Genomic DNA, 113,497 nt, shown 5'->3' with positions numbered 1-113,497 from the left:
GCAGTGGATGACGGCTGCCAGCCGCTGTCCCCGCCGTCGCGGTACCCCGCGACGGGGTTTTTCCCCTCACGCGGGCTGTGCGGACGCACCTGCGCTCTTGACCAGCCACACCAGCCTGCGCGCGTTGTAGGCCGCGCACTGCAGCGTGATCGCCAGCGCATTGCGCGCCAGCGTCATCGCCCGCACGCACTTGCCGCCCTGCTGGCTCAGCGCCGCAAAGACGTGCTCGACCCGTGCCCGCGTGCGGTTGATCGTCTTGTTGCGCTGCTTGAGCCGAACCTTGGCCGTCTGCCCAGGCTTGGCGCGACGTGCGATGCCGTCGGCCAGTCGTATCCGTCCGGCCAAGTCACATTGAATGGTGAGGGCCGTGCGAGGATGCTTGTGTCCACGAACAAATGCGTGGACACATGGACACTTCTCAAATCGGAACCCAAGACGTTGCTGCAGCGGCCAAGCGACGCTGGCGGCGGCATTCTCCGGAATTCAAGGCGCGAGTGATCGAGCTGGCGCGGCAGCCTGGCGCATCGGTGGCGGCCGTAGCGCTGGCCAACGGCCTGAACGCCAACATGCTGCGCCGCTGGGTCCATGAAGCGGCGGCCGGCGGTGGCGCCTCGAAGGCCACAGCCACCAGCGTTGCGCCGGCGTTGGCGGGCTTCGTGCAGTTGCCGATGCGCGAAGCCGAGCATCACGCCGTGCTCGATGCCCAGCCGGTGCCGCCGACGGTACCCCGGCCCCCCGACATCACGGTGGAGATCCACCGCGGGGGCACCACGGTGAACGCCAGGCTGCCCATGGATGAGCGCAGCGCCGCGTGGCTGCGCGAGGTGCTGGGATGATCCGCGTCGATGCGGTGTGGCTGGCCGTGCAACCCCTGGACATGCGCCTGGGCACTGAAGCCGCGCTGGCCCGTGTGGTCGGCGTCTTCGGCGCCGCACACCCGAACCATGCCTACCTCTTCGCCAACCGGCGCGCCAACCGCATGAAGGTGCTGGTACACGATGGCATCGGGGTGTGGCTGGCGGCCCGGCGGCTGAACGCCGGCAAGTTCGTCTGGCCTGCCGACGCCGCGAGTACGCTGCAACTGACGCGTCCGCAGCTCGATGCCCTGGTGCTGGGTCTGCCTTGGCAGCGCCTGGGCGATGCGGGAATCATCCGCGTGATCTGAGCGGTTGCTGGCGTCATCGGCAATTGCCGAATGTGCCGATGCGCGAGGCACTCGGGCGCGGCAAGATGGCCGCCCATGATCAGCGCACAGCAACTGGACGCACTGGACCCGCCCACGCGGCAGGCGATGCTGTCGCTGTTGTCCGAACTGAAGGCCGAACTCAGCGCCAAGGACGCCCTGATCGCGCAACGCGACCGCGAAGCCGCCTTCAAGCAGGCGCTGATCGACAAGCTCACGCACGAGATGGCGGTGCTCAAGCGGCTGAAGTTCGCCGCCACCAGCGAGCGCTTCGCCAGCACCCTGGCGCCCGAGCAGAAGAGCCTGCTGGAGGAGACGCTGGACACCGACCTGGCCGAACTCGAACGGGAGATCGAGCGCGAGCAAGGCCTGGGTGACGACAAGGCCAAGGACAAGACCGGGAAGAAGACCCCCAAGCGCACCCCTCTGCCACCGCACCTGCCGCGCCACGACGTGCCGCACGAGCCGGCCGACACCCACTGTGGCTGCGGCCAGCCGATGCAGCGCTTCGGCGAGGACGTGGCCGAACGGCTGGACTACCAGCCCGGCGTGTTCAGCGTGGAGCGCCATGTGCGCGGCAAGTGGGCGTGCCGCTGCTGCGAGAAGATCGTGCAGGCGCCAGTGCCGGCCCACGTCATCGACAAGGGCATCCCCACGGCCGGTCTGCTGGCACACCTGCTGGTGGCCAAGTTCATGGACCATCTCCCGCTGTACCGGCAAGAGCACATCTTCGAGCGCGCCGGCCACCTGATCTCGCGCTCGACCCTGGCGCAGTGGATCGGCGAGTGCGGCGCGCAACTGCAGCCGCTGGTGCAGGCACTGGCCGACGAACTGCGCCGCCATGTCGTGCTGCACGCTGACGAGACGCCGGTGGCGATGCTCAAGCCGGCGCACCTGCGCGACGGCAAGACCCATCGTGCCTACATCTGGTCGTACTGCACCACGAGCGCGAACCCGACCAAGGCGGTGGTGTTCGAGTTCAGCGAGGGCCGCGGCGGCGAGAACGTGCGCGCATTCCTCCAGCTCGATACCCCGCAGGCCTGGCAGGGCACGCTGGTCACCGACGGCTTCAGCGGCTACACCGCCTGCTTCGACAAAGGAGTGACCTCGGCGCAATGCATGGCGCACGCCCGCAGGAAGTTCAACGACCTGTGGGCCAACCACCGCAGCCAGGTGGGCCGCAAGGCGTTGCGCTACTACCAGTGCCTGTTCAGGATCGAGCGCGAGATCGAAGCCCTGCCCAGCGGCGAGCGGCGACGCATCCGGCAACGCAAGTCACGCCGGGTGTTGGCCCTTTTCCACCGCTGGCTGCTGGCGCAGCGGCAACTGGTGCCGCCCGGTTCGGCCACGATGAAGGCCATCGACTACAGCCTCAAGCGCTGGAAGGAACTCACCCGCTTCGTCGAGGACGGCGACGTGCCGATCTCGAACAACTGGGTGGAGAACCACATCCGGCCGATTGCCATCGGCAGGTCGAACTGGTTGTTCGCCGGCAGCCTGCGGGCGGGCAAGCGGGCCGCGGCCATCATGAGCCTGCTGCACTCGGCGCGCATCAACGGGCATGAGCCCTATGCGTACTTCAAGGATGTGCTCGAACGGCTGCCAACGCATCCGGCCAGCCGGATCCGGGAGTTGCTGCCGCATCGCTGGTCGCCTGCTTCCTGAACGGGAGCATCCGCTTCGTGTTGGCTGTCAGGGATGACTTGGCCGGACGGATACGCTGCCCGACGGCACGCGCGACGTGCTGGGGCTATGGATCGAGCAGACCGAAGGGGCCAAGTTCTGGCTGAAGGTCTTCAACGACCTGAAGACGCGCGGGGTGGGCGACATCCTGATCGCCGTCACCGACGGTCTGAAGGGCATCGGAGAAGCACTGGAGGCGGTGTTCCCGCAGGCGGCGCTGCAGACCTGCATCGTGCATCTGTTGCGCAACAGCCTGAGCTTTGCCGGCTGGAAGGAGCGCAAGCTGCTGGCCGCAGCCCTGCGCCCGATCTACACGGCCGTCAGCGCCGAGGCGGCACTGGCCGAGCTGGAGGCCTTCGAGCGCGGGCCCTGGGGGCAGAAGTTCCCCATGATCGGCCCGGCCTGGCGCTGCGCCTGGGAGCGCGTCACCCCCTTCTTCGCCTACCCGCCCGCGGTCAAGCGGCTGATCTACACGACCAATGCCATCGAGAGCCTCAAGGGCACTTCTAGAAACCGGCCCTGCAGCCCTGAACCTGGTCTGAGCCTGCACAAATCCAGCTCAGACGAGCAGTGGATGACGGCTGCCAGCCGCTGTCCCCGCCGTCGCGGTACCCCGCGACGGGGTTTTTCCCCTCACGCGGGCTGTGCGGACGCACCTGCGCTCTTGACCAGCCACACCAGCCTGCGCGCGTTGTAGGCCGCGCACTGCAGCGTGATCGCCAGCGCATTGCGCGCCAGCGTCATCGCCCGCACGCACTTGCCGCCCTGCTGGCTCAGCGCCGCAAAGACGTGCTCGACCCGTGCCCGCGTGCGGTTGATCGTCTTGTTGCGCTGCTTGAGCCGAACCTTGGCCGTCTGCCCTGGCTTGGCGCGACGTGCGATGCCGTCGGCCAGTCCGTGCTGCTGCAGCGTCTGACGGTTGGCCGCGCTGTCGTAGCCCCGGTCGGCCAGCAGCCGCTTGCGCGTGTTCGCCACCTGCAGCACGTCGGGCAGTTGCTGTCCGTCGTCCGCGTTGGCCGCCGTGATCTTCATCTGGCGGATCAGCTTGTAGCGTGCGTCCACGTTGCCGTGCAGCTTGTAGCCGTAGTACGACTTGCCGTGCTTTTGCGTCCAGCGCGCGTCCCGGTCGGTGTGCGCCAGGCGCTTCTTGCTCCAGCCCTCGGGCGCCTCCCCCTTGTTCAGCGCCTCGCGCTCCCGGGCGTTGGCCTGCGTGATCGGCGCCTGCACGATGCTGGCGTCCACGATCTGCCCGCCCCTCGGGATGAAGCCGTGCCGCTGCAACTGCTGGCTCAACGCCTCGAAAATCGCCCGGCCTCCCAGCCCGCCTTCGGCCAGCCGCTGCCGGAAGTTCCACAGCGTGCGTGCGTCCGGAATGTTCAGCGCGCCGTCCAGCCGGCAGAACCGCTGGAAGCTCATCCTGTCGAGCACCTGGTGCTCGCACTGCTCGTCCGACAGGTTGTACAGCCCTTGCAGGAACACCATGCGCACCAGCGCCTCGGTCGGGTACGGCGGGCGTCCGCCCTTGCTGCGGTCTGCACGCGGGCAAGCCTTGTCCACCGCCGCGGCCATCGCTGCGAAGTCGATCAGTTCGTCCATCGCCGCCAGCGTCTGTACGTAGCCCTCCAGCTTGGCCTTGCGCTGCTGCACCACGAACAGGTCGTCCGCGGCCTCCTCAGGAAAGAAGCTCGATGGCTTGGTGCGGGGTGTGATCATGGGGCGGCATCTTGCCGCAGCGCGCGGCTCAGGTGGCGGTCAGGGTCGGTTTCTAGAAGTGCCCTGCTCGGCCTCCTGGCCTGGTCCGGCTGGCACCCGTACGACCGCGCCACGTGGCTCATGGAGGTCTTCCCGATCTTCGTCATCGCCCCGCTGCTCGTCGCCACCTACGCGCGCTTCCCGCTGACGAACCTGCTCTACGCCTGCGCCTTCCTGCACGCCGTCATCCTGATGGTCGGCGGCGCCTACACGTATGCCCGGGTGCCGCTGGGTTTCCAGATGGCCGAGGCGCTCGGGCTGCACCGCAACCCCTACGACAAGATCGGCCACTTCGCCCAGGGCTTCGTCCCCGCACTGGCCGCCCGGGAGATCCTGCTCCGCGGCGGGCACCTGCGCCCCGGCAAGATGCTCGCGTTCCTGGCCGGCTGCGTGGTCCTCGCCATCAGCGCCTCGTATGAACTCATCGAGTGGGGCGCCGCCGTCGCGCTCGGGCAGGGCGCCGACGAATTCCTCGGCACCCAGGGCGATCCCTGGGACACGCAGTCCGACATGCTGTTTGCGCTCATCGGCGCGGTGGTCGCCCTGGTGACGCTGACCCGCGCCCAGGACCGCCAGATCGAAGACCTCGACCGCGACTAGAGCGCGGCACCCGGGGATCGCCCAGCCTCAGCTCAGCGCATCCAACAGCTCCGTCTCGAACTCGATCTGGCTGCGGTTGTGCTGCAACGCCGCCCCATCGACCAGAAACGTGTCCTCGACCCGCTCGCCCAGCGTGCTGATCTTGGCGAGCTGCAGGTTGATGTCGTGTTTGGCCAGCACGCGGGCGACGCTGTAGAGCAGCCCCGAGCGGTCACTCGCCGACACCGACAGCACCCAGCGCTGCGCCCGCTCGTCCGGCCGCAACTGCACCCGCGGCGTCACCGGGAACGACTTGACCCGCCGTGACAGCCGGCCCCGGCTCGGTTGCGGCAACGCGCCATCGGCTTGCAGCGCCAGCCCCAACTGGTTCTCCACCAGCGCGATCAGGTCGCGGTAGGCCTGGTCGAAGAACGGCGTGATCACCTGGAACGTGTCCAGCGCATAGCCGGCGCGCGTGGTGTGCACCCGCGCGTCCAGGATGCTGAACTGCGCCGAATCGAAGTAGCCGCAGATGCGCGCGAACAGGTCCGGCCGGTCCGGTGAATAGACCAGCACCTGCAGCCCCTCGCCGAGCGGCGACAGCCGGGCGCTGACCAGCGGCCGGGTGACATCGACCTTGCGGTTGAGCGCGCGGGCGTGCCAGGCGATCTCGCCGCTGTCGTGGCGGGCGAAGTAGTTCAGGTCCAGCGTCTTCCAGAGCGTTTCTTCCGCGCCAGGCAGCATCGAGTGCAGGGCCAGCATCTGCCGCGCCTCCTGCTTGCGCATCTCGATCTCGGCGTCCAGCTGCGGCTTGGCCCCGCCCAGCGCCCGCAGCGTCGCGCGGTACAGGTCTTCCAGCAGCTTGCCCTTCCAGGCGTTCCACACCTTCGGGCTGGTGCCGCGGATGTCGGCCACCGTCAGCAGGTAGAGCGCGGTCAGGCGGCGCGGGTCCTTCACGGTGGCGGCGAAGGCGTCGATCACGTCGGGGTCCGACAGGTCCTCCTTCTGCGCCACACGGGACATCGTCAGGTGTTCCTTGACGATGAACTCGATCAGCCGCGTGTCTTCCTTGTCGATGCCGTGGTCGCGGCAGAAGCGCCGCACCTCGACCGCGCCCAGGTCCGAGTGGTCCCCGCCGCGGCCCTTGGCGACATCGTGGAACAGCGCGGCGACGTACAGCAGCCACGGCTTGTCCCAGTGCGCGGCGAGCTGCGAGCAGAAGGGGTACTCGTGCGTGTGCTCGACGATGAAGAAGCGCCGCACGTTGCGCAGCACCATCATGATGTGCTGGTCGACGGTGTAGACGTGGAACAGGTCGTGCTGCATCTGCCCGACGATGCGCCGGAACACCCACAGGTAGCGCCCGAGCACGGAGGTGTCGTTCATCAGCCGGAAGGCGTGCGTGTGGCCCTGCGACTCGCGCATGATCTCCATGAAGGTGCGGCGGTTCTCCGGGTCCTTGCGGAAATCGCCGTCCATCAGCTCGCGGGCGTTGTAGAGCGCGCGCAGCGTGCGGGCCGACAGGCCCTTGATGCCGACCGTCTGCTGGTAGACGAGGAAGGTCTGCAGGATGGCGTGCGGGTCGCGCTGGTAGAGGTCGTCGCTGGCCACTTCGAGCATGCCGCCGCGGTCGAAGAAGCGCGCATCGATCGGCCGCATCGGTGCATCCCCGAGACCGGACACCCGCTCCTCGATGCCCAGCATCAGGATCTGGTTGAGCTGCACCACGGCCTTGGCCGCCCAGTAGTAGCGGCGCATCAGCGCTTCGCTGGCGCGGCGCTCGGGCGTCGAGACGTAGCCGAAGCTCTCGGCCACGGCGGTCTGCAGGTCGAACACGAGGCGGTCCTCGCGCCGGCCGGCGATGGTGTGCAGCCGGGCGCGGATCAGCTTGAGCAGGCCCTCGTTGCGCTGCAGCTGGGTGGCCTCGAAGCGGGTGATCAGCCCCTTGGTCGCCAGCTCGCGCCACGAGCGGCCCAGGTCAGCACCCAACGCGATCCAGCGCACCACCTGCAGGTCGCGCAGGCCGCCAGGGCTTTCCTTGCAGTTCGGCTCCAGCGAGAAGGGCGTGTTCTCGTACTTGACGTGGCGCTGCTGCATCTCCAGCGACTTGGCGCGCAGGAAGGCCGCCGGGTCGAGCACGTCGTGGGTCCAGCGCCGGAACTGGTCGAACAGGCGCCGTGCGCCACAGAGAAAGCGGGCTTCCAGCAGCGCTGTCTGGACGGTCACGTCGGCCTGCGCCTCGGACACGCACTCCTCGACCGTGCGCACGCTGGAGCCGATTTCCAGGCCGATGTCCCAGCAGGCGGTGATGAAGGCCTCGATGCCGGCGCGGCGCGGGTCGTCCGTGCCCTGCGCGCAGGGCTCTGCCAGCTCCTCGGGCAGCAGCAGCAGGACATCGACGTCCGAATACGGAAACAGCTCGCCCCGGCCGTAGCCGCCGACCGCCAGCAGCGCAGCACCCCGTGGCAGGTCCGACTGGTGCCACAGATGGCCCAGCACACCATCGACATGCTGGGTGAGCTGCCGCACCAGCCGGTCCGCGTTCGGGACGGTGGCCTTGCCTGCACGGAACTGCGTGATCAGGGCCTGCTTGCCTTCGCGCAGCAGTCGGCGCAGTTCAGGCAGTGGCAGGTCGGGCTGGGCGTGGCGGCGGTCGGCGTCGGCGCCGGTGGTGTCAGACATCGGCATCGTTCTCGGCAGAGCGGGGCGGGCAGGGGTTCAGCAGGACGTGGTCGTGACGAACGCGGGCAGCGGCGGGCTGCCCGCCGACAGGGTCATGACCTCGAAGCCGGTCTCGGTGACGACGAGCGTGTGTTCCCACTGCGCCGACAGCGAGCGGTCCTTGGTGACGATGGTCCAGCCGTCGCCGGCTTCCTTCAGCTCGCGGCGGCCGGCATTCACCATCGGCTCGATGGTGAACACCATGCCGGGCACCAGCACGTCCAGCGTGCCGGGGCGGCCGTAGTGCAGGATCTGCGGCTCCTCGTGGAACTTCTGGCCGATGCCGTGGCCGCAGAACTCGCGCACCACCGACAGGCCCTGCTTCTCGATGAAGGTCTGGATGGCGTGGCCGATGTCGCCCAGGCGCGCGCCCGGCTTGACCTTCAGGATGCCGTGCCACATCGCCTCGTAGGTCAGGTGGCACAGCCGCTTCGCCGCGATCGAGCCTTCGCCGACGATGAACATGCGGCTGGTGTCGCCGTGCCAGCCGTCCTTGATGACGGTGATGTCGAGGTTGACGATGTCGCCGTTCTTCAGCGCCTTGTCGCTCGGGATGCCGTGGCAGATCACGTGGTTGACCGAGGTGCAGATCGACTTCGGGTAGGGCGTGTAGCCGGGCGGCTGGTAGTTCAGCGGCGCAGGGATCGCTTGCTGCACGTTCACGATGTGGTCGTGGGCGATGCGGTCCAGTTCGTTGGTGGTCACACCCGCCTTGACGTGCGGCGTGAGGATGTCCAGGACTTCGGAGGCGAGTCGGCAGGCGACGCGCATGGCGGCGATGTCCGCGGCGGTTTTGATCGTGATCGACATGGGGCAGGATTATCGCACCGGGGGTGGGCTAAGCTTGCGCATGGACAAGATCGACACCCTCGTCATCGGCGCCGGCGTGGTCGGGCTGGCCGCCGCCCGGGCCCTGGCGCAGACCGGCCGCGACGTGGTCATCCTCGAAGCGGCCGACGCCTTCGGCACCGTCACCAGCGCACGCAACAGCGAGGTGGTCCACGCCGGCCTCTACTACCCGACCGGCTCGCGCAAGGCGCAGCTCTGCGTGCAGGGCCGGGAACAGCTGTATGCCTACTGCGCCGAGCGCGGCATCGCCCACCGGCGCTGCGGCAAGCTCATCGTCGCCACCAGCGCGGCGCAGCTGGACAAGCTCGACGCGCTCCACGCCCAGGCCCGCGCCAACGGCGTCCACGACCTGCAGCGCCTCACCGCCGACGAGGCCCGCGCGATGGAGCCGGCGCTGGCCTGCGTGGCGGCGCTGTGGTCGCCCTCGACCGGCATCGTCGACAGCCACGGCCTGATGCTGGCGCTGCTGGGTGATGCGGAGGCGGCGGGTGCGTCGCTGGCGCTGTGTTCGCCGGTGACAGGCGGCGCGGTCACGGCGGAGGGCCTCGTGCTCGATGTCGGTGGCGCGCAGCCGATGCAGATCCTCGCCCGCGAGGTGGTCAATGCCGCGGGCCTGAGCGCCCCGGCGATCGCGCGCAGCCTGCGCGGCTGGCCGGCGACCCCCGAAGCGGTGGCGCAGCAGCCCACACCCTATTTCTGCAAGGGCAATTACTTCGCCTGCAGCGGCCGGCCGGCGTTCTCGCGGCTGGTCTATCCGATTCCGGAAGCCGCGGGGCTGGGCGTGCACGTGACGCTCGACCTGGGCGGCCAGATGCGCTTCGGCCCGGACGTGGAGTGGCTCGACATCACCGACGCGGCGCAGATCGACTACGCCGTGGCGCCCGAGCGCGTGCAGGGCATGGCCGAGGCGATCCGCCGCTACTGGCCAGGCCTGCCGGACGGCGCGCTGCAGCCCAGCTATTCGGGCGTGCGGCCCAAGCTGGGCGGGCCGGACGCGGCCGCGGCGGACTTCCGCATCGACGGGCCGGCGGTGCACGGCGTGCCGGGGCTGGTGCAGCTGCTGGGCATCGAATCGCCGGGCCTGACCTCGTGTCTGGCCATCGCGGACGAGGTGGTGCGGGCGCTGTCCTGAGGCCTCGCCTAAAATCGCACGCTTTCCAGCCCTTCGGGACTCACCGCGTGTCTTCATCCTCCAAGCACCTCCAGCATTTCGAGGGCGGCAACGCCCTTTCCGCCTTCCGCGCCCAGGCGCTGCTGCCCCGGCTGCAGGCCGTCAGCGCCCGCATCGTCGATGTCACGGCGCGCCATGTGCACTGGGTCTGGAGCGACGCGGCGCTGGAGCGCGCGGACCTCGACCAGCTCTCGGCGCTGCTGACCTACGGCGACGCCTACACCGCCCGGCCGGAAGGTGAGCTGATCGTCGTGATGCCGCGGCTGGGCACGCTGTCGCCGTGGGCCTCGAAGGCCACCGACATCGCCCACAACTGCGGCGCCACGCTGCACCGCGTCGAGCGGGTCACCGAGTACCGGCTGGTGCTGAAGTCCGGCCTGCTGGACACCTTCAAGGGTGGTGCCAAGCCGCTGACGGCGGACGAGCTGCAGGCCTGCGCGCTGGTGTTGCACGACCGCATGACCGAGTCGGCCGCCTTCGAACGTGATGCCGCCCGCCACCTGTTCGACGAGCAGCCGGCCGAGCCGCTGGCGCATGTCGACGTGCTGGGGCAGGGCCGCGCGGCGCTGGTCGTGGCGAACAAGGAGTTCGGGCTGGCGCTGTCCGAGGACGAGGTCGACTACCTGGTGAACGCCTTCACCGGCCTGGGCCGCAACCCGAGCGACGTCGAGCTGATGATGTTCGCGCAGGCGAATTCCGAGCACTGCCGCCACAAGATCTTCAACGCCGACTTCACCATCGACGGCGAGCGCCAGCCGATGAGCATGTTCGGCATGATCCGCAACACCGAAAAGGTGTCGCCGCAGTCCACCGTGGTCGCCTACAGCGACAACGCGTCGGTGATGCAGGGCGGCGTGATCGAGCGCTGGACGCCGCAGGGCTACACCAATGCGCCGCAGTACGCCGCCCGCGAAGAGCTGGTGCATGTGCTGATGAAGGTCGAGACGCACAACCACCCGACGGCGATTTCCCCGTTCCCGGGTGCTGCGACCGGCGCGGGCGGCGAGATCCGCGACGAAGGCGCGACCGGCCGTGGCTCGAAGCCCAAGGCGGGCCTGACCGGCTTCAGCGTGTCGAACCTGAACCTGCCCGGCACCAATGAGCCGTGGGAAAACGACCCCATCGGCAAGCCGGCGCACATCGCCAGCCCGCTGCAGATCATGACCGAGGGCCCCCTCGGCGGCGCCGCGTTCAACAACGAGTTCGGCCGGCCGAATCTGGCGGGCTACTTCCGCGTGTTCGAGCAGGACGTGGCGGGTGTCAAGCGCGGCTACCACAAGCCGATCATGATCGCCGGTGGCCTGGGCACCATCGCCGACAGCCAGACGCACAAGCTGCCGTTCGGCGCCGGCACGCTGCTGATCCAGCTCGGCGGCCCGGGCATGCGCATCGGCATGGGCGGCGGCGCCGCGTCGTCGATGGCGGCGGGCACCAACACCGCCTCGCTCGACTTCGACTCGGTCCAGCGCGGCAACCCCGAGATCCAGCGCCGCGCGCAGGAGGTCATCAGCCACTGCTACGCGCTGGGTGCGAGCAACCCGATCGTGGCGATCCACGACGTGGGCGCGGGTGGCATCAGCAATGCCTTCCCCGAACTGGTGGACGGCGCGGGCAAGGGCGCGACCTTCGACATCCGCAAGGTGCCGCTGGAAGAGACCGGCCTGGCGCCGAAGGAAATCTGGTGCAACGAGAGCCAGGAGCGCTACGTCATGGCGGTGACGCCGGAGGCGCTGCCGCTGTTCGACGAGATGTGCCGCCGCGAGCGCGCGCCGTATGCGGTGGTCGGCATCGCCACCGATGACCGCGAGCTGGTCCTCGAAGACGGTCCGAATGGCGAGCGCCCGATCGACATGCCGATGGACGTGCTGCTCGGCAAGCCGCCGAAGGTCCACCGCGATGTCACGCGCGTCGAGCGGACCGAGGCGCCGCTGAACCTGACCGGCGTGCAGCTCGACGAGGTGGCGTTCAGCGTGCTGCGCCACCCGACGGTGGCCTCCAAGCGCTTCCTGATCACCATCGGCGACCGCACCGTGGGCGGCATGAGCCACCGCGACCAGATGGTCGGGCCGTGGCAGGTGCCGGTGGCCGACTGCGCCGTGACGCTGGCCGACTACAGCGGCTTCCGCGGCGAGGCGATGGCGATGGGCGAGCGCACGCCGCTGGCCGCGCTGGACGCGCCCGCGTCGGGTCGCATGGCGGTGGCCGAGGCCATCACCAACCTGCTGGCCGCGCCGTTCGAGCTGTCGCGCGTCAAGCTGTCGGCCAACTGGATGGCGGCGTGCGGCGAGCCGGGCGAGGACGCCGCGCTGTACGAGACGGTCAAGGCGGTCGGGATGGAACTCTGCCCGGCGCTGGGCGTGGGCATCCCGGTTGGCAAGGATTCGCTGTCGATGCGCACCAAGTGGAGTGACGACGGGCAGTCGAAGCAGGTCGTGGCACCCGTGTCGCTGATCGTCACCGCGTTCGTGACGCTGGACGACGTGCGCGGCACGCTGACGCCGCAACTGAAGACCGACACGCCCGCCGGCCTCGACACCTCGCTGATCCTGATCGACCTCGGCAACGGCCAGAACCGCATGGGCGGCTCGATGCTGGCGCAGGTGATCGGCCAGTTCGGCCATGAAGTGCCGGACGTGGACGATCCGGCGCAGCTCAAGGCGCTGGTCACGGCCATCAACCAGTTGCGCGCCGAGGGCAAGCTGCTGGCCTACCATGACCGCAGCGACGGTGGTCTGTGGGCGGCAGCGTGCGAGATGGCGTTTGCCGGCCATGTCGGCGTGAGCCTGAACGTGGACATGCTGGTCACCGAAGGCGACGGCATCACGGACAGCCGCGCCGACACCGGCGACTCGAAGAACTGGGCCACCCAGGTGGGCGAGCGCCGCAACGAGCTGACGCTGAAGGCGCTGTTCAACGAGGAACTCGGCGCTGTGATCCAGGTGCCGACCAGCGTGCGCAACGAGGTGATGCAGACGCTGCGTGCGCACGGCCTGAGCAAGCACAGCCACGTCATCGGCAAGACCAATGACCGGGCGGCCGTCGAGGTCTGGCGCGACGCGAAGACGGTGTTCACCGCGCCGCTGCAGAAGCTGCAACAAGCGTGGGACGACGTGAGCTGGCGCATCGCCGCGCAGCGCGACAACCCGGCCTGCGCCGACAGCGAGCACGCCGCGGTGGGCGCGCCGGACGACACCGGGCTGCATGTCGCGCTGAGCTTCGATCCGCTGCAGGACGTGGCCGCGCCGTTCATCAACATCACGCGGCCGAAGGTGGCGATCCTGCGCGAGCAGGGCGTGAACTCGCACGTCGAGATGTCCTACGCGATGGCCAAGGCCGGCTTCGACACCTTCGACGTCCACATGACCGACCTGCAGCGCGGTCGTGCCCGGCTGGACCAGTTCCAGGGCTTCATCGCCTGCGGCGGTTTCAGCTATGGCGACACGCTGGGCGCAGGCGAGGGCTGGGCGCGCTCGGTGCTGTTCAACCCGGCGCTGGCTGAGCAGTTCGCGGCCTTCTTCGGCCGTCCGGACACCTTCGCGCTGGGCGTGTGCAATGGCTGCCAGATGATGGCGGCGCTGTCACCGATCATCCCTGGCGCGCAGGACTGGCCGAAGTTCACCCGCAACAAGAGCGAGCAGTTCGAGGCCCGGCTGAGCCTGGTCGAGGTGCTGGAGAGCCCGTCGATCTTCTTCCAGGGCATGGCCGGCAGCCGCCTGCCGATCGCGGTGGCGCATGGCGAGGGCTTCGCCGACTTCTCGCAGCGCGGTGATGCCGCCAAGGTGCACCGGGCGATGCGCTTCGTGGACCACGAAGGGCGTGCGACCGAGGCTTATCCGCTCAACCCGAACGGCAGCCCGGATGGCCTGACCTCGGTGACGACGGCAGACGGCCGCTTCACGGTGCTGATGCCGCATCCGGAGCGCGTGTTCCGCAATGTGCAGATGAGCTGGACGGCGGGCGCCGTGTCGGAGCAGAGCCCGTGGCTGCGCATGTTCGGCAACGCCCGGAAGTGGGTCGGCTGAACGGAAGAGACGTTGAGGGAGGTGTCCGGGAGGGCATTTCCTGGCAAGCGCATGTGTGGGGAAAGCGCTTGCCGGCTCTGGAAAATGCAACGGCACCGGGATCGGTGCCGTTTTGACATCAACGATCCAGTCAGTGTGGATCGGTGCCGGGTTCCGGAGGAATGACCGGATGGGCAAGCTGTGACTGCATGGCGGCGCGAATGACCTGCGCAGCCTCGTCGGCACATTCGGGCAACTGTTCGACCCGGTCCTGTTCGATGGCCTGCAGCACGATTTCGGTCAGTGAACCGATGATCGCGTTGGCCTGCCATACGTTGAGTTCGCTGTCCGGCTGCTCGGCAGTGCTGGCGATCAGCTCTGCGAGTTGCTGGTGCACCTTGCGCCGTGCCTGCAGGCCCTCGGGACCCACGGCGAGCACGTCGATGAACAGCGTGCGCATCAGCAGCGGGTTGGCTGCCAGATGGCTGAAATAGGCCTTCACGGCATGATCGACACGGGCCGGCCACTGCTGATCAGGTTCGATCGCTCGCGCAAGGCTGTTCAGGCCCCGCTGGCTGGCGTTTTCATACAGTGCAATCAGGCATTCTTGCTTTGTTTTGAAATGTTCATAGAACGTACGCTTGGATACACGTGCCGCCGTGGCGATGTCGGCGATCGTGGTATCGGCATACCCTTTGGTGGCCACGCAGCGAGCCATGCCTTCAAGAAGCCGGGTGCGGTGGTCTAGCGAAGAAGAAATTATGGCTGTTTGTTCGATCATGAGGCTTCCCCACGTCCCAATCGTACTTTAGCTTTTATTCCCAAAAGCAGCAAAAGTGATAAAAAAGGGTACTTTTTATTACCGTTGTACTAACAATGACGTCAGTTCGACAGATGTTGCCGACCGTTGGATCGGCTTGACATCTCTACGGACAGTGTCTGCGATGGGGCGTTGGGTGATCGCTGAAAATTGGTACGGTTCTTACCCGTTTATGTGCTGGTTGTATCTGGAATTCAGTGAATGATTCACGCGAAAAATTCATCACGTCGCAGATATCGCCACTGGCCCGGGGGGAGATGACCCAGAGAAACGCTGCCAATGCGCACGCGCTTCAGCCCGACCACCTTGAGACCGACCGCTTCGCACATGCGTCGGATCTGGCGTTTTCGACCTTCGCGCAACACGAAGCGCAGCTGGTCCTCGTTCTGCCAGCTGACCTTGCAGGGGCGCAGCACGTGGTCGTCGAGGGTCAGCCCATGGTTGAGCAGGGCGAGGTCCGAGTCGGGCAGCCGCGGGCCATGGTGGTACTCGACCCGGACGAGGTACTCCTTCTCGACGTTGGAGTCTTCGCCGATCAGCTGGCGCGCCACCCGACCGTCTTGGGTCAGCACCAGCAGGCCCACCGAATCGATGTCCAGCCGTCCGGCCGGCGCCAGGCTGCGCATGTGGCCCGGGTGCCAGCGCAGACCAGACTGGTCTTCCTTCCACTGGTTTTCAGGGCGCAGCAGCACCGAGGCCGGCTCGTAGCCGTCCTCGGCCTGGCCGCTGACATAGCCCACTGGCTTGTTGAGCAGGATGGTGACGCGCTGCGCCTGCTCGCGGTGCGCGGCCGGATCAACGACGATCTTGTCTTCCGGTCGCACGCGCTGACCCAGCACGGCCAGACGGCCGTTGACGCGCACCCATCCCGCCTCGATCCATTCGTCGGCTTCCCGGCGCGAGGCCAGGCCCAGCGCGGTCATGCGCTTGGAGAGCCGGTCGCCTTCCGCTGAAGGCAGGCCGGCAGGGCGGTTGACGGGGGTGGTGGGGGATGGGCCCGGGCGGTCGGAACCCATCTGGCGGGCGACCTGGGGATTGACGACGCTCTTCAGCGGCCGGTTCGGCGCCGCGGGCGGGTACTGGCGGGGCGCTTCGGGCTGGGGCTGCTGCTGCCAATGGGGGGCTGGTGCATCCCGGCGCGGCGCACCGCGGTCGGCCAGGTTCTGGGCGAATCGCTGGTTGTTGACGCTCAACGGGCCGCCGCCATCCCGGCGCTGCGGCTGCTGCGGTCGGCGGTCGTCATGGCCGCGTTGCGGGGGGGCCTCGCGTTCCCAGCCTTGCTGTTGTCTGGGTGGCGGAGCGTCCCGGCGCGGCGCACCGCGGTCGGCCAGATTCTGGGCGAATCGCTGGTTGTTGACGCTCAGCGGGCCGCCGCCGTCCCGGCGCTGCGGCTGCTGCGGCCGGCGCTCGGTGCGATCACGCTGCTCTGCCTGCTCCCGTTCCCACGCCTGTTGCTGCGCAACGCGCTGCGCCTGGGCTTCCGCCAGTGTCGGGCGCGGGCGCGCACCGGGCCCGCGCAGGGGGCCGCGTCCGGCAGGCTTCCCCTGATCGTGGGAAGGGAGGGATTTTTTTTTCAAAGTGAGTGTGACCATGTCGTCAGGCGAGCGCAGACACAAGGCTTCCGGAACGGAACGCCACTGCGCCTGTGCTATCTTCTTTTGCAGTATTGAACACCAGTATCACGCCCCGTCAATCGGGGCGTTTTCTTGTCCGGCCCGCAGAGGGCCAATCGAAGGGATTTGCGCGTGGATATCGTGATGTTGTTGAAGGCCGCGGTGATGGGCGTGGTCGAGGGTCTGACGGAGTTCCTGCCGATTTCCAGCACCGGACACCTGATCCTTGCAGGTTCGCTGCTCGGCGGGTTCGACACGGAAAGTGGCAAGGTGTTCGAGATCGCCATCCAGACCGGCGCCATCTTCGCGGTCATCCTGGTCTACTGGCAGCGTCTGTCGAACACGGTGACCCATCTGGGCACCAGCCGGGACGCTCAGCGATTCGTGCTGAATGTGCTGATCGGTTTCCTGCCTGCGGTGATTCTGGGGCTGGCTTTCGGAAAGACCGTCAAGGCCCACCTGTTCACGCCCGTGATTGTCGCTGCAGCCTTCATTGTCGGTGGTTTGATCATCCTGTGGGCCGAGCGACGCCCCGCCAGCTCCGTGCGGGTGTCCTCGGTCGACGACATGACCCCGCTCGACGCGCTGAAGGTGGGCCTGGTGCAGTGCTTCGCCATGATCCCGGGCACCAGCCGCTCCGGCTCGACCATCATCGGCGGCATGCTGATGGGCCTGTCGCGGCAGGCAGCGACCGATTTCAGCTTCTTCCTTGGCATCCCGACCCTGATCGGTGCGGGCGCCTACAGCCTCTACAAGGAGCGTGCGCACCTGTCGATGGCCGATGCGCCGGTGTTCGCCGTCGGACTGGTGTTCTCGTTCCTGTCGGCCTGGCTGTGCGTGCGCTGGCTGCTGAAGTATGTGGCGACGCACAACTTCGTACCCTTCGCCTGGTACCGCATCGCCTTCGGCCTGCTGATCCTGGTGACGTCCTACACCGGCATGGTCAGCTGGCACGACTGAGGCGACGGCGCTCAGTCCGCGCGGCGCCGGAACACCAGATCCCAGACGCCGTGCCCCAGCTTCAGCCCGCGGTTCTCGAACTTGGTCAGCGGGCGGTAGTCGGGGCGGGGTGCATAGCCGTCGGCCGTGTTCTCCAGCGCCGGTTCGGCTGACAGCACCTCCAGCATCTGCTCGGCATAGGGCTGCCAGTCGGTGGCGCAGTGCAGGTAGCCGCCGGGGGCCAGACGGGTGACGAGGCGGGCAATGAACTCGGTCTGGATGAGGCGGCGCTTGTTGTGCTTCTTCTTGTGCCAGGGATCCGGGAAGAAGATGTGCACGCCCGCGAGCGAGGCGGGCGTGATCATGCGGTCCAGCACTTCCACCGCGTCGTGCTGCACGATGCGCAGGTTCTCGAGGCCCTGTTCGTCGATCAGCTTGAGCAGGGCACCGACCCCGGGCGTGTGGACCTCGACACCGAGGAAATCCACCTCCGGTCGATGGCGGGCGATTTCCGCCGTGGCGCCACCCATGCCGAAGCCGATCTCCAGCACCACCGGTGCGGTGCGGCCCCAGACAGCCTGCGGATCCATCGGCTGGTCGGACCAGGGCAGCACATAACGCGGGCCCAGTTCCTCCAGCGCACGCATCTGCCCCGTGCCCATGCGGCCGGCCCGGACCACGAAGCTGCGGATCGCGCGGTGGTGGACGGCGGGTGGTTCGGTCGGGCCGGTGTCGGCCTCGGTGTTCGCGGGCAGGTCGGTCGGGGCGGGCTGGACGAGGGACGGATCAGTGACAGTCATGAACAAGGGGTACCGCGGCGTGTGCGATCGGTATGAATATTTCAGAAAGAAATCCCTGAAACCGGTGGTGACGGGATTGAAGGGGCTAGTCCGGGCTATTTTGCCTATGCACCTCGGCGATGCCCGCCTAGGCTCGGTGCATGAGTGATTCTGCATCAACCGTGAGGGCCTCCGATTCGCCCGAGCATCCTTCCAGGCGCCATTGGCTGGCACTGGCCGTGGCCGCATCGACAGGCCTGACCGCGGGTCCGCTCCAGGCGCGCGGCCGACGGGCGGCCCCCGCTGCACTGCCAGCACCGCTGGCCGAGCCGGTGGATGTGCTGCCGGCTGGGCTCAAGGAGCGGCTGGTTGAGACCGGCCTGTCGCTGGACGGCTTCGGCCTGCATGTGCAAGCGCTGGACGGGGCGGCCGCCGTCCTGTCGTGGCAGGCCGGACGGCCCTTCGTGCTGGCGTCCACCTCCAAGCTGATCACCTCGATGGCGGCGCTCGACCTGCTCGGCCCGGCCTACCGCTGGCGCACCCGTGCCTACCTGAGTGGCCCGCTCACCAACGGGCGCTTGCTGGGTGACCTGGTCATCCGTGGTGGCGGTGACGCCAGCCTGACGTCGCAGGACCTGCTGGCCTGGTTCCAGGAGTTGCGGGCGCAGGGCCTGCAGGAAGTCTGGGGCGACATCATCCTCAACCGCGACGCGTTCAGCCTGCGCCCGCAGGACCTGAGCTCCACGCCGGAGCCGTCCCCCGACCGTCCGCACCATGTGCGCCCCGATGCGCTGGCGCTGGACGCTGGCGTGGTGCGCGTGGCCGTGCAGTCGGACAGCGGCGGCCGCGCCAACATCCAGGTCACGCCGGCCCTGCACGACGTCAAGCTGATCAACGCACTGGGACGTGGCGGTGCCTGTGTGGCGAATGCCGTCTACCGCGATGTCGAGGGCACACCGCAGCCGCAGTTGCAGATCAACGGGCAGTGGTCGCCCCGCTGTGGCGCGCAGCAGATCAAGTTTTCGCCAGTCAGCATGCGCGATCTGGGGCTGCGTGCCATCGAAGGGCTGTGGCTGCAGGTCGGCGGCGTGCTGCGCGGGCGGGTGGTCGAACATTCCGCGTCCTCGCCGGTGCCGTGGCAACTGGCCGATGCGCAGGCTGCCGCACCGTATTCCGAGCACCTGTCGGAGCCGCTGTCGCGGCAGCTGATCGAGATGAACAAGCGCAGCGACAACCTGGTCGCACGCCACCTCATGCTGAGCCTGGCGTCCGATTTCCCGAACCGGCCAGCCACGGCCGACGCCGCGCAAGCCCGCGTGCGGGAATGGCTGACCCGCAAGGGTGTGCGCCGCGAACTGGTCGGACTGGACACCGGATCGGGCCTGTCCCGCCTGGAAAGGGCCACGCCGCAGGCGATGGTCCATCTGCTGAGCCGCGCCGCGCGCGGGCCGCAGGGCAAGCTGCTGCTGAAGTCCCTGCCGATCGCTGGTGTCGATGGCACGCTGGAGGGCCGTCTGCGCGGGGGCGCTGCGGAAGGGCAGGCCTGGCTGAAGACAGGTACCTTGCTCGACACCCGCGGTCTGGCCGGCTATGCGCGCACCCGCAGCGGGCGCATGCTGGGTGTGTGCCTGCTGGCCAACCATGCGGAAAATGTGGCGGCAGCCACGCCTGCACTGGACGCCTGTGTCGAATGGGCGGCGCGTCTGGCATAATCTCGGTCTGCAGTTTCTGGCAGCGCGCGGGTGTAGTTCAATGGTAGAACGGCAGCTTCCCAAGCTTCATACGTGGGTTCGATTCCCATCACCCGCTCCAGATCCAGCGCTCAATCCCCCTGCTGCCACGCCACCAACGCCTCGCGCGTGACCAGCAGCACCTGGTCCTCCCCCGCACTCGTCTCCAGCCAGACCACTTCCAGCGTCGGAAACGCCGCGTCGAAGTAGGCCCGTTCGTTGCCGATTTCCAGCACCAGCACCGCCTGCGGCTGCATGCGGGTCGGGGCGTCCTGCAACAGCTGGCGGACGAAGTCCATGCCGTCCGTTCCCCCCGCCAGCGCGAGTTCCGGTTCTGCCCGGTATTCGGCGGGCAATTGCTCCATCGACGCCGCGTTCACGTACGGCGGGTTGCAGAGGATCAGGTCGTAGGGGCCGGTCAGCGCGGCCAGCCCGTCGCTTTCGATCAGGGTGATGCGCTCGGCCAGCCCGTGTCGGCGCACATTGATGCGGGCCACTTCCAGCGCATCCGTGGACAGATCGGCGCCATCCACCTGCACCTGCGGATAGGCCATCGCCGCCAGCACCGCCAGACTGCCATTGCCTGTGCAGAGGTCGAGCACGCGGTCGGTGTCGACCGACAGCCAGGCGTCCAGCGCCTCGCCCAGCTCCGGGTCCGCGAGCAGCTCGGCGATGAACGAACGCGGCACGATCACCCGCTCGTCGACGTAGAACGGCACGCCCTGCAGCCACGCCTCGCGGGTCAGGTAGGCGGCGGGCTTGCGGGTGGCGATGCGCTGCGCGACCACCGCCTCCACGTCGGCCTGGCGCGCGGGCGTGACCGGCGAGGCAGCCACGGCGTCCAGCTCGTCCAGCGGCAAGCCCAGCTTCCACAGCGTCAGCCAGACGGCCTCGTCGAAGGCGTTGGTGGTGCCGTGGCCGAAACTGACGCCGGCCTGCGTCAGGCGCTCGCCCATGGCCTCGATCAGCGCGAGGACGGTGGTCGGCTGGGGCGTGTTCGTGGGGATCGGGGTCATGCGAGCATTGCCTCCAGCGTGCGGCGGTAGATGTCCTTGAGCGGGCCGAGGGCGGCCAGCGCGCAGTGTTCGTCGATCTGGTGGATCGTGGCGTTGACGGGTCCGAACTCGACCACCTGCGGGCAGATCTGGGCGATGAAGCGGCCGTCGGAGGTGCCGCCCGTCGTGGACAGCTCGGTCTCCAGTCCGGTCACCGCGCGGATGGCACCTGCCAGCGCATCGACCAGCGGGCCGGGGCGCGTCAGGAAGGGGCGCCCGCTCAGGCTCCAGTCGATCTGGTAGTCGAGGCCGTGGCGGTCCAGCACCTCCCTGACCCGCTGCTGCAGCCCTTCCGGCGTCGATTCGGTCGAGAAGCGGAAGTTGAAGTCCACCACCATCGTGCCGGGAATGACATTGGTCGCGCCCGTGCCCGCGTGGACGTTGGACATCTGCCAGCTCGTCGGCGGGAAGTGGTCGTTGCCGCGGTCCCACTCGATCGCGCACAACTCGGCGAGCGCGGGTGCCGCGAGGTGGATCGGGTTTTTCGCCAGCTGCGGATAGGCGATGTGGCCCTGCACGCCGCGCACCGTCAGCCGGCCCGACATCGAGCCGCGCCGGCCGTTCTTCACCATGTCGCCGACGCTGCGCACGGAGGTCGGCTCGCCGACGATGCAGGCGTCCAGCCGCTCGCCACGCTCGACCAGCCATTCGCAGACCTTGACGGTGCCGCTGTGCGCCGGGCCTTCCTCGTCGCTGGTGAGCAGGAAGGCGATGGCGCCGCGGTGGTCCGGGTGGGCGGCGACGAATTCTTCCACCGCGACGACCATGGCCGCCAGCGAGGTTTTCATGTCGGCGCTGCCGCGGCCGTAGAGGCGGCCGTCGCGGTGCGTGGGCACGAAGGGGTCGGAGGTCCACTGGTCGAGCGGGCCGGTCGGCACCACGTCGGTGTGGCCGGCCAGGACCAGCGTCGGTCCTTCAGCCGCACCGCGGCGGATCGCCCACAGGTTGCTCACCCGGAAATCGTCCGGGCCGAAGGGCAGGTCGGTGCATTCGAAGCCCAGCGGGCGCAGGCGGTCGGCGATCAGGGTCTGGCAACCCGCATCGTCCGGGGTGAGAGAAGGGCGGGCCAAGAGTTGCTCGACCAGGGCGAGGGTAGGCAGGTGCATGTCGGGGACGGCCGCGCGGGGCGGCTGTTCAGCGTCCGGGCGCGGGTCAGCGCTTCTTGGACAGGAAGGGCAGCGGCTTGATGGCGGCCGAATTCGGTGGCATCGGAGGCATCGGTGGTGCCGTCCCGGTGGACATCGGGACTGGCGAGGGCGAGAAGCTGCCCCGTGCATTCGGATTGTGGCCAGACACCACATCCAGCGTGATTTCCGTGAAGGACGGCCCCGGCTCGGCCTCCTTCTCCTCCTCCTGCTGGCGCTTGCTGCTGACCATGTCGTTCTGCAGGCGCCAGAGCAGGTTGGTCGGCGAGTCGGCGTGGCTGATGCCTTCGTCGCGGGTGACGAGATGTTCGGTGACCAGGCGCGCGATGTCCTGCTCGAAGGTCTGCGAGCCCTCGGCCATCAGGCGGTCCATCGCCTCCTTGATGCCGGAGAAGTTGCCCTGCTCGATCAGCTCGGAGACGAACTGCGTGTTCAGCAGCACCTCGACCGCCGGCACCCGTCCGCCCTGCGTCGAGCGCAGCAGGCGCTGCGAGACGATGGCCTTCAGTCCGGCGGCCAGGTCCGAGAGCAGCGCCGGCCGCGACTCGGGCGTGTAGAACGACAGGATGCGGCTCAGCGCGTGGTGGCTGTTGTTGGCGTGCATGGTCGAGAGCACGAGGTGGCCGGACAGCGCATAGGACAGCGCCGCGCTCATCGTCTCGCGGTCGCGGATCTCGCCGATGAAGATGCAGTCCGGCGCCTGCCGCATCGCGTTCTTCAGGCCGATCTGCAGCGACTGCACGTCGCGGCCGACCTCGCGCTGGTTCACCACCGACTTGTAGTTGGTGAACAGGAACTCGATCGGATCCTCGATGGTCAGGATGTGGCCCGCGACCTGCTTGTTGCGGTTCTGGAGCATGGACGCGAGCGTCGTGCTCTTGCCCGTGCCGGTCGCGCCGACCATCAGCACCAGCCCGCGCTTGGCCAGGCACAGCGTGTTCAGCATCTCCGGCAGGTTGAGCGAGTCCAGCGCCGGGATCTCGGTCGGCATGAAGCGGAAGACCGCGGCGATGGAGTCGCGCTGCTTGAAGCCCGAGAGCCGGAAGGTGCCCACACCGCTGATGTGGACCCCCATGTTCAGCTCGCCGGTTTCCAGCAGCTCTTCCATCTGCGCGGCCGTGATCACCTCGCCCAGCAGCATGCGCGGCTGGTTGGGCGCCAGAGGTTCCTGCGTCAGCTGCAGGATCTGGCCGTGGATCTTGATGAGCACCGGCATGTTGGCCGACAGGAAGACGTCGGACGCCCGCTTCTCGGCCATCAGCCGCAGGATGCGTTCCATGTTCTTGGTGCTCATCGTTCCCCCGAATGTTCTTGTGATGGTGTTCAGCCGCGCAGCAGGTCGTTGATGCTGGTCTTGGCGCGGGTCTGCGCATCGACGCGCTTGACGATGACGGCGCAGTACAGGCTGTACTTGCCATCGGCGCTCGGCAGGTTGCCGCTGACGACGACCGAGCCGGACGGGATGCGGCCGTAGGTGACTTCGCCGGTGGCGCGGTCATAGATCTTGGTGCTCTGGCCGATGTACACGCCCATCGACAGCACCGAGTTTTCTTCCACGATCACGCCTTCGACCACTTCGGAGCGGGCGCCGATGAAGCAGTTGTCCTCGATGATGGTCGGGTTGGCCTGCATCGGCTCCAGCACGCCGCCGATGCCGACGCCGCCCGAGAGGTGCACGTTCTTGCCGATCTGCGCGCAGGAGCCGACGGCGGCCCAGGTGTCGACCATCGTGCCTTCATCGACGTAAGCGCCGATGTTGACGTAGGACGGCATCAGGATCGCGCCCTTGGCGATGAAGCTGCCGCGGCGCGCCACAGCCGGCGGCACCACGCGCACGCCGGTGGCGCGCAGCTGTGCTTCGCTCATGCCGGCGAACTTGGTCGGCACCTTGTCGAAGAAGTTCAGGTCGCCGGAGGCCATCGGCACGTTGTCGTTCAGGCGGAAGCTCAGCAGCACGGCCTTCTTGGCCCACTGGTTGACGTGCCACTGGCCCACGCCCTGGCGCTCGGCCACGCGCAGCTTGCCGGTGTCCAGGGCGTCGATGACGTGGTTGACGGCGTCACGCACTTCGGCCGGTGCCGAAGCGATGGACAGGTTGGCGCGGTCTTCCCAGGCGGCTTCGATGACGTTCTGGAGTTGGCTGAGGTCGGACATGGCGTGTTCTCGGATTCGGTTGGAATTCGGTTGAAATTCGGTGGGGCGCAGGGGGTTCAGGCGGCGCGGTGGCTGTTGACGCGCACGAAGTCGGCGATGCGGCGTGCGGCTTCGAGGCATTCCTCGACGCCGGCCACCAGCGCCATGCGCACGCGGCCGGTGCCGGGGTTCACGCCGTGGGCCTCGCGCGCCAGGTAGCTGCCGGGCAGCACCGCGACATTGTATTGAGCCAGCAGTTCGCGCGTGAACACGGTGTCGCTGCCGCCGAAGACGGTCTCGGGCACCTTGGCCCACAGGTAGAAGCTGGCGTCGGGCAGCGCCACGTCCATCACGGCAGCCAGCACGGGCGTGACCTGGGCGAACTTCTGGCGGTAGAGCGCGCGGTTCTCGGCCACGTGCGCCTCGTCGTCCCAGGCGGTGATGCTGGCCTGCTGCACGGTCGTGCTCATGGCGCTGCCGTGGTAGGTGCGGTAGAGCAGGAAGGACTTCATGATCCGCGCGTCCCCGGCGACGAAGCCCGAGCGCAGGCCCGGCACGTTCGAGCGCTTGGACAGGCTGGTCAGCACGACCAGGCGCCGGAAGTCGTCGCGGCCGAGCTGTTTCGCGGCTTCGAGTGCGCCGAGCGGGGCCTCGTCGCGGAAGTAGATCTCGGAGTAGCACTCGTCCGAGGCGATCACGAAGCCGTGCTTGTCGGACAGGGCGAACAGCTCGGCCCATTCCTCCAGCGGCACCACGGCGCCTGTCGGGTTGCCGGGCGAGCAGACGTAGAGCAGCTGCGTGCGTGCCCAGGTGGCCTCGTCGATCTGCGACCAGTCGGCGGCGAAGTTGCGTGCCGGGTCGCTGTTGGCGAAGACGGGCGTGGCGCCGGACAGGTAGGCCGCGCCTTCATAGATTTGGTAGAACGGGTTCGGGCAGACGACGACCGGGCCGCCGGTTGCCGCGTCGCGCGTCGGGTCGATGACGGTCTGCGCCAGCGAGAACAGCGCCTCGCGCGAGCCGTTGACGGGCAGGATCTGCGTGTCGGCGTCCAGTGCCACGCCGTAGCGCCGCTGCACCCAGCCGGCGCACGACTTGCGCAGCGCGGGCAGACCGGCCGTGGCGGGGTAGGTCGCCAGCCCGTCGAGCGACGAGGTCAGCGCGAGCTTCAGGAACTCGGGCGCCGGGTGCCTGGGCTCACCGATGCCGAGGCTGATCGGGGTGAAGTCCGGGTTCGGGCGGACGTCCTTGACGAGGGCACGCAGCCGCTCGAAGGGGTAGGGCTGGAGGCGCGAGAGCAGCGGGTTCATGGAGGCCGATTATCCCGCACTGGCCTGTGCGGGGACGGCCTTGCTGCACCGGCCTTACCGCGACGCCGATGCGGCCTGCTGCTTCATGCCCGTGTTCATGCCGTCGATCCAGCGCTGCCACATGTCGGACCAGGCATCCTGCGTGCGTTTCAGGGCTTCGGCGGCTGGCAGTGCCGCGCCGTTGCCGCTGTGCCGGCTGGTCGCGCCGTTGCCATCCGGGCGGCCCGCCATCCAGGTCTGGCCGAGCGCCAGCGTCCGTTCGCGTGTCTGGTCCGCCCATTCCAGCTCGGTTTCGATCAGGCGCTTGGACTGGTCGTTGAAGCGGCGCAGCGCCAGATCCAGCTGCTGGTTGACCAGATTGGCCGGCACCGCCATCAGCGCGGCCAGATCCTCGGCCTGCCGGACCTCGCGATCGGCCTTCGCCAGCGACTCGGCCCAGGCCCGGGCGGCGTCCGTGTTCATGCGCTGGGTCTGCTCCAGCCAGTCGGCCATGCCCTGGGCCACGGTCAGCGACTGGTGCCACCATTCCCGGGCACCCGTCAGCCCGTCCTGGGTCAGTTCGCTGCTGGCATCGCTGCCGGCACCCGCGGTGGAGGGTTCGTTCGAATCGGGGGTCTTCGTTTGTCGTGCCATCGGTGACTCCTGCATTCAGGTGTGGAGAAAGTCACAATATTGGTGGAAATTGGCCCCGTCCGATTGAGTGCACTCAAGGCGCCAGCACGTGGCGTCCCGGCGCCGCCTGCAGGGGGGGCAGCCCTTGTTCCGGCGCGCCCATGGTGGGCGGATGGCGCCACGGGCCACTGCGGGCGTGCAGCCAGTCGAACCACGGTGTCCACCAGGAGCCCTCGGTCAGCGGCGTCTTCTCCAGCCACTGGTCGGGCGTGAGCAGCGGGTCACCGGAGCGCCAGAGGCGCAGCCGGTGGCTGGTGCGGGCCTGCTGCGGCGGGTTGATGATGCCGGCGTTGTGACCGCCGGCCGTGAGGCAGAAGGTCTGCTCGGCATCCGTCAGCATGTGCAGCTTGTACACCGACCGCCAGGGGGCGACGTGGTCCTGCAGGGTGCCGACGTTGAAGACCGGCATGCGGATGTGCGCCAGGTTGACCGGTTCGCCATCCAGGCAGGCCTCGCCCCGCGCCAGCGCGTTGTCAAGGAACAGCGTGTGCAGGTACTCCTTGTGCATGCGGTAGGGCAGTCGGGTGCCGTCGGCATTCCAGGCCATCAGGTCACTCGGCGCCTGGCGCTCGCCCAGCAGGTAGTTGACCAGCCGGTAGGACCAGACCAGATCCTGCGAGCGCAGCATCTGGAACGTGCCCTTCATCTGCCGCGCATGGAGCACGCCGTGGCGCCACATCATGTCCACCAGCAGTTCGACCTGGCCTTCGTCGATGAACAGGCCCAGCTCGCCGGGGTCGGTGAAATCGGTCTGGGCGGCCAGCAGCGTGAGGCTGGCAAAGGCTTGTGGCCTGCGCGGGGCGAGTGCCGCGGCGGCCATGGCCAGCAGGGTGCCACCCAGGCAGTAGCCGGCGGCGTGCACCGGCGCGAAGGGCTGCACGCGTTCGATCGCGTCCAGCGCCGCTTCCACGCCGAGGTGGAAATAATCCGCCATGCCGATGTCGCGGTCGCGTGGCTCGGGGTTTTTCCACGACAGCACGAACACCGTGAATCCCTGATCGACCAGCGCCCGGACCAGCGAGTTGTGCGCCGAGAGGTCGAGGATGTAGTACTTCATGATCCAGGCCGGCACCAGCAGCACCGGTTCGGGCCGCACCTGCGGCGTGGTGGGTGTGTACTGGATCAGCTCGGCCAGGCGGTTGCGCAGGATCACCTGCCCTGGCGTGGCCGCCACGTTGACGCCGACCTTGAACGCTTCGGCGCCTGCGGGGGGCAGTTCGAGGGCCTCGCGCCAGACATCCTCCGCGGCGTGCCGGGCGCCGCGCAGCAGGTTCGCGCCGCGCTCGTCCAGCGTGCGCTCCAGCACCACCGGGTTGGTGGCAATGCTGTTCGAGGGTGCGAGCATGTCCAGCAACTGCCGGGCGCCGAAGGCCACCATCTCCTCGTGGTGGCGGTTGACGCCGGGCACGCCCTCGGTGGCCATGTGCCAGGCCTGCTGCACGGCGAGGAAACTCTGTGCCCAGGCGCTGAAGGGCCAGTCCTGCCAGGCGCGTGCCGAGAAGCGCTTGTCCTGCGGCAGGGGCCTGGGCTCGATCCGGGCATGGGCCGGCGTGGTGGCACGGCCTTGCGGCCGGAGCCAGACTTCGAGCAGGTGCGGCGCGATGTCCACGGACCACTGCAGCAGTTCCAGCTGCTTGGCCGGTGAAGCCGCCAGGTGCACCCACCAGTCGAACAGGGCGTTGGCCCGGGTCGTCACGGACAGGCCACCGGTCCAGTGGCCGATCGAGGACAGCAGCAACCGGTCCAGGTCCCGGTAGCGCTCGAATGCGGGCGAGGGCGGGTCGGAGCGGCCTAGCCAGGCGCTGTCGCGGCGCTCGTGCGTGCCCCGGATCGACGCGGCAGGCAGGACGACCGCTCCGGGCGGATGCGCAGGCAGGAGGCTGGGTGGCGTGTGGTTCATCCGCACATTGGGTGGTGCCGATCGGCGGGCGGCGTTGAGTGCGGTCAATCACGGACGGCCGTCCCGGCTCAGGATCTGGTTTTCTCACCTCCGACACGATGGAATCACCACCATGGAGTCCAAGGACTGCTGTACCCGTGACCAGCTCTGGCAGCACCCGCTGGTCGGGACGGGGTTCGATGGCCGTGGGGCAGACCTCCACGCGACGATCCTGGTGCCGCTGGACGATGCCTTTCATGGCGCCAGGCGGACGCTGAAGTTGCGGAGCTTCGTGCCGGATGCCCTGGGGCGGCCGGTCCTCGTCGAGCATCCGCTGGAACTCGCGATTCCCAGGGGGCTGCGGGCGGGCCAGCTGATCCGCCTGCGGGGGCGGGGGGCGTCCGGATGTGTCGGTGCGGGGCCGGGCGATCTGTACCTGGAGGTGCAGTTCGAGCCGCACCCGCTTTTCCGTGTCGAGGGGCGTGACCTGCATGCCACGCTGCCGGTGACGCCCTGGGACGCCGCACGCGGGGCCACCGTGTCCATGCCCACTCCCGGAGGCGAGGTGGAGGTCTGCATTCCCGCCCATGCGCAGACCGGCCACCAGCTGCGCTTGCGGGGGCGGGGCATCCCTGCGCCCGGGCAGACCGGTCTGCCCGGTGATCTGCAGGTCGTGCTGGCCGTGGTGGTGCCTTCTGCCCGGACTGGTCCGGCCGGGACAGAGGTTCCTGGGCCCTGAGGAACCCCTGCGGTCCGTTCAGGTGCCCGATCCGACCGTCAGGTCGTTGACGACCAGGCTGATGCCGGGAGCGGCCCAGGCCGCGCCTTGCGCCGCCGACCGCTCGGCCAGGGAATCGACCCGGCCACGCAGCGTGACGGTCGATCCGTTCACGATCACCTCGATGTTCTTGGCTTCGCGCTCGGCATGGCGCGCCAGCGCGTCGCGGATGCGGTTCGAGATGTTGGCCGGCGCCACCGAGGGCTTCAGCCGGAGGTTGTTGATGACGCTGACCACCCCGGTCAGTGGCCGCACCGCCTTCTCGGCCGCCGTGCGCTGGTACTCCCAGTCCAGTTCGCCCGCGAGCGTGACCCTGCCTTTCTCGACCCTCACCTGGATGCGGTCGCCAGGGATCAGGGCGTGCCACTTGAACGCGGCCTCTGCGGCTTCCGCGATCTCGGAGTCACTGCGCTTGTGGCCCGGGGCCAGCTTCACGTCGAGTTCGATCGCCACCGCCTTGACGCCCTCCACGCGGCCCACGGCGCGCTCGATGGCGTACTTCTCCGCGAAGGTCTCGAGATGGCCGGTCAGCGTCACCACGCCACCCTTCACCGCCACGCCGACATGCGTGGCATTGATGGCCGGATCCCACTCCATTTCGCTCGTGACGTCCGTCTTCAGCTGTTCATCGGTCTTCATGATGGTCCTTTCCGTGTATGGATGGCAGGAGGCCTGCCGCGGTCTGGCCGCCGCTGCATGGTCGATCGCTGCCACCACCGCGGCGTTGAGTGCACTCAACGCACCGACCGGTAGCCCCGGCAACGGCCCGGTGGCGACAGCACGAGTTGCCACAACTGGCCCTGACCGGAGCGGAAATACCCGGCGCTGGACAGCAGGTAGAACCTCCACATCCGCAAGAAGCGTTCGTCGTGGCGGCTGCGCAGGGCCGGCCAGTGCTGCTCGAAGCGCTGCCACCAGTGCAGCAGGGTGCGCTCGTAGTCGGCGGGGAAGTTGTGCCAGTCCTCGATGGTGAACAGGCCCTCGATCGCCCGGGTCAACTCCAGCGCCGAGGGCAGCTTGCCGTTCGGGAAGATGTAGTGGTCGGTCCAGGCATTGGTGGCGCCGCTGGTGCGGTCGATGCCGATCGTGTGCAGCAGGAACAGGCCACCGGGTTTCAGCAGGTCGTGCATGTGCTGGAAGTACGCACGGTGGTTCTTCGGACCCACGTGCTCGAACATGCCCACCGACGCCAGCTTGTCGTGGCGGCCGTGCAGTGCGCGCCAGTCGGTCACGTTGATCTGCACCGGCAGGCCCTCGCAGCGTGCGCGGGCCAGCGTGGCCTGCTCCCGGGACACGGTGGCGCCCTGCACCTGGCTGCCGTAATGCCGTGCCGCATGGGCGGCCAGGCCACCCCAGCCGCAGCCCACGTCCAGCAGTTGCTCGCCAGCCTGCAGATCGAGCTTGCGGCAGATCAGATCGAGCTTGTCGCGCTGCGCCTGGTCCAGATCGGTGGCATGGGCCCAGTAGGCACAGGAATAGACCATCTGCTCGTCGAGCATCGCCGCGAACAGCTCGTTGTCGAGGTCGTAGTGCTGCTCCGCGACATGGAATGCGCGTGCCACGGACTGCAGGTTCATCAGCCCGTGGCGCAGTTGCCGGGCGAGCCAGCCGGGCAGCGACTGCGGCGTGACCACGTGGTCGCCGTCCGCCAGCAGCAGTCGGCAGATCAACTCCTCCAGGCACTCGCAATCCCATTGCTGGTCCATGTACGACTCGCCGAACCCCAGCACGCCGTGGCGCAGCATGCGGCCCCAGGCGGCAGGGTCGTGTAGTTGCAGATCCCAGGGGTCCGGACCATTGACCCGAATCCCGGCACGCTCGAACAGCCGTGCCAGGGTCCGGGGCAGCGCTTGCGCTGCGACACGACCGGGATCGGCGGGCGGTACCTTGGTGGAGAGGGAGGTCAGGAGCATCGCGGTCAGCTTCCTGTCGTCGCGTACAGCGCGCGGCATTCGGTTTCGCGCCCGCGCACCACGCGTCGGCCCGCGAGGCTGCCTCGGCCGGCGGTCACCACGGTGCAGTGGTGTTCATGGTGGGCATCGTCCTCGGCGTACAGCACGACCCAGTCCTCCACGTGTCCGAGCTCATGCGCCCGTGCCGTGTTGGAGTACAGCGCCGTGACATGCCAGCCAGGGCGCTCGACATGCATCACCGGCAGCCAGGCCGAGCCGGAGGGATTGAAGCGTCTGGGGGCGATCCGGGGCAGCGTGCCGGCCTGTGCGCGGGCGCGGTACATCCGGTCGATGTCCAGCAGCAGCGCCACTGGCGGGCCGGGATGCTGCGCTGCCGCGGCCCCGCTGCGGCGCTGCACGTCCGGATCGGCTTCGCCGCGCAGCCGATCCAGTCGCTGCCAGCGTCCCGTGCCGAGCAGTTCGGCAATGGCCGCCGCGATGTGGGTGCCGATGGTCGGTAGTGCCACCAGACCCGCTTCGCCTTCCTGTGCATGGAGATCACGCACCGGGCGCGGCAACTGCTCCACGGTGTCGGCGGCATGGCGGTAGGCCGCGATGCGGTACGGATTGTCGCCCTGTGCTTCCAGCAGGACCGCCATCTCCCGCAGCGCCTGTGCGATGGACGGGTTGTCGGGCTGCGCGGGTGCGCGACCCGGTGGCGGCGCCGCGGTGAGACCTTGAACTTCTGCCGTGGACATCGTGGCTTCCGTGCTCCGGTGAAACGCCACTGCAGATTGCGCACCCATGGCACGGACCGCATTGAGTGCGCGCAATCCGGTGCTGCAGTGCCGGACTAGATTGGGCTGCATGGTGTCATGGGCACCGCAAGGAGCGTTCGATGTTCAAGTTGCTGATTGCCGTCGATGGGTCGGACCACGCCAGCCGTGCCATCGAGGTGGCCGCACGGCTGGCGGGTCTGGTGCCGCAGACCGAGGCCGTGCTGCTCCACGTGCGGGAGTTGCCGGTCTACTACGGCGAGGTGCCGATCTTCGATTTCGATGCGGTCGAACAGGCGTCGCGCAGACACCAGGACCAGTTGCTGGCCACGGCGCTGACCCATGCGCGGGCCAGCGGCCTGCAGCAGGTGGTGACGCTGGGGGTCGAAGGGCTGCCTGCGACCGAGATCGTCCGTGTGGCGGGCGACCGTGCGGTCGACCAGATCGTGATGGGCACGCACGGGCGCAATGTCCTGGGCGGTCTGCTGCTCGGCTCGGTCGCGCAGCGGGTGGTGCATCTGGCGAAGGTGCCGGTGCTGCTGGTGAAGTGACCGGACGCCAGGGCCGGAGGCCATCGCCCTCAGCGGCCCAGCAGGACTGCGGCTCCTGTGAGTCGTCCTGCGCGCAGATCGTCCAGCGCCTGATTCGCCCTGTCCAGCGGGTAGGCATGCGCGCGGATCTGCAGCGCGACCGAGGCCGCCACCCGCAGGAACTCGTCGCCATCGCGGCGGGTGAGGTTGGCGACCGAGACGATGCGTCGCTCGCCCCACAGCCAGGCATAGGGGAAGGACGGGATGTCGCTCATGTGGATGCCGGCGCAGACGACGGTGCCGCCGGGACGCACGGCCCGCAGTGCCATCGGGACCAGTGCACCCACCGGCGCGAACAGCAGGGCCGCGTCCAGCGGCACGGAGGGGGTCTGGTTCGAGTCGCCCACCCAGGCCGCACCCAGCTCCCGGGCCAGTGCCTGGGCGGCCGTGTCGCCAGGGCGGGTGAAGGCGTGGACCTCGCGGCCCTGGTGGCGTGCGATCTGGGCGATGAGGTGTGCCGCGGCGCCGAAGCCGTACAGACCGATGCGGTGGGCCTCCGCGCCCGCCATGGTGTAGGCGCGCCAGCCGATCAGCCCGGCACACAGCAGCGGAGCAGCCTGGGCATCGCTGTAGCCCTCCGGAATCGCGAAGACATGGCGTGCATCGGCCAGCACCTGATCGGCATAACCGCCATCGCGCTGCCAGCCGGTGAATTCGGCCTGCGGACAGAGATTTTCCCGCCCGGCCAGACAGTACGCACAGCGGCCGCAGGTCCAGCCCACCCACGGCACGCCGACACGCTGCCCCAGCGCCAGCCCGGTGACACCCGGCCCCAGTGCGCCGATGCGTCCCACGATCTCGTGGCCGGGCACCACCGCGTGGCCGGGCCAGGGCAATTCACCGTCCACGATGTGCAGATCGGTGCGGCACACGCCGCAGGCGCTCATCCGGATGCGCACCTGACCGGCCGCCGGCCGGGGCAACTGCTGCCGCCAGACCTCCTGAAGCGGCCGCCCCGGTGCCGTCAGCACCATGGCCCGCCACGGGGCCCGGTCGCCGCTGCCGGCAGGCATCACCCGCAGCCGAACAGGTGTTCGACGTCAGCCTCGGCGTTCAGCCAGTCCTCCAGGGCATGGCCATCGACGCTGCCGCGGGCCTCGTAGCGGTGGTACGCCGCTTCGCGCACCATCTGCTCGCGGTCGATCCCGTCCGGCTGCACCCGGTCCGGGTCGTCGGACACCGCCGCCGTGCTTGCGCCAGCGGGTTCGACTTCCACGGTGTCCGGTTCGACGAAATCCTGCGCGCCAACCAGCATCACCGGTGGCGCGGACCTGCCGGGGCGGGAGGTGGTGGACAGTTTTCTCATGGACATCTCCTGCGAGGGTGGGTGGTGCCTGGTCGGGGGGCGCACTGGCCATTCACCGGGCGTCGGGACACTCGATCAACCGGCCTGCCGCGCTGTCGGCGGCCTTGACCAGTGCCCGGGCCGCCGCCTGCCGGGCCGTGTCGGCGCGCCGCTCGCGCGACTGCCGGCCACGGGTCACCCGCTGCAGTTCGTACAGTGCGGACAGATCGACGAGTTCGATGTCGCGGTTCGACACGCTGATGTAGCCATCGTGGTCCAGGGCGGTCAGGACCCGGCTGACCGTCTCGTGGGCGACCCCGAGGTGGCTGGCGATGTCGCGCCGCGTCATGCACATGCGAAGCCGGCGCCCGGAGTGCCCCAGCGCCGACTGGCGACGGGCGAACTGCAGCAGGAAGCGCGCGACGCGCACCTCGGAACTGGGGGCCGCCATCAGGTACTGGGTATCGCCGCAGCGGGAGACTTCGGCCCCGGCGGCATGGTGCAGGAGGTATTCCAGCGCAGGAATCTCCCGGCCCAGCGCCAGCAGGTCACGGATGGGCAGCGTGACGACGCAGGCGTCCTCGAGTGCCACCGCGCCCGACCGGTGCTGCGCCTGGCCCAGACCGTCCAGTCCGATGATGTCGCCATGGATCGCGAATGCGAGCACCTGTTCGTAGCCGTCCACGTCGGTCTGGACGCACTTGAAACTGCCGCTGCTGACGAGGTGCAGTTTCTCGAACGGCTGCCCTTCGACCACCAGTGAACGCCCTGCATGGACCTGCCGCATCTGGAACTCGATCAGGTCCGTGGCGCTGCTGACCTGGTCGGGGCGTCCGAACCAGCGCAGCACATCGGAGGCTGTGCACCGGGTCCCTGTGCGTGACGGGAAACCAGTGGCGGACGTGGGCGATGCGGTGGGGCAAGTCATGTAGGTCCTCCGGAAAAATTGAGGGAACTGCTAGTTCAGGTCTGTGGACCCATCATGGCGTTGCGGGTGGGGTGCGGACAATCGGCGGAACAGCCCGCCTGCTGTCGGAAATCGGTTCATGCTACCGGGCGAATACGGCAGGTGGTATTCGGAATTTTCCGATCGGGTGCCGGTGCGGAGACGGGGTCAGGTGGCCGCTGTGGCGGACGGTGTCGACCGCTCGCGGGGACAGGCCGGCATGACGTAGGTGCGCGGGCCCGCGCACCGCCGGTACAGCCGCTGCTCCGCGTCCAGCGGCTCGAACCGGTGGTGCTGGTCGTGCACGGTCTCCGAACTGCCCAGCAGCAGCACGCCGCCGGGCCGCAGGCTGTAGTGGAACAGCGGCAGGATCCGCTGCTGCAGCGGTTCCGAGAAGTGCATCAGCAGGTTGCGGCAGCTCATCAGATCCATCCGGGACAAGGGGGGATCCGCGGTCAGGTCGTGCCGCGCGAACACGATGGTGTCGCGGATGGAGGCCGCGATGCGGTAACCCCCGTCCTGCTGCACGAAATGGCGTGCCAGCCGCACAGCCGACAGCTCGTCGGCGAGCGAGGGCGGAAATGTGCCCGCGCGCGCCCGGTCGATGGCGTCCTGGCTCAGGTCGGTGGCAAAGATCTGCAGCGTGCAGCGTGCGCGTTCGGGCGTCGCGTCGACCACTTCGCGAAAGGCCATCGCCAGGCTGTAGGCCTCCTCGCCGGTGGAGCAGCCGGCGACCCAGGCCCGCAGCACGTCTCCGTCGGCATGGTCGGCCAGCAACCGGGGCAGCACGGTGTCGCACAGGGCCTGCCAGACGGGGGTGTCGCGGAAGAAGAGGGTCACCCCGATCAGCAACTCCTTCGACAGCAAGGCCACCTCCTGGCTGCTGTGGCGCAGCAGGCGGGCATAGTCCTGCAGCGTGGGCACGCGGTGGATGTGCATGCGCCGTTCGAGGCGGCGCAGCAGCGTGCGCTGCTTGTAGAGTCGGAAGTCCGGCTGGCCGTGCGCGCGCAGCAATTCCAGGACCGTGTTCAGGCCGAGCGGTGTCGCCGCCACCGGTGCCGGTGGCCCGGCGGTCATGTCAGCTCGCCGGGCTGGGTCCCATGGTTCCAGTCGCCGTGCTCTTCGGCATCGGCTGGCGGCAGCAGCAGCCCATGCTGGATGGCGTAGCGCACCAGCGCCGCGGTGCTGGGGGCCTGCAGCTTGTCCATGATGCGGGTCTTGTGCGTGCTGACGGTCTTGATCGACAGGTGCAGCGCTTCGGCGATGTCTCCGGCCCGCTCGCCGGCCACGATGCGGCGCAGGACCTCCATCTCGCGCTCCGACAGTCGGGCATGGCGTGGCACGTCCACGCTGCCGTTGAGCTGCTGCACCACCCGCTCGGCCAGGCTGGTGGTCACATAGGTGCCACCATTGGCCACCTTGCGCGCGGCCACCACCAGTTCTTCGGCCGCGCTGTCCTTGGTGACATAGCCATTGGCGCCGGCCTTGAAGGCGCGCAGGGCATATTCCTCCTCGGCGTGCATGCTCAGCACCAGGATCGGCAGCCGTGTCGATTCGGCCCGGATGCGGCGGATCAGCTCCAGTCCGCTCATGCCCGGCATCGACAGATCGACGATGACCAGGCCGCAATCCTGGTGCCGCAGGTTGTCCATGGCCCGGAATCCGGAGCTTTCCTCGGTGATGTTCCAGCCTTCGCGGGTGGATTCGAGGATGCGCTTCAGGCCTTCCCGCACGATGGTGTGGTCGTCCACGAGCAGGACACGCAGCCCCGGTTCATGCAGCGTCGCATTCATGGGGTTTCCTTCTTCCTGGTCTGTTTCAGCGGCAGGTGCACGGTGATGCGGGCACCACCGCCCGGCGGGTTGTCCAGATCGAGCTGGCCGCCCAGCATGATCGCCCGCTCGCGCATGCCCAGCAGGCCGTAGCGACCGTCCTGGCGCATCGACCGGTCGGGGAATCCATGGCCGTTGTCCCGCACCGTCAGGATCAGTTCGTCCGCGCTCTGGCGCAACTCGATCCGGACATCGGTGGCATTGGCGTGGCGGGCCACGTTGGTCAGCGCCTCCTGCACCATGCGGTACAGCGCGATGTCGGCACCCGGTCCCAGCGGCGGGTCCTCGGTGCCGAGCTGCACCGTCACCTCCATGTCCATGCGCCGGGCGGCGTCGCGGGCCAGCCATTCGATCGCGGCGTTCAGCCCCAGGTCGTCGAGCATCAGCGGACGCAGGTCGGCCGCAATCCGGCGCAGTGCCGCCACGGTGCTGTCCACCATCTCCAGCATGCTGGTGATGCGTCCGTTCCCGCCGGGACCGGGCGTTTCGGCACGCAGGCCGAACAGCTCCATCTTCATGGCGGTCAGGCGCTGGCCCAGTTCGTCGTGCAGTTCGCGGGCGATGCGGCGGCGTTCTTCCTCGCGGGCCTCGACCACGCTGGCCGCCAGCCGGCGCAATTCGACCCGGTGCAGCGACTGCTCCCGGGCCTGGCGCTGGCTTTCCGTCACGTCGATGATGACCATCTGCAGGACGGTCTGCCCGTGGTCCGGCAGGGCCGATGTGGCGATGTCGACCTCGCGGGTCTGTCCGTCGGGGCGCAGCAGGGTGCCGCTGACGACCGCGGGCGTGGCGCTCTTCACCGGTCTGGCTGACTGCAGATGGGACCGCAGCGGTACATGCCCGCTGGCATGCAGCAGGGTGTAGATCGACCGGCCGATGAGCTGTGCCCGGTCCGACACGCCGAACAGATGGACGGCGGCGCGGTTGGCATACACCAGCTGCTCGTCATCGACGATCCAGATCGCCACCGGCGTCAGGTCGAGCACGGTGCGCACCCGCTCGCTCAGCATCGCCACCTCGCTGCGCAGGCCGTGCTGGGTACTGAGGTCGCACATCATCGCCATGAAGCAGGTGTGGCGTTGCCCGTCGAGCACCAGTTCCAGCCGGGACACCACCACCTCGACAGGAAACACCTGCCCGTCGGCACGCAGGCCTTGCAGGGCTTCCCCATGCAGGGGCGCGCGCTCGGCCTGCTGCGCCGCGGTGAAGTGCTGCACATGCTGGTCGTGGACGTCGCGCAGGCCATCGGGAATCAGACATGACAGCGGCCGGCCCAGCAGGTCCGGCTGGGCATGCCCGAACATCCGCGCGGCCGCTGCATTGATGGCGACGATGCACTGCCGCGCGTCCACCAGCACGACCGCTTCGCGCGAGGCGCCAGCGACCATCTCCGAAGGTAGATCGAAGAACCCGTTCGACAGTGCGGCGGCTGGCAGGGCAGTCATGGCGCTGGATTGTTGTTCAGTACCGTGGAGGGTACCAGTCGGAGTCAGTCTGTTTCTTGCCTTGTATCAAACTTCAACAAGGATCGAGGGTTGACACGGGGCCGGACTTTCCCGCGGTGCCCAGGAATCCAAGGTCCCGTCGCCCGGTTCGGTGCAGTCGGACCAGTGGTATCATTGCCTCCAATGTTCAAGCATTTAATGCTTGTAAATCAAAGAGTTAGATAATACTTCTCCGAGATGCGCCTGAATTCGATCAAGCTCTCGGGCTTCAAATCCTTCGCCGATCCGACACATTTCCAGCTGCCCGGCCAGCTCGTCGGCGTCGTCGGTCCCAATGGCTGCGGCAAGTCCAACATCATGGACGCCGTGCGCTGGGTGCTGGGCGAATCGAAGGCGAGCGAGCTGCGCGGCGAGTCGATGCAGGACGTGATCTTCAACGGCTCCGGCAACCGCAAGCCCGCCAGCCGCTCCAGCGTCGAACTCGCCTTCAGCAACGATGCCGGCCGGGCGGGCGGCTCGTGGAACCAGTACGCCGAGATCGCCGTCAAGCGCGTGCTGACCCGCGACGGCACCAGCACCTACTACATCAACAACCAGCCGGTGCGCCGCCGCGATGTGCAGGACGTGTTCCTCGGCACCGGTCTGGGCCCGCGCGCCTACGCCATCATCGGCCAGGGCACGATCAGCAAGATCATCGAGTCGCGCCCCGAAGAGCTGCGGCTGTTCCTGGAGGAAGCGGCCGGCGTGTCCAAGTACAAGGAACGCCGCCGCGAGACCGAGAACCGCCTGAAGGACACCCGCGAGAACCTGACCCGCGTGGACGACATCCTGCGCGAGCTGACGACCAACCTCGACAAGCTCGAAGCCCAGGCCGAGGTCGCGCTGCGCTACCGCACGCTGCAGGACACCGGCACGCTGAAACTGCACCAGCTCTGGTTCCTGAAACACCGCGACGCCACCAGCGAGCGCGAGCGGGTCCGGCTGGCCGAGCTGGCGGCGACGAACGCGCTGGAGCTGCGCATCGCCGAGCTGCGCCAGACGGAAGCCGAGCAGGACGCGCTGCGCCAGTCGCACTACGACGCCAGCGACGCGCTGCACGCCGCGCAAGGCGCGCTGGCGGAGGCGTCGATGCAGGTCAGCCGGCTGGAGGAGCGCATCCGCCACGTCGTCGATGCGCGCCAGCGTGGGTTGCAGCGACAGGCCGAGATCGCCGCACAGACGCAGCAATGGACGCTGCGCCGCGAACACGCCGAGGCCGAGCTGGAAACGCTGGCCGAGCAGCTCGCCGAAGCGGAAGAGCAGGGCGAGATCCTGGCCGCGCAGGTCGAAGAGCGTTCGATGGCCTTGCCCGCCGTCGAGGACACGCTGCGCCAGGCCAGCCAGCGCGCCGCCACGCAGCGCACCCGCGCGAGCGAGGTGCAGCAACAGATCCAGCTGCTCGCCGCGCAGTCGCGCCATCTGGACGAGCGCGGCCGCGAGTTGCAGGGCCGCCGCGAGCGCCTGTCCGCCGAGCGCCGCCAGCTCGGCGCACCCGACGACCACCGCCTCGACGACCTGCGTGCGCAACTCGCCCGAGCGCAGGAGGTGCAGGAACTCGCCGATGCGCGCCTGCACGAGCTGTCCGAACTGGTGCCGACGCTCGACGAGCAGCGCCGCGGCCAGCAGAGCGCGGCCAATAGCGAATCTGCCCGCCAGTCGGCGCTGACGGCGCGGCTCGACGCGCTGCGGGCGCTGCAGGAAAAGGTGCAGACCGAAGGCAAGCTGCGGCCCTGGCTGGCGCGGCACGGGTTGGAGGGTCTGCAAGGGCTGTGGCGGCGCATCCACATCGAACCCGGGTGGGAAACCGCGCTCGAATCGGCTTTGCGCGAGCGGTTGCAGGCGCTCGAAGTCGGGCGGATCGAGACGGTGCGCGGCTTCGATCTGGATCCGCCGCCGGCCAAGCTCGCCTTCTATTCGCCGCCGACCAGCGCGATCGCCAATACGCATCGCACGCTGCCGCGGCTGACCGACCTGCTGCGCGTGGGCGATCCGGGGCTGGTGGCATTGCTCAACGACTGGCTCGAAGGCGTCTACACGGCGGCCAACGTCGAGGAAGCGCTGGCGCTGCGCAGCCGGCTGACCCATGGCGAGCTGATCCTGACGCCGGCCGGGCACGCGGTGAGCGCTTACGCGGTGAGCTTCCACGCGCCGGATTCAGAGCAGGCCGGCCTGCTGGCGCGCGCGCAGGAGATCGAGAACCTCGAAACCCAGGTCCGCGCCCAGGCGCTGATGGCCGATGAGGCCCGCAGCGCGCTGGTCCGCGCCGAAGCCGCTTACACCGACGCGGCGCAGCGGCTGGCCGGCGCCCGCCGCGACGCCGCCGACAGCCAGACGCGGGCGCACCAGCTGCAGGTCGAGGTGCTGCGCCTGACCCAGCAGGCCGAGCAGGTCACGCGCCGCCGCGACCAGCTGGACACCGAACTCGCCGAGGTCGATGCGCAGCTGGAAGAACTCGAAGAACGCCGCCTGACAGGCGAAGCGCGTTTCGAGGAACTCGACCTGCAGCTCGCCACCGAGCAGGAGCGCCACGCCGAGCTGGAAGACGCGGTGATCGCGGCCGAGCGGCGGCTGGCCGATGCCCGCGAGCAGTTGCGCGGCCTGGAGCGCACGGCGCAGGAGTCGCAGTTCGCGGCCCGGTCGTTGCTGGCGCGGCGCGGCGAGCTGCAGCGTGGGCTGGAAACCGCCGCGCAGCAGCTCACCGTCAACGAACGCGCGCTGGAGCAGCTCGCCGCCGAACTCGCCGGGCTGGACGACGCCGCGGCCGAAGGCGGGCTGCAGGAGGCGCTGGCGCTGCGCGTCGAGCGCGAGCAGGCGCTGTCGTCCGCCCGCCAGACCTGGGACGACCTGACGCAGCAGATGCGCCGCGCCGACGAGCAGCGCGCCGCGCACGAGCGCAGTCTGCAGCCGCTGCGCGACGAGATCACGAAGCTCCAGCTCGAAGCGCAGGCCGCGCAGCTCGGCGGCGCGCAGTTCCTGGAGCAGCTGCAGGCGGCGGCGGTCGACCTGGACGCGCTGGCCGCCGGCATCGCGCAGGACGGTGTGCGCCTGCACGGGCTGCAGGGCGAGATCGACCGCATCCAGCGCGAGATCAACGCGCTGGGCGCCGTGAACCTGGCGGCGCTGGATGAGCTGGGCGCCGCCCGCGAGCGGCGGCAGTTCCTCGACATGCAGGTCGCCGACCTCACCGAGGCCATGCAGACGCTGGAGGCCGCGATCCACAAGATCGACCTGGAGACCCGCGATCTGCTGAAGGCCACCTTCGACCAGGTCAACGACGGCTTCGGGCGCATGTTCCCGAGCCTGTTCGGTGGCGGTCAGGCCCGGCTGGTGATGACCGGCGACGAGATCCTGGACGCCGGCGTGCAGGTCATGGCGCAGCCGCCCGGCAAGAAGAATTCGACCATCCACCTGCTGTCCGGCGGTGAAAAGGCACTTACCGCGATCGCGCTGGTGTTCGCGATCTTCCTGCTCAATCCGGCGCCGTTCTGCCTGCTGGACGAGGTGGATGCACCACTGGATGACGCCAATACCGAGCGATATGCCCGTCTGGTCCGTCAAATGTCGTCCGGTACGCAGTTTCTTTTCATTTCGCACAACAAAATTGCAATGGAGATGGCCGAACAATTGATCGGCGTGACAATGCAGGAACAGGGTGTGTCGCGCATCGTCGCGGTGGACATGGAGGCAGCAGTCTCACTGGCTGAGCTACCGTGAGGGTGGCGACACACTGTTCAGGCCATGACCAGGAACCCGGGGACCGATGAATTCATTGCAAGTATGGTTGGCCATCGTCGGAGGGCTGGTGCTCGCCGCTGTCGTCGGGCATGGCGCCTGGCAGACCCGCCGCGCCGGGGGCAAGACGCGCCTGCCCAAGCCTTCCGCGGCCGATGCCGCCTCGCCGGGGGCGCCGGATGCGGCCCTGGCTGCTGTCGCGCCACAGCCGCTCCACCAGGAACCGAGTTTCGATCCGGACCATGCGCCGACCGAGCCGATCCCGCTGGAGGACGCGCCGGTGGCCGCCTCCGTCGAGGCCATCGAGCAGCGGCTGGTGGGTGTGCCCGCGGCGCTGAATGTGCCGGTACGCCGGCCCGCGGCTGTGTCCCGCATCGATCCGCTGATTGACGCGGTCGCCCGGCTGGTTCCCGAGCAGCCCTTGTCTGGAGAGACGGTGCTGGCCCATTGGCCACCGTCGCGTCGGGCGGGTGGCAAGCCGTTCCTGATCGAAGGCTGCAACAGCCAGACGGGCGAGTGGGAAACCCCCGTCGCCGGCCAGACCTGCAGCGAACTGCGCGCGGGTCTGCAACTCGCCAACCGGCTCGGCGCCGTCAACGAGATCGAATATTCGGAGTTTGTCCAGATCATCCAGCGCTTTGCCGAGCCGCTGTCGGCCGAGGCCGAGTTTCCGGACATGCTGGATGTCGTGGCCCGGGCACGTTCGCTCGACCGGGTGGCCGTGCACCACGACGCGCAGCTTGCCATGCGGCTCACCGCGCGCCAGGGCCAGTGGCCGGTGAGCTGGATCCAGCAGCACGCGGCCCGCCACGGCTTCGTCAGCGGGCCGGTGCCGGGCAAGCTCATCCTGCCGGGCCGCGAAGAGGATGCGCCGCCGGTGCTGGCGCTGGTGTTCGATGCCCAGGCCGCGCTGGCCGAGGATCCGGACCAGTCCTGGGTGTCCGAGATGTCGCTGGTGTTCGACGTGCCGCAGACGCCGCAGGCCGAGCAGCCCTTCAATGCCTGGTGCGCTTCCGGTCAGGCGCTGGCCATCGCGCTGGATGCCGACGTCAACGACGACGAGGGCCGCGCGCTCAATGCCGGGGCGTTTGCGCTGATCCGCGAGGATCTGGACGGCCTGTACGCCAAGCTGGCGGAATACGAGCTGGCGGCAGGCTCGCCCGCGGCGCGGCGCCTGTTCAGCTAGGCGACCGCCGGATTCACCTGCCGCGGACGCGCGCCTACACTGGCGCGCATGTCGCAAACCGATCTCTTCTCGTCGCCGCCGGACCTCTCCTCCGGCCCCGATTCGCAGACCCTGCAGGCGGTGGCCTCGCCGGCCGAGCTGGCCGCCGAACTGCGCCGGCAACTGCACCACCACGCCCACCGCTACTACGTGCTCGACGCGCCGGAAGTCCCCGACGCCGAGTACGACCGCCTGTTCCAGCAGCTCCAGGCGATCGAGGCCGCGCACCCGGATTTGCGCACCGCGGATTCCCCGACGCAGCGGGTGCTCGGGCAGGTGCTCGACGGATTCGCCGCGGTCCGCCACGCCGTGCCGATGCGCTCGATCCGCACCGAGACCGACACCGAGGCCACCGGCGCCAGTACCTTCGATGCCCGTGTGCGGCGCGAACTGGCGCTGGGCGAGGATGCGCCGCCGCTGCGCTACGCCTGCGAGCTGAAGTTCGACGGGCTGGCGATCAACCTGCGCTATGTGGACGGCGTGCTGGTGCAGGCCGCCACCCGCGGCGACGGCGAAAGCGGCGAGGACGTCACCCAGAACATCCGCACCATTGGCCAGATTCCGCTGCGCCTGCGCGACGGGCCGGGTGGCCTTCCCGCCGTGCTGGAGGTGCGTGGCGAGGTCTACATGCGCCGTGACGACTTCGACCGGCTCAACGAACGCCAGCGCGAGCGCATCGCGCGTGGCGACAAGGGCGAGAAGACCTTCGTCAACCCGCGCAACGCCGCCGCCGGTGCGGTGCGCCAGCACGACCCGGCGCTGGCGGCCGAGCGTCCGCTGAGCTTTTTCGCCTACGGGCTGGGCGAGGTGCAGGGCTGGGCGCTGCCGGGCACGCACAGCGGGGTGCTCGATGCGCTGGATGCCTTCAGCCTGCCGGTGTGCGCCGAGCGGGCCGTGGTGGTGGGCGCGGACGGTCTGGCGGCCTTCCACCAGCGCATCGGTGCGCAGCGCGACCAGCTGCCCTTCGACATCGACGGCGTGGTCTACAAGGTGGACGACCTGGCCTTGCAGCGGCAACTCGGCTTCGTCAGCCGCGAGCCGCGCTGGGCGGTGGCGCACAAGTACCCGGCGCAGGAACAGATGACCACCGTGCGCGAGATCGACATCCAGGTCGGCCGCACCGGCAAGCTCACCCCGGTGGCCAAGCTGGAGCCGGTCTTCGTGGGTGGCACCACGGTGAGCAACGCCACGCTGCACAACGAGGACGAGACGCGCCGCAAGGACGTGCGCACGGGCGACACCGTCATCGTGCGGCGGGCCGGCGACGTGATCCCGGAAGTGGTCGGCGTCGTGCTGGAGCGCCGGCCGGCCGACGCGGGCGAGCCGTTTGATCTGTACAGGCGCCTCGGCGGCCATTGCCCCGTCTGTGGCAGCGACATCGTGCGCGAGGAGGGCGAGGCCGACTGGCGCTGCACGGGCGGTCTGTTCTGCCCGGCGCAGCGCAAGCAGGCGATCCTGCACTACGCTGGCCGGCGCGCGATGGACGTCGAGGGGCTGGGCGACAAGGTCGTCGAGCAGCTCGTCGATGCGGGCATCGTGCGCACCTTGCCGGAGCTGTACACGCTCGGTGTGGCCAAGCTCGCGGCGCTGGACCGCATGGGCGAGCGCAGCGCGCAGAACCTGGTCGATGCACTGGAGAAGAGCCGGCACACGACGCTGGGGCGCTTTCTCTACGCACTGGGCATCCGGCACGTGGGCGAGGCCACCGCGAAGGCCCTGGCCCGCCATTTCGGCAATATCGACCGCCTGATGGACGCCACGGTCGAGCAGCTCACCGAGGTGGCCGACGTCGGCCCGGTGGTGGCGCAAAGCCTGCGCACCTTCTTCGACCAGCCGCACAACCGCGAGGTGGTCGAACAGCTGCGCGCCTGCGGTCTGACCTGGGACGAGCACGACGGGGTGCCTGACGCCGGGCCGCAGCCACTGGCCGGATTGACCCTGGTCCTCACCGGAACGCTGCCCACGCTCGGGCGCAACGAGGCCAAGGACCTGATCGAGGCCGCCGGGGGCAAGGTCAGTGGCTCGGTCTCGAAGAAGACGCACTACGTGGTCGCGGGGGCCGAGGCGGGTACCAAGCTGGAAAAGGCTCAGGCGCTGGGTCTGTCCATCCTGGACGAGGCGGGCTTGCTGGCGCTGATCGGCCCCGGCCGCGTGGCGGCCGGGGTGCCGAATGCTGCTTAATTCGCAATAATGAAAATGTTCAATTCATGACCACCTGAATAGAGGGTGTGTTCGGTTCTACGCCGGTTCGAGAATGTGTTTCGTCGGGCAGCAGGATCCGCTGGACCAGTTGGCCATGCAGGGCATGGGTGGCTCATCTGGCGAGACTGTTCGACGCGACAAGACCTAAACCTATATTGCGTGGAATCGATGCTGAACAAGACAACTCGACTCCTGGGGCTGGTGGCCCTGGGTGTGCTGACAGGGTGCGGTGGTGGAGGCGGTGGTGGTGGTGCTGCTGAGGCGCCTGCTGAATCGACCACGGCCGTGATGACCAAGCTGCAGACCGGCGGCGCCGTGCTGTCGCTGGACCGCTCCACTGCAGTGGCGGGGACCGATGCCAATGGCGACGGTGTGCGCGACGACGTCACGGCGTGGATCGGCGCCCAGACCGCCTATTCTGGCGATCTGCCGAAAGCGGCGGCCCAGCTGGCCAAGGCCTACCAGAGCGTGCTGACCGTGACGCTGACGGATGATGCCGCGGTGCGTGCGGCGCGTCTGGCGTCCAGCGATGCGGTGGAATGCATCATGCAGAAGGCGCCGTCGATCGAGGCTGGCTACAAGGCCGTGGCGGACCTGCGCCGCGTGACGGTCAACACCGATGCCCGCGTCAAGGCGTACCTCTCGTATGTCGAGCTGGTCAATGACACCGTCGTTCGTGCACCCCAAGGAGACGGCTGTGTCTGATCGCCGCAATACCCCCGCATTCATCCGCCCGCTGACGGGCACCGCGCTGGGCCTGGGCCTGCTGGCTGCCAGCACGCTGGGCGTGGCGCAGACGACGTCGAACATCTGCGAACCGGACGGCGGTTACGTCGTCGCCTACTACAACGGCACCTTCGCGATGCCCGAGGATGCCGATGCCCAGCGCGCTGCGCTGCGCATCGCGCGCCATGGCAAGTACGCGGGCGCAACGGAGACTGCGACGACCACATCGGGCAAGGCCGAGCCGGTTCGCTATGAAACCTTCTACAGCACGGCCGGCACCGCCAGTGGTGCAACCGAGTCGCGTTTCCAGGCGCTGGCTGCCGAGTACCGCAAGCTGCTGGATGGCGCGCTGACCCAGAACTGGGAGTACTTCTGGGACATGGCGTCTGGCAGCATCGACAACTGGTCGGTGCTGGCGGCCAAGTCCGGCGACTCCCGCTTCCTGGCGATCACCTCCGCCTATCCCGCCACGGTCACCAGCCTGAGGGCCAAGGCGAACACCGATCTTGAGGCTGAATTGAAGGTCAGCACGACGATGGCAGCCCGCCAACTGGCGCGTGCCCAGGCGCTCTACACCGAGCGCCAGAAGCTGCTGATGGTGTCGTTCTCGCAAGGCGCGTTGTTCGCCGACAAAGCATTCGCGAAGCTGGGTTCACCGACAGACAAGACCGTGCTCAAGCAGGAATTGTCGACATTGCCGGCGGTTTCGCTCCAATCCTCGCTGACAGCTTCAATGGTGGCGCTGACCATTCCTACACCTGCGCAGAACCAGGGCTTCTTCACCGCGACGTTGTCGTGGGCGGTACCCGCTGCTGCGATTGGTCAGAAGCTCAATACCGTCACGGGTCTGATGGAGGACATCCAGAATGACTTTGACCTGCAGGTCATTGAGCCGTCTGGAGACTATGTGCACTTCACCGATACCGGTGACGTCGGCAAGGGTGGCGGCGGTGCGACGCTTGTCGGCACCTCTGGCTTCTTGGATGCGGATAGCCGAACTGTCGGACCGGAGCACTACTACGCATCTTGCGACGAGAGCAAGCTGCGCACCGGCAACTACTGGGTTGCCGTCACCAAGGTGCGTGCACCGATTCCGGCCCAGACCTTCGTGACGCTGCAGATTGCGTTTGCCAAGTCGGGTGAGGTCTATACCAAGACCTGGAATTACAACGACGTCCCTGGTTTCATCCAGAAGGACAGGCTGACCTTCCCCGTCAAGGTGACGGTCAAGCAGTCGACCGATGGCAAGTGGACCGCCGAGATCGTGCCGTACGAGCCTGTGGCTACATATGCGTCCACATTGACGCCCGCCTGATCACGTTCTTGCATGAAAAAAGCCGCAGCAGACGCTGCGGCTTTTTTATGTCCTGTGTTTGTTCAGAGTTCCTGGTCCAGTGCCCGCGCCACGCCCAGCAGCGCTGGCGACACGCTCGCATCGATCACGAACACCGGCATCTGCGCCAGATAGGCCTGGAAACGGCCCTTGGCCTCGAAGCGCTGGCGGAAGTCCGAGCGGTCGAAGGCCTCGCCCAGCCGCGGCACGATGCCGCCGCCGATGTAGACCCCGCCCAGCGCGCCCAGCGTCAGCGCCAGATTGCCGGCCACGCTGCCGAGCAGCGCGCAGAAGTGCGCCACCGCCTCGCTGCAGCGTGCGCAGTGGCCGGTCAGTGCGCGCGAGGTGACATCGGCGGGGCTGAGCGCCTCCGGCGTCACGCCGTCCAGCGTGCACACCGCGTCGTACAGCGCCACCAGCCCGGCGCCGCTGATGGCCCGCTCCGCCGAGGCGTGGCCGTAACGCTGCGCCAGCAGGGCGATCAGCGCCGCTTCGCGCGCGTTCGTGGCCGGCAGCGTGACGTGGCCACCTTCGCCGGCCAGCGCCACCCACTGCGTCCCCGCCGGCACCAGCCCCGACACGCCCAGCCCGGTCCCCGGTCCGATCAGGGCCATGGCCGCGTTCGCCCGCGCGGCACCGCCGCCCACCTGCCGCAGCTCGTGCGGCTGCAGCGACGGCAGCGACAAGGCCAGCGCCGTGAAATCGTTGATCACCACCAGCCGCTGCAGCCCAAGTTCCACCTGCAGGCCCGAGATCGAGAACTGCCAGTGGTGGTTGGTCATGCGCACCTCGTCCCCGGTGATCGGGTTGGCGATGCCCATGCCCATGGAGCCCGGCTGGCCCCGCCCGAGGTCGGCCAGATAGGCCCGCACCGCGTCGGCGAGCGTGGCGTGGTCGGCGCAGGGCAGGGTGCGCACGGCGTCGATGGCGGCTCCTTCCTCGGCGATCCAGCCGAAGCGGGCGTTGGTGCCGCCGACGTCGGCCACGAGACGGGGAAAGGGCGAGCGAGTGGTCATGGCAGGCTGGGGCGAAGGGGGGAGTTTCAATGGGAGACGGCGCGCATCGTAGCGCGCCGTCGGTTTCTCGCCTACGTCAATCCGGCTCAGTCGGCCAGACGCTTCTGGCTCTCGGCGTCGAACAGGTGCACATCGTGCGTGCCCCAGGCCAGGTGGACGCGGTCCCCCACCTGGTAGAGCACCTTGCCCGGCGAGCGCACCACCAGCATGCCGGCCGCCGTCTGGACGCTGACATAGGTTTCCGGGCCGGTCGGCTCCAGCATGGTGATCTCGCCGGCCACGCCGCTGTCGGCGAAGTTCAGCGCCTCGGGACGCAGGCCGTAGATGACCTTCTGGCCGGGCTTCGTGGCGGCTTGCTGCGCGGCGCTGGTCGGCAGCGTAACGCCCTGGGCCACGACACCCTGCGCGCCAGCCTGCGCCTGCACCATGTTCATGGCCGGCGAGCCGATGAACTCGGCGACGAACACCGTGGCGGGGCGGGCGTAGATGTCGTCCGGCGAGCCGAACTGCAGCACCACGCCGTCCTTCATCACCGCGATCCGGTCGCCCAGCGTCATGGCCTCGACCTGGTCGTGGGTCACGTAGACGGTGGTCGTCCTGGTGCGCTGGTGCAGCAGCTTGATCTCGGCGCGCATCTCGACGCGCAGCTTGGCGTCGAGGTTGGACAGCGGCTCGTCGAACAGGAACAGCAGCGGATCGCGGGCCAGTGCGCGGCCCATCGCCACCCGCTGGCGCTGACCACCGGACAGGGCGCCCGGCTTGCGGGCCAGCAGGTGCTCGATCTGCAGCATCTTGGCCACGCGGGCCACGGCCTTCTCGCGCTCGGGCTTGGGCACCTTGCGCATCTCCAGGCCGAAGGCGATGTTCTCCGCCACGTTCATGTTCGGGTAGAGCGCGTAGCTCTGGAACACCATGGCGATGTCGCGGTTCTTCGGCAGCTCGTGGGTGACGTCGCGGTCACCGATGTGGATCGTGCCGGAGGTGGGGGAGTCGAGGCCGGCGATCATCGACAGCAGCGTCGACTTGCCGCAGCCGGACGGCCCGACCAGGATCAGGAACTCGCCCTTGTCGATCTCGAGGTCGATGCCCTTGAGGATGTGCGTCTCGCCGTAGCTCTTGCGGACGTTGCGGATGGAAAGTGCGCCCATGATGAATAGATCCTCTTAACCCTTGACGGCGCCGGCGGTCAGGCCACGCACGAAATACTTGCCAGCGACGACGTAGACGAACAGCGTCGGCAGCGCGGCGATCATCGCGGCGGCCATGTCGACGTTGTATTCCTTGACCGAGCTGGAGGTGTTGGCCAGGTTGTTCAGGCCCACCGTGATCGGCTTGGAGTCCGCGCCGGAGAAGACGACCCCGAACAGGAAGTCGTTCCAGATGTTGGTGAACTGCCAGATCACCGTCACGACCAGGATCGGTGCGGACAGCGGCAGCACGATGCGCCAGAAGATGCGGAAGAAGCCCGCGCCGTCCAGCATCGCCGCCTTGATCAGCTCGTCCGGCAGGCCCAGGTAGTAGTTGCGGAAGAACAGCGTGGTCGATGCCAGGCCCATCAGCACGTGCACGCAGACGAGGCCCCACACCGAGTCCGACAGCCCGATCCAGCCCAGCACCTGCGACATCGGCAGCAGCACGACCTGCAGCGGCATGAACACGCCGAACAGCATCAGCGAGAAGAACAGCTCGCTGCCCTTGAAGCGCCACTTCGTCAGCACGTAGCCGTTGAGTGCCCCGAGCGTGGTCGAGATGAGCACGGCCGGGATGATCATCGTCATCGAGTTCCAGAAGTAGGGCTGCAGGCCGCCGCAGTCGGTGCCGGTACAGGCGGTGGACCACGCCTTGCCCCAGGCGGCGAAGTTCAGCCCCGCCGGCAGCGACAGCAGGCTGCCGCCGCGGATCTCGCTCATGTCCTTGAGCGAGGTGGCCAGCATGACGTAGAACGGCAGCAGGAAGAAGGCCGCGAACAGCGCGAGCAGCGACCAGATGATGAGACGGTGAACGTGTTTCATGGTGAGTCCTCGTTTCCCGTCGCCTCAGCGGCGTTGCGAGCGCAGTTCGCTGTAAAGGTAGGGCACGACGATCGCTGCGACGGTCGCCAGCATCACGGTGGCGGACGCGGCGCCCAGTCCGATCTGGCCGCGGGTGAAGGCCATCGTGTACATGAAGGTCGCGGGCACGTCGGTCGCGAAGCCCGGGCCGCCTGCCGTCAGCGCCATCACCAGGTCGAAGCTCTTGATCGCGATGTGCGCCAGCACCATCAGCGTGCTGAAGAACACCGGTCGCATGCTCGGGATGATGATGCGCCAGTAGACCTGCGGCAGCGTCGCGCCGTCGATCTGCGCTGCCTTGATGATCGAGTCGTCGATGCCGCGCAGGCCGGCCAGGAACAGCGCCATCACGAAGCCCGCGCTCTGCCAGACGCCGGCGATGACGACGGTGTAGATCGCGTAGTCCGGGTTGACCAGCCAGTCGAAGGTGAAGTTCTCGAAGCCCCACTGGTGCATCAGGTGCTCGATGCCCAGGCCAGGGTTCAGGATCCACTTCCAGGCGGTGCCGGTGACGATGAAGCTCAGCGCCATCGGGTAGAGGTACACCGTGCGCAGCACGCCTTCGACGCGGATCTTCTGGTCCAGCAGGATCGCCAGCAGCAGGCCGACCGCCATCGAGCAGCCGATGAACAGCGTCGAGAAGATGCCGAGATTTTTCAGCGCGACCATCCAGCGCTCGGACGCGAACAGCGTCACGTACTGCTGGAAGCCGACATATTCGTAATTGGGCAGCAGTCGCGAAGCGGATACCGACAGGTAGCCGTTCCAGGCGATCAGGCCGTAGATGAAGAGAAACGAGAGGATGAAACTGGGCGCCAGAACGATCCGGGGCAGCCAGTGATCCAGGCGCGCAGCAGCGCTGGGGGAGGCCATGTCGTGAGTCCCGCGAGTGAAAACAAAGCCACCGGTTTTCAGGCCGGTGGCTCGGGTTGCCGTGGCAGCGAGTGCCGGGCGTGCTTACTTGGTCTGGGCGGCCGTGGCGATCTTGGCCATGGCTTCAGCGGCCGTCATCTTGTCGCTGTTCCAGTACTGGCTGACAGCGTCCTGGATCGCGCCGGCGGCTGCCGACGGAACGGCCATGCCGTGGGCGACGGACGGCACCAGCGCGCCGGTCTTGGCGGTGTCCACGAAGTCCTTGGACGACAGCTTGGCGCAGTCGTCGAACTTGGCCAGGTCCATGTTCAGGCGAACCGGGATCGAGCCCTTGTTCAGGTTGAACACTTCCTGGAAGTCGGTGGACATGATCGCGGCGGCCAGGTCCTTCTGGGCCTTGACGTTGGCGTCGTTCTTCAGCTTGAACATCGCGAACGAGTCGACGTTGAAGGTGAAGGACTTGGCGGTGCCGGGGGCGGCGGCGCAGACGAAGTCCTTGCCCGGTGCCTTGCCGGCGGCGATGAACTCGCCCTTGGCCCAGTCGCCCATCAGCTGCATGCCGGCTTCACCCTTGATGACCATCGCGGTCGCCAGGTTCCAGTCACGGCCCGGGGCGTTCTTGTCGGTGTAGCTGTGGACCTTCTTGAAGGTGGTCAGCACTTTTTCCATGGTCGGGCTCTTCAGCGAGGCCTGGTCCAGCTGCACCAGGGCCTTCTTGTAGAACTCGGCACCACCGACGCCCAGCGCGACGCTTTCGAACGTGGTGAAGTCCTGCCAGTTCTGGCCACCGTGGGCGATCGGGATGATGCCCGCGGCCTTCAGCTTGTCGGCGGCGACGAAGAACTCGTCCCAGCTGGTCGGCACCTTGGCGCCGGCCTTCTTGAAGGCTTCCGGGTTGGCCCACAGCCAGTTCACGCGGTGGACATTCACCGGGGCGGCGATGTAGTTGCCCTTGTACTTCATGACGTTGGCGACCACCGGGGGCAGCAGGCTGTCCCACTTCTCGGCCTTGGCCACGTCGTCGATGTTGGCCAGCACGCCTTCGGCGGCCCACTCTTGCAGCGACGGGCCCTTGATCTGGGCCGCGGCCGGCGCATTGCCCGACACGACGCGCGACTTCAGCACCGTCATGGCCGAGTCACCACCACCACCGGCCACCGCGAAGTCTTTCCAGGTGTGGCCCTTGCCTTGCAGCGTGGCCTTCAGTGCGGAGGCGGCCTTGGCTTCGCCACCCGACGTCCACCAGTGCAGCACTTCGACTTCGCCCGCCTGGGACAGGCCGGCCATCGTCAGACCGGCTGCAACAGCCAGCAGGGTGCGCGCGTGGCGGCGGGTCATCTCCATCTTTTTCATATGCACTCCGGATTCAATCAGTGGTGAGGGTGTGAACGAGTCCGAAGATTAATAAAGATTTAAAAAATTAACAGTAGGTGAAATCCCTGAAGGAACTTCGGGCCGCAGCCCTGCTCCTGCTCCTGCTTCTGTCCCAGGCTAGGTGGCCGGCAGCCGGATCTCCACCCGCAGCCCCCGCGGCAGCCGGGAGGCCACACGGACCCGCCCCCGGTGCCGCTCGACGATCTCCTTCACGATGGCCAGGCCGAGGCCGCAGCCACGGCCCTCGTTCGTGCCACGAAAGAAGCGGTCGAAGACCTGCGTGTGCATCTGTGTTGGCAGGCCGGGGCCGGTGTCATCGACCTCGACCACCGCCATGTGCGGCTGATCGCTGTCGATGGCCGGCTCCTCGCGCACCCGCACGGTGATCTCGCTGCCCCGTCCGGCGTAGCGGATGGCGTTGTCGATCACATTAACGATGGCTTCACGGATTAACAGCGCGTTGCCTTCGATCGTCACCGCCGGTTCCGGCAGGTCATCGCTGTGCCCGTCGTCGTCCAGTCCGAGGTCGATGCCGTCGTTCAGGGCGCGGGGGACCAGCTCGGCCGTGAGGTCCTGCACCAGCCGGCGCAGGTCGAAGCGGCTGCGGCCGAGCGTGGCCAGCGACTCCGGCTCGGCCCGCGCGAGCGTGAGCAGCTGGGTGACGAGGTGGGCGCTGCGCGTGGCGCTTTCGCGCACCATCTCCAGCCGTGCGCGCAGTGCGGGGTCGATGGTCTCTTTCAGGGCCAGTTCGGACTGGCTCTTCAGCCCGGCCAGCGGCGTGCGCAGCTGGTGGGCCGCGTCGCTGATGAAGCGCCGCTGCTCGACCACCGAGGCATGCACGGCCGCCAGGAGCGTGTTGACGGCCGCGGCGAGGTCGCGCACTTCCTCGGGGGCCGAGTGCAGCTCGATCGGTGCCAGATCGTTCGGTCCGCGGCCACTGACCGCTTCACGCAGCCGTGCCAGCGGCGCCAGCCCCGTGCGCACACCGGCCCAGACCAGCCCGGACATGGCCAGCACCAGCAGCGACAGGGGCAGCACCGTGTCGATGAGGATGTCGCGTGCCAGCGCTTCGCGGCTGACACGGCTCTTGGCGACCTGGACCATCATCTGGCGCTGCTGGTTCGGGTCCCCGTAGTCCAGCAGGATGGCGGCCACGCGCACCTGCACCATGCCGTCCGGCGACTCGACCTGGCCGTCGTAGAACGTCGGTCGGTCCGGGCGCAGCGTGACGGCCTGGTGGGGGGGCGGCAGCTTGTGGTTGCCCAGGATGAACTCGCCTGGCGGGCTGCTGACCATGTAGTAGACGCGGTCGTCCGGGTCGGCCTCGATGATGTCCTTGGCGGCGCGCGGGAAGTCGACGAACAGGCCGCTGTCGATCGGCTTGACCTGTCGCGCCAGCGCGCGCGAGGACAGGTAGAGCCCGTGGTCGTTGGCCCGGTCGGCGTAGCGCACGGCCACGTTGTAGGTCACGGCTGCGGCCGCCAGCCACAGCACGAGTTGCGGCAGCAGCAGCCAGGCCAGCAGGTGGCGGCGTAGCGAGCGGCTGCCGGGCGAGACCACCGGCAGTCGGTTGAGCAGGGGTTGAAGCAGGTTCAGCATGGCCGCGCAGTGTCGCCGCGATGCAGGCACACCGCTGGCGTTCAGTCCTGTGTTTCGAGCAGGTAGCCCAGCCCGCGCACGGTCCGGATGCCCACGCCCGAGCCTTCGAGCTTGCGGCGCAGGCGGTGGATGTAGACCTCCAGCGAGCTGGGGCCGCCACTTTCGGAGACATCGGTGGACCAGGCCTGCGCGATCTGCTCCTTGGTGATGACCTTGCGGCGCTGGCTCAGGAGCAGTTCCAGCAGCAGCCACTCGCGTGGCGAGAGGTCCACCGGCTGGCCGGCGATCGTCACCCGCCGGGCATCGCGGTCGAACTGGAGCTGGCCGACCATCAGCGCATCGGTCGGCTCGGCGGGCGTGCCTGCCGGAGGTGGTGGCTGGCTGCGGCGCAGCACGGCGCGGATGCGTGCTTCGAGTTCAGGGAAGTCGAACGGTTTGGTCAGGTAGTCGTCCGCCCCGGCGTTCAGTCCGGCGACCCGGTTGTGCAGGCCGTCCAGCGCCGTGAGGATGAGCAGCGGCAGGCCCGGTTTGGTGACCCGCACCCGCTGCACCACCGTCAGCCCGTCGACCAGCGGCAGGCCGATGTCGATGATGCCGACGTCGAAGGCCTGCCGTGTCAGCAGGTACTCCGCCACGGCACCGTTGTCGGCGACCTCGACATCGAAGCCCGCCGCGCGCAGGTTGGCACACAGTGCATCGGCGAGGATGGCGTCGTCTTCAGCGAGCAGGGCGCGCATGGGGTGGGCCGGCCGGTGTGGTTCAGGCGTCGGACGAGCCGACCATGACGTGGCTGAATCCGCCATCGACATAGGTGATCTCCGCGGTCATGCCGGCGGCCAGATCTGACAGCAGGAAGGCGGCGACGTTGCCCACGTCGTCGATGGTCACCAGGCGGCGCAGCGGGGCGTTCTGCGTGAAGATGTTCATCAGCTTGCCGAAGTCCTTGATGCCGCTGGCGGCCAGCGTCTTGATCGGACCCGCCGAGATGCCGTTGACGCGGATGCCCTGCGGACCCAGGTTGGCCGCCAGATAGCGCACGCTGGCTTCGAGCGAGGCCTTCGCCAGACCCATGGTGTTGTAGTGCGGGACGACCCGCGCGGCACCCAGGTAGCTCAGCGTCAGCAGCGCGCTGCGCTCGCGCAGGTGGGGCAGGGCCGCCTTGGCCATCGCAGGGAAACTGTAGGCCGAGATGTCGTGCGCGATGCGGAAGGCTTCGCGGCTCAGTCCGTCGAGGAGTTCGCCGGCGATGCACTCGCGCGGCGCGAAGCCGATCGAGTGCACGAAGCCGTCGAAGCCTTCCGGCCAGGCCTGGCCGAGGTCATCGAACATCTGCTGGATCTGCTCGTCGCTGCCGACATCGCAGTCGTGAATCAGCGAAGAGCCGAATTCCTGGGCGAATTCGGTGGTGCGGTCCTTGAAGCGTTCGCCGACGTAGCTGAATGCGAGTTCGGCGCCTTCGCGGTGGCATGCCTTCGCGATGCCATAGGCGATCGAGCGGTTCGACAACAGGCCCGTGATCAGAAGGCGCTTGCCTGCGAGAAAACCCATGAACTCTCCGAGAGATGTGGATCAGTTGGTGATCAGTGATCGAAACAACGGATTCTCGCACGCACCAGAGGGGCCGGTGTGCAGTGGTTGCCCGCGGGGCCTGCGTCGGGTATCATCGTGTTTTCGCTAAAACGCTGAATGGGCGGAGGAATCCAGCCCATTTTTTTTGCTTGAACCGCCGCAAGGCACCGGAAGGAGCGCGGCAGCCGGCTGGCGTGACGACGTGAGGCACCTCCAAGGGGTGTTCTGGCGTGGTTGCGTGGCTAAGAGGCTGCCGTTTGTACTGCATTGATGAACTGGCAGCAGGCTGTCGAACGTACCGTGACCGGATTGGGCTACGACCTCGTGGATTGCGAGCGTGGCCTCCGCGGGTTGCTGTGCGTCTATATCGACCGGACGCCCGGCGTCGTCTATCCGACCGGGCCGGGCGAATTCATTACCGTGGAAGATTGCGAGCAGGTGACCCGCCAGCTCCAGCGTGTGCTGGAAGTGGAGGGTTGCGACTACGAGCGGCTCGAAGTGTCTTCCCCGGGTCTGGATCGGCCGCTCAGGCGGCTGGACGACTTTGTGCGGTATGCCGGATCGGAGATCGATCTGACGCTCAAGGTGGTTTTCCAGGGGCGCAAGAAATACCGCGGCGCCTTGCGCGTGGTGGGCGATGACCCTGCTGCAGGTCTCGAGCTGGTTTTCCAGGAAGGCAAGGAAAGCCATGTGCTCGGGTTTGTGCTCGATGAAGTCCGTGATGCCCGGCTGGTCCCGGTGGTGGATTTCAAGCGAGGCAGCCGGCGAGATGCGGCTGCGGGCGGGGCGACACAGGAATCCGGAGGTCACGAAGAATGAACCGCGAACTGTTGATGCTGGTGGATGCGATCTCGCGTGAGAAGAACGTGGATCGTGAAGTCGTGTTTGGTGCCGTCGAACTGGCACTGGCATCGGCCACCAAGAAACTCTATGAGGGCGAAGTCGACATCCGTGTCGCGATCGATCGCGAATCGGGTGCCTACGAGACCTTCCGCCGCTGGCACGTGGTGCCGGACGAGGCGGGCCTGCAGCAGGCCGAAGCCGAGATCCTGCACTTCGAGGCCAAGGAGCAGATCGACGACATCGACGTGGGCGACTACCTCGAGGAGTCGGTCGAGTCGGTGCCGATCGGTCGCATCGGTGCGCAGGCCGCCAAGCAGGTCATCCTGCAGAAGATCCGTGACGCGGAGCGCGAGCAACTGCTGAACGATTTCCTGTCGCGTGGCGACAAGATCTTCACTGGCACGGTCAAGCGGCTCGACAAGGGCGATCTCGTCATCGAGAGCGGCCGTGTCGAAGGGCGCCTGAAGCGCAGCGAACTGATCCCGAAGGAAAACCTGCGCAGCGGCGACCGCGTGCGGGCCATGATGATCGAGATCGACCCGACGCTGCGCGGGCCGCAGATCGTGCTGTCGCGTTCGGCGCCATCGTTCATGATCGAGCTGTTCCGCCAGGAAGTGCCCGAGATCGAACAGGGTCTGCTGGAGATCAAGAGCTGCGCCCGTGACCCGGGTTCGCGCGCCAAGATCGCCGTCGTGTCCTACGACAAGCGGGTGGATCCCATCGGCACCTGTGTCGGCGTGCGCGGCTCGCGGGTCAATGGCGTGACCAACGAGCTCGCTGGCGAACGTGTGGACATCGTGCTCTGGTCGGAAGACCCGGCGCAGTTCGTCATCGGCGCGCTGGCGCCGGCGAACGTCCAGTCCATCGTGGTGGACGAAGAGAAACACGCCATGGACGTGGTGGTGGACGAGGAAAACCTCGCCATCGCCATCGGCCGCGGCGGCCAGAACGTGCGGCTCGCTTCCGAGCTGACCGGCTGGCGCATCAACATCATGACCGCCGAGGAATCGGTGGCCAAGCAGGCTCAGGAGAGCGACGGCATCCGCAAGCTCTTCGTCGACAGGCTCGACGTGGATGAAGAGGTTGCCGACATCCTGATCGCCGAAGGTTTCACCAGTCTCGAAGAAGTGGCCTATGTGCCGATTCAGGAGATGCTGGAGATCGAATCCTTTGACGAAGAGACGGTGCAGGAATTGCGGACCCGCGCCAAGAACGTGCTGTTGACGATGGAAATCGCCAAGGAAGAGCGCGTCGAGGAAGTCACTCAGGATCTGCGCGACGTGGAGGGGGTGACCCCCGAACTGGTCGCGAAGCTGTCCGAGGGCGGCGTTCACACCCGCGATGATCTTGCTGATCTCGCAGTGGACGAACTGACCGAGATGACGGGCATCGACGAAGCGGCGGCCAAGGCCCTGATCATGAAGGCCCGTGAACACTGGTTCACCGCCTGAACGCTCACTCTGTCCGATCCGACCGCACACGACGCACGTCCCAAGGAAACAAACACATGGCTGTGACCACCGTTGCCCAGTTCGCTGCCGAACTCAAAAGTTCGGTATCGACTGTGCTCGAGCAACTTCAACACGCCGGCGTGAGCAAGGGTTCCGATCTGGATCCCTTGACCGAGGCAGACAAGGAACGCCTGCTGGCCTACCTTCGCACCTCGCACGGCACGGTTGGCGGAGATCGCAAGAAGATCACGCTGACCAAGAAGTCCACCAGCGAGATCAAGCAGGCAGATGCCTCGGGCAAGGCCCGCACGATCCAGGTGGAAGTGCGCAAGAAGCGCACCTTCGTCAAGCGTGATGACTTCGTCTCGGGTGCTGCGGCGTCGGATGCGCTGACCTCTGGCGAGGTGGAAGAAGTCGAGTCTCCCGCAGTCGAAGTCAGCGGCGTCGATCTCGAAGCCGAGGCGCGCCGTCAGGCCGAGGTCGCTGCTGCTGCTGCTGCCGAGGCAGAGCGTCAGGCACAGGAGATCCGTGCGCGTCAGGAAGCTGCCGAGCGTGCGGCGGCCGAGGCTGCTGCTGCCGAAGCTGCCCGCATCGCGGCCGCCGAGGCGGCTGCCCGCGAGGCTGCAGCGCGTGAAGCTGCTGCCCGTGCCCAGGCCGCTGCCGTGGTGAGCGAGGCCGATATGGCCGCTCAGGCGCAGGCCGCCAAGGAGGCCGCGGCGCGCGAAGCCCATGCCCGGACCCGTGCCGAGGCGCAGGCCCGTGCGGCGGCTGAAGTCGCGGCCCTCAATGCCGCTGCGGATTCCCGTCGCCGTGGCAATGGCCCGGCGGGTGCCCGTCGCGGTGCCGCGGCGCCGGTGGCGGTCGCTCCGGCTGCTGCGGTGGTGGAACCCGCGCCCGCGGTGGTGGTCGTGGCATCGGCGCCGGTGGCGGTCGAGGCTGCACCGGTCGCTGCGCCTGTGGTGGTCGCCGAAAAGGCTGCGCCGCCGGTGGCCGTGCGTGCCCCGGGGGTGCCGATGCCGGTGCCGCCGCGTGGTGTGGCTCCGACGCAGGCGCCCGCTGCGGTGACGCCCGTGCGCGGAGTCCAGGCCCCGTCATTGCCGGGTGCCGGTGCGCGTGTCGTCAAGGCGGCTGATGCCGTTGCAGGCGATGCCCAGCGACAGATCGAGCAAGACCGTCGCCGCAAGGCCGCCGAGGCCGAGGCTGCAGCCATTCGCGACATGATGTCGCGCAAGAGCAAGGTCCTGGTCGCCAAGAAGCCCGAAGAGCCGAAGCCCGCCCCGGTGGCGCCCGCTGCGGCGGCTGCAGGCAAGGATGGCATCAAGGGCACGATCCACCGTCCGAAGCCCGGAACGCCTGGTGCGCCGGGTACGGCGGCGACCGCTGCCAAGCCGGGTGACAAGCCCGGTGACAAGAAGGCTGTCAAGTCCGAGAAGCTGTCCTCCAGCTGGGCCGATGACGCCGCCAAGAAGCGCTCGGCTGCCGCCAAGGGCCGTGCCGAGCCGCCGCGTCCTGGTGGTGGTACGGGCTGGCGTGCGCCGGCCGGTCGTTCGGGTGGACGTCGCGGCGAGCGCAACGACAACAGCAACGAGCGTTTCGCACCGCAAGTCGAGGCCCAGGTCCATGAGGTCCATGTGCCCGAAACCATCTCGGTGGCCGATCTGGCGCACAAGATGTCGGTCAAGGCGTCCGAGGTCATCAAGCAGTTGATGAAGCTGGGTCAGATGGTCACCATCAACCAGCAGCTCGACCAGGAAACGGCCATGATCCTCGTCGAGGAAATGGGCCACAAGGCGTTTGCCGCCAAGCTGGACGATCCGGATGCGTTCCTCGAAGAGGAAAACGCGTCGGAAGCCGGCGAGGCGCTGCCGCGTCCTCCGGTGGTCACCGTCATGGGTCACGTCGACCACGGCAAGACCTCGCTGCTCGACTACATTCGCACCACCCGTGTGGCCATGGGCGAAGCCGGGGGCATCACGCAGCACATCGGTGCCTACCATGTGGAAACCGAGCGTGGCGTGGTCACCTTCCTGGATACCCCGGGTCACGAGGCGTTCACCGCCATGCGTGCCCGTGGTGCCAAGGCCACGGACATCGTCATCCTGGTGGTGGCGGCGGACGACGGCGTGATGCCGCAGACCAAGGAAGCCATCCACCACGCCAAGGCGGCAGGGGTGCCGATCGTGGTCGCGATCAACAAGATCGACAAGCCCGATTCGAACCTCGAGCGCGTCAAGAGCGAACTGGTTGCCGAGGGCGTGATTCCGGAAGAGTTCGGCGGTGAAGCGCCGTTCTGCCTGGTGTCGGCCAAGACGGGCCAGGGCATCGACGCCCTGCTGGAGCAGGTGCTGCTGCAGGCGGAAGTGCTGGAGCTGCGTGCACCGGTCGTGGCACTCGCCAAGGGTCTCGTGATCGAAGCCCGTCTGGACAAGGGCCGCGGCCCGGTCGCGACGGTGCTGATCCAGTCCGGCACGCTCAAGCGCGGCGATGCCGTGCTGGCAGGCCAGAGCTATGGCCGCGTGCGTGCCATGCTCGACGAGAACGGCAAGGCATGCCAGGAAGCTGGTCCGTCCATCCCGGTGGAAATCCAGGGTCTGACCGAAGTGCCGTCGGCCGGCGACGAATTCATGGTGCTGGCGGACGAACGCCGTGCCCGTGAAATCGCCACCTTCCGCCAGGGCAAGTACCGCGAAGTCAACCTGAACAAGCGCCAGGCTGCCAAGCTCGAGAACATCTTCGAAGGCATGGGCCAGGGCGCGGCGCAGATGCTGCCGCTGATCATCAAGGCCGACGTGCAGGGTTCGCAGGAGGCTCTGGCCACCTCGCTGCTCAAGCTGTCGACCGACGAGGTCAAGGTCCAGATCGTGCACGCGGCGGTGGGCGGCATCAGCGAGTCGGACGTCAATCTGGCGATCGCCTCGAAGGCCGTCATCATCGGCTTCAACACCCGGGCAGATGCCGGTGCGCGCAAGCTCGCCGACAACAACGGTGTCGATCTGCGCTACTACAACATCATCTACGACGCGGTCGACGAGATCAAAGCCGCCATGTCGGGGATGCTGGCTCCGGAGCAGCGCGAAGAGGTCATCGGCACGGCGGAAATCCGCACCGTGTTCGTGGCGACCAAGATTGGTACCATTGCGGGCTCGATGGTCACTTCCGGTCTGGTGCGTCGCAGCTGCAAGTTCCGCCTGCTGCGCCAGAACATCGTCATCTACACCGGCGAAGTCGATTCGATCCGCCGCCTGAAGGACGATGTGAAGGAAGTCAAGGAAGGCTTCGAGTGCGGTATCAAGCTCAAGAACTACACCGACATCGCTGAAGGCGACCAGCTGGAGTTCTTCGAGATCAAGGAAGTGGCGCGTACGCTGTAAGGCTTCGCTCCTGCGTTCCGGGCCCCGACGCTGTGTCGGGGCCTCGTTGTTTTTCCGTGGCTCATTGCCATGGGCTCCGATGCGATATCCATGCGACACAAGCGTTCCATTCCCAACCGCAGCTTCCGGGTGGCCGACCAGATCCAGCGCGATGTGGCCGAGCTGATCCGCGACCTCAAGGATCCGCGCATCGGCATGGTCACGATCAGCGCCGTGGACATCACGCCGGACTATGCGCATGCCCGCATCCGGTTCTCGGTGCTGACCGGTGAAGCCGGCGAGACCGAAGTGGCGCTCAACGAGGCGGCGGGTTTCCTGCGCAACGGCCTGTTCAAGCGGCTGCAGATCCACACCGTGCCGACGCTGCACTTCCATTTCGACCGCACCACCGAACGTGCGGCGGAGCTGAGCGCGCTGATCACCCTGGCCAATTCGCAGCGTGTTCCGGATGACGCGCCGGTGGACGCTGCGGTCGATGCCGAACCGAAAGACGACGCAAGCCGATGAGTGCCGACGTGACCCCGGTGGCTGCCGGCGTGGTGGCCCCGATGCCGCCCCGCGTGCGCATCCAGCGCCGCGCGGTGCATGGCGTGCTGCTGCTCGACAAGCCCATCGGCCTGTCGAGCAACGACGCCTTGCAGAAGGTCAAGCGCCTGTTCCGTGCCGAAAAGGCGGGGCATACCGGCACGCTCGACCCGCTGGCGACCGGCCTGCTGCCGATCTGCTTCGGTGCGGCGACCAAGTTCTCGCAGGTGAGCCTGGAGGCCGACAAGGGCTACCGGGCGACGCTGCACCTGGGTCAGCGCACCGTGGGCGGCGACCGCGAAGGCGAGGTGATCGAGGAGCGTCCGGTGCAGGTGGACCGTGCGCTGATCGACGCGGCCTGCGCGCGTTTCACGGGCCCGATCTCGCAGCTGCCGCCGATGCAGTCGGCGCTCAAGCACAACGGCAAGGCGCTCTACGAGTACGCCCGCGCCGGCATCACCATCGAGCGCCAGCCACGGCAGGTGACGATTCACCGCATCGACATCATCGCGTGGCAGGCTGACCGGCCGGAAACGCTGGTGATCGATGTGCTCTGCACCAAGGGCACCTACATCCGCACGCTCGCCGAGGACATCGGTGAAGCGCTTGGCTGTGGCGCCCACCTGTCCGGACTGCGGCGCATCGCCAGCGGTCCGGTCGATCTGCGCGGATCGGTCACGCTCGACGCCCTGACGGCGATGAGCGAGTCCGAACGCGATGCACGGGTGCTGCCCGTCGATGTGCTGCTGTCGGACTGGCCGGCGGTGCATCTGAGCCCTGAAGACGCCGGTCGTTTCCTCTCGGGCATGCGCCGCCGCACGGGTCAAGCCGATGCCGAGCGCGTGCGTGTCTATGGTCCCGACGGTCGCGCCCTGCTGGGCAGCGCCCACATCACTGCCGGCGAGCTGATCGCCGATCGGCTCCTGAGCCCTCTTGAAGTCCAGGCCCTGCAGCCGTCCTGAAACCCGAACGGCCACACCCCTGGCGTACAACCCCATGACCAAGCAAATCCGCAACATCGCCATCATCGCCCACGTCGACCATGGCAAGACCACCCTGGTGGACCAACTCCTGCGCCAGAGCGGCACCTTCGCCGACCATGAAAAGGTCGTCGACTGCGTGATGGACAACAACGCGATCGAAAAAGAACGCGGCATCACCATCCTGGCCAAGAACTGCGCGGTGAGCTGGGAAGGCACGCACATCAACATCGTCGACACCCCGGGCCACGCCGACTTCGGTGGCGAGGTCGAGCGCGCACTGTCGATGGTCGACGGCGTGGTGCTGCTGATCGACGCCCAGGAAGGCCCGATGCCGCAGACGCGCTTCGTGACCAAGAAGGCGCTCGCGCTGGGTCTGAAGCCGATCGTCGTGGTCAACAAGGTCGACAAGCCGGGTGCGAAGCCGGATGCCGTCATCAACGCCGCGTTCGATCTGTTCGACAAGCTGGGCGCCACCGACGAGCAGCTCGACTTCCCCGTCGTCTACGCCTCGGGCATCAACGGCTGGGCGTCGCTGGAAGAGGGCGCACCGGGCGAGCAGTGGGGTCCCGACATGTCGGCCCTGTTCAACACGGTGCTCAAGCACGTGCCGGCCAACAGTGGTGACGCCACCGCGCCGCTGCAGCTGCAGATCTCGTCGCTCGACTACTCCACCTTCGTCGGCCGCATCGGCGTGGGTCGCGTCAGCCAGGGCACCATCAAGCCGTCCATGGACGTGCTGGTCATGGAAGGCCCGGACGGCAAGACCATCAAGGGCCGCATCAACCAGGTGCTGACCTTCCAGGGCCTGGACCGTGTGCAGACCACCGAAGCCGGCCCCGGCGACATCGTGCTGATCAACGGCATCGAAGGCATCGGCATCGGGGTGACCATCACCGATCCGGCCAACCCGGCGCCGCTGCCGATGCTCAAGATCGACGAGCCGACGCTGACGATGAACTTCTGCGTCAACACCAGCCCGCTGGCCGGTCGTGAAGGCAAGTACGTCACCAGCCGCCAGATCTGGGACCGCCTGCAGAAGGAACTCCAGTCCAACGTCGCGCTGCGCGTCAAGGAAACCGACGAAGACGGCATCTTCGAGGTGATGGGCCGGGGCGAACTGCACCTGACCATCCTGCTGGAAAACATGCGCCGCGAAGGCTACGAGCTGGCCGTGTCGAAGCCGCGCGTGGTGTTCCAGGAGATCAACGGCGAGAAGTGCGAGCCGATCGAGATGGTCACCGCCGACGTGGAAGAGCAGCACCAGGGCGGCGTGATGCAGGCGCTGGGCGAGCGCAAGGGCGAGCTGGTCAACATGGTGCCGGACGGCCGTGGCCGCGTGCGCCTGGAGTACCGCATTCCGGCGCGCGGCCTGATCGGCTTCTCGAACGAGTTCCTGAACCTGACCCGTGGTTCGGGCCTGATCGCCAACATCTTCGAAGGCTACGAGCCGCACAAGGGCGACATCGCCAGCCGCAAGAATGGCGTGCTGATCTCGATGGACGCCGGTGAAATCTTCACCTACGCGCTGGGCAAGCTCGACGACCGTGGCCGCATGTTCGTGAAGCCGAACGATCCGGTCTACGAAGGCATGATCGTCGGCATCCACAGCCGCGACAACGATCTGGTGGTCAACGCCACGCGGACCAAGCAGCTCACCAACTTCCGCGTCTCTGGCAAGGAAGACGCGACGAAGATCACGCCGCCGATCGAGCTGTCGCTGGAATACGGCGTCGAGTTCATCGAGGACGACGAGCTGGTCGAGATCACCCCGAAGTCGATCCGCCTGCGCAAGCGTTTCCTGGCCGAGCACGAGCGCAAGCGCGCTGCCCGCGCCTGATCACCTGAGCGTTTGTCGCGCCGAGCCCCGGAATGCCTCCGGGGCTTTTTTCATGGACGAGAGGATTGCCATGTCGCACACGCGTGCGGTGTCGCTGATGGTGCTGGTCACGCTGCTGTGGAGCACGGCCGGCGTGGTCAGCCGCCATCTGGAGGCGGCCCAGAGTTTCGAGGTCACGTTCTGGCGCAGCGCGTTCAATGCGCTCGGGCTGGCGATCGCGCTCACCGTGCTGCGCGGACCGGCCCTGTGGCGCGGGCTGCTGCGCTCGCCGCGCGCGGTCTGGGTGTCGGGCGTGTGCTGGTCAGTGATGTTCACGGCCTTCATGGTCGCGCTGACCATGACCCGCGTCGCCAATGTGCTGGTGACCATGGCGATCGGGCCACTGGTGACAGCGCTGTTCGCGCGGCTGTTCCTGCACCACCGGTTGCCGGTGCGCACCTGGGTGGCCATCGCGGTGGCCGGGGCGGGCATCGCGTGGATGTTCGGCCACGAGGTGCAGGCGGCCGACGCCCGCAGCCTGCTGGGCATGGCGCTGGCGCTGGCGGTGCCGCTGGCGGCGGCGGTCAACTTCACCGTGCTGCAGCACATCTCGCACGGCGAAGTGGCGGGCGAGTCGCAGGACATGCTGCCGGCGGTGCTGATCGGCGCGCTGCTCTCGGCGCTGTTCACCTTGCCGCTGGCCTGGCCGCTGCAGGCGTCCCTGCATGATCTGGTGCTGCTGGCCGGACTGGGCGTGTTCCAGCTCGCGCTGCCGTGCCTGCTGGTGGTCGGCCTGACGCGTGTCCTGCCCGCCCCCGAAATCGCGCTGCTCGGGTTGCTGGAAGTGGTGTTCGGCGTGCTCTGGGCCTGGGTGGGTGCGGGCGAGGCGCCGGGCCCGACGGCGCTGACGGGTGGCGCGCTTGTGCTGGGGGCGCTGGTCGGCAACGAACTCATTGCGCTGCGCCGCCGCGTCCAGGCCTGATCGCGCACAACAGACGGTCGATCGGGTTGCGGCAGAATTCCACGATCGAAGGAGGATCTGCCACATGTCTGCCGATACAACGTCCCGTCCCCTGCCAGCCCTGACCGCGGGCGGCCACGTGCTTGCCGACGTGCGCGGTGCCGTCGGTTTCCTGACGCTCAACCGTCCGGGCGCCCTCAACGCCCTGTCCCTGCCCATGGTCCGTGACCTGACCACGGTGCTCCTGCACTGGGCGAGCGATCCGGCGGTGCAGGCCGTGGTGCTGCAAGGGCAGGGCCGTGAGGGAAAACCGCCCGCCCTGTGTGCTGGCGGCGACATCCGTTTCTTTCACCAGGCGGCTCTCGCCGGAGATCCCCGTCTGGAGGACTTCTTCACCGAGGACTACGCGCTCAACCACCTCGTTCACCGCTATCCGAAACCCTACATCGCGGTCATGGATGGCATCACGATGGGTGGCGGCATGGGCATCAGCCAGGGCGCGAGCCTGCGCATCGTCACCGAGCACAGCCGGCTCGCGATGCCGGAAACCCACATCGGCCTGTTCCCGGACGTGGGCGGGGGCTGGTTCCTGTCCCGCTGTCCGGGGCATGTCGGTGAGTACCTGGCGATGACGGGCGAGACGCTCGGTGCCGCGGAGGCGATCGAGGCCGGGCTGGCCGATGTCCATGTGCGTGCCGCGGACCTGCCGGCGCTGCTGGCCCGCCTCGTCTCGGACGACCTGTCGGCGGCCGAGTCCGTGCGCGCCTGTGCCGATGCGGTGGCATCGCCGCCCGGGTCGTCGTCACTGGCGGCCCGGCGCGACGCCATCGACCTGCATTTCAGCCAGCCGACGCTGGCAGGCATCACCGCCTCGCTGGCAGGCGAGGCGAGCGAGTTCGCGCGCCACACGCTGGCCGCGCTGCACAAGCGCTCGCCGCTGATGCTGGCGGTGACGCTGGCGCAGATCCGCCGCGCCCGCACGATGACGCTGGCCGACGACCTGCGCATGGAGCGCGACCTCGTGCGCCACTGTTTCCACCTGCGGCCCGGCACGGCCAGCGAGACGGTCGAGGGCATCCGTGCGCTGGTCATCGACAAGGACCACCAGCCACGCTGGAACCCGGCGCACTGCGCCGACGTGACCGAGGCGATGGTGGCGGCGTTCTTCGTCAGTCCGTGGCCGCCGCACGTCCATCCGCTGCGGGCGCTGGTCTGAGCAGGAGGGTGGGCGTGTCGAGCACGATCTCGCCCGCGCCGAGCAACTGCATGCCCCGGCTCCAGTGGCGGGTCATGCGCTCGACCAGGGCGTACTCGTTGAAGGGCTGGCCATTGACCACGGCCCGTGCGCCCTTGAGCAGCAGCGCACGTGCCAGCACGCTCAGCTGGCGGAAGGCATCGGCGGCCTGCACCAGATGGGCCGAGCCGCTGGTGCTGCCGGCGATCCACACCAGATAGAGCGCCGCGAGCTCGAAGGCGGCGCCGAGCTGGTGCGGTCCGGCGTCGGCCCAGTGCTGGTAATGCGTCGGGCCGCCGGACATCAGGAGCGTGATCTCGTGGGCAAAGCGCCGCTTCCAGCGGCGCAACGGGTGGCGGGTCGGCACGCGCTGCAGGTATTTTTCCAGCAACTGGTGCGAGAGGTGGCGCAGCGTGTCGGGCGGGCGTCGCACCAGGTTGTGCAGGTTGATGACCTCGGCACGGCCCAGCAGGGTCTGCGATTCCGGGTCGGATTCCGGGTGCAGGAGCCGCCGGTACTCCGCTCCCTGCAGCACCCGGTAGTCGGTCCGGTGGAAGCAGCCCAGGCGTTCCTGCGCCGTGTCGATCTCGTTGATGACGATGGTTTCGGTCGCGCTGCGGGGATGCAGCAGCCCGCCGCCGCCATCCGGCAGGCTGCGCGCCGGCACATCGACGATCACCAGCCGGCCCGCGCTGAGCTGTTCGTGCAGGTGGTCGATCAGGGGGCGCCAGACCGTGAGCGTCTGCACCTCGATGCCATAGAGCATGTAGAGGTCGTCGTGCGACGGGCGGAACTGGGTCCACTGGTCATCGAGGAAGTCCACGGCCAGGGTGTAGGGCAGGCAGGCCGAAGGCTCCAGGCGCAGCGCGCACAGCACCCCCAGCCAGATGTCCGTGAACCGGTTGGTTTCTGGCCAGATCCGGTCCTGTGCGGGCCAGGCGAGAGGGATGCCCAGACGGTCCAGGCCGGTGATCAGGCAAAGCGGTCGGGCGGATGGCATGCCTCAATGTAACATCGCGTAAAAGATTGTCGCAATCGTTAAATTCGCACGACTCGGCGGGTCTCCGGTGGGCGAGTGCCGGGCGGCCGGACTCCCGGGATAATGGGCGGGTGAATACGCCTGCCGCCCCTACATTCCCGCCGTCTCCTGTGTCGCTGCATTCCCCATGGCGCCTGTCCGTGGCCCCGATGCTGGACTGGACCGATCGGCACTGCCGTTACTTCCACCGCCTGCTCACCCGCCAGACCCGCCTCTATACCGAGATGGTCACGACCGGTGCCTTGCTGCATGGCGATGCGGCGCGGCACCTCGATTTCGACCCCGCCGAACATCCCGTCGCGCTGCAGCTTGGCGGCAGCGAGCCGGCCGATCTGGCCGCGTGTGCCCGGCTGGCGAAGCAGTGGGGCTATGACGAGGTCAATCTGAACTGCGGCTGCCCGAGCGAGCGGGTGCAGAAGGGGGCTTTCGGTGCCTGCCTGATGGCCGAGCCGCAACTGGTGGCCGACGGCGTGAAGGCCATGCGCGACGCGGTGGACCTGCCCGTGACCGTCAAGCACCGCATCGGCATCGACCAGGTCGAACGCTACGATTTCGTGCGGGACTTTGTCGGCACCGTGGCCGATGCCGGTTGCACTGTTTTCATCGTCCACGCCCGCAACGCCTGGCTGAAGGGGCTGAGTCCCAAGGAAAACCGCGACATTCCGCCGCTGCGGCCGGAACTGGTCTACCGGCTCAAGCAGGACTTCCCGCACCTGACCATCGTGCTCAACGGCGGCGTGCGCAGTGATGATGAAATCGACGCCCATCTGGCCCATGTCGATGGCGTGATGGTGGGACGGCAGGCCTACCACGACCCCTGGATGATGTCGGCGTGGGATGCGCGGTTTTTCGGCCAGACGGGTCCTGCCGACGGCCGTGATTCAGTGGAAACCCGGTGGTTCGATTATCTGGACCGGATTCACCAGGCAGGGCGGCCCTGGCCGACCGCCATGCGCCACGCACTGGGGCTCTGGAATGGCGAGCGGGGTGCGCGACTCTGGCGCCAGTACTGGTCGGACCACCGCCACAAGTCCAGTCTCCCGTCGGAACTGGCCCGGCAATTCAATGCACGGTCGCGCCCGAATCCTGTGGAGCTTCAGGCCGTCACTGTGGAATAAACCGCATTCTGGTGTTTGCAGGGCGGTGGCCGGTGCATTCATTCCATTGATTAATATTTTTTCATGGAATGGATGGACTTGCCTTGGGAAAAAGGCGGCATACTTCACCCCGAGCATGTGCTCTGTCTTCACTCAAAACCAATTCCAGCCATGACGACACTTCAGGAACTGATCGCACAGAAAGACGCATTGCTGCGCCAGCAGCAGGAAATCGCGAAATCGATCGCTGAATTCCAGTCGGCTCAGCGTGCCGGTGTGATCAACGAGATCAAGACCCTGATGGCGCAGCACGGCATCACCGCGGCTGACCTCACCGTCACCGGACGCAAGGCCGCCAATCCGGACAAGGAACCCTCCAAGGTTGCCGCCAAATACCGTGACCCGTCGACGGGCTCCACCTGGACCGGCCGTGGACTGAAGCCGCGCTGGCTGGTGGCCGCGCTGGAAAGCGGCCGCACGCAGGACGAATTCCTGATCGAAGCACCGGCGCAGTGAGCCGCTGCCGTCGCGCATGAAATTCCTGCACGCGGCGGACCTCCACATCGACAGTCCCTTGCGGGGGCTCCACGCCCAGGACGGCGCCCCGGTGGAACGTCTCCGCGGGGCCACCCGGCAGGCGTTTGTCGCACTGATCGATCTGGCAGTGCGCCGGCAGGTGAATCTCGTGATTCTGGCCGGCGATCTCTACGACGGCGACTGGGTCGATTTCCGGACGGGTCTGTTTGTCCACGAACAACTGGCCCGACTCGCTGCACACGGTATTTTCGTTTTTGTGGTGCGCGGCAACCATGATGCGGAAAGCGTCATTTCACGCCAGCTGCCCCGGCAAGACCATGTCCATGTGTTCAGCTCGCGCGTGGCGCAAACACGTGTGCTGGCCGAACTCGGTGTGGCCGTGCATGGCCGCAGCTTTCCGAACCGTGCCGTCACGGAAGATCTGGTGCCGGGTTATCCCGCTGCGGTGCGTGGCTGTTTCAATATCGGTGTGCTGCACACCAGCCTGAGCGGCAGTCCCGACCACGGAACCTATGCACCCACCCGGGTCGATCTGCTGGCGGCCACCGGATATGACTATCTGGCCCTCGGACATATCCACGCCCGGCAGGTGGTGCGGGAATCGCAGCCCCGCATCGTGTTTCCCGGCAATCTGCAGGGACGGCACGCACTGGAAACCGGACCCAAAGGGTGCGAAATTGTTACCGTGCAGGACGGGCAACTCGCACAGACCGAATTCGTGGCGCTGGATGTCGTGCGCTGGCACGTCCTGACGCTGCCTTGCCAGCCATTGACCGACATCGATGCCCTGCGTGCGCAGTTCCTTGCGGCGCTGGCGGTGCTCCTCGCGGGTGACCGGAGCCGCCTCCACGTGGTGCGCGTGCAACTGCGGGGCGAGTCCGTGCTCCACCAGATGGAGGCCGTCCAGCCCGGGCTGCTGGAGGCTGCGCTGCAGGCGGGGTTGCGCCACTGGGACGGCCCGGAGGTCTGGATCGAGCGTGTCCTGTCCGAGCTGACTTCTCCGCTGGACCGCGCGGCCGCGTCCGAGCGGCCGGATGCGCTGGGCGAGGTGGTCCGCCTGGTCGATCGGCTCGCGGGCGACGACACCACCCTGCGCCAATGGGCACTGGCGGCCCTGGAGTCCTTGCCCGCCTTGCCGGTCGATCTGGGCGATGCCCGACCCGACCGCCTGACCCCGGACCAGTGGCGGGCCTTGCTGGCCGATGCCGAGGCGATGGTGCTGGCGCAACTCGGGGCCGGCCTGCCGGACAGCGTCCCCGTCGGCGGCGTCCGGTGAAGCTGCTGCGCCTGCATCTCCAGGCCTTCGGGCCCTTCACCGACCGCTGGCTCGATCTGGGCGACGGGTCGGTCGGGCTGCATCTGGTCTGCGGTCCGAACGAGGCCGGAAAATCCTCGACCCTGCGGGCGCTGACCGCCTTGCGCCATGGCATCGAGGTGCGCAGCACCGACGACTTCGTGCACGACCACCCGGCGATGCGCCTGGGCGCCGTGCTGCTGGACCGCGACGGCCGCGAGGTCCAGGTCGTGCGCCGCAAGGGCCGCGGCCAGACGCTGAGCGTGTGTGGCGCGGACGGTGTGCCCGTGCCGGCGTCCGCCGATCTGGAGCACCAGCTCACCGGCGGCCTGACCCGGGCGGACCACGAATCGCTGTACGGGCTGGACCACGAGCGGCTGCGCCAGGGCGGTCGTGCGCTGCTCGCGGGCGAGGGTGATCTCGGCGCGGCGCTGTTCGAGGCCAGTGCCGGGGTGCGCAGTCTGCAGGCCGTGGTGACACGGCTGGAGCAGGAGGCCCGCCGCCACTTCGTCCCGGGGGCGCGCGGCAGCCGCGGGCGCATCAACGAAGCGCTGCGCCAGCACGCCGACCAGCTCGCCATCCTGAAGGACGCGACCCTGCGGCCGACCGCCTGGGCCGATCTGCAGCGTGCTTGCGAAGAATCCGGGCAGGCGCTGCAGACCCTGCTCGACACCCACGCGCACCTCGACCGCCAGGCCCGACAGTGGCGTGATCGGCTGGCCGTCGCGCCGCTGCTGGTGCGGCTGGACCAGTCCGTGCAGCGTTGCGCCGAGCTGGCCGATGCCCCCCGCCTCGGTGAAAACGCCGCGGCCAGCCGGTCCGCGCTCCAGGCCAGCACGGCCGAACAGCAGCAGGCACTGGCGGCAGTCAGTGACAGCGTGGGCCGCCACCAGCGCGAGCTGGAGGCGCTGCCGCCGTCGTCGCCGGCCGTGCTGCTGGCGGCGGCGGCCATCGAGCGTCTGGTCGCGCAAGGGGAGACGCTGGACCAGTGCCAGCGCGACCTCGCTGAAACCGCTGCCGAGCAGGTGCGGCTCGAACAGCGTCTGGCGCAGCAGCTTGCGGCGATCGACGCCCACCTGTCGCCCGAGACCCTGCTGTCCCTGGCGCCGACCGCGGTGGCGCGTGCCCAGGCCGAGGCGGCACTCTCGGCACGGGCCGAAGCCGAGCGCGCCTTGCAGCAACACTGCCAGACCATGCAGCCGCGCCAGGGCGATGCGGGGGCGGCGGCATCGGGTGACGGCACTTCCGTGTCCGTGCCGGTGCCGGTGCGCATCGCGTCGGATCCGGCCCGCGTGGCGCTGCGCAGTGCCTGCGACGCGGTCGTGCGTGCCGAGTCGGTGCTGGCCAGGCTGGCCGCCCTGCCGGCCGAGCAGACCCTGGCCCGCCAGCGTCTGGCGGCGTCCCTGTCCGATCTCGGCCACGGCCGGAGCTGGACCGTCGCCCTGGTGCGGTCGGCCTGTCCCGTGCTGGAGGTGGACATCGACCACGCCGTGCGCACGGACGATGACGGCCGCACCCGCCAGAGCGAACTCGCGCTGCGGCTGGCGCAGATCGAGGAAGCCCTGCGAGGCCGGGAGGCGGAGCGGGCACAGCTGCTGTCGCAGGGCGTCGTGCCGACCGCCGACGATGTGCGCGCCGCCCGGACCGCCCGCGATGCCGCCTGGGCCAACCTGCGCGCGGAGTTCGCCAGCGGCCCGCCCGCTGCGGCGGAGCCGGCGCTGCAGGGGTTCGAGCAGGCCGTGCGCCAGGCGGATGCGCTGGCCGATGCGCTGGCCCGCGATGCCGGCCGCGCCGCGCAACTCCAGGCCTTGCAGCGCCAGATCGCCGACCTCGCGCGCGATCGGCAGTTGCGCCAGGCGGAACGCGGGCAGCTGCAGGCGGAACAGGCCGCGCGTTCCTCGGGCTGGCTGACCCGCCTGCAGGAGGCCGGACTGCCGGCGCTGGAGCCGACCTCCCTGCGCGAATGGCAGGCCCGGCTGCGGGTCGTCCGCGACGCGGCGGACCAGGTCGAGCGGCTGGCGCTCGATGCGCAGCGTGCGCAGGCCGTGGCCGATCAGGTGCGCCAGGGACTGTGTGCGGCGTTGCAGGCGGCTGCACCGGCCTCCGGGATGCCGGTCGCCGACCACACGCCGATCGCCACCCTGCTGGCGCTGGCCCGCCAGTGCGAGGACACCTTCGCCCGCGAGGAACAGGCCGCGCTGACCGCGGCGGCCGAACAGGCTCTGCGTCAGGAACAGCGCCAGCGCGAGCAACGCGAGGAACATCGCCTGCGGGCAGAGGCCGAGGCCACGGCGGCAGCGCTCCGCCCGGTGCACGACGCCTTGCGCCTGCCCGGAACGGCCGATGGCGTGGCCGCACGTGCCCGGCTGCTGGAGTGGGACCAGGTGCGCGCCACCGTCGACCAGCTGGCCCAGGCCCGGCTGGCCCACGCCCGGGCGCAGCGTGTGCTGGCCGATCTGGTGCGCAAGGCGGCCGAGCTGGCGGCCGTCCTGCAGGAGCCGCCGCCGCCCGCGGACCTGCGCCACTGGATCGACGACCTGGGCCGGCGCCTGGACGAAGCCCGCCGCCTGGAGGGCCGTCGCCAGGTGCTGGCCCAGGCCCTGGACGAGGCGGCCGGGCGTCGCCAGCACCACCTCGCCGCGCTGCAGCAGCTCGCACAGGCCCGAGACGCCCTGTGCGCGGCGGCCGGCGTGCGCACCGAAGCCGAGCTGCCGGCCGCCGAAGAGCGGGCCCGGCTGCGGCGCGACGCCGAGCATCTGCGCGACCACGTCCGCGATCTGCTGGCCCAAGGGGGCTGGGGCGACGAGGCGGCACTGCGCGCCCTGGTCGGCGACGTCGATCTGGCGCAGGCCCAGGCCCAGGCGGCGCAGTGCGAACGGGCGCTGACCGATCTGGCGCCGCGCCTGGAGGCTGCCCGGCAGCGCGACGAAGCCGCCCGCCGCGCCCGCGATGCCGTCGACTCGGGCGACCTGGCGGCCCAGGCCCGGGAACACATGGAGCAGGCCGGTGCGGCCGTGCGTTCGGGACTGGTGCCGTGGATGCGTGCCCGGCTCGCGCAGGCCCTGCTGGCGCAGGCGCTGGGGCAGTTCCGCGAACGGGCCCAGGGGCCGATCCTGCGCGCCGCCTCCATCTGCTTCGCGGCGATGACGGGCGGGGAGTACGACCGCCTGCAGAGCGAACCCGGCGACGACGAACACCGGCCGGTACTGCACCTCCGGCGCCGCGACGGCCGCACGCTGACGGTCGACGGCCTCAGCGAGGGCACGCGCGACCAGCTCTATCTGGCGCTGCGCCTGGCCGCGCTGCAGATGCACCGCGACCGCGGCACCCAGCTGCCGCTGGTGCTGGACGATGTCCTGATGACGTCCGACGACGACCGTGCCGTGCGCGTGCTGCGCATGCTGGCCGACTTCGCGCAGGGGTCGCAGGTGCTGGTCTTCACCCACCACCAGCACCTGCTCGATCTGGCGCGGCTCAGCCTGCCGGCATCGGTGCTGCGGTGCTCGACCTTGTGAAGCGCCGGGGCACCGTGAGCGCTGTCGCGGGACGAAACGCTGCCTGCTCGCCCTTGACGGCATAGCCGAGCGGATTGGCCACCACCCGGCAGCCGCGGGTGACGTGGTCGACGGGGCAGTGGAGATGTCCGTGGATCCACAGGTCGGCCCGTGCCACCAGATCGTCCAGCGCATTGCAGAAGCCGGCCGTGCCCGGCGCCAGGCCGTAGCGCGGATCGGCACTCGCCAGCGTCGGGGCGAAATGGGTCACGACCACGGTCGGTCCGTCGAACGGCTCGGCCAGCGCGGTGCGCAGCCACTGCTGGCACTCCAGCGCCAGTGCGCGCATCGACTCGGCCAGCATCGGCTCTCCACCGCGCAGGCAGGTGTTCTTGCGCAGGTAGAAGTTCGCCGCGCGGAAGGCCTTCTCGCGCTGGCCCAGCGCGTCGAAGTCGCTCCACAGCGTCGTGCCGAGGAAGCGCACGCCGTCGATGACCACCCGGCGGCGGTCCAGCCAGGTGATGCCCAGCCGCGTGCACAGCGCCTGCAGGCGCTCGCCGGCCTCGCTCAGCTCGTAGCCGTCGTACTCGTGGTTGCCGGGCACGAACAGCACGTGCCGCCAGTGCCCCGCGCCGTGGATCGGCGAAAACCGCGTCAGTCCGAAATCGCCGTCCGGCAGCAGCGATCCGGTCTGGTAGGAGCCGATGTCGCCGGCGAGCACCAGCACATCGGCGCCGGGGGCGGGGACCGGCTCCCAGTCCGGGATGCGTTCGAGGTGGAGGTCGGAGAAGATCTGCAGGCGCATCGGGCGAGTCTAGCTTTGGTGGATGATGGCCGCATGCCTGCCGCCTATTTCCTCCATTGGCCCGACTCCGAACTCGCCAGCCTCGCTGAAACCATGCCCGGGACGCTGTGCCTGCGCCTGTCCGCTGCGGCCTGCCGCCGCACGGACGATGGGCAGGAGGGCTATCTGCGTCCGCTCGAACTCCTGTTCGAGGGTGCGACGTGGCGTGGGGACGGCCCGGCGCTCGGTGGTGTCGCGCATGGCACCCTGCTGCTGGATGGCCAGCCGCTCGGACCGGCCGCGCACGTGCTGCCGCTGCCACTCGACAGGCGCGGGCTGGTGGTCTGCCACGTGCGCCTGATCTCCGGCACGGTGCTGCAGATCGAGGCGGCGCGGGTCGTGGTGCAGATCGCCGATGCTGCCCGCTTCCGGGAGTCGCATGCCTGCTGAGTCGCGGTGCCGGTCAGGTTGACAACGCTCAACCTTGTGCATGGAGCGGTTCCCGCTGACGCCGTGTGGCGCGCAGAATGTGTGCACTGCAGCACAAACCGTGACCGCGCCGATGACCATCCTTCTTGCCTCGCCCTGGCTACGCCGCAGCCTGATCACCCTGGTCGTTCTCGGGCTGCTGGCCGGGGGCGTCGTGTGGCTGCGGCGGCCCAAGCCGGTCGCGGTGGTCACGGTGGAGGTGGGGCGCGGGCAGGTCGAATCCTCCATCGCCAACACCCGCGCCGGCACGGTCGAAGCCTGCCAGCGCACGCGGCTGTCCACGATCATGGGCGGGCGCATCGAGTTGCTCGACGTCAAGGAGGGTGACCGTGTCCGCAAGGGCCAGCTGCTGATGAAGCTCTGGAACGACGACCAGCAGGCGCAGCAGGCGCTGGCCACCGCGCAGCTGGACACGGTGCGCAAGCGCGTCGTCGAGGCCTGCACCGCCGCCGAGGCCTCCGCCCGCGAGGCACAGCGCCAGGGCGAATTGCGCGCGCAGGGCTTCGTCTCGGTGTCGCGTGAAGAGGCGGCCCGCGCCGAAGCCGATGCCCGCCGCGCTGCCTGCCAGACCGCCCGCTCGGATGTCGTCTCCGCGCAGGCCCGCGTCGGCGCCACCCGGGTCGAGCAGGGCCGCACGCGCCTGGTCGCGCCGTTCGACGGCCGCGTCGCGAAGATCGTCGGCGAGGTGGGCGAGTACTCGACGCCCTCGCCGCCGGGTGTGCCCACACCGCCGGCCATCGACCTGATCGACGACTCCTGCCTCTACATCAAGGCGCCGATGGACGAGGTGGACGCGCCCCGTGTCCTGCCCGGCCAGCCGGTGCGCATCACCATCGACGCGCTGCCTGGCAAGACCTTCGCCGGGCGCGTCAAGCGGGTCGCGCCGATCGTCTCGGCGGTCGAGAAGCAGGCGCGCACGGTGGACATCGACGTGACCTTCGACCAGCCGGACCAGACCGGGCCGCTGCTGGTGGGCTACAGCGCCGACGTGGAGGTCGTGCTTGCGACCCGCAAGGATGTGCTGCGCGTGCCGGCCGCGGCGCTGGGTGAGGGCGGGCGGGTGCTGGTGGTCGAGGGCGACACGCTGGTCGAGCACCGGGTGCGCGCCGGGGTGTCGAACTGGGAGTTCACCGAGGTGCTCGACGGGCTGAAGGGCGGCGAGCGGATCGTCACCTCGCTGGAGCGCGAGGGGGTCAAGGCCGGCGCCCGCGTCACCGTCGAAGCCCCGACCTCGACCGCCACGACCGCTGCCAAGCCGTGACCACGCCGCTGATCGAACTGCAGGGCATCGAGCGGGTCTTCCACCTCGGGGACAGCGAGGTGCATGCGCTGCGCGGGCTGGACCTGCGCATCGGCGCGGGCGAGTACGTGGCGGTGATGGGGCCGAGCGGCTCGGGCAAGTCCACGCTGCTGAACATCCTCGGCCTGCTCGACCAGCCGAACGCCGGCCACCTGCTGCTCGAAGGCCGCGACGTGACGACGCTGTCGCCCGACGAGCAGGCGGCGGTGCGCAGCCGGCGCATCGGCTTCGTGTTCCAGAGCTTTCACCTCGTGCCGCGGCTGACGGCGGCCGAGAACATCGCGCTGCCGATGGTGCTGGCCGGGATGGCGCCGCGCGAGCGGGCCCAGCGGGTCGAACAAGCGCTGCAGGCCTACGGTTTGACCAACCGCGCCCACCACAAGCCCAACGAACTCTCCGGCGGCCAGCGCCAGCGCGTGGCGATCGCCCGCGCGACGATCATGCAGCCCGCGCTGCTGCTGGCCGACGAGCCGACCGGCAACCTCGACCGCGCCACCGGCGACGAGGTGGTGCGCCTGCTCGAAGCGCTCAACGCCACCGGCGTGACGCTGATCGTCGTCACCCACGATCCCGCCCTCGGCGCCCGGGCGCACCGGCGGCTGATGATGGAAGACGGTGGCCTGCAGCTCGACACCGCGGCCTCCTGACATGCGCCCGCTCGACATCCTCGCCTTCGCCCGCGACGCCGCCACCGGCAGCCCGGTGCGCACGCTGCTGATGACGCTGGCGATGTCGATCGGCGTGGCGGCGGTGGTGCTGCTGACCGCGCTGGGCGATGGGGCGCGGCGCTACGTGGTGGACCAGTTCTCGTCGATCGGCACCAACCTGGTCATCGTGCTGCCGGGCCGCTCGCAGACGGGCGGTTTCAGCCCCGCCAACGCGGTCAGCACCACGCCGCGTGACCTGACGATCGACGACGCCCACGCGCTGCTGCGGCTGGCCTCGGTGCAGCGGGTCGCGCCGCTGGCGGTCGGGTTGTCCGAGGTGGCGCTGGCCGGGCGACTGCGCGAGACGATGGTGCTGGGCACGACGGCGGAGTACCTCGCGGTGCGGCGCATGGCGATGGGGCAGGGGCGTTTCCTGCCGGAGGAGGACTGGGGCCGCGGCTCGCCGGTGGTCGTGCTGGGGTCGAAACTGCGCAGCGAGTTGTTCGGCGCCGACAACCCGCTCGGCCAGACCGTGCGCATCGGCGGGCGGCGGCTGCGCGTGGTCGGCGTGCTGGCGTCGGCGGGGCAGAGCCTGGGCATGAACGCGGACGAGGTCGCCATCGTGCCGGTCGCGCTGGCGCAGGCGATGTTCGACTCGAACACGCTGTTCCGCATCCTGATCGAGGCGCGCGACCGCGACGCCATCCCCGCCGCCAAGCGGCAGGCGACCGCGCTCATCAAGACCCGCCACGACGGCGAGGAGGACGTCACCGTCATCACGCAGGACGCCGTGCTGGCCACCTTCGACCGCGTGCTGGGCGCGCTGACCGCGGGCGTGGCGGGCGTCGCGGCGATCAGTCTGGCGGTGGCGGGCGTGCTGGTGATGAACGTGATGCTGGTGTCGGTGGCGCAGCGCACGTCCGAGATCGGCCTGCTCAAGGCGCTGGGCGCACCGGCCGCGACGATCCGCGCCGTGTTCCTGACCGAGGCGGCGCTGCTGTCGGTGGCGGGGGCCGTGGTCGGCTACCTGGTCGGGCAGGCGGGTGCGTTCGCGGTGCGCACGGCCTACCCGACCTTTCCGGCCTGGCCGCCGACGTGGGCGGTGGTCGCGGCGCTTGGCACGGCGCTGTCCACCGGCGTCCTGTTCGGCGTGCTGCCGGCGCGCAAGGCGGCAGCGCTGGAGCCGGTGGCCGCGCTCTCGAAACGCTGAAGGCGCACGACGCATGCGCATCGCCGACACCCTCACGATGGCCTGGCGCTCGATCACGGCGCAGCGCATGCGCAGCGTCCTGACGCTGCTCGGCATCGCCATCGGCATCGCCGCCGTGATCCTGCTGACCTCGATCGGCGAGGGCCTGCACCGCTTCCTGCTCTCCGAATTCAGCCAGATCGGCACCAACGTCGTCACGCTGTCGCCGGGCAAGGTTTCCACTGGCGGCACCAACCCGGGCTTCCCGTCCTCGGTGCGGCCGCTCTCGCTGGACGATGCCGACGCGCTGCGCCAGCGCATCCCGCACCTGGTCGGTGTCACGCCCGGCGTCACCGGCAACGCCGAGATGGGCGCCAACGGCCGCGTGCGCCGCGCGATCGTCTATGGCACGAGCGCGGCGCTGCTGCCATCCTTCCATCTGGCGGTGTCGCAGGGCCAGTTCCTGCCGGACGAGGACACGGCGCACGCGCGCAACTTCGCGGTGCTCGGCGCCAGTCTCAAGCGCGAGCTGTTCGGCGCGGACAGCCCGCTCGGCGCCCGCATCCGCATCGGCACCCAGCAATTCCGCGTCATCGGCGTGCTGGCGCCGCGCGGGCAGTTCCTGGGCATCGACCTGGACGACGTGGCCTATGTGCCGGCGGCACGGGCGATGGAGCTGTTCAACCGCCCCGGGCTGATGGAGCTGCACCTGGTCTACACCGACGCGACCTCGTCCGCCGCGGTCGTGGCGCAGGCGCGCGCGCTGATGAAGGCGCGCCACGGCCGCGAGGATTTCAGCATCGTCACGCAGGCGGACATGCTGGGTGCGCTGTCCAACATCCTCGACGTGGTGACGGCCGCAGTGGGTGCGCTGGGTGGCATCTCGCTGCTGGTGGGCGGGGTCGGCATCGTCACGATCATGACGATTGCGGTCACCGAGCGCACGTCCGAGATCGGTCTGCTCATCTCGCTGGGCGCGCGGCGGCGCACGGTGCTGGCGCTGTTCCTGGGCGAGGCGGTGGTGCTGTCGGCGGTGGGTGGCGTGCTGGGGCTGGCGATCGGCATCGGCATCGCGCAGGGGGCGCACCTGCTGCTGCCGGCCTTGCCGGTGAGCACGCCGCTGCCCTTCGTGCTGCTGGCCGAAGCGCTGGCCATGGCGGTGGGGCTGCTGGCGGGGGTGATGCCGGCGCGGCGGGCGGCGCGGCTCGATCCGGTGGAGGCGCTGCGCTCGGAGTGAACCCGGCCGGCTGTCATCAAGGCAGAGGATGCGGGTGGCGCGCATGCCTTGACCGGTCGGTTCAACGGCGCAGACTGCGGGGCATCCGGACAGCAGTGTCCGCCACTTCATCGGCAAGGGGGCCCCACATGGCTACCAGAAAATCCGCCGCGACCGAGGGAGCCCGCACCGAGCGGACCCGCAGCAAGGACGCTGGCGCACCCGTGAACAGCACGGCGGGCACCACCCGCGGAGCCGCATCCGGCCCGACGGATGCCGAACTGGACGCCCGAGACCGGACCAAATCCGGCCCGCGCCGCCAGGCCGGCCCACCGCTGGCCGGCGACACGCCGGAGCCGGTGCCGACCCGCGCGCTCACGGACGCCGAGCTGAATCCCCCCACCGATCCCCAATGACCACCGGAGACCACCATGGCACTCACCCTGGTCAAGAACATCGGCCTCTCCGACGCGGCCACGACCACCCGCACCTCGTCGGTCTGCGAACCCACCACGGCTGCCAGCAAGCTGCAGCTGATGATGACGGGCAACTGGTTCGCCTGCACCTCGGCCAACGGCGGCACGTCGTGGACGCAGGTCGATCCCTTCACCCGCTTTCCGGCGTCGGCGGGTGGTTTCTGCTGCGACCAGGTGGTGCTCTTCCACCCGCAGCACCGCATCTGGATCTGGCTGCTGCAGTACAGCGCCGGCGCGGGCGGCGGCAATCTTTTCCGGCTGGCCATCTCGCGTGAAGCCAGCTTCGGATCCTGGTACTACTGGGACTTCCGGCCCACCGACCTGAACGCCAGCTGGACCACCACCTGGTTCGATTACCCGGACATGGCCTTCACCAACCAGCAGCTCTTCATCACGTTCAATGCGTTCATCGGCAACGCGTGGCAGCGGTCCGTGGTGTTCCGCCTGCCGTTGACTGCGCTGGCTTCCGGCACCGGACTGAGCTACCGCTGGTGGACCACGACGACCAACGGCTCGATCCGGCTGTGCCGCGGGGCCACCTCGGTCATGTACATGGGCAGCCACAACTCGCTGAGCCAGATGCGGGTCTACCAGTGGCCGGACACGGCCGTCAGCATCAGCTCCAGCACGGTCAATGTCCGGGCCTGGAGCGCGGGCACCTACTCTGCGCCCGGCCCCGGGGGCGTGAACTGGCTCAACCGGCTTGATCCACGGGTCACGGGGGCCTGGGTCGGTGCCGGCGTGATCGGCTTCATGTGGTCGGCCAACCGGGATGCCAGCCACCCGCTGCCCTACATCCGGGTCGTGCGCCTGAACGAAGCGAGCAAGGCGCTGCTCAACGAGCCCGACATCTGGAGCAACAACGCGGCGTGGGCCTATCCCGCCGCGGCGGCCAATGCCCAGGGACAGGTGGGTTTCGCGGCCTTCTATGGCGGCGGGGCGATCCACCCCGGACATGTCGTCGGCATCCAGACCGCCGCAGGCTGGCAGACCACGCTGACCAGGACCAGCACCCACGGACCTGCGGACCAGGCCTGGGGCGACTACCTCTCGGTGCTGGCCCACCACGACCAGAGCAGCCAGTGGGTGGCCTCCGGCTACACGCTGCAAGGTGGCAATGCGCGGCAGAACATCGAGCCGCGGCATGTCCAGTTCCGTGCCTGAAGAACCCGGGAGACCACACCATGTTCACCTTGATGACACGACTGACCGTTCGCGAGTTGCTGCTGCGGCAGGCGCCAGCACTGCTGCTGTCCCTGCTGGTGGCGGAGCTGTTCTACAAGTGGCACAGCTTCCTACTGGAGACCGGCGGCTTCCTGCTGACCTGGTTCGTGCTGGACGCAGCCGGTGCTGCGCTGGCCCGACTCTCCGGACGCCGGGAGCAGGTCAGGTCCGGCGTCAGCTGACCACCTTGGGCCGTGCGGGGGGGCGGTCCAGGTACGCCAGGGTCTGCTGGTGCAGCCAGCGGTCCCAGAGGTGGTGGGCCGCGAACCCGGTCAGCACCGCCAGCGTCAGCGCCACCGGCCAGCGCAGCAGATCCTTGTCCGCATAGAACAGCTGCTGCCACAGGTAGAGGCTGTACGACACCGTCCCGAAGGCGACCAGCACCGGGTGCCCCAGCCAGCGCGACCCCGGACCTGCTGTCCGTGACAGCCCGGCGCAGCCCAGCGCGATCAGTGCCGCGCCGACGGTGTACTTGAGCACGTCCGGCACCAGATTCACCTGCAGCAGCAGGCCCGCGCCGAGCGCCAGTGGCCAGGCCGGCAGCCGGTCCAGCCGCAGCCGACCGCCGTCGTGCAGGACCACGAAGAGCGCGCCGAGCAGCACCGCAGTCAGCCGCGCATCCGGGCGCCAGAAGGTGGTGTAGTAGGGCAGCGGTGCGCCCTGCACCACCTGCAGGCCGAGCGCGGCCCAGCTCAGCAGCAGCACCGTGCCGATCAGCGCGACCGGATCCAGCCGCCAGCGCCGCGACACCGCCGCCAGCCCGCCGAGCACGGCGTAACCCTGCAGCTCGACGCACACCGACCAGAGGTGCCCGAGCCGCACCGACTGTTCGCCCGCATCGAGCAGCGGCTGGATGTTGGCCCAGCCGGTCAGGCTCAGGCCCACCGAGGTGGCGGTCAGCGGTGCGCCGCGCAGCAGCGTCACGGCACAGGCCACGGCCACGAACACCCACATCGACGGCACGACCCGCGCGAAGCGCCGCACGGCGAAGCTCCGCAGCGCCATCGCGCGCCCGAACAGCAGCGAGCCCATCAGGCAGCCCGACAGCGCGAAGAACAGCTCGACGCCCACCCGTCCGAAGTTGGCCGACCACGCGGGCGCATCCAGCCCCAGGTGTGGCACGAAGTGGCCCGCCAGCAGGGTCAGCACCGCCAGGCCGCGCCAGCCATCCAGCACCTCGACCCGACCGACGCCCCCTGCGTTGCTGGCGACCAGCCGCATCTTCAGGCGTCCTTGCGCGGGCTCGACACCTTGTGGCGCATCAGGCGGCCCTTCTCGCGCTCCCAGTCGCGCTTCTTCTCGGTGTCGCGCTTGTCGTGCTCGGCCTTGCCCTTGGCCAGCGCGATCTCGGCTTTCACACGACCGCCCTTGAAGTGCAGGTTCAGCGGCACCAGCGTGTACCCCTTCTGCTCGACCTTGCCGATCAGGCGCTTGATCTCGGCCTTGTGCATCAGCAGCTTCTTGGTGCGGTCTGCCTCCGGGCGCACATGGGTGGAGGCGCTGCGCAGCGCGTTGATGCGGCAGCCGATCAGGAACAGCTCGCCGTTCTTGATCACCGCGTGGCCGTCGGTGAGCTGCACCTGGCCTTCGCGGATGGACTTGATCTCCCAGCCTTCCAGCACGACGCCCGCCTCGTGGCGCTCCTCGATGTGGTAGTTGAAATGCGCTTTTCGGTTTTCTGCAATGGTGGCGGAGGTGTGGGCGGTGGACATGGGCAGCCTCAATACAATCCCTGCATTGTGAAGCACGTCAAAAAATCCGTCCTCCTCTGGTACTCGCCCCGCGAGATGTTCGATCTCGTGGTCGATGTACCCGCCTATCCGCAGTTTCTGCCGTGGTGCCAGCGGGCCGAAGTGCTGTCGCAGGAGCCAGGGGTGGTGACAGCCCGGCTGCACCTCGCGTATGCCGGCGTGCGCCATGCCTTCACGACCCGCAACACGCAGGTCGCAGGCCAGTCCGTCGGCATGAGTCTGGTGGACGGGCCGTTCTCGCACCTGGAAGGGGTCTGGCGCTTCCTGCCGATCGGGCCGGACGGCAAGGCGTGCAAGGTCGAGTTCGAGCTGTCGTATGCCTTCGCCAGCCGGCCGCTGGAGCTGGTGGTCAGCCCCGTGTTCGACCGCATCGCCAACACCTTCGTCGATGCGTTCGTGGCCCGCGCCGAGCAGGTCCATGGCAAGCGCTGAGCCGGTGGAGCGGGGCGCGCGGACGATCCGGGTCGAGGTGGCCTACAGCCCGGCGCCGAGGCAGGTCGATCTGCAGGTGTTCGAGCTGCCGGCCGGGACGACCGCCGGACAGGCCGTGCTGGCTGCGGGTCTGCCGGAACGGCATCCCGGCTTTGATCTGGGGACGGTGACCGTGGCGGTGTGGGGCCGCGCGGTGACGCCGTCGACCGTGCTGCACGACGGCGACCAGCTGGCGCTGTGCCGGCCGCTGATCGTCGATCCCAAGGAGGCCCGCCGGGTGCGCTACCGGGCGCAGGGCGAGCGGGGCCGCCAGCGGATCAGCGGCAGTCGCTCGCGATGATCTCGCGGGCGCGGGCCGCTTCGCGGGCGCGCTGGGCGTCATCGAGGAACTCGCGCTCGCCCTTCTCGTTGGTGCGCGTGATGCGCTGGCCGCTCTCCACCGTGCGGGCGTATTCCTTGGCCCGGGCGCAGTTCTCGACCTTCTGACGCGCGACACGCGCGTCCTCGTCGCGCTTGCCCTGGTCCTGTGCGGCCTGGATCTGGCGCTTGCGGGCTTCGATGGCCGGGTCGCTCGTGGGCGCTGATGCCACGCCGGACGGTGCGCCGGCCGCCGCAGAGGCACCCGGGGCGGGGCGTTGCGCCGCGGGCGCTGCCGCCGGGCGGGTCAGGATGTCGCGGTCGCGGACCTCGTTCGGTGGCGGGCGGTCGCTGTACTGGATGTGGCCCTGGGCGTCGCGCCACTTCCATTGTGCGGCGCAGGGCAGGGCCAGCGCGGTGGCAGCCAGTGCCAGCAGGGCACCGCACAGTTGTCGGGGCTTGGAGGTCGAAAACATGGGGCGCAGTGTAGCGGCGGCCCCGCGCCCGCAGTGTGTCTGCAACAGTCCGGCGGGGCCGGGTGTGTAACGGGTCCGTATAATCTCCTTTTGCGTCTGGAGCCCGACTCATGCGCCTGCTTGGCAAAGCACTGACCTTCGACGACGTGTTGCTGGTCCCCGCGTACTCCCAGGTGTTGCCCCGCGACACCTCGCTGGCGACGAAACTGTCGCGCAACATCACCCTGAACCTGCCGCTGGTGTCCGCCGCGATGGACACGGTCACCGAGGCCCGCCTCGCGATCGCGATCGCCCAGGAGGGCGGCATCGGCATCGTCCACAAGAACCTCAGCCCGAAACAGCAGGCCGCCGAAGTGGCCCGCGTCAAGCGCTACGAATCGGGCCTGCTGAAGGACCCGATCACCGTGTCGCCGGACGTGCGGGTCCGCGAGGTGATCGAGCTGTCGCGTGCCCACGGCATCTCCGGTTTCCCGGTGGTCGAGAACGGCCGCGTGGTCGGCATCATCACCGGCCGCGACCTGCGCTTCGAGACCCGTCTCGACGCCCCGGTGCGCGAGATCATGACCCCGCGCGAGCGCCTGGTCACCGTCCAGGAAGGTGCTTCGCTGGCACAGGCCAAGGCGCTGATGCACCAGCACAAGCTGGAGCGCGTGCTGGTGCTGAACGACGCGTCCGAACTGCGCGGCCTGTTCACCGTCAAGGACATCACCAAGCAGACCAGCTTCCCCAACGCCGCCCGCGATGCCCACGGCAAGCTGCGCGTCGGCGCGGCGGTCGGTGTCGGTGATGGCACGGAAGAGCGCATCGAACTGCTGGTGAAGGCCGGTGTCGATGCCCTCGTCGTCGACACCGCCCACGGCCACAGCCACGGCGTGATCGAGCGCGTGCGCTGGGTCAAGCAGAACTTCCCGCACGTCGACGTCATCGGCGGCAACATCGCCACGGGCGCTGCCGCGCTGGCGCTGGTCGAAGCCGGAGCGGATGGCGTCAAGGTCGGCATCGGCCCCGGTTCGATCTGCACCACCCGCATCGTCGCCGGTGTCGGCGTGCCGCAGATCACCGCGATCGACAACGTGGCCACCGCGCTGCGTGGCACGGGCGTGCCGCTGATCGCCGACGGCGGCATCCGCTACTCGGGCGACATCGCCAAGGCCATCGCGGCCGGCGCGTCGACCGTGATGATGGGCGGCATGTTCGCCGGCACCGAAGAGGCGCCGGGCGAGATCGTGCTGTACCAGGGCCGCAGCTACAAGAGCTACCGCGGCATGGGCTCGATCGGTGCGATGAAGGCGGGTTCTGCCGACCGCTACTTCCAGGAAAACGACGAGACCAGCAACCCGAACGCCGACAAGCTGGTGCCCGAAGGCATCGAAGGCCGTGTCCCGTACAAGGGCTCGATGCTGTCGATCGTGTTCCAGATGGCCGGTGGCATCCGTGCCTCGATGGGCTACTGCGGTTGCGCATCGATCACCGACATGCAGGACCGCGCCGAGTTCGTCGAGATCACGTCCGCCGGCATCCGTGAGAGCCACGTCCACGACGTGCAGATCACGAAGGAAGCGCCCAACTACCGCATGGAGTGACGCGCTTGAGCGACGACGAGCAGCGCCCCGCGTCCACGCCGGGGCCGAAGGGCCGCACCGCTGCGATGCCCTTCATCATGATCACCGTGCTGATCGACATGGTCGCCATCGGCCTGATCATCCCGGTGCTGGCGCCGCTGGTGGGCAAGTTCACCGGCTCGCAGGCCGACCAGGCCTTCTGGTACGGCGTGGTGACCTTCGCCTTCGGCGTCGCCAACTTCATCGGCTCGCCGGTGCTGGGGGCGCTGTCGGACCGCCATGGCCGCCGGCCGGTGCTGCTCATCGGCTTCACCGGGCTGGCGCTGAGCTTCTTCGTCACGGGGTTGGCGACGGCGCTGTGGATGCTGGTGGCGGTGCGGCTGGTCAGCGGTGCGCTGCAGGCCAACGCCTCCATCGCGCAGGCCTACGTCGCCGACATCAGCAGCCCCGAGCAGCGCGGCAAGCGCTTCGGGATGCTGGGCGCGATGTTCGGCATGGGCTTCATCCTCGGTCCCGTCATGGGCGGGCTGCTGGGGGCCATCGACCTGCACCTGCCGTTCTTCGTGGCCGGCGGGCTGGCGGTGCTGAACGCCATTTACGGCGCCTTCGTGCTGCCCGAGTCGCTGCCGCCGGAGCGCCGCAGCCCGGCGATCGACTGGACCAAGGTCAACCCGGTGGCCTCGCTGCGCCGCCTGACCGAGCTGCGCGGCGTCGGCCCGCTGGTGTTCGTGATGGGCCTGTCCAGCCTGGCGCAGTTCATCCTGCACACCACCTGGGTGCTGTACACGATGTTCAAGTTCGGCTGGGGCCCCAAGGAAAACGGCTGGTCGCTGTTTGCCGTGGGCGTCATGTCGGTGCTGGTGCAGGGCGGGCTGATCCGCGTGGCCCTGAAGCGCACCACGCCGCAGCGCATCGCCGTCATCGGTCTGATCTCCTCGGCCATCACCTACGCCCTGTGGGGCGCAGCCACCGAGGGCTGGATGATGTACGCCATCATCGGCCTGAACGTGTTCGGCTTCATGGTGCAGGCCGCCATGCAGACGCTGGTCTCCAACGCCGCCGACGACGAGTCGCAGGGCCGCACCATGGGCGCGCTCGGCTCGCTCAACAGCCTGACCGCCGTGTTCGCGCCGGTCATCGGCTCGGCGCTGCTCGGCTTCGTGTCGCACCTGCCCCAGGGCGACTGGCGCATCGGCGCGCCGTTCTTCCTCTGTTCGGCGCTGCAGATCACGGCCACCGTGCTCGCCCTGCGCCACTTCCGCCGCCATCCCGCCACGCCGCCGCACCCGGCGCACGTGGTCGCCTGAGTTCGCTGAGTTCGACATGCAACACGACAAGATCCTCATCCTCGACTTCGGCTCCCAAGTCACCCAGCTCATCGGCCGCCGCGTGCGCGAGGCCCATGTCTACTGCGAGATCCACCCCAACGACGTGTCCGACGAGTTCATCAAGTCGTTCGCACCGAAGGGCATCATCCTCAGCGGCAGCCACGCCAGCACCTACGAAGACCACCAGCTGCGCGCGCCGCAGGCCGTGTGGGATGCGGGCGTGCCGGTGCTGGGCATCTGCTACGGCATGCAGACCATGGCCGTGCAGCTCGGCGGCGAGGTGAGCTGGAGCGACCACCGCGAGTTCGGTTACGCCGAAGTCCGCGCCCACGGTCACACGAAGCTGCTGCAGGACATCCAGGACTTCGGCACCCCCGAAGGCCACGGCATGCTCAAGGTCTGGATGAGCCACGGCGACAAGGTCACCGCACTGCCGCCCGGCTTCAAGCTGATGGCCTCCACCCCGAGCTGCCCGATCGCCGGCATGGCCAACGAGGACAAGGGCTACTACGCCGTCCAGTTCCACCCCGAAGTGACGCACACGCTGCAGGGCGCGGCGCTGCTGACCCGCTTCGTGCGCGACATCGCCGGCTGCAAGGGCGACTGGATCATGGGCGACTACATCCAGGAAGCCGTCGCGAAGATCCGCGAACAGGTCGGCGACGAAGAGGTGATCCTCGGCCTGTCCGGCGGCGTCGATTCGTCGGTGGCCGCCGCGCTGATCCACCGCGCCATCGGCGACCAGCTCACCTGCGTGTTCGTCGACCACGGCCTGCTGCGCCTGAACGAAGGCGCGATGGTCATGGAGATGTTCGCCGGCCGCCTGCACGCCAAGGTCGTGCATGTGCAAGCCGCCGAACAGTTCCTGGGCCACCTCAAGGGCGTCACCGACCCCGAGCAGAAGCGCAAGATCATCGGCCGGGAGTTCGTCGAAGTGTTCAAGGCCGAGGCCGCCAAGCTGAAGGCGTCGGGCCAGGGCCACAAGGGCGCGACCTTCCTGGCCCAGGGAACGATCTACCCGGACGTGGTGGAAAGCGGTGGCACGGCCAGCAAGAAGGCCACGATCAAGAGCCACCACAACGTCGGTGGCCTGCCGGAAAAGCTCGGCCTGAAGCTGCTGGAGCCGCTGCGCGAGCTGTTCAAGGACGAGGTGCGCGAGCTGGGCGTGGCGCTCGGCCTGCCGCACGAGATGGTGTACCGGCATCCGTTCCCGGGTCCGGGCCTGGGTGTGCGGATCCTGGGCGAGGTGCGGGCGGATTTCGCCAGCCTGCTGCAGCGCGCCGACCACATCTTCATCGAGGAACTGCGCGCCACCATCGACCCCGCCACCGGCAAGAGCTGGTACGACCTCACCAGCCAGGCGTTCACGGTGTTCCTGCCGGTGAAGAGCGTCGGCGTGATGGGCGACGGCCGCACCTACGACTACGTCGTGGCGCTGCGCGCGGTGCAGACCAGCGACTTCATGACGGCGGACTGGGCCGAGCTGCCCTACAGCCTGCTCAAGAAGGTGTCGAGCCGCATCATCAACGAGGTGCGCGGCATCAACCGCGTGACCTACGACGTGTCGAGCAAGCCGCCCGCGACGATCGAGTGGGAGTGAGCCACTATCTGCCCTGGGTGTTCCGGGGCATCCAGGATCGATGATGCTGACGGCGAACTGGCGATGTACCGGGACATCGGTCCACTGAGACCGATGCACCCACGGGTGCCGACCACCTGCACCCGCTGGAACGGCATGCGCTGGTCAGACTGCGCGAGGCGATCGCCAATGGTGCATCAGAGGTAGCGGTTGAGCAGGTTCTCCAGCAGCTCCTGCCGCCCGGAAACCGGCCGCGTGTCCTGGTTGCGGTCCAGCGCACGGGTAGCCACCTGGTCCAGGCCCAGGCGGCCGGCCATCAGGTCGTGGCCAAACGGGGTGTTCCATCCAGCGTAGCGGGCCTCGACGTGGCGCGCCAGCTGGCCGTCGATGACCATCTGCTCGGCGATCAGCAGCGCGCGCGCCGACACGTCCATGCCGCCAATGTGGCCGTGGAACATGTCCTCGGCATCGATCGACTGGCGCCGCACCTTGGAGTCGAAGTTCAAGCCGCCGGTGGTGAAGCCGCCGCCCTGCAGGATCAGGTACATCACCAGCGCGGTTTCGGGGATGTTGTTGGGGAACTGGTCGGTGTCCCAGCCGCACTGCATGTCGCCGCGGTTCATGTCAATGGAACCAAAGATGCCCAGGTCCAGCGCGGTGGCCACCTCGTGTTCAAAACTGTGGCCCGACAGCGTGGCGTGGTTGCCTTCGATGTTGACCTTGATCTCCTTGTCCAGACCGTGGCGCTGCAGGAAACCGAAGACCGTGGCGGTGTCGAAGTCGTACTGGTGCTTGGACGGTTCGCGCGGCTTGGGCTCGATCAGGATGGCGCCCTTGAAGCCGATCTTGTGCTTGTAGTCCACCACCATGTTCAGGAATCGGCCCATCTGGTCCAGCTCCTGGCCCATGCGGGTATTGAGCAGGGTCTCATACCCTTCGCGTCCGCCCCAGAGCACGTAGTTTTCGCCGCCGAGCTTGAGCGTGGCGTCCATCGCCTCCTTCACCTGCAGCGCGGCCAGTGCGAAGACCTCGGGGTCTGGGTTGGTCGATGCGCCCGACATGAAGCGGCGGTGGCTGAACAGGTTGGCCGTGCCCCACAGCAGTTTCATGCCCGTGGCGGCTTGTTTGGCCTGCAGCACATCGACCATCTCGTGCAGGTGGTTCACGCTCGCGCGCGGCGTACTGCCCTCGGGCGCCACGTCGCGGTCGTGGAAGCAGTAGTAGGGGGCGCCCAGGCGCGAGAAGAAGTCGAACGCGGCATCGGCCTTCATGCGGGCCGCGGCCATCGGGTCGGCCACGCGTTGCCACGGGCGTTCGAAGGTGCCGTCGTGGCCGAAGGGGTCGGAGCCGTTCCAGCAGAAGCTGTGCCAGTAGCAGGCGGCAAAGCGCAGGTGGTCCTCCATGCGCTTGCCCAGCACCAGGCGGTCCTTGTCGTACCACTTGAAGGCCAGAGGGTTGCTCGATTGCGGGCCTTCGTAGGCGATGGCGGGAACGTCGGAAAAATAGGTACTCATGGGTTTCTCGGTTGAGGTGGTCGGGGCGTGCGGTACAGGCTGTGGAACAGGTGGCGGCGCGACGCGAGCAGCGCACGCTCGGCCGGGTCAGGCCGGTAGACGGTGTCGATGGGCGGTGGCAGGCAGACCGAGTTCATCGGTGCACCAACGCTGAGCGCGCCCAGGCGGGCCGCCCCCAGCGCGCCACCGACGGCTGAGTCACCGTGGGTGACGATCTCGACGTCGAGCGCGCTGGCCAGCATCTGCGCCCAGAAGCCGCTGCGGGCGCCGCCGCCCACCAGCGACAGGCGCGAGACGGTGCTGCCAGCGGCGTTGAGCGCGGCCAGGCCATCGCACAGGCCGAAACTCACGCCCTCCATCACCGCGTAGCCCAGCCGTGCCGCATCGGTGTCGAAGTCCAGGCCGTGGAAACTGCCGCGCACACGGGCGTCGTTGTGCGGTGTGCGCTCGCCGCTGAGGTAAGGCAGGAACAGTGGAGACGCGGCGCGGTCATGCGCGCGCAGGGCCGCAGCCTGCGCAGCGACATCGCCTGCGTTCGCCGCGCCCAGCAGCGCCGACACCCACTGCAGTGCGCTGGCGGCCGAGAGCATCACGCTCATCTGGTGCCAGCGGCCCGGCACGGCGTGGCAGAACGCGTGCGTGGCACTGGCGGCATTCGGCTGGTAGTCTCGTGTCACCACGAACAGCACGCCGCTGGTGCCCAGAGAGAGAAAGCCTTGGCCGGCATCGACCACCCCCATGCCGATGGCGCTGGACGCGTTGTCGCCCGCGCCGCCGGCCACCACCGTGCCCGGTCTCAGCCCCAGCGCTTGCGCCACGTCGGCCTTCAGCCGCCCGCCGGCCTCGCTGCCCTCGACCAGCCGCGGCATGTGCGCGCGCGTCAGGCCGGTCAGGGCCAGCAGTTCGTCAGACCAGTCGCGCTGCCGCACGTCGAGCCAGAGCGTGCCGCTGGCGTCCGACAGGTCGCTCACGTGTTCGCCGGTCAGCATCAGGCGCACATGGTCCTTGGGCAGCAGCACCTTGGCCACCTGCCGAAACACCTCCGGTTCGTGGCGCGCGACCCAGCGCAGCTTGGGTGCGGTGAAGCCGGGCATGGCCAGGCTGCCGGCGAGGTCGCTGAGTGTGGACAGCTCGGCCATCATCTCGGTGCACTCGGCCGCACTGCGGGTGTCGTTCCAGAGGATGGCCGGGCGCAGCACCCGGTCCTGTGCATCCAGCAGCACCGCGCCGTGCATCTGGCCGGACAGGCCGATGGCCTCGGTTGCGGCGTATTCGGTCGGGTGCGCGGCGCGCAGCGCAGCCAGTGCGGCCTGGGCGGCAGTCCACCAGTCGGCCGGCGCCTGCTCGCTGTGGCCGGGGTGAGGCCGAGATACGGTGAGCGCCGAGCCCGCCGAGCCGATGACTCGCTGGTCGGCCCCAAGCAGCAGGGCCTTCACCTCCGAGGTGCCGATGTCGATGCCGATGGTCGTGGTCATGGTCGTGAAAGGTCAGTGGAGGTCGTCTTGCGGCAGGTCGTCGGGATGGTCCTGGGCTTCGTCGGTCGGAGACACCGTCGCCGGTGCGTGCATCGGGCGCAGCTCGTGGTACAGCACCAGGGCTGCCGCGCCGACGGCCGAGGCCAGCAGGCCGTAGCGCGCCGGCCGCACCGCGGGTTCCACCACGCCCGCACGGGTGGCATAGCCCGCCAGCGTGTCGCGCGCGGTGGTCAGAATGCCCGGGTACCGATCGCAGGACGGCCCCCCGACCACCAGCGCACCTGGGTCGAAGGTGGTCCACAGGTTCTGCAACACGACACCCAGATACACGCCGCCCTGTGCCGGGTTCGGCAGGCGGTCGAGCGCGCGGGCGCCGAAGAAGGTTTCGGCGCAGCCCCGGCGTCCGCAGGAACACGGCAGGCCGTCGACCTGCAGGATGCTGTGGCCGATTTCACCGGCCATGCCCTGGAGCCCGATGAACAGGCGATCGTTGAGCACGATGCCGGCACCCACGCCGGTGCCACAGGTCACGAAGATCAGCGAGTCCATGACCTCGCCCTCGCTGAACTCGTATTCGCTCAGGGCGGCGGTGTCGGCCTCGTTCTGGACATGGACCGCGACCGGTGGAGCGCCGGCCTCGGACAGCGCCTGCGTGATCAGCGGCAGGAACACCACGTTGCGCCAGCCCAGGTTGGGGGCAAACCGGACGGTGCCGGTTGCTTCGTCGAACGCCCCGGGCAGGCCGATGCCGATGCCAGACACCAGCAGGGTCTGCTCGGCGAGCACCTGGTGGGCGCGCACCACCAGTTGCGCGACCTGGCGGCACACCAGTCCGGGCTCGCGCTCCGACAAGGGCTCCTCGATCGACCAGATCACCTCGCCGGTGAGCGATACCGCCACCACCCGCAACGATTCCACGGCGATCTCCACGCCGACCATGGCGCGGCGACTGCCATCGATGCGCAGCGGTATTGAGGGCCTGCCCAGACCTTGCGCGGTGGCAATGCCGGTCTCGGTGACCCAGCCTTCGTCGATCAGCTCCCGCACCAGCAGGCTGACGGTTGATTTGGTGAGGCCACTCTCCTGCGCGAGCTGCGCGCGCGAGAGCCCGCTGCGCCGCCGCATCAACCGCAGCAGCACGCTGCGGTTGATGCGTTTGACAAGTTGCTGGTCGCCGGTCGTTTTCATGCGGTGCTTGCGGGACGCGCCAGGCCTCAGAGGCTGTGGGTCTGCGCCTTTCCCTCTGGTTGTTTGCCAGCGATGATCATGCCAAGAACCTCGTCCTCGGTGACATCGGACGTCTGGTAGGTGCCCACCATGCGCCCGTTCTTCATGACCGCCAGCCGGTCGCTCAGACCGAACACATCCGGCATGTCGTGGGTGATCAGGAAGATGCCCACGCCCTCGGCCTTGAGCTGGCGCACCAGGTTGCCCACCATCGCCGTTTCTTCCGGCCCGAGCGCAGCGGTTGGCTCGTCCATGATCAGGATGCGTGCGTTGAAGTAGATCGCCCGCGAGATCGCCACCACCTGGCGCTGACCGCCCGAGAGGCGGCGCACCGGTGTGCGCACGTTGCGGAAGTTCTTGTTCAGACGGTGGAACACCTTGCGGGCTTCGGCGTCCATGCGGTGGTCGTCCAGCGTCTTCCAGCGCGTGAGCAGCTCGCGGCCCAGGAACAGGTTGGCCACGGCATCCAGGTTGTCGGCCAGTGCCAGCGTCTGGTAGATCGATTCGATGCCGCAGCGCTGCGCGTCGACCGGGGTCCGGATCTGGGCCTTGTCGCCGTTGATCAGCACTTCGCCGCTGTCGATCGGGTAGGCGCCCGCAAGCATCTTCATCAACGTCGATTTGCCTGCGCCGTTGTGACCCAGCAGGGCTACCACCTCACCGGGATACAGATTGATCGACACATCGTCGACCGCGCGCACGCCACCAAACGACTTGCCGATGTGGCGCATCTCGACCAATGGAGCGCTCATGCCACATCTCCCGTCACGCGGCGGTACACCACGTCAAACACCACGGCGGCGATCAGCACCTGGCCGATGATCACGTAGCGCAGGCCGATCGAGATGTCCAGCAGCAGCAGACCGCTGTCGATGCTCTGCATGATCAGCGCGCCCAGCACCGAGCCCAGGATCGAGCCGCTGCCACCGGCGAGCGCTGTGCCGCCGATGACGGCCGCGGCGATCACATACAGCTCCATGCCGGTGCCCAGCGAGTTGGTGCCGGCGTTGAGCCGCGCAATGGAGACCATGGCCGCGATGGTGATCAGCACGCCCATCAAGGCAAACAGCATCAGCGTGACCCGGCGCACCGGGATGCCGACCAGGGCTGCGGCTTCGGGGTTGCCCCCCATGGCAAACACATAGCGGCCGAAACGCGTGCGGTGCACGATGAAGGACAGCACCAGCGCCACGGTGCCCCAGATCAGCACCGGAATCGGCACGCCTTGCGGTGCGTCCTTGCTCGGGATCTGGTAGGCGTTCATGGTGGCCACGAAAGCCACCACGATCAGGGCTGGCACGGCTGCAACCAGAGCGTCCAGCCACAGGGGAGGGCTGGGGACTTCGTAGGCCGCTTTGGCTCGGCGACGCAGCCAGGTCTGCAACACCAGCGCCGCGACGAGCACTGCTGCCAGCGCCCAGCTGGCCTGCACGCCGATGGCACCGTCGAAGCCGCCACCCAGGCGCTGAAAGAAGGCGTCGGAGACCGGCTGCGTCTTGCCGTCGGCCACCAGGAAGGCCGCGCCCCGGAACGACATCAGTCCACCCAGTGTGACGACGAAGGACGGCACACCCAGCATCGCCGTCAGCGCGCCCTGGTAGACAGAGGCAGCGATCGCCACCGCCAGACTCGCCAGCGAGGCCTCAACCCAGTGCCAGCCGGCGGTGTACATCAGTGTGGCGATGAGCACGCCGACAAAGCCCATCACCGAGCCAACCGACAGGTCGATGTGGCGCGCCACGATCACCAGCACCACCACCGTGGCCACGATGCCGACCACCGCCGTCTGCTGTGCGATGTTGTAGAGGTTCTCGGGCGACAGGAACAGGCCGCCCGAGAGGATGTTGAACACGATGGCCGTCCCGACCAGAACGGAACCCATCAGCACCAGCCGCCAGTCGACAGCCAGTTGTCGCAACACAGTGGGAACAGGACTCACAGCGATACTCCGCAAAAAAAACCGCGGGCTGAACCCAGCCCGCGGTCCGAGGGCTTCCATCCATCAGGAGAGAGAACCGTTCACTTGCAAGCGGCCGGCCCCTTGGCCCCGTCCACGCCTTTGCACAGGTCTTCTTTCTTGATCCAGCCTGCCTTGACCACCAGATCGAGGTTCTTGGCCGTGATGGGCACAGGCTTCAGGAACTGAGCTTGCAGCGACACCTTCTTCTCGCCACCGGCCCAGGTCGAGGCGCCGCTGACCTTCTGGCCCTTGGCCAGGGTGACCGCGGCAGACGCGGCGTCACGGCCGAGATCGCGTGCGTCCTTCCAGACCGACACCGCCTGCGAGCCCGAGGCGACACGGTTGAGGGCGGCGTGGTCACCGTCCTGGCCCGAGACCGGAATGCCCTTGATGCCCTTGGCCGTCAATGCCGCGACCACACCGCCGGCCGTGCCGTCGTTGGAGGCCACCACGGCGTCGATCTTGCCGCCGGTCTTGGTGATGATCTGCTCCATGTTCTTCTGGGCCACTTCGGGCTTCCAGCCGTCGGTGTATTCCTCGCCGACGATCTTGATGTCACCCTTCTTGATTGCCGCGTCCAGCACCTCCTGCTGCCCGTCGCGCAGGAAGTTGGCGTTCGGGTCGGTGGGTGATCCCTTGATCATCACGTAGTTGCCCTTGGGCCGGGCTTCGAGCACGGCGCGCGCCTGCATGCGGCCGACCTCGACGTTGTCGAAGGTGATGTAGAACACGCCAGGCGCTTCGATCAGGCGGTCGTAGGCGACCACCGGAATCTTCTGCTGCGCGGCCTTGTTCACGGCCGGCAGGATGGCGTCCTTGTCCATCGCCAGCACGATCAGCACCTTGGCACCCTTGGCGATCAGCGAGTCGACGTCCGACAGCTGCTTCTCGGGTGAGCCACCGGCATCGGCGCTGATGTAGCTGGCGCCCAGCTTGGTCAACTGGTCCTTGATGGCTTTTTCGTCGGTCTTCCAGCGCTCTTCCTGGAAGTTGGACCAACTCACACCCACGACCTGGGCGAACGCGCCGGCACTGGCCAGCCCCAGCGAGAGGGCCATCACGGTTCTTGTCAGTTTCATCCTTGTCTCCGGTGAACGGCCTGCAGATCAGGCCTGGTGTTGTTGAATGGATTTGCTGGACATATCGCGCCGCTGGACCCTGCTCATGGTCATTTAGTGCGAGCGACGAACTAATTATTCGTGCAGTGCTTCGGATCCACCAATCGGGGCAAACCCGACATAGTTCGTTGCATGAACTTAATCGGGAGGTCCCGGTGTCATCCCGCCCCGAAGGCATCCAGCGCATCCGTTCCACCAGTCCCCGCCATGCCAGCACCTACGAAGACCACCAGCTGCGCGCGCCGCAGGCCGTGTGGGATGCGGGCGTGCCGGTGCTGGGCATCTGCTACGGCATGCAGACCATGGCCGTGCAGTTCGGCGGCGAGGTGAGCTGGAGCGACCACCGCGAGTTCGGTTACGCCGAAGTCCGCGCCCACGGTCACACGAAGCTGCTGCAGGACATCCAGGCGTGTCACCACGCCCGAGGCCACGCACACGCTGCAGGAAGAGCTGTGCGCCACGATCGACCCCACCACCGGCAAGAGCTGGTACGACCTGGCCAGCCAGGCGTTCACGGTGTTCCTGCCGGTGAAGAGCGCCGGCGTGATGGGCAACGGTGATGGGCAACGGCCGCACCTGCGACTGCGTCATGGCGCTGCACGCGGTCCAGACCAGCGGCTTCATGACGGCGGACTTGGCGGAGCTGCCCTATAGCCCGCCACTCGTTGCTACGGCGGTTTTGAAGCGAACTAACTGTCTGGCGCGCTCTCCCGGCCAAGAGCAGTCGCACTACCACGCGCCTCCAAGGGGTCACTCGACTGCCACAGATCCCTGCTTTGGCGCTGGTGCGAGCGAAGCCCCGACTCTCATTTTGCTGACCGTCCGAAACATGCGAAGAAGTCCGATGAAGCGCGTGTACGTACTGGTTTTGGCCGGTCACAACACATGGCGGAACAGCCTGTTCCACCAGCCGAAGCCTGCTACTTCGCCGCGGCTGGTTCGATCAAGAGCCGAAGGCACTTCACGAACAACGGTCGATACTCCGGCGGAAGGCGCTCCGCAAGCCGGCGTTCGACATCGACGTCACGAGGTATCACCGCGTTCAGCAGCTTGGCGCCGGCATCGGCCAGGAACAGCGCGTACGCCCGCTGATCGTCCTTCGCTGGTGCGCGGCGGACGAGGCCCGTCGACACGAGCCGGCGCACCATCTCGGCCACCGTGTTGCGGTCCATGAAGAGCTGATCGGCCAGCGCGTTCTGGCTCAGCCCGGGAGACTGGTAGAGGATCACGAGCGTGGCCTTCTGCCTGGGCGTGATCGACTCGGTCGCGAACTCGCCGGCGAAGACTTCTTCAGCGAGAAAGTGCGCTCGCCGCAGCAGGTGGCTCAGTACGTCACCGAGTCGAAAGTGGTCGAGGATCTCCCGCACTTCGGGTGTGATCAGGGCTCTCGGATCCTCGCCGGATGGGGTGGTTCCGCTGCGCTTGGGCGACGTGGGGGCGGACGATTTCGTGTTGCGTGTGGGTGTAGGCATGACGGGCAGGCGGGAGATCGCGCGATGCCCCGATTGTGCGCCTCGCTGGTGCGCGTCGGCACGGGATGCCGGTGGGGATCGGGGCCCCGTGGAGTTCCTGTTGACTTGCGGCCGCGTCGCTTCTAGACTGCGACACATAAGACGTATACGTACAAATGTTCTGTGCCGGAGTAGTGCATGTTGGACTTCGATCACCTCTCACCGCAACCCCCGCTTTACCCTGAGGTCGCCCTGGCCTATGCGCAGGCGGCTCTGCAGCGGTCGAAAACTGCCAGCCAGGTGTGCCAGGTGGTGGCGAACCAGCGCTTCGGTGCCGACGAGGCACAAGCGTTGGACGTCTACCTGGCCCGCCCCCCGTCTTCCTCATCGCCTTCGCCGGTTCTCGTGTTCGCCCATGGCGGCGCCTGGACCAACGGCTATAAAGAATGGATGGGGTTGATGGCACCGGCGCTGACGGCGGCCGGCATCACCTTCGTGTCGATCTCGTACCGACTGGCGCCTCAGCACAAGTGGCGAGCAATGCGCGACGACTGCCTCGACGCCATCGCCTGGGTGCATCGACACATCGCGGTGCATGGCGGCACCCCGGGTCGCATCGCGGTGGGCGGTCACTCGGCCGGCGGGCACCTGATGGCATTGGCGGCGCTCGACGCCGAAGGATTGCAGGCGCGCGGCGTTCCGCGTTCCGCGCTGTTCGCTTGTCTGCCGCTGTGCGCGCCGCTGGACATCCGCTATCCGCAGCGGGAATCGGGCACCGGCGAGGAGCGTACGCACCAGATGCTCCTCGACGACGCAAGCGAGGCCACTGCCGCCAGCCCGGTGTGTCAGGTCTCCGCTGACGCGCCCTTCATGCTGCTGGCCTACGCCCGCGACGATCTTCCCCGCATCGTCAACGGTGCAGGCGCCATGGCCGCAGAACTGCAACGACTGCGCGTGCCGACCGAGACACTCGTACTCGAAGGCGACCACTTCAGTGCCGCGCTCGCAGTGGAAGACGCCGAGTCCGCCTGGACGCAGCGTGTCGTTCGCCGGCTGCACGGCTGCACCTGAATTCCCCCGCCCGCAGGCCACCACCCATCGCCCTGGCCGCCCTGCACCACGTTCCGAAGGAGTCCCCGTGAAACTGCTCAAGCTCATCGTCACCGCGGCACTCGCCGTCGCCACCGCCGCCTCGGCCCAGGAATGGCCCACCAAGCCTATCCGGCTGATCATTCCCTACGCCGCTGGCTCGGGTCCGGACATCGCGATGCGCCCTGTCGCCGACCGGCTGGGTCAGATCCTCAAGCAAGCCGTCGTCGTCGACAACATCGCCGGCGCCGGCGGCATCGTCGGTTCGCAGACGCTTGCGCGCGCCAAGCCCGACGGTTACACCTTCGGCTTCGGCAACAACATCACGCTGGCGGTCAACAAGAGCTTCTTCGACAAGCTGCCTTACGACCCGGACAAGGACTTCCAGCCGGTCGGCCTGCTGTTCGACAACCCATACATCCTGGTGGCACGCCCGACACTGAAGGTCGGCAACTTGCAGGAACTGATCGCCTATGTGAAGGCGAACCCCGGCAAAGCCAACTTCGCGTCCGGCACCGGCGTCGGCTCCGGCAGCCACCTGACGGGCGAGATGATGAGGTCCCAGGCCGGGCTCGACATCAGCCACATCCCCTACAAGAGCGGCTCGCAGGCCTTGTCCGACCTGGTCAACGGCAGCGTCGACGTGCTGTTCGACAACGTCAACGGGGTGCAGCAGTTCATCAAGAACGGCCAGATCAAGCCGCTGGCGGTGACCAGCGCGAAGCGCCTGCCGCAGTTCCCGGACATCCCGACGATGGCCGAGTCGGGCTTCCCGGGCTTCGAGGCGGTTGCCTGGGGCGGGATCATCGCGCCGGCCGGCACGCCGCCCGCGATCGTCCAGCGCCTGAATGCGGCCATTGCCGAGGCGCTGAAGAGCCCGGAAGTCGTGCGTGCGAACCAGACGATGGCGCTCAATCCGCTCGCGTCCAGCACGCAGGAGTTCAGTGCCTTCATTGCCAAGGAATCCGTGAAGTGGGCTCGCATCGTGAAGACTTCGGGCGCCAAGCCCGAGTGAACACGGCCCGCATCGGACACCGCACACGAAGGTGAACCTGTCAAGGGCGCCCGGTGGGGCGCCGGCGAGGCGCTCGCATCAGCGCCGGTTTGAAGACCGAGGATGAACATGAGTGAAGGAAAGATCCTGGCCGGGTTCCTGGCCCCGCACCCGCCGCACTTGGTGTATGGCGAGAATCCGCCACAGAACGAAGCCCGCTCCAAGGGCGGCTGGGAGCAGCTGCGCTGGGCCTACGAACGAGCACGCCGCTCGATCGAGGAGCTGAAGCCCGACGTGCTGCTGGTGCATTCGCCGCACTGGATGACGCAGGTCGGCCATCACTTCCTGGGCGTGCGCCACCTGAAGGGCAAGTCGGTCGACCCGATCTTCCCGAACCTGTTCCGCTACAACTTCGAGCTCGACGTCGATGTGGAGCTGGCCGAAGCCTGCTGCGCCGAGGCTGCCGCCGCCGGCCTGGTCACGCAGATGATGCGCAACCCGAACTTCCGAGTCGACTACGGGACGATCACCACGCTGCACATGATCCGTCCGCAGTGGGACATTCCGGTGGTCGGCATCTCGGCCAACAACTCGCCGTACTACCTGACGACGAAGGAAGGCCTGGGCGAGATGGACATCCTCGGCAAGGCGACCCGACGCGCGATCGAGAAGTCGGGCCGCCGCGCCGTGCTGCTGGCGTCGAACACGCTGTGCCACTACCACTTCCACGAGGAGCCGCAGCCGCCGGAGGACATGTCGCGCGAGCACCCGCAGAGCTACGAAGGCTACCTGTGGGACATGCGCATCATCGACCTGCTGCGCCAGGGCCGCACGCAGGAAGTCTTCCAGCTGCTCCCGCAGTTCATCGACGAGGCCTTCGCCGAAGTGAAGTCGGGCGCTTTCACCTGGATGTTCGCCGCCATGGGCTACCCCGAGATCCCGGGAGAGCTGCACGGCTACGGCAGCGTGATCGGCACCGGCAACGCGGTGATGGAGTGGAACCTCGAGCGCCATGCACGCCTTGCCAGCGCCGTGGCCGCCTGACCCGCCACGAAAGGACGACCCCATCATGACACTCGTTGCTTCCTTCCTCGTTACCGGTCATCCGCTGCCGGTGCTGGCTGCCGGCGTGCCGGCCTACGCCGCGCTGCGCAGCGGCCTGGCCGCCGCGGCCGATGCGCTGGCCGCGTCGCAGGCCGACGTGGTGCTCGCATACTCGACGCAGTGGTTCGCCGTGCTCGACGAACTGTGGCAGACCCGGCCCCGGCTGCAGGGCCTGCACGTGGACGAGAACTGGTACGACCGCGGCGATCTACCCTTCGACATCACGGTCGACACCGCGCTGGCGCAGGCCTGCGTCGAGGCCAGCCCCGGCGTGGGCGTGAAGGCCAAGGCCGTCGACTACGACGGATTCCCGATCGATTCGGGCACCATCGTGATGGCCAACGGCCTGGACCCGCAGCACCGCCTGCGCTACGTGCTGGCCTCCAACAACCTGTACCACGATGGCGCCACCACCGAGAAGCTGGCCGCGATGGCGGTCGACGTGGCCGGGCGCCTGGGTCGCCGGGTCGCGCTGGTGGGAGTAGGGGGCCTGTCCGGCACCCTGTTCCGCCAGAAGATCGACCTCGCCGAAGACCACGTGACCGGCGCCGACGACGATGCACTGAACCGCCGGTTGCTGGGCCTGCTGGAACAGGGCGATGCCGCGGCGCTGCGTGCCTTCCTGCCCGAGTACGCCGGCGCTGCCAAGGCCGACATGGGCATGAAGCACCTGCACTGGCTGCTGGGCGGCATGGGCGACCGCTGGACCAGCGCCAAGGTGCTGGGCTACGGCCCGGGCTACGGCACCGGCCAGGCGGTCGTGCAGTTCAACGTCCGCCCCTGACCCCGCCCCCGGCGGTCTGATCCTTCACCCAGCCCTCCACGCACACCGCCTCCGCGGCGTGCGCGGGCCCCGTATTGCCAGCACATTTCCCATGACATCTGCCACCGCCCCGCGCCTGCCCGGCAGGACCGTGCTCAAGAGCCACAGCCTGCCGGCGCCACGCTTTCGCTACAGCCCGATCGTGCGCGGCGCGGGCTGCATCTACGTTTCGGGCCTGGTCGGCCTGGATCCTGCCACCGGAGCGCTGGCCGACGGCGCCGCCGCCCAGACGCGGCAGGTGCTGGACAACTTCCTGGCGCTGTGCCGCGAACACGGCTGGCGCCTCGATCAACTGCTGCAGGCCCGCGTCTACTGCAGCCCCGCGGCATCGACCGCGGACGTGAACGCGGCTTGGAACGATGCCTTTGCCCACGTCGAGCCGCCGGCGCGCACCTTCGTGACGGCCCATGCGCTGCCTTTGGACGCCGCGGTGGAGATCGAGTTCGTGCTGATCGACGCTTGACGTCACCCCCTCTCGCAGGAGCTTTTCCCTTGAAGCAATACCGCAACTTCATCGACGGCCGCTTCGTCGACGGCATCCGCCGCTTCGCCGACATCGACCCCGCCACCGGCCGCCAGGTGGCCGAAGTCCACGAAGCCGGCGCGGCGCAGGTGCAGGCCGCCATCGCGGCCGGTCGCCGCGCGGTGCAGGGCCCGTGGGGCCGCAGCACCGTGACGGAGCGCGCCGCGATGCTGTACCGAATCGCCGACGAGATCGAACGCCGCTTCGACGACTTCCTGCAGGCAGAGATCGAGGACACCGGCAAGCCGGTGAGCCTGGCCTCGGCGCTGGACATCCCGCGCGGTGCCGCCAACTTCCGCGTCTTCGCCGACATCCTGAAGACCGCGCCGCTCGAGAGCTTCCGGACCGACCTGCCCGACGGGGCACAGGCGCTGAACTATGCCGTGCGCAAGCCGCTGGGCGTCGTCGGCGTGATCTCGCCCTGGAACCTGCCACTGCTGCTGCTGACGTGGAAGGTCGCGCCGGCGCTGGCCTGCGGCAACGCGGTCGTGGCCAAGCCGTCGGAAGAGACGCCGGGCACGGCCACGCTGCTGGCCGAGGTGATGCAGGCCGTGGGGCTGCCCGAAGGCGTCTTCAACCTGGTGCACGGATTCGGCCCTGGCTCGGCGGGCGAGTTCATCACCACCGACCCTGGCATCGATGCCATCACCTTCACCGGCGAGTCGCGCACCGGCAGCGCGATCATGCGGGCTGCGGCCGAACACGTGCGCCCGGTCTCGTTCGAGCTGGGCGGCAAGAACGCGGCGGTCGTCTTCGCCGACTGCGACTTCAAGGCTGCCGTCGATGGCGTGATGCGCGCCAGCTTCCTGAACACCGGCCAGGTGTGCATGTGCTCGGAGCGCGTATATGTGCAGCGGCCGGTGTACGACGCGTTCGTCAAGGCACTGGCTGGACGTGTCGGATCGCTGCGCATGGGCGACCCGCGCGATGCGGCCACCACGCACGGACCGTTGTCGTCGGCCGAGCACCGCCGCAAGGTGCTGGACTACTTCGACCTGGCGCGCGAGGAAGGCGCCACCTTCGTCGCCGGCGGCGGTGTGCCCGCGCTGTCGGGCCCGTTCAGCGACGGCCACTGGGTCGAGCCGACCATCATCACCGGCTTGCCCGAGACCGCGCGCTGCCAGCGCGAGGAGGTGTTCGGCCCCGTCTGCCACGTCGCCCCGTTCGACACCGAGCAAGAGGCCATCGCGCTCGCCAACGACACGTCGTACGGGCTGGCCGCAACCGTCTGGACGCGAGACTTGGACACCGCGCACCGCGTCGCGCAGTCCATGCGCGTCGGCCAGGCCTGGGTGAACTCGTGGTTCCTGCGCGACCTGCGCACGCCCTTCGGCGGCAGCGGCCTGTCGGGTGTTGGCCGTGAAGGCGGGCTGCATTCGCTGAACTTCTATTCCGACATCACGAACGTCTGCATCCGCATCCCCGCGGCCGGCAAGCGCTGACGTCATCGGGAGCGACCACCATGGACAACACTACCGCCAGCCGCGTCGTGCCGGGCAAGGCCCCGCCGCGCGGCCGCTTCCCGCACATCAAGCGCGCCGGCGACTTCCTCTACGTGTCCGGCACCAGCTCGCGCCGCCCGGACGGCAGCTTCGAAGGGGCCGAGGCCGACGCCATGGGCGCCACGAACCTGGACATCCGGGTGCAGACACGCGCCGTGCTGAACAACATTCGCGACGTGCTGGCGAGCATGGGCGCAGGGCTCGCGCACGTGGTCGAGATCTGTACCTACCTCGTGAACATGAACGACTTCGGTGGCTACAACGAGGTCTACGCCGAGTACTTCGACTTCGACGGCCCTACCCGCACCACGGTCGCCGTGCACCAGTTGCCGCACCCGCACCTGCTGATCGAGATCAAGGCCGTGGCCTACCACCCCGTTTCACTGCACAAGGACGGAGCATGACCCCATAACAACGCAGCGCGGCAGCGCGATCGCTGTGCGACGCTGCCACCACCGGCACCTGGCTGCCGCCACTGCGCGACACCCACCTAGGCATCGACGACGAAGACGCCTACGCAATCCAGCAGATCAACATCGAGACCCGCGTGGCCCAGGGCCGTCGCATCGTCGGCCATCGGCTGCGCGCTGTCGGCGCTGGAGATCGTCGGCAGCCGCATTGCGGGCTAGAACATCCGCTACGTCGACACGGTGGCCGCGGCACGCTTGAGCGTGCCAATCACCCACGCAGGCGTCGAAGGGCTCACCCGACTGCCAGCGTTCGCGGACATCGACCTCGTGTTCGATGCCACCAGCGCCACGGCCCACGTGCACAACGATGCCACGCTGCGCGCGCCGAACGTCAACATGGTCACCTGCGGCGGGCAGGCCACGGTCCCGATGGTGGCCGCGGTGAGTCGGGTGGCACAGGTGCACTACGCCGAGATCGTGGCCTCGATCGCGAGCCGCTCCGCCGGCCTTGGCACGCGCACCAACATCGACGAGTTCACCGAGACCACCGCCCGCGCGCTGGAGCCGGTAGGCGGGGCTGCGCGGTGCAAGGCCATCATCGTGCTGAACCCAGCCGAGTCGCCGCTGATGATGCGCGATACGGTCTACACGCCGGGCGAGGCGGTGGACGAAGATGCGGTGCAGCGTTCGGTAGAGAAGATGGCCGAGGCCGTGCGCCAGTACGTGCCAGGTTTGCCGGCTGGCCGCACGGATGCGACCTGATGAAGCTGATGGACGCAGCCGACGACCTGGTGCGGCCGCTGCAGGACCGGCCCGTGCGCGTGGACCGCGAGTCGCTGGCACTGGTCGGGCGCTTGTTCAAGGGATTCATGGCTGCAATGGGTCGGTCGCAGAAGCGCGGAACGGAGGTAAGCAGCCGTTCGGGGTCACCTCCTGCCGGCTTGCGCCTTGCTGGGGCCATCACCAGGTCTCATTGCTCAAGCTCGAATGCCATGCAGACACCGCGGAGGCCGGGCCGCCTCGCGACACCCATTCGTGTCGCAGCAGGGCGTACTGCATGGTGTTCTCATAGATCGGTGCGCCACGGGCATCGTTGCGGAAAGAGATGAACTCCCTGAAGAGTCCCTCCTGCCGCATGCCGAGTCGTTCGCACAGCCTGCGAGAAGGCATGTTCGTGTCTTCCACATAGGCATACAGCCGGCGCGCCGCCCGTTGTTCAAACAGGTGGGCCAACAGCGCAGCAGCGGCTTCCCGCGCATGGCCCTGTCTACCGAAGCCAGGATTGAAGTTCCAGCCGACCGAGAAGGTGTCGTCCTCCGGATCGGCGAACAGATCGCCAATCAGCTTGCCGGAGGCGCGCAGACACACCGCAATGCTGTGTTCGTTCTGGCTTCGCGTGGCGGCTTCATGCTCGGCGGCCCCCATGTCGGCGAGGGCCAGCGACAGGAAGCAGCTTGCGACGGGCTGGTGCAGGTACTCGAAAAGGTCTGCCGCGTCGCCCTGCGTGAAGGGCCTCAGGACGAGGCGGGGGGTCTCAATGGTTTCCATTGGCGTTTTCTCCGAAGGTGGATGGGGTGATTGAATGGGGCGGTCATGGTCCGGACGGCGTGACCGTGTTCGTGTGCTCCAGCACGCCGCCACCCAGCGCCCTGTACAGCGCGACGGTGCTGCCAAACGCCTCGCGGCGCAGGTCCAGCAGCCTCTGTTGTGCCGCGTACAGTTGCCGCTGGGCGTCCAGCAGCTCCAGCCGCCCCTCCACTCCGGCGCGGTAGCGCAGGAGGGACAGTTGCGCACGGCGCTCGGCGCTGTCCACCGCGCGGGCCTGTGCCGCGACCTGGCGGCCGTAGGTCTGCTGAGCGGCCAGGCCGTCCGCGACCTCGCGGAAAGCCGTCTGGACGGTGCGCTCGTAGTCGGCCACGGCACCCGACTGGCGGACTTCGGCCAGCCGCAGCTCGGCACGCAGGCGCCCGACCTGGAACAGCGGCTGGGTGATCTGCGGCGAGAAGCTCCAGACCCGGCTCTGGCTGTCGAACAGTCCGCCGAGGGCCGGGCTGGCGAGACCCAGCGACGCAGTCAGCGAGATGCGTGGAAAAAACGCCGCGCGTGCCGCGCCGATATCGGCATTGGTTGCGACCAGCAGCTGCTCAGCCTGGCGGATGTCGGGCCGGCGCGTCAGCAGATCCGAAGGCAGGCCAGCGGGCAAGGCCGTCAGCACGGGCTGGTGGTCCAGCGGCAAGCCCTGGGGCAGCGCATCGGGCAGGTCGGTTCCCACCAGCAGGCGCAGCGCGTTTTTCGCCTGCGCCAATGCCCGCGCGCGCTCCGCCAGATCGGCTTCGGCCGTCGCGACCTGTCCTTCGGCCTGGGCTACCTCCAGCCCGCTGCTCTGCTGGGCTTGCCGCAGCAGGCGGGTCACCTCCAGAGACCGCTGCCAGTCTTCGAGGGTGCGCGTGACCAGCAGGTGCTGCGCCAGCGCCAGGCGCTCGGCCAGGTAGGCGTCGGCCACGGCGCCGACCAGGGCGATGTGGGCCGCAAGGCGACCTTCGTCGCTGGCGAGGTAGCGGGCAAAGGCGCTGTCCGACAGCGAACGTGCGCGCCCGAACAGGTCGATCTCGACGGCGCTCAGGCCCACGCTGGCGCCGAGCTGCTGGGTGATCTCGGCCGTCCGGGTCGGCTTGCCCGGCTCGATGGACGCTGCGCGCTGGCGCGTGGCACCGACACCGGCCTCGATGCCTGGTGCTTGTGCTGTGCGCTGGATGCGGTACTGGGCCCGGGTCGCCTCGACAGTCAAGGTGGCCAGACGCAGGTCGCGGTTGTTCGCCAGGGCCAGCCCGATCAGGCGCTGCAGAAGCGGGTCAGGGAACAGGGTGCGCCAGCCGATGTCGGCCGCCGGGGTCGCCAGGGCCGTTGGTGCGGCCATGGGAAACACCGCGGGCACGGGCGCTTCAGGCTGGATCAGCGGCGGTGTCAGCGAGCAGGCAGACAGCCCGGAAACGAGGGAAAGCGTGATGGAACGCTGCAGCCATCTCATGGCATCAGCCTTTCTGTGTGGGAGACGGTGGCAGGGCGGCCGGCTGGCGGGAGGCCCGCCAGTCCTGGAAGCGCTCCTGCAGCCCCATCACGACGACGTAGAACACCGGCACGAAGAACACGGCCAGCACGGTCGCGGTGACCATGCCGCCGAACACGCCGGTGCCGATGGCGTGCTGGGTTTCGGCGCTGGCGCCGGAGGCGATCATCAGTGGCACCACCCCCAGGCCAAACGCCAGCGAGGTCATCAGGATCGGCCGCAGGCGCAGCCGTGCTGCTTCCTTGGCGGCCTCTGCCAGGCCCATGCCCTGCGCGCGCAGTTGCCGGGCGAACTCGACGATCAGGATGGCGTTCTTGGCCGACAGCCCGATCACGGTGATCAGACCGATCTTGAAGAAGACGTCGTTGGGCAAACCACGCAGCAGGACCGCGGCCACCGCCCCGATCAGACCCAGTGGCACCACCAGCATCACCGCCAGCGGGATCGACCAGCTCTCGTACAACGCGGCCAGCACCAGGAAGACCACCAGCATCGACAGGGCCATGAGCAAGGGCGCCTGTGCAGCCGATTGACGCTCCTGCAGGGACTGGCCGGTCCAGGCCACGGCGAAGCCCGGCGGCAGCTGCACCGCCAGCCGCTCCATCTCGGCCATGGCCTGGCCGCTGGACATGCCGGGCGCTGCTGCCCCGGAGATGCGCGCGGCGGGGAAGCCCTGGTAGCGCACCAGTTGCAGCGGGGTGTCACTCCACACCGGCGTGACCACCTGCGACAGCGGCACCATGCCACCCCGCGCGTTGCGCACGTACAGCCGCAGCACGTCGTCGATCTGCATGCGCGCGGGCGCATCGGCCTGCAGGATGACCTGCTGCATGCGGCCGCCGTTCGGGAAGTCGTTGACATACGACGAACCCAGCGCGGTGGAGAGGGTTTCACTGATGTCAGAGAAGGACACCCCCAGCGCGCTGGCCTTGACCCGGTCGATGTCCAGCCGGACGCTGGGTCCGGCCGGCAGTCCATCCGAGGCGACGTCGGCGACCACCTTGCTGCGCGCCGCCAGTGCCAGCAGTTGGGCCTCGGCCGCCTTCAGTGCGGCATGCCCCTGGTTGGCGCGGTCCTGCAGGCGCATCGTGAAACCGGAACTGTTGCCCAGTTCGTCGATGGCCGGCGGCATCATGCTCATCACGCTGCCTTCGCTGGTGCTGGCCATGGCCTGCTGCACCCGCGCCACCTCGTCCCGCACCGTCGCGCCGTCGCGCTGGTCCCAGTCCTTGAGCATGGTGAAGGCCATGGCCGCGTTGGGTCCGGAACCTGAGAACCCGAACCCCATGATGGACATGTTGGACACGATGCCCGGACGCGTGGCCAGGTGCTGCTCGTAGTGCTTGACGACATCGAGCGTGCGTTCGGCGGTGGCGTCGGCCGGCAGCTGGATCGCCGACATGAAATAGCCCTGGTCCTCCTCGGGCAGGAAGGCCGAGGGCAGCAGGCGAAACGCGAACAACAGGATCGCGGTCAGCGCGGCGAACACCAGCATCACCCGGCCGCTGCGGGCCAGCAGGCGAGCGACACCTGAGGTGTAGCGCCGGGTCATGTGATCGAACCGGCGGTTGAACGCGCCGAAGAAGCCGCGCCTGTCGTGGTGGGCCGGATGGACCGGCTGGAGCAGGGTCGCGCACAGCGCCGGTGTCAGCGTCAGCGCGAGGAAGGCCGAGAACAGGATGGCCACCGCCATGGACAAGGCGAACTGCTGGTAGATCACGCCCACCGATCCGCTGGCGAACGCCATGGGGATGAACACGGCGGTCAGCACCAGGGTGATGCCGATCACCGCGCCGGTGATTTCCTGCATCGCCTTGAGGGTGGCGTCCTTCGGCCCCAGCCCTTCCCGCGACATGATCCGCTCGACGTTCTCGACCACCACGATGGCATCGTCGACGATGATGCCGATGGCCAGCACCATGCCGAACATGGTCAGCACGTTGATCGAGAAGCCCGCCGCCAGCATCACCGCGAACGTGCCCAGCAGCGCGATCGGCGCCACGATCGCCGGGATCAGGGTGTAGCGGATGTTCTGCAGGAACAGGAACATCACCAGGAACACCAGCACCATCGCCTCGACCAGCGTGACCGCGACCTTCTCGATCGAGATCTTGACGAACGGCGCGGTGTTGAAGGGCGTCGAGTAGCGCATGCCCTTGGGCAGGGTCTGCTCCAGTTCGGCCAGCCGCGCGAGCACAGCGTCCGAGGTGCGCACTGCGTTGGCGCCCGGCGAAAGCTGCACCGCCAGGGCGGTCGAGACGCGGCCGTCTTCGCGTGTCGAGAAGCCGTAGGATTGCGCGCCCAGCTCGACCCGGGCCACATCGCCCAGCAGCACGCGGGAGCCGTCTGCGCTGGCGCGCAGCACGATGGCCGCGAACTGCTCGGGCGTCTGCAGCTGGCCTTGCACCGTCAGCGGCACGGTGACCCGCTGCCCAGACATGGTGGGCGCATCGCCCACGCGGCCAGGGGCGATCTGCGCGTTCTGCTGGGCGATCGCGGCACTGACGTCGCCCATCGACAGCTTGAAGGCGTTGAGCTTGGCCGGGTCCACCCACACGCGCAGGGCCTGTTCGGCGCCAAACAGCTGCACCCGGCCCACGCCTTCGATGCGGCGCAGCTCCTCCACGACGTTGCGCGCCATGTAGTCGCTCAGCGCCGTGCCGTCGTGGCGGCCATCGGCGGACTTCAGCCCGACCATCATCAGGAAGTTCGACGATGCCGATTCCACGCTCAGGCCATTCTGGCGCACCGCTTGCGGCAACCGTGCCTCGACGGCCTTGAGCCGGTTCTGCACCTCCACCTGCGCCATCTCCGGATCGGTGCCGGGCTTGAAGATGGCCGTGATCTCGGCACTGCCCGAGGTGTCGGACGAGGACTCGTAATACAGCAGGTTCTTGACGCTGGAGAGCTCGCGTTCGATGACGCTGAGCACCGCGTCGTTCATGGTCTGGGGCGTGGCGCCCGGGTAGCTGGCCAAGATGTTGACCGAGGGGGGCGCCACCGAGGGAAAGCGGGCGATCGGCAACTGCGGGATGGCGATCAGGCCCAGCAGGATGATGAACAGCGCGATGACCCAGGCAAACACCGGGCGACAGACGAAAAATTTCGGCATGGCAAAGGCTCCGGTGGATCAGCGGGCGGATGCCTGCGGCACCTGGTCTGCTGGCTGCCCACGCACTTGCACCGGAGCGTCTTCGACGAGGCGCTCCATCCCCGCGACCACGACCTTCTGCCCGGCCACCAGACCCGACCGGATGCGGTAGCGGCCTGCGCTCAGTTCGCCCAGATCGACGGCGGAGAACCGCGCCTTCGCATGGGGGTCCACGGTCCAGACATGCGGCTTGCCGGCGATGCGCACCACGGCCTGCTGAGGCACCGTGATCGCGGCGTCAAAACGGGCAAGGGGCACGCGGGCACGCACGAACATGCCGGGCAGCAGGCGCTGCTTCGGGTTGTCCACCAGCACGCGCAGCAAGACGTCGCCCGTGTCGACATCCACGTTGATGCCGGAAAAGAGGATGTGTCCCGTGACATCACAAGGCGATCCGTCGTCGCACAGAACGGTGACCGGCAGGCCGCTGTCGCGCGACGGTTGCGCCGCCATGGCCTGGCGCAGGTTGTCCAGCGACGCTGCCGGACGGCGCACGTCCACGTACACCTGGTCGATCTGCTGCACGCGCGCCATCGGCGTTCCGTCGCCGCTGGCCACCAGCGCACCCTCGGTCACCAGGGCCTGGTCGATGCGGCCGGCCATCGGCGAGGTCACTGTCGCGAACTGCAGGTCCAGGCGGCGGCGCGACCAGGCGGCGCGTGCCTGCGCCACGTCGGCCGCCGCTTGCTCGCGCTGTGACACCGCGTCGTCATGGACCTGTCGGCTGATCGCATCGGCCTTGACCAGCGGCTCCAGCCGTTCGGCCTGGGTGCTGGAGCGCGCCAGTGCCACCTCGGCCCGTCGCAAGGCGGCCGCGGCCGCTTCTTCCTCGGCGCGGAAAGGCGCGGGATCGATCTCGAACAAGGCCTGGCCGGCGCGCACAGGCGTACCCTGCTCGAACAGCCGGCGCCGGACGATGCCGCTGACCTGGGGCCGGATCTCTGCGATGCGAACAGGCGCCACCCGCGCTGGCAGGTCTTCGCTCAGCGCAAGCGTGCCCGGCGCGACGGCCTCGACCGTCACCAGGGGCGCAGGTGCGCTCGATTCAGGGTCGGCGGCAGGGCCGCAGCCGACCAGTGCGGCCAGCACCAGGACATGCCAGCTGCCACAGCGGCACCATGGTTTGATCTTCATGCGATTCCTTCTTGTGCCGGCGCATCGGCACCGGCGAACTGGGCGTCAGTCTGGGTCGGCAGGGTGGTGGTTGTGCTGCGGGTGTGTGGAGGTACGATGGAGAAGCCGAATAGTCCAGACGCACCCGCATGCCCACCCATCCCCTGTCGCCCGGCACCACCGCCGCCCTCCCTGCACTGGTGCTGATCGCCGAAGACGAGCCTGAGATCGCGGAGATTCTTCAGGCCTATCTGGGACGCGCCGGCCTGCGCACGGTCCGGGCTGCCGACGGTCGTGACGCGCTGAACCTGCACTTGTCGCTCAAGCCGGATCTCGTGCTGCTCGACGTGCAGATGCCCAGGGTGGACGGCTGGAAGGTGCTGTCCGAGATCCGTCACCGCGGGGAGACCCCGGTCATCATGCTGACCGCGATGGACCAGGACATCGACAAGCTGATGGGGCTGCGCCTGGGGGCCGACGACTACGTGGTCAAGCCCTTCAACCCGGCCGAGGTTGTCGCCCGCACGCAGGCGGTGTTGCGTCGTTCCATGGCCGATGCCAGCCGTCACGTCCGTGTGCTGCGGGTGCCGCCTTTCGAGATCGATCTGGACCAGCACGAAGCCACCGTGCAAGTGGACGGGGTTGCCCACGGCCTGGCGTTGACCCTCACCGAGTTCAATCTGCTCACACACCTGGCACGCGCGCCCAAGAGGGTCTTCACACGTGCTGAACTCCTGGCGGCCTGTCTGCCCGAAAGCGATTCGCAGGAGCGCACGGTCGACAGCCACATCAGCAAGTTGCGCAAGAAGCTGGAAGACCTGGGCGTTCAGGGAATCCCCGTCGGCATTCGCGGGGTCGGCTACCGTCTGTTGGGGCAGAAATGAAGCTCGTCGGCCTCAGCCGCCAGATTGCGCTGTCCATGATGGCGATCGCCTTTGGCGTCACCTTGCTGGTGGTGCTGACCTCCTACGTGTTCTATTTCTTTGCCGTCAGGCATTGGCCGGAGCTGTTCGAACAACCCAGCCTGGTGCCGAACGGGCCGGAGTGGATCTGGATCGGGACGACCACGCTGACGGGCCTGGCGTTCGCGACCGTGGTGGGTGTGCACCTGGCGCGCCGCATCCTGGTGCCGCTGAACTCGGTGACGGATGGCATTCGGCGCGTCGCCGAGGGCGACCTGGGCGCGCGTGCCATCGCGGGCGATCGCTCCCTGGGTGAAGCGGCGGGTCTGGCCGACGACTTCAACGCCCTCGCCACCCAGTTGCAGCGCACCACCGAGGAGATGGCGTTCTGGAACGCGGCCATCGCCCACGAACTGCGCACGCCCGTGACCATCCTGCGCGGACGCCTGCAAGGTCTGGCCGAGGGTGTGTTCACGCCCGATGCATCCCAGTTCCGCAGCCTGCTCAATCAAGTCGAGGGTCTGACCCGGCTGATCGAAGATCTGCGCGCCGTCAGCCTGGCCGAGAGCGGTCATCTGCATCTCCATGTCCAGGACACTGCCCTGGACGCGGAGGTCGAATCGGTGGTGGATTTCTGCCGGCAGGCCCATCAGACGGCGGATCAGCGCCTGGTCCTGGACCTCCAGGCCCAGTCGGTGGTGTGCGACCCGGTGCGCATCCGTCAGGCACTGCTCGCGTTGCTGGACAACGCCCGGCGCCACGCGGTGCCCGGCGAGGTGCTCGTCCAGACACGACAGGAAAACGGCTGGTGCATGCTGCGCGTGGAAGACATGGGGCCCGGGATCCCGCCAGCATCTGCGTCACAGGTGTTCAGGGCGTTCCGGCGGTTGCCAGACGACGGCGAAAGAGCCGCGGATGTCGGGAGCGGTCTGGGTCTGGCGGTGGTGGCTGCCATCGCCCGGGCGCACCAGGGCGTCGCCAGTTGTCAGCCCTCGGTCAAGGGGGGCGCCTGCTTCGAATTGCGCTGGCCCGGCACCCTGGCGTCTGCCAAACGGGCACACGATGCGCCGGCGTCCTGGAAACCTGTGGCGATGCGTTGAGTCGTCTCGTTTGCGGTGTCGTTGCAGCCGGTTCACGCGCTGCTGTCGACCGGCGCGAAGCGGCGCACGCGCTGTCCGTCGATCTCGACGTCGCCAAAGAACATCGCATGCGGGCGCACCCACAGCCCGCTGGCGTTGTAGCGCGGCCGGTAGACCACCAGCGGCGCCAGCGTCTCGCTGTCGCGGGCAGCGCCGATGACGTCGTATTCGCCGCCCTTGTAGTGG

General features: G+C 68.3%; 98 protein-coding genes, 1 tRNA gene and 5 pseudogenes (1 of these 104 running past the window's edge). 55 read left to right on the top strand and 49 right to left on the bottom strand.

Annotated elements, in window-relative coordinates; all coding sequences use genetic code 11:
• Window positions 1–66 precede the first annotated feature (66 nt).
• Window positions 67–345 carry a transposase gene (locus BDD16_RS21880; protein ID WP_246332638.1) on the bottom strand — a complete coding sequence of 93 codons (279 nt, stop codon included), beginning with the start codon at window positions 343–345 and terminating at the stop codon, window positions 67–69.
• 62 nt (window positions 346–407) lie between these two features.
• Here BDD16_RS21880 and BDD16_RS21875 point away from each other — a divergent pair, with 62 nt between their 5' ends.
• The 4 genes and pseudogenes from BDD16_RS21875 to BDD16_RS21860 form a co-directional block, all read left to right on the top strand.
• Window positions 408–836: a transposase gene (locus BDD16_RS21875; RefSeq protein WP_179634565.1), complete on the top strand. Its 429-nt coding sequence runs from the start codon at window positions 408–410 to the stop codon at window positions 834–836.
• Entirely contained in the window at window positions 833–1,165 is a 333-nt protein-coding gene (gene tnpB, locus BDD16_RS21870) for an IS66 family insertion sequence element accessory protein TnpB (protein ID WP_179634566.1), read from the top strand. The genes BDD16_RS21875 and tnpB overlap by 4 nt, the downstream gene beginning before the upstream one ends.
• A 75-nt stretch (window positions 1,166–1,240) precedes the next feature.
• A complete protein-coding gene (gene tnpC / locus BDD16_RS21865; protein WP_179634567.1) occupies window positions 1,241–2,848 on the top strand; it encodes an IS66 family transposase in 1,608 nt (535 codons plus the stop codon).
• Between the two features lie 55 nt (window positions 2,849–2,903).
• Window positions 2,904–3,377 (top strand): annotated as a pseudogene (locus BDD16_RS21860) (IS256 family transposase); the annotation flags it as partial.
• A gap of 122 nt (window positions 3,378–3,499) precedes the next feature.
• On the opposite strand, the gene BDD16_RS21855 reads toward BDD16_RS21860, so the two are convergent.
• Window positions 3,500–4,579 (bottom strand): IS5 family transposase, encoded by a 1,080-nt coding sequence (locus tag BDD16_RS21855; RefSeq protein ID WP_179635254.1) that lies wholly within the window; start codon window positions 4,577–4,579, stop codon window positions 3,500–3,502.
• Between the two features lie 63 nt (window positions 4,580–4,642).
• Here BDD16_RS21855 and BDD16_RS21850 point away from each other — a divergent pair, with 63 nt between their 5' ends.
• Window positions 4,643–5,218: a DUF2238 domain-containing protein gene (locus tag BDD16_RS21850; protein ID WP_246332858.1), complete on the top strand. Its 576-nt coding sequence runs from the start codon at window positions 4,643–4,645 to the stop codon at window positions 5,216–5,218.
• Window positions 5,219–5,245: 27 nt separating this feature from the next.
• On the opposite strand, the gene BDD16_RS21845 is transcribed toward BDD16_RS21850, so the two are convergent.
• A complete protein-coding gene (locus BDD16_RS21845; RefSeq protein WP_179635881.1) occupies window positions 5,246–7,879 on the bottom strand; it encodes a [protein-PII] uridylyltransferase in 2,634 nt (877 codons plus the stop codon).
• A gap of 36 nt (window positions 7,880–7,915) precedes the next feature.
• Complete coding sequence (map, locus tag BDD16_RS21840) at window positions 7,916–8,728, bottom strand: type I methionyl aminopeptidase (RefSeq protein WP_179635880.1); 813 nt, start codon at window positions 8,726–8,728, stop codon at window positions 7,916–7,918.
• Between the two features lie 40 nt (window positions 8,729–8,768).
• On the opposite strand from map, the gene BDD16_RS21835 reads away from it, so the two are divergent.
• Together BDD16_RS21835 and purL are read left to right on the top strand one after the other, a co-directional pair.
• Window positions 8,769–9,899, top strand: coding sequence for an NAD(P)/FAD-dependent oxidoreductase (locus BDD16_RS21835; RefSeq protein WP_179635879.1), 1,131 nt, complete (start codon window positions 8,769–8,771; stop codon window positions 9,897–9,899).
• Between the two features lie 47 nt (window positions 9,900–9,946).
• Window positions 9,947–13,960 carry a phosphoribosylformylglycinamidine synthase gene (purL, locus tag BDD16_RS21830; RefSeq protein WP_179635878.1) on the top strand — a complete coding sequence of 1,338 codons (4,014 nt, stop codon included), beginning with the start codon at window positions 9,947–9,949 and terminating at the stop codon, window positions 13,958–13,960.
• A gap of 130 nt (window positions 13,961–14,090) precedes the next feature.
• On the opposite strand, the gene BDD16_RS21825 is transcribed toward purL, so the two are convergent.
• Both BDD16_RS21825 and BDD16_RS21820 read right to left on the bottom strand, forming a co-directional pair.
• Window positions 14,091–14,720 carry a TetR/AcrR family transcriptional regulator gene (locus BDD16_RS21825; protein WP_179635877.1) on the bottom strand — a complete coding sequence of 210 codons (630 nt, stop codon included), beginning with the start codon at window positions 14,718–14,720 and terminating at the stop codon, window positions 14,091–14,093.
• Between the two features lie 245 nt (window positions 14,721–14,965).
• Window positions 14,966–16,351, bottom strand: coding sequence for a pseudouridine synthase (locus tag BDD16_RS21820; protein WP_179635876.1), 1,386 nt, complete (start codon window positions 16,349–16,351; stop codon window positions 14,966–14,968).
• Window positions 16,352–16,504: 153 nt separating this feature from the next.
• Between BDD16_RS21820 and BDD16_RS21815 the strand changes: the two genes are divergently transcribed.
• Window positions 16,505–17,332, top strand: a complete 828-nt coding sequence (locus BDD16_RS21815; protein ID WP_179635875.1) for an undecaprenyl-diphosphate phosphatase — start codon at window positions 16,505–16,507, stop codon at window positions 17,330–17,332.
• Between the two features lie 11 nt (window positions 17,333–17,343).
• Here the strand turns inward: BDD16_RS21815 and trmB are convergent, their stop codons facing one another.
• Window positions 17,344–18,111 (bottom strand): tRNA (guanosine(46)-N7)-methyltransferase TrmB, encoded by a 768-nt coding sequence (gene trmB / locus BDD16_RS21810; RefSeq protein ID WP_179635874.1) that lies wholly within the window; start codon window positions 18,109–18,111, stop codon window positions 17,344–17,346.
• A gap of 161 nt (window positions 18,112–18,272) precedes the next feature.
• Between trmB and dacB the strand changes: the two genes are divergently transcribed.
• Window positions 18,273–19,802, top strand: a complete 1,530-nt coding sequence (dacB, locus tag BDD16_RS21805; RefSeq protein ID WP_179635873.1) for a D-alanyl-D-alanine carboxypeptidase/D-alanyl-D-alanine endopeptidase — start codon at window positions 18,273–18,275, stop codon at window positions 19,800–19,802.
• 26 nt (window positions 19,803–19,828) lie between these two features.
• A tRNA-Gly gene (locus tag BDD16_RS21800) sits at window positions 19,829–19,902 on the top strand.
• Window positions 19,903–19,912: 10 nt separating this feature from the next.
• On the opposite strand, the gene prmB is transcribed toward BDD16_RS21800, so the two are convergent.
• From prmB to BDD16_RS21765, 7 genes are all read right to left on the bottom strand, one after another.
• Complete coding sequence (prmB, locus tag BDD16_RS21795; RefSeq protein WP_179635872.1) at window positions 19,913–20,836, bottom strand: 50S ribosomal protein L3 N(5)-glutamine methyltransferase; 924 nt, start codon at window positions 20,834–20,836, stop codon at window positions 19,913–19,915.
• Window positions 20,833–21,981, bottom strand: coding sequence for a succinyl-diaminopimelate desuccinylase (gene dapE / locus BDD16_RS21790; RefSeq protein WP_179635871.1), 1,149 nt, complete (start codon window positions 21,979–21,981; stop codon window positions 20,833–20,835). Before dapE ends, prmB begins: the two co-directional genes overlap by 4 nt.
• A 46-nt stretch (window positions 21,982–22,027) precedes the next feature.
• Complete coding sequence (locus BDD16_RS21785) at window positions 22,028–23,314, bottom strand: PilT/PilU family type 4a pilus ATPase (protein WP_179635870.1); 1,287 nt, start codon at window positions 23,312–23,314, stop codon at window positions 22,028–22,030.
• Between the two features lie 29 nt (window positions 23,315–23,343).
• Complete coding sequence (gene dapD / locus BDD16_RS21780) at window positions 23,344–24,174, bottom strand: 2,3,4,5-tetrahydropyridine-2,6-dicarboxylate N-succinyltransferase (RefSeq protein ID WP_179635869.1); 831 nt, start codon at window positions 24,172–24,174, stop codon at window positions 23,344–23,346.
• 56 nt (window positions 24,175–24,230) lie between these two features.
• On the bottom strand, window positions 24,231–25,460 hold the full coding sequence (dapC, locus tag BDD16_RS21775; RefSeq protein ID WP_179635868.1) for a succinyldiaminopimelate transaminase: 1,230 nt from the start codon (window positions 25,458–25,460) through the stop codon (window positions 24,231–24,233).
• Window positions 25,461–25,514: 54 nt separating this feature from the next.
• Window positions 25,515–26,093 carry a hypothetical protein gene (locus BDD16_RS21770; RefSeq protein ID WP_179635867.1) on the bottom strand — a complete coding sequence of 193 codons (579 nt, stop codon included), beginning with the start codon at window positions 26,091–26,093 and terminating at the stop codon, window positions 25,515–25,517.
• A 73-nt stretch (window positions 26,094–26,166) separates the two neighbouring features.
• Complete coding sequence (locus BDD16_RS21765; protein WP_179635866.1) at window positions 26,167–28,032, bottom strand: PHA/PHB synthase family protein; 1,866 nt, start codon at window positions 28,030–28,032, stop codon at window positions 26,167–26,169.
• A 112-nt stretch (window positions 28,033–28,144) separates the two neighbouring features.
• On the opposite strand from BDD16_RS21765, the gene BDD16_RS21760 reads away from it, so the two are divergent.
• Window positions 28,145–28,750 carry a J domain-containing protein gene (locus BDD16_RS21760; protein WP_179635865.1) on the top strand — a complete coding sequence of 202 codons (606 nt, stop codon included), beginning with the start codon at window positions 28,145–28,147 and terminating at the stop codon, window positions 28,748–28,750.
• Window positions 28,751–28,768: 18 nt separating this feature from the next.
• Here BDD16_RS21760 and BDD16_RS21755 read toward each other — a convergent pair whose 3' ends face one another.
• The 3 genes from BDD16_RS21755 to BDD16_RS21745 all read right to left on the bottom strand — a co-directional run bounded on the left by BDD16_RS21755 (window position 28,769) and on the right by BDD16_RS21745 (window position 31,439).
• Window positions 28,769–29,428, bottom strand: coding sequence for a BON domain-containing protein (locus BDD16_RS21755; RefSeq protein WP_179635864.1), 660 nt, complete (start codon window positions 29,426–29,428; stop codon window positions 28,769–28,771).
• A 95-nt stretch (window positions 29,429–29,523) separates the two neighbouring features.
• Window positions 29,524–30,702, bottom strand: coding sequence for a cyclopropane fatty acyl phospholipid synthase (gene cfa / locus BDD16_RS21750; protein ID WP_179635863.1), 1,179 nt, complete (start codon window positions 30,700–30,702; stop codon window positions 29,524–29,526).
• Window positions 30,703–30,707: 5 nt separating this feature from the next.
• Window positions 30,708–31,439 (bottom strand): helix-hairpin-helix domain-containing protein, encoded by a 732-nt coding sequence (locus BDD16_RS21745; RefSeq protein WP_179635862.1) that lies wholly within the window; start codon window positions 31,437–31,439, stop codon window positions 30,708–30,710.
• 140 nt (window positions 31,440–31,579) lie between these two features.
• Here BDD16_RS21745 and BDD16_RS21740 point away from each other — a divergent pair, with 140 nt between their 5' ends.
• Window positions 31,580–32,008 carry a universal stress protein gene (locus BDD16_RS21740; RefSeq protein WP_179635861.1) on the top strand — a complete coding sequence of 143 codons (429 nt, stop codon included), beginning with the start codon at window positions 31,580–31,582 and terminating at the stop codon, window positions 32,006–32,008.
• A gap of 29 nt (window positions 32,009–32,037) precedes the next feature.
• Here BDD16_RS21740 and BDD16_RS21735 read toward each other — a convergent pair whose 3' ends face one another.
• The 6 genes from BDD16_RS21735 to BDD16_RS21710 all read right to left on the bottom strand — a co-directional run bounded on the left by BDD16_RS21735 (window position 32,038) and on the right by BDD16_RS21710 (window position 37,555).
• Complete coding sequence (locus BDD16_RS21735; RefSeq protein ID WP_218897902.1) at window positions 32,038–33,060, bottom strand: zinc-dependent alcohol dehydrogenase family protein; 1,023 nt, start codon at window positions 33,058–33,060, stop codon at window positions 32,038–32,040.
• Window positions 33,060–33,353 (bottom strand): DUF2934 domain-containing protein, encoded by a 294-nt coding sequence (locus tag BDD16_RS21730; protein WP_218897901.1) that lies wholly within the window; start codon window positions 33,351–33,353, stop codon window positions 33,060–33,062. Before BDD16_RS21730 ends, BDD16_RS21735 begins: the two co-directional genes overlap by 1 nt.
• Before the next feature lie 52 nt (window positions 33,354–33,405).
• Window positions 33,406–34,260, bottom strand: a complete 855-nt coding sequence (locus BDD16_RS21725) for a Crp/Fnr family transcriptional regulator (RefSeq protein ID WP_179635860.1) — start codon at window positions 34,258–34,260, stop codon at window positions 33,406–33,408.
• A 186-nt stretch (window positions 34,261–34,446) separates the two neighbouring features.
• A complete protein-coding gene (locus tag BDD16_RS21720; RefSeq protein ID WP_179635859.1) occupies window positions 34,447–35,355 on the bottom strand; it encodes a CheR family methyltransferase in 909 nt (302 codons plus the stop codon).
• Window positions 35,352–36,071: a response regulator gene (locus tag BDD16_RS21715; RefSeq protein WP_179635858.1), complete on the bottom strand. Its 720-nt coding sequence runs from the start codon at window positions 36,069–36,071 to the stop codon at window positions 35,352–35,354. Before BDD16_RS21715 ends, BDD16_RS21720 begins: the two co-directional genes overlap by 4 nt.
• On the bottom strand, window positions 36,068–37,555 hold the full coding sequence (locus tag BDD16_RS21710; RefSeq protein WP_179635857.1) for a PAS domain-containing sensor histidine kinase: 1,488 nt from the start codon (window positions 37,553–37,555) through the stop codon (window positions 36,068–36,070). Before BDD16_RS21710 ends, BDD16_RS21715 begins: the two co-directional genes overlap by 4 nt.
• A gap of 237 nt (window positions 37,556–37,792) precedes the next feature.
• Here BDD16_RS21710 and smc point away from each other — a divergent pair, with 237 nt between their 5' ends.
• From smc to BDD16_RS21685, 5 genes are all read left to right on the top strand, one after another.
• A complete protein-coding gene (gene smc / locus BDD16_RS21705; RefSeq protein ID WP_179635856.1) occupies window positions 37,793–41,308 on the top strand; it encodes a chromosome segregation protein SMC in 3,516 nt (1,171 codons plus the stop codon).
• Window positions 41,309–41,354: 46 nt separating this feature from the next.
• Complete coding sequence (locus tag BDD16_RS21700) at window positions 41,355–42,512, top strand: cell division protein FtsZ (RefSeq protein WP_179635855.1); 1,158 nt, start codon at window positions 41,355–41,357, stop codon at window positions 42,510–42,512.
• 48 nt (window positions 42,513–42,560) lie between these two features.
• Window positions 42,561–44,732, top strand: a complete 2,172-nt coding sequence (gene ligA, locus BDD16_RS21695) for an NAD-dependent DNA ligase LigA (protein ID WP_179635854.1) — start codon at window positions 42,561–42,563, stop codon at window positions 44,730–44,732.
• A 189-nt stretch (window positions 44,733–44,921) separates the two neighbouring features.
• A complete protein-coding gene (locus BDD16_RS21690; RefSeq protein WP_179635853.1) occupies window positions 44,922–45,458 on the top strand; it encodes a hypothetical protein in 537 nt (178 codons plus the stop codon).
• Window positions 45,451–46,794: a hypothetical protein gene (locus BDD16_RS21685; protein WP_179635852.1), complete on the top strand. Its 1,344-nt coding sequence runs from the start codon at window positions 45,451–45,453 to the stop codon at window positions 46,792–46,794. Before BDD16_RS21690 ends, BDD16_RS21685 begins: the two co-directional genes overlap by 8 nt.
• A gap of 62 nt (window positions 46,795–46,856) precedes the next feature.
• Here BDD16_RS21685 and BDD16_RS21680 read toward each other — a convergent pair whose 3' ends face one another.
• The 8 genes from BDD16_RS21680 to fabI all read right to left on the bottom strand — a co-directional run bounded on the left by BDD16_RS21680 (window position 46,857) and on the right by fabI (window position 55,273).
• A complete protein-coding gene (locus tag BDD16_RS21680) occupies window positions 46,857–47,828 on the bottom strand; it encodes a glucokinase (RefSeq protein ID WP_179635851.1) in 972 nt (323 codons plus the stop codon).
• An 86-nt stretch (window positions 47,829–47,914) separates the two neighbouring features.
• The gene (locus BDD16_RS21675) at window positions 47,915–48,976 is read right to left on the bottom strand and encodes an ABC transporter ATP-binding protein (protein ID WP_179635850.1); all 1,062 of its coding nucleotides are present in this window, start codon (window positions 48,974–48,976) and stop codon (window positions 47,915–47,917) included.
• Between the two features lie 15 nt (window positions 48,977–48,991).
• On the bottom strand, window positions 48,992–49,840 hold the full coding sequence (locus BDD16_RS21670) for a carbohydrate ABC transporter permease (RefSeq protein WP_179635849.1): 849 nt from the start codon (window positions 49,838–49,840) through the stop codon (window positions 48,992–48,994).
• Window positions 49,841–49,864: 24 nt separating this feature from the next.
• On the bottom strand, window positions 49,865–50,752 hold the full coding sequence (locus BDD16_RS21665) for a carbohydrate ABC transporter permease (RefSeq protein WP_179635848.1): 888 nt from the start codon (window positions 50,750–50,752) through the stop codon (window positions 49,865–49,867).
• Between the two features lie 84 nt (window positions 50,753–50,836).
• Complete coding sequence (locus BDD16_RS21660) at window positions 50,837–52,090, bottom strand: ABC transporter substrate-binding protein (protein WP_246332636.1); 1,254 nt, start codon at window positions 52,088–52,090, stop codon at window positions 50,837–50,839.
• Window positions 52,091–52,243: 153 nt separating this feature from the next.
• Window positions 52,244–53,725 carry a sensor histidine kinase gene (locus BDD16_RS21655; protein ID WP_179635846.1) on the bottom strand — a complete coding sequence of 494 codons (1,482 nt, stop codon included), beginning with the start codon at window positions 53,723–53,725 and terminating at the stop codon, window positions 52,244–52,246.
• Between the two features lie 41 nt (window positions 53,726–53,766).
• The gene (locus tag BDD16_RS21650; protein WP_179635845.1) at window positions 53,767–54,462 is read right to left on the bottom strand and encodes a response regulator transcription factor; all 696 of its coding nucleotides are present in this window, start codon (window positions 54,460–54,462) and stop codon (window positions 53,767–53,769) included.
• A 22-nt stretch (window positions 54,463–54,484) separates the two neighbouring features.
• A complete protein-coding gene (gene fabI / locus BDD16_RS21645) occupies window positions 54,485–55,273 on the bottom strand; it encodes an enoyl-ACP reductase FabI (protein WP_179635844.1) in 789 nt (262 codons plus the stop codon).
• A gap of 291 nt (window positions 55,274–55,564) precedes the next feature.
• Here fabI and rimP point away from each other — a divergent pair, with 291 nt between their 5' ends.
• From rimP to BDD16_RS21605, 8 genes are all read left to right on the top strand, one after another.
• Window positions 55,565–56,113, top strand: coding sequence for a ribosome maturation factor RimP (gene rimP / locus BDD16_RS21640; protein ID WP_179635843.1), 549 nt, complete (start codon window positions 55,565–55,567; stop codon window positions 56,111–56,113).
• The gene (nusA, locus tag BDD16_RS21635) at window positions 56,110–57,588 is read left to right on the top strand and encodes a transcription termination factor NusA (protein WP_179635842.1); all 1,479 of its coding nucleotides are present in this window, start codon (window positions 56,110–56,112) and stop codon (window positions 57,586–57,588) included. The genes rimP and nusA overlap by 4 nt, the downstream gene beginning before the upstream one ends.
• A gap of 56 nt (window positions 57,589–57,644) precedes the next feature.
• Complete coding sequence (gene infB / locus BDD16_RS21630; RefSeq protein ID WP_179635841.1) at window positions 57,645–60,959, top strand: translation initiation factor IF-2; 3,315 nt, start codon at window positions 57,645–57,647, stop codon at window positions 60,957–60,959.
• 90 nt (window positions 60,960–61,049) lie between these two features.
• The gene (rbfA, locus tag BDD16_RS21625; protein WP_179635840.1) at window positions 61,050–61,466 is read left to right on the top strand and encodes a 30S ribosome-binding factor RbfA; all 417 of its coding nucleotides are present in this window, start codon (window positions 61,050–61,052) and stop codon (window positions 61,464–61,466) included.
• Window positions 61,463–62,446, top strand: a complete 984-nt coding sequence (gene truB / locus BDD16_RS21620; RefSeq protein WP_246332635.1) for a tRNA pseudouridine(55) synthase TruB — start codon at window positions 61,463–61,465, stop codon at window positions 62,444–62,446. Before rbfA ends, truB begins: the two co-directional genes overlap by 4 nt.
• Before the next feature lie 34 nt (window positions 62,447–62,480).
• Window positions 62,481–64,304, top strand: coding sequence for a translational GTPase TypA (gene typA / locus BDD16_RS21615; RefSeq protein ID WP_179635839.1), 1,824 nt, complete (start codon window positions 62,481–62,483; stop codon window positions 64,302–64,304).
• A 70-nt stretch (window positions 64,305–64,374) separates the two neighbouring features.
• Window positions 64,375–65,265, top strand: a complete 891-nt coding sequence (locus BDD16_RS21610) for a DMT family transporter (protein WP_179635838.1) — start codon at window positions 64,375–64,377, stop codon at window positions 65,263–65,265.
• A gap of 64 nt (window positions 65,266–65,329) precedes the next feature.
• Window positions 65,330–66,460 carry an enoyl-CoA hydratase/isomerase family protein gene (locus tag BDD16_RS21605; protein WP_179635837.1) on the top strand — a complete coding sequence of 377 codons (1,131 nt, stop codon included), beginning with the start codon at window positions 65,330–65,332 and terminating at the stop codon, window positions 66,458–66,460.
• Here the strand turns inward: BDD16_RS21605 and BDD16_RS21600 are convergent.
• Window positions 66,414–67,478 carry a DUF1839 family protein gene (locus BDD16_RS21600; RefSeq protein ID WP_179635836.1) on the bottom strand — a complete coding sequence of 355 codons (1,065 nt, stop codon included), beginning with the start codon at window positions 67,476–67,478 and terminating at the stop codon, window positions 66,414–66,416. The genes BDD16_RS21605 and BDD16_RS21600 overlap by 47 nt on opposite strands.
• Window positions 67,479–67,666: 188 nt before the next feature.
• Between BDD16_RS21600 and dusA the strand changes: the two genes are divergently transcribed.
• From dusA to BDD16_RS21580, 4 genes are all read left to right on the top strand, one after another.
• The gene (gene dusA / locus BDD16_RS21595; protein WP_246332857.1) at window positions 67,667–68,635 is read left to right on the top strand and encodes a tRNA dihydrouridine(20/20a) synthase DusA; all 969 of its coding nucleotides are present in this window, start codon (window positions 67,667–67,669) and stop codon (window positions 68,633–68,635) included.
• A 150-nt stretch (window positions 68,636–68,785) separates the two neighbouring features.
• The gene (locus tag BDD16_RS21590; RefSeq protein ID WP_179635834.1) at window positions 68,786–69,130 is read left to right on the top strand and encodes an H-NS histone family protein; all 345 of its coding nucleotides are present in this window, start codon (window positions 68,786–68,788) and stop codon (window positions 69,128–69,130) included.
• 16 nt (window positions 69,131–69,146) lie between these two features.
• Complete coding sequence (locus tag BDD16_RS21585; RefSeq protein WP_179635833.1) at window positions 69,147–70,427, top strand: metallophosphoesterase family protein; 1,281 nt, start codon at window positions 69,147–69,149, stop codon at window positions 70,425–70,427.
• The gene (locus tag BDD16_RS21580; protein WP_179635832.1) at window positions 70,424–73,960 is read left to right on the top strand and encodes an ATP-binding protein; all 3,537 of its coding nucleotides are present in this window, start codon (window positions 70,424–70,426) and stop codon (window positions 73,958–73,960) included. Before BDD16_RS21585 ends, BDD16_RS21580 begins: the two co-directional genes overlap by 4 nt.
• Here the strand turns inward: BDD16_RS21580 and BDD16_RS21575 are convergent.
• Window positions 73,920–74,744 carry a metallophosphoesterase gene (locus BDD16_RS21575; protein ID WP_179635831.1) on the bottom strand — a complete coding sequence of 275 codons (825 nt, stop codon included), beginning with the start codon at window positions 74,742–74,744 and terminating at the stop codon, window positions 73,920–73,922. The genes BDD16_RS21580 and BDD16_RS21575 overlap by 41 nt on opposite strands.
• 33 nt (window positions 74,745–74,777) lie before the next feature.
• On the opposite strand from BDD16_RS21575, the gene BDD16_RS21570 reads away from it, so the two are divergent.
• From BDD16_RS21570 to BDD16_RS21535, 8 genes are all read left to right on the top strand, one after another.
• Complete coding sequence (locus BDD16_RS21570; RefSeq protein ID WP_179635830.1) at window positions 74,778–75,173, top strand: hypothetical protein; 396 nt, start codon at window positions 74,778–74,780, stop codon at window positions 75,171–75,173.
• Window positions 75,174–75,285: 112 nt separating this feature from the next.
• The gene (locus BDD16_RS21565; protein WP_179635829.1) at window positions 75,286–76,473 is read left to right on the top strand and encodes an efflux RND transporter periplasmic adaptor subunit; all 1,188 of its coding nucleotides are present in this window, start codon (window positions 75,286–75,288) and stop codon (window positions 76,471–76,473) included.
• Complete coding sequence (locus BDD16_RS21560) at window positions 76,470–77,159, top strand: ABC transporter ATP-binding protein (RefSeq protein WP_179635828.1); 690 nt, start codon at window positions 76,470–76,472, stop codon at window positions 77,157–77,159. Before BDD16_RS21565 ends, BDD16_RS21560 begins: the two co-directional genes overlap by 4 nt.
• Before the next feature lies 1 nt (window position 77,160).
• Window positions 77,161–78,369, top strand: a complete 1,209-nt coding sequence (locus BDD16_RS21555) for an ABC transporter permease (protein WP_179635827.1) — start codon at window positions 77,161–77,163, stop codon at window positions 78,367–78,369.
• 13 nt (window positions 78,370–78,382) lie between these two features.
• Window positions 78,383–79,585: an ABC transporter permease gene (locus tag BDD16_RS21550; protein ID WP_179635826.1), complete on the top strand. Its 1,203-nt coding sequence runs from the start codon at window positions 78,383–78,385 to the stop codon at window positions 79,583–79,585.
• A gap of 128 nt (window positions 79,586–79,713) precedes the next feature.
• The gene (locus BDD16_RS21545; RefSeq protein WP_179635825.1) at window positions 79,714–79,980 is read left to right on the top strand and encodes a hypothetical protein; all 267 of its coding nucleotides are present in this window, start codon (window positions 79,714–79,716) and stop codon (window positions 79,978–79,980) included.
• Between the two features lie 15 nt (window positions 79,981–79,995).
• Window positions 79,996–81,204, top strand: a complete 1,209-nt coding sequence (locus BDD16_RS21540; RefSeq protein WP_179635824.1) for a hypothetical protein — start codon at window positions 79,996–79,998, stop codon at window positions 81,202–81,204.
• Window positions 81,205–81,224: 20 nt separating this feature from the next.
• Window positions 81,225–81,446 (top strand): hypothetical protein, encoded by a 222-nt coding sequence (locus BDD16_RS21535; RefSeq protein ID WP_179635823.1) that lies wholly within the window; start codon window positions 81,225–81,227, stop codon window positions 81,444–81,446.
• Here the strand turns inward: BDD16_RS21535 and BDD16_RS21530 are convergent.
• Both BDD16_RS21530 and smpB read right to left on the bottom strand, forming a co-directional pair.
• Window positions 81,439–82,485 carry an acyltransferase family protein gene (locus BDD16_RS21530; RefSeq protein WP_179635822.1) on the bottom strand — a complete coding sequence of 349 codons (1,047 nt, stop codon included), beginning with the start codon at window positions 82,483–82,485 and terminating at the stop codon, window positions 81,439–81,441. The two genes, BDD16_RS21535 and BDD16_RS21530, sit on opposite strands and share 8 nt — an antisense overlap.
• A gap of 2 nt (window positions 82,486–82,487) precedes the next feature.
• Complete coding sequence (gene smpB / locus BDD16_RS21525; protein ID WP_179635821.1) at window positions 82,488–82,976, bottom strand: SsrA-binding protein SmpB; 489 nt, start codon at window positions 82,974–82,976, stop codon at window positions 82,488–82,490.
• A gap of 27 nt (window positions 82,977–83,003) precedes the next feature.
• On the opposite strand from smpB, the gene BDD16_RS21520 reads away from it, so the two are divergent.
• Both BDD16_RS21520 and BDD16_RS21515 read left to right on the top strand, forming a co-directional pair.
• Complete coding sequence (locus BDD16_RS21520) at window positions 83,004–83,447, top strand: type II toxin-antitoxin system RatA family toxin (RefSeq protein ID WP_179635820.1); 444 nt, start codon at window positions 83,004–83,006, stop codon at window positions 83,445–83,447.
• The gene (locus BDD16_RS21515) at window positions 83,434–83,787 is read left to right on the top strand and encodes an RnfH family protein (protein WP_179635819.1); all 354 of its coding nucleotides are present in this window, start codon (window positions 83,434–83,436) and stop codon (window positions 83,785–83,787) included. Before BDD16_RS21520 ends, BDD16_RS21515 begins: the two co-directional genes overlap by 14 nt.
• Here BDD16_RS21515 and BDD16_RS21510 read toward each other — a convergent pair.
• Window positions 83,765–84,280, bottom strand: coding sequence for a DUF4124 domain-containing protein (locus BDD16_RS21510; protein WP_179635818.1), 516 nt, complete (start codon window positions 84,278–84,280; stop codon window positions 83,765–83,767). The two genes, BDD16_RS21515 and BDD16_RS21510, sit on opposite strands and share 23 nt — an antisense overlap.
• Window positions 84,281–84,390: 110 nt before the next feature.
• On the opposite strand from BDD16_RS21510, the gene guaB reads away from it, so the two are divergent.
• The 3 genes from guaB to guaA are packed head-to-tail and all read left to right on the top strand — an operon-like array spanning window position 84,391 to window position 88,770.
• Window positions 84,391–85,863: an IMP dehydrogenase gene (guaB, locus tag BDD16_RS21505; RefSeq protein ID WP_179635817.1), complete on the top strand. Its 1,473-nt coding sequence runs from the start codon at window positions 84,391–84,393 to the stop codon at window positions 85,861–85,863.
• A gap of 5 nt (window positions 85,864–85,868) precedes the next feature.
• Window positions 85,869–87,149 carry a TCR/Tet family MFS transporter gene (locus BDD16_RS21500; RefSeq protein ID WP_179635816.1) on the top strand — a complete coding sequence of 427 codons (1,281 nt, stop codon included), beginning with the start codon at window positions 85,869–85,871 and terminating at the stop codon, window positions 87,147–87,149.
• A 16-nt stretch (window positions 87,150–87,165) separates the two neighbouring features.
• Entirely contained in the window at window positions 87,166–88,770 is a 1,605-nt protein-coding gene (guaA, locus tag BDD16_RS21495; RefSeq protein ID WP_179635815.1) for a glutamine-hydrolyzing GMP synthase, read from the top strand.
• A gap of 176 nt (window positions 88,771–88,946) precedes the next feature.
• Here the strand turns inward: guaA and xylA are convergent, their stop codons facing one another.
• The 6 genes from xylA to xylF form a co-directional block, all read right to left on the bottom strand.
• Window positions 88,947–90,263, bottom strand: coding sequence for a xylose isomerase (gene xylA, locus BDD16_RS21490; RefSeq protein WP_179635814.1), 1,317 nt, complete (start codon window positions 90,261–90,263; stop codon window positions 88,947–88,949).
• The gene (gene xylB / locus BDD16_RS21485) at window positions 90,260–91,738 is read right to left on the bottom strand and encodes a xylulokinase (protein WP_179635813.1); all 1,479 of its coding nucleotides are present in this window, start codon (window positions 91,736–91,738) and stop codon (window positions 90,260–90,262) included. The genes xylA and xylB overlap by 4 nt, the downstream gene beginning before the upstream one ends.
• Before the next feature lie 12 nt (window positions 91,739–91,750).
• Complete coding sequence (locus BDD16_RS21480) at window positions 91,751–92,926, bottom strand: ROK family transcriptional regulator (protein ID WP_179635812.1); 1,176 nt, start codon at window positions 92,924–92,926, stop codon at window positions 91,751–91,753.
• Between the two features lie 26 nt (window positions 92,927–92,952).
• Window positions 92,953–93,717, bottom strand: a complete 765-nt coding sequence (locus tag BDD16_RS21475; protein ID WP_179635811.1) for an ATP-binding cassette domain-containing protein — start codon at window positions 93,715–93,717, stop codon at window positions 92,953–92,955.
• On the bottom strand, window positions 93,714–94,847 hold the full coding sequence (locus tag BDD16_RS21470; protein WP_179636297.1) for a sugar ABC transporter permease: 1,134 nt from the start codon (window positions 94,845–94,847) through the stop codon (window positions 93,714–93,716). Before BDD16_RS21470 ends, BDD16_RS21475 begins: the two co-directional genes overlap by 4 nt.
• 137 nt (window positions 94,848–94,984) lie before the next feature.
• Window positions 94,985–96,004 (bottom strand): D-xylose ABC transporter substrate-binding protein, encoded by a 1,020-nt coding sequence (xylF, locus tag BDD16_RS21465; protein ID WP_179635810.1) that lies wholly within the window; start codon window positions 96,002–96,004, stop codon window positions 94,985–94,987.
• Between the two features lie 236 nt (window positions 96,005–96,240).
• Between xylF and BDD16_RS21460 the strand changes: the two are divergent.
• Window positions 96,241–96,474, top strand: a pseudogene (locus tag BDD16_RS21460) (glutamine amidotransferase-related protein); the annotation flags it as partial.
• Window positions 96,475–96,487: 13 nt separating this feature from the next.
• A pseudogene (locus BDD16_RS23435) lies at window positions 96,488–96,698 on the top strand (GMP synthase (glutamine-hydrolyzing)); the annotation flags it as partial.
• A gap of 265 nt (window positions 96,699–96,963) precedes the next feature.
• On the opposite strand, the gene BDD16_RS21450 reads toward BDD16_RS23435, so the two are convergent.
• Window positions 96,964–97,515 (bottom strand): MarR family winged helix-turn-helix transcriptional regulator, encoded by a 552-nt coding sequence (locus tag BDD16_RS21450; RefSeq protein WP_179635809.1) that lies wholly within the window; start codon window positions 97,513–97,515, stop codon window positions 96,964–96,966.
• Window positions 97,516–97,692: 177 nt separating this feature from the next.
• Here BDD16_RS21450 and BDD16_RS21445 point away from each other — a divergent pair, with 177 nt between their 5' ends.
• From BDD16_RS21445 to BDD16_RS21415, 7 genes are all read left to right on the top strand, one after another.
• The gene (locus tag BDD16_RS21445; RefSeq protein WP_179635808.1) at window positions 97,693–98,565 is read left to right on the top strand and encodes an alpha/beta hydrolase; all 873 of its coding nucleotides are present in this window, start codon (window positions 97,693–97,695) and stop codon (window positions 98,563–98,565) included.
• Window positions 98,566–98,632: 67 nt separating this feature from the next.
• A complete protein-coding gene (locus tag BDD16_RS21440) occupies window positions 98,633–99,598 on the top strand; it encodes a Bug family tripartite tricarboxylate transporter substrate binding protein (protein ID WP_310732874.1) in 966 nt (321 codons plus the stop codon).
• Between the two features lie 108 nt (window positions 99,599–99,706).
• A complete protein-coding gene (locus BDD16_RS21435) occupies window positions 99,707–100,621 on the top strand; it encodes a DODA-type extradiol aromatic ring-opening family dioxygenase (RefSeq protein WP_179635807.1) in 915 nt (304 codons plus the stop codon).
• Window positions 100,622–100,646: 25 nt separating this feature from the next.
• Window positions 100,647–101,465 (top strand): class III extradiol ring-cleavage dioxygenase family protein, encoded by an 819-nt coding sequence (locus BDD16_RS21430; RefSeq protein ID WP_179635806.1) that lies wholly within the window; start codon window positions 100,647–100,649, stop codon window positions 101,463–101,465.
• Window positions 101,466–101,556: 91 nt separating this feature from the next.
• Window positions 101,557–101,967, top strand: coding sequence for a RidA family protein (locus tag BDD16_RS21425; RefSeq protein ID WP_179635805.1), 411 nt, complete (start codon window positions 101,557–101,559; stop codon window positions 101,965–101,967).
• A gap of 29 nt (window positions 101,968–101,996) precedes the next feature.
• Complete coding sequence (locus BDD16_RS21420; RefSeq protein WP_179635804.1) at window positions 101,997–103,469, top strand: 2-hydroxymuconic semialdehyde dehydrogenase; 1,473 nt, start codon at window positions 101,997–101,999, stop codon at window positions 103,467–103,469.
• 20 nt (window positions 103,470–103,489) lie between these two features.
• Window positions 103,490–103,933: a RidA family protein gene (locus BDD16_RS21415; RefSeq protein WP_179635803.1), complete on the top strand. Its 444-nt coding sequence runs from the start codon at window positions 103,490–103,492 to the stop codon at window positions 103,931–103,933.
• An 86-nt stretch (window positions 103,934–104,019) separates the two neighbouring features.
• On the opposite strand, the gene BDD16_RS23230 is transcribed toward BDD16_RS21415, so the two are convergent.
• Window positions 104,020–104,148: a hypothetical protein gene (locus tag BDD16_RS23230; protein WP_257645032.1), complete on the bottom strand. Its 129-nt coding sequence runs from the start codon at window positions 104,146–104,148 to the stop codon at window positions 104,020–104,022.
• Between the two features lie 37 nt (window positions 104,149–104,185).
• Between BDD16_RS23230 and BDD16_RS21410 the strand changes: the two are divergent.
• Window positions 104,186–104,671, top strand: a pseudogene (locus BDD16_RS21410) (acetaldehyde dehydrogenase); the annotation flags it as partial.
• A 5-nt stretch (window positions 104,672–104,676) separates the two neighbouring features.
• A pseudogene (locus BDD16_RS21405) lies at window positions 104,677–104,784 on the top strand (4-hydroxy-2-oxovalerate aldolase); the annotation flags it as partial.
• 115 nt (window positions 104,785–104,899) lie between these two features.
• Here the strand turns inward: BDD16_RS21405 and BDD16_RS21400 are convergent.
• Genes BDD16_RS21400 through BDD16_RS21385 form a run of 4 tightly spaced genes read right to left on the bottom strand, consistent with a single transcriptional unit; the run spans window position 104,900 to window position 111,291 of the window.
• Window positions 104,900–105,487 carry a GNAT family N-acetyltransferase gene (locus BDD16_RS21400; RefSeq protein ID WP_179635802.1) on the bottom strand — a complete coding sequence of 196 codons (588 nt, stop codon included), beginning with the start codon at window positions 105,485–105,487 and terminating at the stop codon, window positions 104,900–104,902.
• Between the two features lie 43 nt (window positions 105,488–105,530).
• Window positions 105,531–106,967, bottom strand: a complete 1,437-nt coding sequence (locus tag BDD16_RS21395) for an efflux transporter outer membrane subunit (protein ID WP_179635801.1) — start codon at window positions 106,965–106,967, stop codon at window positions 105,531–105,533.
• A 4-nt stretch (window positions 106,968–106,971) separates the two neighbouring features.
• Window positions 106,972–110,118: an efflux RND transporter permease subunit gene (locus BDD16_RS21390; RefSeq protein ID WP_179635800.1), complete on the bottom strand. Its 3,147-nt coding sequence runs from the start codon at window positions 110,116–110,118 to the stop codon at window positions 106,972–106,974.
• An 18-nt stretch (window positions 110,119–110,136) separates the two neighbouring features.
• Window positions 110,137–111,291 carry an efflux RND transporter periplasmic adaptor subunit gene (locus BDD16_RS21385; RefSeq protein WP_179635799.1) on the bottom strand — a complete coding sequence of 385 codons (1,155 nt, stop codon included), beginning with the start codon at window positions 111,289–111,291 and terminating at the stop codon, window positions 110,137–110,139.
• Between the two features lie 128 nt (window positions 111,292–111,419).
• Here BDD16_RS21385 and BDD16_RS21380 point away from each other — a divergent pair, with 128 nt between their 5' ends.
• Both BDD16_RS21380 and BDD16_RS21375 read left to right on the top strand, forming a co-directional pair.
• The gene (locus tag BDD16_RS21380) at window positions 111,420–112,154 is read left to right on the top strand and encodes a response regulator (RefSeq protein ID WP_179635798.1); all 735 of its coding nucleotides are present in this window, start codon (window positions 111,420–111,422) and stop codon (window positions 112,152–112,154) included.
• A complete protein-coding gene (locus BDD16_RS21375; RefSeq protein ID WP_179635797.1) occupies window positions 112,151–113,272 on the top strand; it encodes an ATP-binding protein in 1,122 nt (373 codons plus the stop codon). The genes BDD16_RS21380 and BDD16_RS21375 overlap by 4 nt, the downstream gene beginning before the upstream one ends.
• Before the next feature lie 32 nt (window positions 113,273–113,304).
• On the opposite strand, the gene BDD16_RS21370 is transcribed toward BDD16_RS21375, so the two are convergent.
• Window positions 113,305–113,497, bottom strand: the 3' portion of a protein-coding gene (locus tag BDD16_RS21370) for a DUF1653 domain-containing protein (RefSeq protein WP_179635796.1). 50 nt of this gene lie beyond the right edge of the window; the window shows 193 of its 243 coding nt (coding positions 51–243); its start codon lies beyond the right edge, outside the window — the gene reads right to left on this strand; it ends in the stop codon at window positions 113,305–113,307.

Origin of the sequence: Sphaerotilus montanus, assembly GCF_013410775.1 — a bacterium.
In the GTDB taxonomy this organism is placed as follows: Bacteria; Pseudomonadota; Gammaproteobacteria; order Burkholderiales; family Burkholderiaceae_C; genus Sphaerotilus; species Sphaerotilus montanus.
The sequence above is the reverse complement of the archived record's forward strand: the minus strand, read 5'-3'. Positions and strand labels throughout refer to the sequence as shown.

Bases quoted from the DNA above. Each gene is read 5' to 3' on its own strand.
- BDD16_RS21875 (WP_179634565.1), top strand. From the start codon at position 408: ATGGACACTTCTCAAATCGGAACCCAAGACGTTGCTGCAGCGGCCAAG.
- tnpB (WP_179634566.1), top strand. From the start codon at position 833: ATGATCCGCGTCGATGCGGTGTGGCTGGCCGTGCAACCCCTGGACATG.
- tnpC (WP_179634567.1), top strand. From the start codon at position 1,241: ATGATCAGCGCACAGCAACTGGACGCACTGGACCCGCCCACGCGGCAG.
- BDD16_RS21855 (WP_179635254.1), bottom strand. From the start codon at position 4,579: ATGATCACACCCCGCACCAAGCCATCGAGCTTCTTTCCTGAGGAGGCC.
- BDD16_RS21845 (WP_179635881.1), bottom strand. From the start codon at position 7,879: ATGTCTGACACCACCGGCGCCGACGCCGACCGCCGCCACGCCCAGCCC.
- map (WP_179635880.1), bottom strand. From the start codon at position 8,728: ATGTCGATCACGATCAAAACCGCCGCGGACATCGCCGCCATGCGCGTC.
- BDD16_RS21835 (WP_179635879.1), top strand. From the start codon at position 8,769: ATGGACAAGATCGACACCCTCGTCATCGGCGCCGGCGTGGTCGGGCTG.
- BDD16_RS21825 (WP_179635877.1), bottom strand. From the start codon at position 14,720: ATGATCGAACAAACAGCCATAATTTCTTCTTCGCTAGACCACCGCACC.
- BDD16_RS21820 (WP_179635876.1), bottom strand. From the start codon at position 16,351: ATGGTCACACTCACTTTGAAAAAAAAATCCCTCCCTTCCCACGATCAG.
- trmB (WP_179635874.1), bottom strand. From the start codon at position 18,111: ATGACTGTCACTGATCCGTCCCTCGTCCAGCCCGCCCCGACCGACCTG.
- prmB (WP_179635872.1), bottom strand. From the start codon at position 20,836: ATGACCCCGATCCCCACGAACACGCCCCAGCCGACCACCGTCCTCGCG.
- dapE (WP_179635871.1), bottom strand. From the start codon at position 21,981: ATGCACCTGCCTACCCTCGCCCTGGTCGAGCAACTCTTGGCCCGCCCT.
- BDD16_RS21785 (WP_179635870.1), bottom strand. From the start codon at position 23,314: ATGAGCACCAAGAACATGGAACGCATCCTGCGGCTGATGGCCGAGAAG.
- dapD (WP_179635869.1), bottom strand. From the start codon at position 24,174: ATGTCCGACCTCAGCCAACTCCAGAACGTCATCGAAGCCGCCTGGGAA.
- dapC (WP_179635868.1), bottom strand. From the start codon at position 25,460: ATGAACCCGCTGCTCTCGCGCCTCCAGCCCTACCCCTTCGAGCGGCTG.
- BDD16_RS21770 (WP_179635867.1), bottom strand. From the start codon at position 26,093: ATGGCACGACAAACGAAGACCCCCGATTCGAACGAACCCTCCACCGCG.
- BDD16_RS21765 (WP_179635866.1), bottom strand. From the start codon at position 28,032: ATGAACCACACGCCACCCAGCCTCCTGCCTGCGCATCCGCCCGGAGCG.
- BDD16_RS21760 (WP_179635865.1), top strand. From the start codon at position 28,145: ATGGAGTCCAAGGACTGCTGTACCCGTGACCAGCTCTGGCAGCACCCG.
- BDD16_RS21755 (WP_179635864.1), bottom strand. From the start codon at position 29,428: ATGAAGACCGATGAACAGCTGAAGACGGACGTCACGAGCGAAATGGAG.
- cfa (WP_179635863.1), bottom strand. From the start codon at position 30,702: ATGCTCCTGACCTCCCTCTCCACCAAGGTACCGCCCGCCGATCCCGGT.
- BDD16_RS21745 (WP_179635862.1), bottom strand. From the start codon at position 31,439: ATGTCCACGGCAGAAGTTCAAGGTCTCACCGCGGCGCCGCCACCGGGT.
- BDD16_RS21740 (WP_179635861.1), top strand. From the start codon at position 31,580: ATGTTCAAGTTGCTGATTGCCGTCGATGGGTCGGACCACGCCAGCCGT.
- BDD16_RS21735 (WP_218897902.1), bottom strand. From the start codon at position 33,060: ATGCCTGCCGGCAGCGGCGACCGGGCCCCGTGGCGGGCCATGGTGCTG.
- BDD16_RS21730 (WP_218897901.1), bottom strand. From the start codon at position 33,353: ATGAGAAAACTGTCCACCACCTCCCGCCCCGGCAGGTCCGCGCCACCG.
- BDD16_RS21725 (WP_179635860.1), bottom strand. From the start codon at position 34,260: ATGACTTGCCCCACCGCATCGCCCACGTCCGCCACTGGTTTCCCGTCA.
- BDD16_RS21720 (WP_179635859.1), bottom strand. From the start codon at position 35,355: ATGACCGCCGGGCCACCGGCACCGGTGGCGGCGACACCGCTCGGCCTG.
- BDD16_RS21715 (WP_179635858.1), bottom strand. From the start codon at position 36,071: ATGAATGCGACGCTGCATGAACCGGGGCTGCGTGTCCTGCTCGTGGAC.
- BDD16_RS21710 (WP_179635857.1), bottom strand. From the start codon at position 37,555: ATGACTGCCCTGCCAGCCGCCGCACTGTCGAACGGGTTCTTCGATCTA.
- smc (WP_179635856.1), top strand. From the start codon at position 37,793: ATGCGCCTGAATTCGATCAAGCTCTCGGGCTTCAAATCCTTCGCCGAT.
- BDD16_RS21700 (WP_179635855.1), top strand. From the start codon at position 41,355: ATGAATTCATTGCAAGTATGGTTGGCCATCGTCGGAGGGCTGGTGCTC.
- ligA (WP_179635854.1), top strand. From the start codon at position 42,561: ATGTCGCAAACCGATCTCTTCTCGTCGCCGCCGGACCTCTCCTCCGGC.
- BDD16_RS21690 (WP_179635853.1), top strand. From the start codon at position 44,922: ATGCTGAACAAGACAACTCGACTCCTGGGGCTGGTGGCCCTGGGTGTG.
- BDD16_RS21680 (WP_179635851.1), bottom strand. From the start codon at position 47,828: ATGACCACTCGCTCGCCCTTTCCCCGTCTCGTGGCCGACGTCGGCGGC.
- BDD16_RS21675 (WP_179635850.1), bottom strand. From the start codon at position 48,976: ATGGGCGCACTTTCCATCCGCAACGTCCGCAAGAGCTACGGCGAGACG.
- BDD16_RS21670 (WP_179635849.1), bottom strand. From the start codon at position 49,840: ATGAAACACGTTCACCGTCTCATCATCTGGTCGCTGCTCGCGCTGTTC.
- BDD16_RS21665 (WP_179635848.1), bottom strand. From the start codon at position 50,752: ATGGCCTCCCCCAGCGCTGCTGCGCGCCTGGATCACTGGCTGCCCCGG.
- BDD16_RS21660 (WP_246332636.1), bottom strand. From the start codon at position 52,090: ATGACCCGCCGCCACGCGCGCACCCTGCTGGCTGTTGCAGCCGGTCTG.
- BDD16_RS21655 (WP_179635846.1), bottom strand. From the start codon at position 53,725: ATGCTGAACCTGCTTCAACCCCTGCTCAACCGACTGCCGGTGGTCTCG.
- BDD16_RS21650 (WP_179635845.1), bottom strand. From the start codon at position 54,462: ATGCGCGCCCTGCTCGCTGAAGACGACGCCATCCTCGCCGATGCACTG.
- fabI (WP_179635844.1), bottom strand. From the start codon at position 55,273: ATGGGTTTTCTCGCAGGCAAGCGCCTTCTGATCACGGGCCTGTTGTCG.
- rimP (WP_179635843.1), top strand. From the start codon at position 55,565: ATGAACTGGCAGCAGGCTGTCGAACGTACCGTGACCGGATTGGGCTAC.
- nusA (WP_179635842.1), top strand. From the start codon at position 56,110: ATGAACCGCGAACTGTTGATGCTGGTGGATGCGATCTCGCGTGAGAAG.
- infB (WP_179635841.1), top strand. From the start codon at position 57,645: ATGGCTGTGACCACCGTTGCCCAGTTCGCTGCCGAACTCAAAAGTTCG.
- rbfA (WP_179635840.1), top strand. From the start codon at position 61,050: ATGCGACACAAGCGTTCCATTCCCAACCGCAGCTTCCGGGTGGCCGAC.
- truB (WP_246332635.1), top strand. From the start codon at position 61,463: ATGAGTGCCGACGTGACCCCGGTGGCTGCCGGCGTGGTGGCCCCGATG.
- typA (WP_179635839.1), top strand. From the start codon at position 62,481: ATGACCAAGCAAATCCGCAACATCGCCATCATCGCCCACGTCGACCAT.
- BDD16_RS21610 (WP_179635838.1), top strand. From the start codon at position 64,375: ATGTCGCACACGCGTGCGGTGTCGCTGATGGTGCTGGTCACGCTGCTG.
- BDD16_RS21605 (WP_179635837.1), top strand. From the start codon at position 65,330: ATGTCTGCCGATACAACGTCCCGTCCCCTGCCAGCCCTGACCGCGGGC.
- BDD16_RS21600 (WP_179635836.1), bottom strand. From the start codon at position 67,478: ATGCCATCCGCCCGACCGCTTTGCCTGATCACCGGCCTGGACCGTCTG.
- dusA (WP_246332857.1), top strand. From the start codon at position 67,667: ATGCTGGACTGGACCGATCGGCACTGCCGTTACTTCCACCGCCTGCTC.
- BDD16_RS21590 (WP_179635834.1), top strand. From the start codon at position 68,786: ATGACGACACTTCAGGAACTGATCGCACAGAAAGACGCATTGCTGCGC.
- BDD16_RS21585 (WP_179635833.1), top strand. From the start codon at position 69,147: ATGAAATTCCTGCACGCGGCGGACCTCCACATCGACAGTCCCTTGCGG.
- BDD16_RS21575 (WP_179635831.1), bottom strand. From the start codon at position 74,744: ATGCGCCTGCAGATCTTCTCCGACCTCCACCTCGAACGCATCCCGGAC.
- BDD16_RS21570 (WP_179635830.1), top strand. From the start codon at position 74,778: ATGCCTGCCGCCTATTTCCTCCATTGGCCCGACTCCGAACTCGCCAGC.
- BDD16_RS21565 (WP_179635829.1), top strand. From the start codon at position 75,286: ATGACCATCCTTCTTGCCTCGCCCTGGCTACGCCGCAGCCTGATCACC.
- BDD16_RS21555 (WP_179635827.1), top strand. From the start codon at position 77,161: ATGCGCCCGCTCGACATCCTCGCCTTCGCCCGCGACGCCGCCACCGGC.
- BDD16_RS21550 (WP_179635826.1), top strand. From the start codon at position 78,383: ATGCGCATCGCCGACACCCTCACGATGGCCTGGCGCTCGATCACGGCG.
- BDD16_RS21545 (WP_179635825.1), top strand. From the start codon at position 79,714: ATGGCTACCAGAAAATCCGCCGCGACCGAGGGAGCCCGCACCGAGCGG.
- BDD16_RS21540 (WP_179635824.1), top strand. From the start codon at position 79,996: ATGGCACTCACCCTGGTCAAGAACATCGGCCTCTCCGACGCGGCCACG.
- BDD16_RS21535 (WP_179635823.1), top strand. From the start codon at position 81,225: ATGTTCACCTTGATGACACGACTGACCGTTCGCGAGTTGCTGCTGCGG.
- BDD16_RS21530 (WP_179635822.1), bottom strand. From the start codon at position 82,485: ATGCGGCTGGTCGCCAGCAACGCAGGGGGCGTCGGTCGGGTCGAGGTG.
- smpB (WP_179635821.1), bottom strand. From the start codon at position 82,976: ATGTCCACCGCCCACACCTCCGCCACCATTGCAGAAAACCGAAAAGCG.
- BDD16_RS21515 (WP_179635819.1), top strand. From the start codon at position 83,434: ATGGCAAGCGCTGAGCCGGTGGAGCGGGGCGCGCGGACGATCCGGGTC.
- BDD16_RS21510 (WP_179635818.1), bottom strand. From the start codon at position 84,280: ATGTTTTCGACCTCCAAGCCCCGACAACTGTGCGGTGCCCTGCTGGCA.
- guaB (WP_179635817.1), top strand. From the start codon at position 84,391: ATGCGCCTGCTTGGCAAAGCACTGACCTTCGACGACGTGTTGCTGGTC.
- guaA (WP_179635815.1), top strand. From the start codon at position 87,166: ATGCAACACGACAAGATCCTCATCCTCGACTTCGGCTCCCAAGTCACC.
- xylA (WP_179635814.1), bottom strand. From the start codon at position 90,263: ATGAGTACCTATTTTTCCGACGTTCCCGCCATCGCCTACGAAGGCCCG.
- xylB (WP_179635813.1), bottom strand. From the start codon at position 91,738: ATGACCACGACCATCGGCATCGACATCGGCACCTCGGAGGTGAAGGCC.
- BDD16_RS21480 (WP_179635812.1), bottom strand. From the start codon at position 92,926: ATGAAAACGACCGGCGACCAGCAACTTGTCAAACGCATCAACCGCAGC.
- BDD16_RS21475 (WP_179635811.1), bottom strand. From the start codon at position 93,717: ATGAGCGCTCCATTGGTCGAGATGCGCCACATCGGCAAGTCGTTTGGT.
- BDD16_RS21470 (WP_179636297.1), bottom strand. From the start codon at position 94,847: ATGGGTTCCGTTCTGGTCGGGACGGCCATCGTGTTCAACATCCTCTCG.
- xylF (WP_179635810.1), bottom strand. From the start codon at position 96,004: ATGAAACTGACAAGAACCGTGATGGCCCTCTCGCTGGGGCTGGCCAGT.
- BDD16_RS21450 (WP_179635809.1), bottom strand. From the start codon at position 97,515: ATGCCTACACCCACACGCAACACGAAATCGTCCGCCCCCACGTCGCCC.
- BDD16_RS21445 (WP_179635808.1), top strand. From the start codon at position 97,693: ATGTTGGACTTCGATCACCTCTCACCGCAACCCCCGCTTTACCCTGAG.
- BDD16_RS21435 (WP_179635807.1), top strand. From the start codon at position 99,707: ATGAGTGAAGGAAAGATCCTGGCCGGGTTCCTGGCCCCGCACCCGCCG.
- BDD16_RS21430 (WP_179635806.1), top strand. From the start codon at position 100,647: ATGACACTCGTTGCTTCCTTCCTCGTTACCGGTCATCCGCTGCCGGTG.
- BDD16_RS21425 (WP_179635805.1), top strand. From the start codon at position 101,557: ATGACATCTGCCACCGCCCCGCGCCTGCCCGGCAGGACCGTGCTCAAG.
- BDD16_RS21415 (WP_179635803.1), top strand. From the start codon at position 103,490: ATGGACAACACTACCGCCAGCCGCGTCGTGCCGGGCAAGGCCCCGCCG.
- BDD16_RS23230 (WP_257645032.1), bottom strand. From the start codon at position 104,148: ATGCGGCTGCCGACGATCTCCAGCGCCGACAGCGCGCAGCCGATGGCC.
- BDD16_RS21400 (WP_179635802.1), bottom strand. From the start codon at position 105,487: ATGGAAACCATTGAGACCCCCCGCCTCGTCCTGAGGCCCTTCACGCAG.
- BDD16_RS21395 (WP_179635801.1), bottom strand. From the start codon at position 106,967: ATGAGATGGCTGCAGCGTTCCATCACGCTTTCCCTCGTTTCCGGGCTG.
- BDD16_RS21390 (WP_179635800.1), bottom strand. From the start codon at position 110,118: ATGCCGAAATTTTTCGTCTGTCGCCCGGTGTTTGCCTGGGTCATCGCG.
- BDD16_RS21385 (WP_179635799.1), bottom strand. From the start codon at position 111,291: ATGAAGATCAAACCATGGTGCCGCTGTGGCAGCTGGCATGTCCTGGTG.
- BDD16_RS21380 (WP_179635798.1), top strand. From the start codon at position 111,420: ATGCCCACCCATCCCCTGTCGCCCGGCACCACCGCCGCCCTCCCTGCA.
- BDD16_RS21375 (WP_179635797.1), top strand. From the start codon at position 112,151: ATGAAGCTCGTCGGCCTCAGCCGCCAGATTGCGCTGTCCATGATGGCG.